Consider the following 110063-nt stretch of genomic DNA (forward strand, 5'->3'; position numbering starts at 1 on the left):
GCACACCGGGGACGAACCGTTGCCGGACACCGAATCATGAGGGCCGACGAAGAAGCGCCCGCCGCCAAGGAGTTACGTACGAGCGGCGAGCCCCGTACCTGGCGGGTCACCGCGACCAACGGGGTCACCGTGTCCGGGTACCTGCCACCGTGGGCGTACGAGGACCCGAGCGAATCCGACGTACATCCGGTGGCCCTACCGGTCGGCTTGGCCCGCCTGGAGTTGTTCCGCTACTTCGACGGCGTGCCCGGCTCCCTCGTCGGCCCCGGCGACGGCACGGACGAGGACGGGTACACGACGCCCTTCGGCGCCCTCACCTGCCACCCCTGCGCCGACCGCGAAACCCCCGACCGCCCCGTACACCCCGTCCTGACCATCCAGGTCAGCGACACCGAAGAGACGGTCTGTACCGACCCCGACGAACTGGCCGCCCTCATCACCCGGCTGCGCGCCCACACCGACTACCTCGACCAGCACGTACGCCCCGCGTTCACCACGATCCGCGAGGACTGGCGGACCCACCACCGCGCCGTGACGGAGGAAGTTTCGCGAAGCGGGGCACGGCGCCCCCTGTCCCCCGGGGTAGCCACGTACTGTCGGTCGAGGGACCAGCCCACCACCGGCGTAGGGTCCGGCGACGGCATCAGTGCGGCAGAAGGGACGGTGACGGCGTGAGGCTCACCATTCTCGGGGGCGGCGGATTCAGGGTGCCCCTGGTGTTCCGGGCGCTCCAGGCGGACCCGACGGTGACGGAACTGGTCCTGCACGACACGGACCCGCTGCGGGTGCGGGTCGTCGCGAAGATCCTCGCGGAGCTGTCCGCGCGGGGCCCCCGCGGCCCGGAGGTGCGGGTGGAGGCGGAGCTGGACGCGGCCCTGCGCGGCGCGGACTTCGTCTTCTCGGCGATGCGGGTGGGCGGCACCGCGGGCCGGGTGCGGGACGAGCAGGTCCCGCTGGCCGAGGGGGTGCTCGGCCAGGAGACGGTGGGCGCGGGCGGTGTGCTGTACGGCCTGCGGACGATCCCGGTGGCGCTGCACCTCGCGGAACGGGTCCGCGCGGTGGCCCCGTCGGCGTGGGTGATCAACTTCACCAACCCGGCCGGGATGGTGACGGAGGCGATGGCCCGGGTGCTGGGGCCGCGGGTGATCGGCATCTGCGACTCGCCGGTGGGGCTGGTGCGGCGGGCCGCGCGGGCGGCGGGCGCGGACCCGGACGCGCCGGGCTTCTCGTACGACTACGTGGGCCTGAACCACCTCGGCTGGCTGCGCGGAATGGCCGCGGACGGGCGGGAGTTGCTGCCGGGGCTGCTCGCGGACCCGGCGGCGCTCGGGTCGTTCGAGGAGGGGCGGCTGTTCGGCGCGGAGTGGCTGTCGGCGCTGGGCTCGCTGCCCAACGAGTACCTGCACTACTACTACTTCCGGCGGGAGGCGCTGGCCGCGGTGCGCTCCGCGGACGCCACCCGGGGGGAGTTCCTGCACCGGCGGCAGTCGGAGTTCTTCACCGCCGCGGACGAGGCGGGCGGGCCGGGCGGCGCGAACGGGCCGGGCGGCGACCCGTCGGCGTACGACCTGTGGGAGCGCGCCCGGCTGGAGCGCGAGGAGACGTACATGGCCGAGAACCGCGCGGCCACCGGCGGTTGGCAGCGCGACCCGCACGATCTGGACGGCGGCGGCTACGACAAGGTGGCGCTCGCGCTGATGCGGGCCATCGCCCGCGACGAGCGCACCGTACTGATCCTCAACGTGCCCGGAGGCGGGGTCGTTTCGGCGCTGGACCCGGACGCGGTGGTCGAAGTGCCGTGCGAGGTGGGGGCGTTCGGGGCGCGGCCGCTGGCGGTGGCGGCGCCCGACGAGCACCAGGCCGGTCTGATGCTGGCGCTGAAGTCGGTGGAGCGGGCGGCGATCGAGGCGGCCACGACCGGTTCGCGGGCGGCGGCGCTGCGCGCGCTGGTACGGCACCCGCTGGTCGACTCCGCGGCGGCGGCGAGCCGTATCCTCACCGCCGCCGGCTGGTGAACGCGGCCGCCCGGCCCGCCGCACGCGTCTGAACTGCGGGTTAACGCAACGGAAACCGCTGGTGAACGCGCCCGCCGTCGCCACGCGCGTAGACGGCTCTTGACCTGCTCGGATGGCGGGGTCTACATTCCGCCGCACCACCAAGTCCTGAAGGAGCACCGCCATGCCCCGTGCCCGACTGTCCCTGCGTGCCCGCGCGTTGGCCGTCACCGCCACCGCGGTGACGCTGGGCGCCACGTTCTACGGCGTCGGCGTCGCGACCGCGGACAACTCCGCACCGCGCAGCGACCAGCAGATCCCGAACCTCACCAACGTCGTCAGCCAGATCAAGGCGTACTACGGCGACACCGTCGACGCGTCGGGCGAGCACCAGGCGTCTGCGACCAGCAACTACGCCAAGCAGGTCGCCGGTATCGAGGCGAAGGCGAAGGCGTACCTGGCGCACGCGGCGGCCACCGCCGGCCACGACAAGGGGCACGGCAAGGGCGGCAAGCCCGCGATCGTGCTCGACGTGGACGACACCAGCCTGCTGACGTACAACTACGAGCTGGAGGTGGGCTTCAACTACACTACGGCGACCAACCAGGCGTACCTGGACACCAAGAACATGCCGCCGGTGTTCGGCATCGACTCCCTGGTCAACTGGGCGTCCTCGAAGGGCATCACGGTCTTCTGGATCACCGGCCGCCCGGAGGCGCAACGCGCCGACACCGCGCGGAACCTGACCGCCGAGGGCTTCCAGGCGCCGTCCGACACCGCGCACCTGTACCTGAAGAACACCGCCACGCCGCCGTCGTACCTGGCGTGCGGGTCGACCTGCACGACCGTGGAGTACAAGTCCGGCACCCGGGCGCACATCGAGTCGCTGGGCTACGACATCGTCGGCAACTTCGGCGACCAGTACAGCGACCTGGAGGGCGGGCACGCGGACCGCTCGTTCAAGCTGCCGAACCCGATGTACTACCTGCCGTAACCGGATGAAGCCGGTCAGCCGGCACGGCGTTTGGGCACCGGGACGCGCATCAGGTCGTGGGCGACGGTGAGTTCACCGGTGAAGCCCGCCGCGCGGGCCTGGTGCCCGAAGTCGTCCGGGTCGGGGTAGCGCTGCGAGAAGTGGGTGAGCACCAGGTGCCGCACACCCGCCTCCGCGGCCACCCGGCCCGCCTGGCCGGCCGTCAGGTGGCCGAACTCCTCGGCGGACCGGGCGTCCTGGTCCAGGAACGTGGACTCGATCACCAACATGTCGCAGCCGTCGGCGAGTTCGGGCACCGCGGGGCACATCCGGGTGTCCATCACGAAGGCGAAGGACTGGCCCGGCCGGACCTCGCTGACCTGCTCGACCGTCACCCCGCGCAGCACGCCGTCGCGTTGCAGCCGTCCGACGTCCGGTCCGGCGATGCCGTGGGCGGCGAGCCGCTCGGGCAGCATCCGCCGCCCGTCCGGCTCGTCCAGCCGGTAGCCGTACGCCTCCACCGGGTGGGACAGCCGCCGCGCCGACAGCGTGAAGCGCGCGGTGGTCTCGATCGGGCCGTCCGCGTCGAGCGGCCGGGCGTGCAGGTCGGCGGTCTCGTGGTAGGCGGTGGCGTACCGCAGCCGGTCGAAGTAGCGCTGCCCACTGGCCGGGTAGTACGCGGTGACCGGGTGCGGCACCCGGTCCAGGTTGATCCGCTGCACCACCCCGGCCAGGCCCAGGCTGTGGTCGCCGTGGAAGTGGGTGACGCAGATCCGGTTCAGGTCGTGTGCGGCCACCCCGGCGTGCGCCATCTGGCGCTGGGTGCCGTCGCCGGGGTCGAAGAGGATGCCCTCGTCGTCCCAGCGCAGGACGTAGCCGTTGTGGTTGCGCTGCCGGGTCGGCACCTGGCTGGCGGTGCCGAGGACGACGAGTTCGCGGGGCGACATGGCGCGCGGGCCCGTGCGGGGCTCAGACCAGCCGTTGCAGGTCGCGGCCGCCCAGCACGTGGGCGTGCGCGTGGAAGACCGTCTGGCCCGCGCCCGGGCCGGTGTTGAAGACGATCCGGTAGCCGGTGTCGGCCACCTTCTCCTGCTCGGCCACCGCGGCGGCCTCGCGCAGCACGTCCGCGGCGGCGGCCGGGTCGCCGGCGGCCAGCTCGGACGCGTTCGCGTAGTGCGCCCGCGGGATCACCAACACATGGGTCGGCGCCTGGGGGTTGATGTCCTGGAACGCGATCGTGGTCGCCGTCTCCCGCACGATCGTCGCCGGGATGTCCCCGGCCACGATCTTGCAGAACAGGCAGTCCGGCTGCGCTTCTCCCGCCACCGCGGCACCCCTTGCTCTTCCGCTCGCCTCATCCGTCGGCGCGCCGGCACCCGCGCCGGCCCGCCACCCGGCATCGTATCGGCCCGGCCGCCCCGGGTCTCGAAGGTCCGCGGTCCGCCGCGGGGGGCGGCGCCCCAGCCGTACGGCCATGCTTCCATGCGTCCATGCGTCCATGCGTCCGCGCGTCCGGTGCGCGTCCACCGTGTGGGGGATGGCCGAGGCCGGGCGGGGCGGGCATCGTTGGGGGGATGGGACGTATCGGGTGGAACCGGGGTGTGGGACTGGCGGGCGCCGCCGTGGTGCTGGCGGCGGTCGCGGGGTGCGAGCCGGTCGACGGGCTGGACAGCTCCAACGTGTCGGTGAGCACCAACCAGTTGGCGACGAAGGCCCTCAAGCGGGACCACGTCGCGGTGCAGTGGCTGTCCTGCGGCGTGACCGAGGACGCGCACGACCCGAAGGTGGACTGCCTGGGCCGCACCGAGGACCAGCGGAAGATCACGGTGAAGGGCGACGTGACCCGGCAGACGGACCTGCGCTGCCTCCAAGGCCACCTCACCGCCGCCGTGGACGGCCGTACGGTCTTCGACGTGCGCGGACTCGGGGCCTGTTGACGAACCGGCCCGCCCGCCCGGCCCCCGGGGCGAATCCGATATCCACTGCTCGCAGGCGTTGATCCTGGCTAGGCTGGCACCGTGACCCAGTCCTCGCTCTCCACACAGCCTCCGGGTTCCGCCCACCGCACGCACCACCCGTCGTACCTGCGCAACCCGCACCCGTACGGCGGCCAGGTCGTCTTCACCGCCGAGGACGACGTGTGGGTCGCACCGCTCGACGGCGGACGGGCGTGGCGGGTCAGCGCGGACAACATGCCGGTCAAACGTCCGCGGATCTCGCCGGACGGCGCCGTCGTGGCCTGGACCTCCACCCGCGACGGCGCCCCCGAGGTGCACGTCGCGGATCTGGCCGGCGGCCCCTCGCGCCGCCTGACGTACTGGGGCAACGCGCTGACGTCGGTGCGCACCTGGACGCCCGACGGCGAACTGGTGGTGGTGACCACCGCCGGCGAGGCGTCGCTGCGCCGCACCTGGGCGCACCAGGTGCCGCTGGACGGCGGCCCCTCGCGCCGGCTCCCGCTCGGCCCGGTCGGCGACCTGGCGTACGGGCCGGACGGCGCGGTGCTGCTCCAGTCGGTGACGATGGGGCGCGAGGCCGCGTACTGGAAGGGCTACCGGGGCGGCACCGCGGGCAAGTTGTGGCTCGACCCGGACGGCGGCGGGCAGTTCGCGCGGCTGCACCAGGACATCGACGGCAACATCGAGTGCCCGATGTGGGTCGGCGACCGGATCGCCTTCCTCTCCGACCACGAAGGCCAGGGCGCGCTGTACTCCAGCCGCCCCGACGGCACCGACCTGCGCCGCCACACCCCGCTCGGCGGGTTCTACGCGCGCCACGCCGCCACCGACGGCACCCGCGTGGTGTACACCTGCGCCGGCACCCTGCATGTGCTGGACGGCCTCGGCGAGGACACCGCACCGCGCCCGCTGGAGATCGAACTCGGCGGCCAGCGCACGGACTTGCAGCCCCACCCGGTCCGCCCGGCCGCCTACCTGGGCGACGCCCGCCCCGACCACACCGGCCGCGGCAGCGCGGTGGAGGTGCGCGGCACCACCCACTGGATCACCCACCGCGGCGGCCCGGCGCGGGTGCTGTCGGCCCGGCCGGGCGTCCGCACCCGGCACCCGCGGGTGTTCTCGCAGGGCGACGACCAGTACGTGGTGTGGGTGACCGACGCCGACGGCGACGACGCGCTGGAGATCGCCCCGGCCACCGGACCCGCCGGGGACACCGCGCCGCGCCGGCTCGCCGCGGGACGGCTCGGCCGGGTGCACGAGATCGAGGTCTCCCCCGACGGCCACCGCATCGCGGTCGCCTCGCACGACGGCCGGCTGCTGCTGGTGGACACCCAGACCGGCGAGGTCCGCGAGGTGCCGACCGCCGCCGAGACCGCCGAGGACGGCACCCCCGCCGCCGAGTCCGCCTGGCACCACGCCGACGTGAGCGACCTGGCCTTCTCCCCCGACTCCGGCTGGCTGGCCTGGTCCCAGCCCGGCCCGGGCTCGCTGCGGCAGATCATGCTCGCCTCCACCGCGGACCTGACCCTGGTGACGGCGACCCCGCTGCGCTTCATCGACTACGCCCCCGCCTTCACCGCCGACGGCCGGCACCTGGCGTTCCTGTCCGAGCGGGCCTTCGACCCGGTCTACGACGCCCACGTGTTCGACCTGTCCTTCCCCAACGCCTGCCGCCCGTACCTGATCACGCTCGCCGCGACCACGCCGTCGCCGTTCGGCCCGCAGCGGCACGGCCGCCCGTACGACGACGACGCGGACGACGACAGCGGCGAGGCGGGCGAGGGCGCGGGCGCCGACGCGGGCGGCGCGGACCCGGTCGCCGGCGACCCGGCCGCGGGCCCGACCGGGTCCGCCGCCTCCGCCGCTTCCGCCGCCTCCGGTACGCCCACCGGCGCGGGCCGCCCCGGCAGCCGCGAACGGTCGCGCGCCACCAAGGTCGACGCGGAGGGCATCGCCGACCGCATCGTGCCCTTCCCCGTCGAGGCGGGCCACTACTCCGGGCTGCGCGCCGCCAAGAACGCGGTGCTGTGGCTGCGCCACCCGCTGACCGGCACCCTCGGCACCGCGCTGGCCACCCCCGAGGCGGAGCCGCCGGAGTCCGTCCTGGAGCGCTACGACCTGCGGCAGTTGAAGGTCGAGGAGATCGCCGCCGACGCCGAGGCGTTCGCGGTCTCCGGCGACGGCACCAAGGTCCTCGTCAACAGCGGCTCGCGGCTGCGGATCGGCCCGGCCGACAGCAAGTACGACGACGACTCCGACGGTTCGACGACCATCGACCTGTCCCGGGTGCGGGTCACCGTCAACCCCGCCGACGAGTGGCGGCAGATGTTCGACGAGACGCACCGCCTCGCGCGCGACCACTTCTGGCGGGCCGACATGGGCGGCCTCGACTGGGACGCGATCGGCGCGCGGTACCGCACGCTGCTGGACCGGGTGGCCACCCACGACGACCTCGTGGACCTGCTGTGGGAGCTGCACGGGGAGCTGCGCACCTCGCACGCGTACGTCACCCCGCCCGGCGGCGCCGGCGACCCGCGCCGCAACCAGGGGCTGCTCGGCGCGGACATCTCCCGTGCACGGGACGGCAGTTGGCGGGTGGACCGGGTGCTGCCCGGCGAGTCGTCCGACCCGCGGGCCCGCTCGCCGCTGGCCGCGCCCGGGGTGGCGGTGCGCGCCGGGGACGCCCTCCTCGCGGTCGACGGGGTGCCGGTCGACCCGCGGACCGGCCCGGCGCCGCTGCTGGTGGGCACCGTGGGCAAGCCGGTCGAGCTGACCGTCGCCCCTGCCGCGGGCGGCCAGGTCCGGCACGTGGTCGCGGTGCCGCTGGCCAGTGAGGAGGCGCTGCGCTACCACGACTGGGTCGCCGACCGGCGCGCCTACGTCCACCGGGCCTCGGGCGGGCGGCTGGGGTACCTGCACGTGCCCGACATGGTCAGCAACGGCTGGGCCGAACTCCACCGCGACCTGCGGGTGGAGATGGCCCGCGACGGGCTGGTGGTCGACGTCCGCGAGAACCGCGGCGGGCACACCTCGCAGCTCGTCGTGGAGAAGCTCGCCCGCCGGATCATCGGCTGGGACCTGCCGCGGCACGGCCTGCCCTTCAGCTACCCGCAGGACGCGCCGCGCGGGCCGGTGGTGGCGGTCGCCAACGAGTTCTCCGGGTCGGACGGCGACATCGTCAACGCCGCGATCCGCACCCTCGGCATCGGCCCGGTGGTCGGCACCCGCACCTGGGGCGGCGTGGTCGGCATCGACAGCCGCTACCAGCTCGTCGACGGCACCGCGGTGACCCAGCCGAAGTACGCGCTGTGGTTCGAGGGGTTCGGCTGGTCGGTGGAGAACCACGGGGTGGACCCCGACGTCGAGGTGGTCGTCACCCCGCAGGACTACGGCGCCGGCCGCGACCCGCAGCTCGACCGGGCCATCGAGATGGCCCTGGAGTCGCTGGCGGCCACCCCGCCCAAGTCGCCGCCCCGCCTGCCGGACTGACGCCCGCCGCGCGTCCCCGGACGTCGCACGACGGCTCCCTTCGTGCCGGGCACGAAGGGAGCCGTGTCGTTCACCGGTCGGCCGCCGCGGGGCGGCCGGCGGTCAGGACTGCTGCCAGACCTGGTTGGCCGCGCCGGTGCAGGACCAGATCTGCACCTGGGTGCCCGCCGTGGTGGAACGGTCGGTGTCGTCCAGGCACTTGCCCGACGCCGGGTTGAGCAGGGTGCCGTCGGACTGCGGCTCCCAGACCTGGGCGCCGGTGCCGTTGCAGCTGTGCAGTTGCACCTTCGTGCCGTCCGCGGTGCCCGCCGACGTCACGTCCAGGCACTTGCCGTACGCCTTCGCCGTGTGGTCGGCGCCGAGCACCCACTCCTGGGCGGCGGTGCCGTTGCAGGCGTAGACGTCGACCTTGGTGCCGTCGGCGGTGGTGCCCCCGCTCACGTCCAGGCACAGGCCCTGGTAGCCGACGAGCGTGCTGGCCAGCGGCGCGTCCGCGCGCACCACGGTCCACACGAAGCTGGTCGACGCGCTCGCGCCCGCCCGGTCGTGAGCGGTGACGGTCACCGTGGTGGTGCCCGCTGCGGTCGGGGTGCCGGTGATGGTGCCCGACGACGAGATCGAGGTGCCGGCCGGCAGCCCGGTGGCGGTGAAGACCGGGGTCTGGCCGGAGGTGGTGTCATGGGCGGCGACCCGCACCGACACCGCCCGGCCGGTGAGCCCCTCCTGCGACCCCGGGGAGGTGACCGTCAGCGGCGTGCCGAGCTGGGCCTTCGTCACGTTCAGGTTGCCGCCCAGCGGCAGGTGGTCGTGGGAGTCGCCGACCGAGATCCGGTACGGGCCCGTCGCCGTGGTCCACGTGCCCGCCGACTCGTCGTACGTGCGCAAGTTCTGCTCGGTGAGCGGGAAGCTGACGGTCTTGCTCTGCCCGGGCGCGAGGTCCACCCGTGCGAAGCCCTGGAGCGCCTTGGGCTCGCTGCTGCCGTTGGGCTGGGTGACGTACAGCTGCGCGATGTCGGCGCCCTTCCGGCGGCCGGTGTTGGTGACGGTCGCGGTCACCGTGGCGCTGCCGCCCGCCGTCAGCTTGCCGATCTTGAGGTGGCTGAAGGAGAAGTCGGTGTACGACAGGCCGTAGCCGAACGGGAAGAGCGGGGTGAGGTGCTGGGCGTCGTAGTAGCGGTAGCCGACGTCGACGCCCTCGGAGTACTGCACGGTGCCGTTGGTGCCCGGCCACTGCGCGGCGGTGCTCGCGGGCACCTGCGCGATCGAGGTGGGGAAGGTCACCGGGAGGTGGCCGGAGGGGTTGGTGTCGCCGAAGAGCAGCGAGGCGATCGCGGTGCCGTAGTTCTGGCCCGGGTACCAGGCCTCCATGACGCCCTTCACCGAGTTGATCCACGGCATCGTGACCGCGGAGCCGGTGTTGAGCACCACCACCGTGTTCGGGTTGGCGGCGGCGACCGCGGAGACCAGGCTGTTCTGCGCGTCGGACAGGTCCATGCTGCTCAGGTCGTTCGGCTCGCCCTCGTACTTGCTGACGAAGACCACCGCCACGGAGGAGGAGGCGGCGAGCGACGCGGCCGAGGCGGTGTCGGAGCCGTCGTCGTAGGCGACGCTGACGCCGCTGCCCGCGCGGGCGGTGATGCCCTGCAACGGGGTGACGGTGCCGCTGGAATTGACCTGCGCGCTGCCGCCGCCGCGGGTCAGGGCCGCGGTGGAGCCGTCGGTGCCGATCACCGCGATCGAGGAGGTCTTCGCGCCGAACGGCAGGATCTTGCCGCTGTTCTTCAGCAGGACGGTGCCCTCGGCGGCGATCTGCGTCGCGGTGTTCTTGTGGGCGTCGGTGGTGGCGACCGCGTCCAGCGAGCCGGAGGGCGCCTGGTCGAACTGGCCGAACGCGAACATCTCGGTGAGGATGCGGCCGACCATGCCGTCCAGCGTGGCCTGGCTGACGTCGCCGGCGGCGACCGCGTCGCTCAGCGCGGTGCCGAAGTAGCCGTCCTTGCCGGACATGTCCTGGTCCAGGCCGGCGTTGGCGGAGGCCGCGGTGGAGTGGGTGGCGCCCCAGTCGGAGGTCACGAAGCCCTGGAAGCCGAACTGCTTGCGCAGCACCGTGTCCAGCAGCAGCGGGTTCTGGCAGGCGGACGTGCCGTTGATGGTGCTGTAGGAGCACATCACGGACGAGGCCGCGCCCTCCTGCACCGCGGTCTGGAAGGCGGGCAGGTAGATCTCCTGCATCGCCTTCTGGCTGATGACCGCGTTGTCGGCGGCGGTGTTGCGGTTGGTCTCCTGGTTGTAGACCGCCAGGTGCTTGACCTGGGCCATCACGCCCGCGGACTGCACCCCGCGGATGTCGGCGGCGCCCATCTGCCCGTTGAGGTAGGGGTCCTCGCCGATCGACTCGAAGGAGCGGCCCCAGCGTGGGTCGCGGTCGATGTTGATGGTCGGGCCGAGGTCCACGGTGGAACCCTTGGCGGCCTGCTCGGCGCCGATCGCCTGACCGTAGGTCTGCTCGGCGGAGGTGTCCCAGGTGGAGGCGACGCTGACGGGCGCGGGCAGCTGGGTGACGTCGTTCTCGTTGTCCGCGACCCCGGCCGGGCCGTCCTCCAGGGTCATCGCCGGGATGCACAGCGAGGGGATCCCCGGGGTGAAGCCGCCGTAGTTGGAGCCGGTGGTGCCGGTGGTGAGCATCACCTTCTGGGCGTTCGTCATCTTCGCCAGCACCTGGGCGACGCGGTCCGCGATCGGCGCGGAGGAGCGCACCCAGGGGCAGTCGGCCGCCACCGCCTTCGCGGACTGCCCGGCGGCGTCCGCCTGCGCGGCGGGGGCGGAGACGGCACCGAGCAGGCCGGAGCCGCCGAAGACCAGTGCCAGGGCGGCGAGGTACGGTGTTCGCCGTCTCGCCGAAGTGCGGAACGTGTGCACGATGCCTCCAAGCATCTGCCGAGGGGGCGTGGGGGGCGGGGGACACACCTGTCCCGTGGTGCGGCGGTCGGCCGCGGTCACAGGGGCGTGCGGGCATGCGGAAGCGCTGTACGTACGGGGAACGGGCCCACGGTTGCCGACGGTTGCCGGGCATGTGCCCGTCACATGCCCGTGGTTGCGGTGTGATTGAACCCGCCCGCCGGGGTGTGGTCAAGGTCTGAAGCATCATTGCGCTGAATGCTTGGTAAAACGCTGCCATCAGGGACTTTGCGTTCAAGAAGTGAAGGCAAACGGGAGTGCGGGCGGCTGGAGTTGGCGGGTGCGGCGGGTCCGGCGGGTATACGAAAGGCGGCGGGCCGGACGTACGGGCCGCGCAGACGCCGAACGCGGGCCCGCGTGCTGCTCGGTGCGGGCCCGCGTTCGGCGGGGTGGTGCGGTGCGCGGGTCGTGGCGCCTCGCGTGCGGGTGGCGCCGCAGGGGCGCCCGCGGTCAGGCGCCGCGCTGGACGGGCCCGATCTTCGTCCCCTTGGCGACGCGGAGCCGGCCGTCGGCGTAGGACAGGCCCGGGATCTCGCCGCCGGGCGCCTGGAGGGTGAACGACACCTCGTCCGCGGCCAGGGCGGAGGCGCCGCTCGGCACCTGGATGTCGAAGTGCACCGGGTGGCCCGGGCCGAAGGTCACGGCGGCGCTCTGGGCGCCGTAGCGCTGCGCGGTGAGCTTGACGCTCTTGCCGTGCTCGGTGAAGTGCGCGCCGGTCGGCGAGCCGGCCAGCGTGCAGGAGTCGTACCCCTTCGGCGCGGTCAGGGTGACCCGGTAGTGGCGGTGGCCGGCGCTGCTCGCCGTCTGCGTGATCTTCGCGAGGTGGTTGGCCGGGCGGCAGGCCGACGGCGCGCCGCTTCCTGCCGACGCCGCCTGTGCGACGCCGGCGCCGGTGGCCGCCAGGAGTGCGGTGGCGGCGAGGGTGGCGGCAATCCTCCGGTGGGTACGACGCGTCAACTCGGGCTCCTCGTCTTGCGGTGCGGCTCCGCGATCTCCCCGGCGGAACCAAGGTCGACTCGATTCTCGCCCGCCCGAAGTGCGAAGAGCACCCGGATCGCGCCACAGTCGCGTCACCGATATGTCCGGGTTCGGTATCACCGCCTCAGCGACCGCCGGACCACGCTCCCGTACGCCCCGCACCAGCCCCTCCCTCCCGCGGCAGCGGAGCGCCCGCTTCCGCCACCGGAAGGTCACCGCACGGTCTCGATTGCCGAAAATGCCAGGTGGAAGGCCCGAACAAGGTGTCGGATGGGGGGAGTTACGAGCGATTGGGGGCGCCGGATGGGGCGTGATGTGCGGTCGGTCGAGGACTTGCTGCGGGTGCTGGACGGGGTGTTCGCGGGGGGCGGGGACCGGTGGGGGGAGGAGGGCGCCGGGTGGTGGGACGGGTTCTACGCCGACCGGGAGCGCGGGATTCCGTTCTTCGTGGAGAAGCCGGACGAGAACCTGGTGTCGTACGTGGAGGGCGGTCCTGTGGCGCCCGGGCGGGTGCTGGAGCTGGGGTGCGGGCCGGGGCGGAACGCGCTGTACCTGGCCCGCGCGGGCTTCGACGTCGACGCGGTCGACCTGTCCGCGGCGGCGCTGGAGTGGGCGCGCAGCCGTGCGGAGGCGGCCGGCGCCGCGGTGCGCTTCCACCGGGGAAACGTGTTCGACCCGCAGGCGGTACCGCTGCACGGCACGTACGACCTGGTCTTCGACTCCGGCTGCTTCCACCACCTGCCGCCGCACCGCCGGATCAGCTACCTCGCCCTGCTCGACCGGCACCTCGCGCCGGGCGGCCACTTCGGGCTGTCCTGCTTCGCGAGCGGCAAGATGGGCTCCGAAGTACCCGACGCGGACTTCTACCGCGACGGCGCCCTGCACGGCGGCCTCGCCTACCGCCCCGACGACCTCCGGCGGATCTTCGCCGACCTCACCGAGGTGGAGATCCGCCCGATGCGCGACGAGCCCGCGGACTCCCCCCACTTCGGCGAGCCCTTCCTCCACACCGCCCTCTTCCGCCGCCCCTGAGCCGGCCGCCCCACCCCAGCCCACCCGTCGCGGCCGCCGACCTCAGTTGCGTACGAGGACCGTCTCACCGACGTCAACGCCGCGGGACCACAGCTCCTCGGCGTGGTCGGCGAAGCGGTCGAAGAGCCCTCCGGTGCTCAGCTTCCGCAGGTGCAGCAGGGGTGAGTCGTGCCCGACCAGTCGGGCGAGGTGCGGCGTGACAAGGGCGTCGCCGTCGAATCTGAACACCGACAGCGAGACGTGGTTCACAGCGTCCTCGTCGGCGGAGTAGCGGACTTCCAGCCCCTCGTGCGATCCGAGTTTCCCTATGTGCTCCAGGGTGATACGAATCCGCGTCGAGACGCTGAGCGCGACATCCTCCACCTGCTCCCGATGGCGCGTGACGTCCCCGTCCGGGTCGCCCAAAAGGAAACGCACCCTGCACCCGCTGTCGAGTTTCCAGCGCAGCGTCGCGACGAACTGAGGCTGGTCCAGCCAGAGAAAGTAGTTGGTGTACCCGGCGAAGAACAGCTCCTCCGCGGCATTCGCGGTCAGCTCGCCCCACACCGTCGAGGGACACGCCGACCGGTACGGGTACGAGCGAACGATCTCCTGATCACCGCCGGTCTTGATCCTGCTCTTCACTGCCCTCGGCCACAGCACGTCCTGGTCAACTCCCAGCGCAGACGACACATCTTCGCGGTTCCTCGCATGCGGGACCAACTCCGCGTCGGCCACCCATCGTTCAACGGTCTTCCCGGAAACGCCAACCCGCAGCGCAAGCTTCGACGGAGCGCCGCCACCGGCATCGTCAGGAGGGAATCCTTATGAGCAACAGCGGCAAGGACCTGAGCGGTTGGGGGTGGTTTTCGGCGCGGGATTGTACGCGAACCAACTCGCTTTCCGCCGGGAGCAGTCGGGCATGACGTTGGTACAGCTGGCGGAACTGTGCCTGTACGAGCAGTCCTACCTGCACCGCCTGGAGACCGGTGGTCGGCTGGGCACTGTGCAGGCGGCCCGCGCGCTGGACAAGGTGTACGGCACCGGGGACCTGCTGGAGCGGCTGTGGCACCTGGCGAAGCGGGAGACGAAGGACCGGCTCGTCCTCGGGCTGGCGCCGTTCGAGGCGAACGCGGCCAGCATCCAGGAGTACGCCGTCAGCACCGTCCCCGACCTGCTCCAGACTCGCGCCTACGCCCGGGAACAACTGCACCTGGCGCCGTTGAGCGACGAGCAGACGACGGAGTTGGTCGCAGCACGGCTGGATCGGCAGGCACACCTGATCGGGCCGGAGCCGGTGCACTACCGGGCACTGATCGATGAGGCGGTACTGCGGCGCAAGGCCAGGGACCCGAAGACGTGGGCGGCGCAGTTGGAGCACCTGATCGGCGCGGCGCAGTGGCCAGGCGTGTCGGTGCATGTCGTGCCGTTCGGGACGGGGCCCCATCACCTGCGTAGTCCGCTGGAGCTGGTTTACCTGCGCGACGGCTCCAGCCTGGCGTACACGCAGGGAAGCTGGAGTGGGCACCTGACCAACGACCCGGAGGAGGTGGAGCCGCTGCGGATCGCGTTCGACGCGCTGCGCGACAGCGCCCTCGTCCCGGCGGAATCGCTCACGTTCCTCCGTACGCTGCTGGAGGAGCACGCGGGGGAAGAAGCGCAGGCGTAAGCGTTGAGCGTCGACGTCGCCGCGCCCGGTACGTCGGGCGGAGCGGTTGCCGGGCGACCCCGCGGCGTGGAAGGGCCTACCCCCAGCGGCCGGTGCGGGTCATCAGGAGGGAGAGGGCTGCTACGCCGGCGGTGGAGGTGCGCAGGACGGTGGGGCCCAGGCGGTAGGAGGGGGCGCCCGCGGCGGCGAAGAGGGCCAACTCCTCGGGGGAGACGCCGCCTTCGGGGCCGACCACGAGCATGACGGAGCCGGTGGCGGGCAGTTCGGCGGTCGCGAGCGGGGACGCGCCCTCTTCGTGGAGTACCGCGGCGAAGTCCGCGTCGGCGAGCAGGGTGCTCAGTTGACGGGTCGTCACCTGTTCGGCGACGGTGGGGAAACGCAGGCGCCGCGCCTGCTTGGCCGCCTCGCGGGCGGTAGCCCGCCACTTCGCCAGGGACTTCGCGCCGCGCTCGCCGCGCCACTGGGTGACGCAGCGGGACGCCGCCCACGGCACGACCGCGTCCACACCGGCCTCGGTCATGGTCTCCACCGCCAGCTCGCCGCGGTCGCCCTTGGGCAGTGCCTGCACGACGGTGACGGACACCGCCGGCGCGACCTCGATCCGCTGCTCGCGCACCTCGACGTCGAGCACGTCCTTCCCGGCGACCGCGGCGACCACGCCGCTCACCGCCCGCCCGGCGCCGTCGGTCAGCACGATCTCCTCGCCGGGCTGGAGCCGCCGCACCGACACCGCGTGCCGCCCCTCGGCGCCGTCGAGCCGTACGACCGCCGGGGCGCCGTCGAGCGCGGCGGGGCCGACGAGGAACACCGGGGCGGTCATGCGCGGGCCCCCTGCGCGGCGTGCAGTTCGGCGGCCAGGGTCTCCACGAGCGCGCCCGCCGACAGCTCCCGCGCCAGCCGGTGGCCCTGCCCGGCCCACAGCGCCATCGCCTGCGGGTCGCCGAGCCCGGCCGCGGCCCGGCGCACCGGCTGCGTCAGATGGTGCACCTGCGGATAGCCGGGCGGGGCGTAGCGGCCGTGCTCGCGTACGAAGCGGTTGAGCAGGCCGCGCGCCGGGCGGCCGCTGAAGGCCCGGGTCACCTCGGTACGGGCGTACACCGGGTCGGTGAGCGCCTGCTTGTGGAGCGGGGACGCGCCCGACTCAGGGCAGACCAGGAACGCGGTGCCCAGCGCGGCCGCGGAGGCGCCCGCGGCGAGCACCGCGGCGATCTGCTCGCCCCGCATCAGCCCGCCGGCGGCGATCATCGGCAGCGGCACCGCCTCGCGGACCTGGGTGATCAGCGTGAGCAGGCCGAGCCCGGTGCCGTCGAGCTGCGGGTCGTCGCGGTGGGTGCCCTGGTGGCCGCCGGCCTCGATGCCCTGGACGCACACCGCGTCCGCCCCGGCCCACTGCGCGGCCAGCGCCTCCGCGGGCGTGGTGACGGTGACCACGGTGTACGTGCCGGCCTTGGTGAAGGCGTCCAGCACGGCCCGGTCGGGGCAGCCGAAGGTGAAGCTCACCATCGGCACGGGGTCCTCCAGCAGCACCGCGACCTTCGCGTCGTAGGCGTCGTCGGAACCGGTGTCCGGGTCGCCGAGCGCGGTGTCGTACCAGGCGGCCTCGCCGGCGAGCTGCTCGGCGTAGACCGCGACCGCGGACGGGTCCACGGTGGCGGGCTGCGGCATGAACAGGTTCACCCCGAACGGCTGCGACGTGGCGTCGCGCAGCTGCCGGATCTCCTGGTACATCGCCTCGGACGTCTTGTACCCGGCGGCGAGGAAGCCGAGGCCGCCGGCCCCCGACACGGCGGCCGCCAACCGCGGGTTGGAGGCACCCCCGGCCATCGGGGCCTGCACGATCGGGTACGCCGAAAAGGAGGAGAGATCGGTCAACGCGGGCATGTGGTCATCGTGTCACGGAGGGTGCGGTGCCCCGCGCGTCGGGGGCCGGTTCACCCGGCCCCCGCCCACGGTCTAGCGGCCGTTGAACGCGTCCTTCAGCCGTGAGAACAGCCCCTGCTGGCCGGGCGCGAACTGCCCGGTGGGCCGCTCCTCGCCGCGCAGCTTCGCCAGCCGCCGCAGCAGCTCCTCCTGCTCGGCGTCGAGCTTGTGCGGCGTGACGACCTCGACGTGCACGATGAGGTCGCCGCGGCCGCCGCCGCGCAGGTGCGTGATGCCTCGCTGGTGCAGCGGGATCGACTGGCCGGACTGGGTGCCGGGCCGTACGTCGATCTCCTCCAGGCCGTCCAGCGTCTCCAGCGGGCACTTGGTGCCGAGCGCGGCCGCCGTCATCGGGATCGTGACGGTGCAGTGCAGGTCGTCGCCGCGGCGCTGGAACACCGAGTGCGGCAGCTCGCGGATCTCGACGTAGAGGTCGCCGGCCGGGCCGCCGCCGGGGCCGACCTCGCCCTCGCCGGCGAGCTGGATACGGGTGCCGTTGTCGACACCGGCCGGGATCTTCACCGTCAGGGTCCGGCGCGAGCGCACCCGCCCGTCGCCCGCGCACTCCGGGCAGGGGGTGGGCACCACGGTGCCGAAGCCCTGGCACTGCGGGCAGGGCCGGGAGGTCATGACCTGGCCGAGGAAGGAGCGGGTGACCTGGGAGACCTCACCGCGGCCGCGGCACATGTCGCAGGTCTGCGCGGAGGTGCCGGGCGCGGCGCCCTCCCCGTTGCAGGTGCCGCAGGTGACCGCGGTGTCCACCTGGATGTCCTTGGTGGTGCCGAACGCGGCCTCGTCCAGCTCGATCTCCAGCCGGATCATCGCGTCCTGGCCGCGCCGGGTGCGCGACCGCGGGCCGCGCTGCGAGGACTGGCCGAAGAAGGCGTCCATGATGTCGCTGAAGTTGCCGAAGCCGGCGCCGAAGCCGCCCGCACCGCCCCCGCCGCCCGCCGCGGACAGCGGGTCGCCGCCGAGGTCGTAGACCTGCTTCTTCTGCGGATCGGAGAGGACCTCGTAGGCCGCGTTGATCTCCTTGAACCGCTCCTGGGTCTTCGGGTCGGGGTTGACGTCCGGGTGCAGCTCACGGGCGAGGCGGCGGAACGCCTTCTTGATCTCGTCCGGGCCCGCGTCGCGACGCACGCCGAGTACGGCGTAGTAGTCCGTGGCCACCTACGACTCCGCCAGGATCTGTCCGACGTAACGTGCCACTGCGCGTACCGCTCCCATCGTTCCGGGGTAGTCCATGCGGGTCGGTCCGACCACGCCTAGCTTGGCGACTGCCTCGTCGCCCGAACCGTAGCCGACCGCCACCACGGAGGTGGAATTGAGGCCCTCGTGAAAATTCTCATGCCCGATCCGGACGGTCATGGTGCCGTCGGCGGTCTCCCCGAGGAGTTTGAGGAGCACCATCTGCTCCTCCAGCGCTTCGAGCACCGGCCGGATCGTGAGCGGGAAGTCGTGGTGGAAGCGGGTCAGGTTGGCGGCGCCGCCCAGCATGATCCGCTCCTCCTTCTCCTCGACGAGGGTTTCGAGGAGGGTGCTGAGCACCGCGGCGACCGACGGGCGGTCGTCGGGGTCGAAGCTGTCCGCCAGGTCCTGCACGAGCGGCGGCACATCGGGGAAGCGGCGGCCGGTGACCCGGCTGTTGAGCCGGGCGCGCAGGTCCGCCAGGACCGTCTCGCCGACCGGGCCGGGGCAGTCGATGATCCGCTGCTCCACCCGGCCGGTGTCGGTGATCAGCACCAGCATCACCCGGGCCGGCGCGAGCGAGAGCAGTTCCACATGCCGCACCGACGAGCGGGTCAGCGACGGGTACTGCACCACGGCGACCTGCCGGGTGAGCTGGGCGAGCAGCCGGACCGTGCGGGCCACCACGTCGTCGAGGTCGACGGCGCCCTCCAGGAAGTTCTGGATCGCGCGGCGCTCGGCGCCCGACAGGGGCTTGACCCCGGCGAGCCGGTCCACGAAGAGGCGGTAGCCCTTGTCGGTGGGGATACGGCCGGCGCTGGTGTGGGGCTGCGCGATGTACCCCTCGTCCTCCAGCACCGCCATGTCGTTGCGCACGGTGGCCGGGGAGACGCCGAGCGAGTGGCGCTCGGTGAGCGCCTTCGATCCGACGGGTTCCTCGGTACCGACGTAGTCCTGGACGATGGCGCGCAGCACTTCGAGTCTGCGTTCGCTCAGCATCGCGCACCTCCAACCCGTTGTCCCGACCCTGCGGCCTGGCACTCCGCCGTTTCGAGTGCCAACACTCCCGCAGTCAGTGTACGGCGCGGCGGCAAGGGCTCGGCAAGAGCGACGGCGATCCGGTCTTGCCCGGCGGCCCGGTACGGGCGGTACGGGCGATACGCGCGGTACGTACGCCGGCCCGGGCGCGCGTGCGGACGGAGGGCGGGTGGGGGCGTGAGGGGGTGCGCCGGGGGCGGGTGCCCGCGCGCGGCGGCGCGGGCGGGGCGATAGCGTCGGGTCGTGAGCGATGAGGAGAGGGCCGGAGCCGGGGCGGTGCCGGGCGCCGGCGGGTCGGGGTGGGAGCAGCTCGCCCCGGGAGTCGCCCGGCGGCGGCTGCCGCACCTCGACGTGACCATCGGGCTGGTGGTCGGCACGGACGGGGTGCTGATGGTGGACACCGGGTCCACGCTGCGCGAGGGCGCGGAACTGCGGGCGCAGGCCGAAGCGCTGACCGGGCGGCCGGTGACCCATGTCGTGCTCACCCACGGGCACTTCGACCACGTCTTCGGCGCCGCGGCCTTCCCCGAGGCCGAGGTGTACGGGCACCGCGCGCTCGGCGGCCCGCCGGCCGGGGACGCCGAGGCGATGCGGGCGGACGCGGTCGCGCACGGCGTCGATCCGGCGGAGGCCGCCGCCGCGGCCGCCGCGCTGCGCCGGCCGACCCGGCCCGTCCTCGACCGGCTCGCCCTCGACCTCGGGGACCGGCCGGTGACCCTGCTCCACCCCGGGCCGGGGCACACCGGCCACGACATCGTGGTGCACGTGCCCGGTGCCAGCCCGAGCGATCCCTCGGTGCTGTTCTGCGGCGACCTCGTGGAGGAGTCCGGGCCGCCCCAGGCCGGACCCGACGCCGTCCCCGCGCAGTGGCCGACCGCGCTAGACGCCCTCCTCGCCCTCGGCGGCGAGACCGCGCGCTACGTCCCCGGGCACGGCGCGGTGGTCGACGCGCGCTTTGTCCGCCGGTTGCGGGGTGCCCTGACCCCCTAGGCCGCCCCGTCCTGCCGGCTCCGGGACCACCTGCCGGTGGTGGGCTTGTCGCGCAGTTCTCCCCCAGAGCTTCGCCTGGGAGGGACCCCCACGCGCCCCTGAGTATGTGCGGCCCCTCCGCGAAAGAACGCTGCGTACCCAAAAGGGGCGCGGGGAACTGCGCGACCAGCCACTGACGACAGGTGGTCCCGGAGCCGGCAGATCCGGGAACGGCGGGGGGTCAGGCTCTACGATCGTGCGCATGCGCAGCAGGAGTTATGACCCTGACCTCACACCGCCGTGGAAGAAGTCCGACCCGGCACCGGAAGTGGCCGCAGAACGGGACCTGGTGGTCGAAGAGATCCGCACGGGTTTCTGCGGGGCCGTGGTGCGGGTCGAGAAGACCGCCGAGGGCCTGACCGTGACGTTGGAGGACCGCTTCGGGAAGCTGCGGGTGTTCCCGATGGCGCCGCGCGGCTTCCTGATCGACGGGCGGACGGTGACCCTCGTACGGCCGCGGGGCGGGGCGCCGGCGCCCCGGGGGCCGCTGCTGTCGGCGTCGGGGTCGATCGCGGTGCAGGGCGCGAAGGCGCGGGTGGCCCGGGCGGGGCGGATCTACGTGGAGGGCCGCCACGACGCGGAGCTGGTGGAGCGGGTGTGGGGCCATGACCTGCGGGTCGAGGGCGTGGTCGTGGAGTACCTGGAGGGCGTGGACGACCTGCCCGCGATCGTGCGGGAGTTCGCCCCCGGCCCGGACGCGCGGCTGGGCGTCCTGGTGGACCACCTGGTGCCGGGCTCGAAGGAGTCCCGGATCGCCGCGTCCGTCACGAACGAGGACGTGCTGGTGGTCGGGCACCCGTTCATCGACGTGTGGGAGGCGGTGAAGCCGTCGTCGGTGGGCATCGCGGAGTGGCCGCGGGTGCCGCGCGGCGAGGACTGGAAGACCGGTGTGTGCCGGGCGCTGGGCTGGAGCGACCTGACGACGGGCGAGGCGTGGCAGCGCATCCTGGCGTCGGTCGCGTCGTACAAGGACCTGCGGCCGGAGCTGCTGGGCGCCGTGGAGCACCTGATCGACTTCGTGACGGCGCCGTAGCCGGGGGCGGCCGGGGCCTTCAGTCGACCAGGTCCCGGACCACGGCGTCGGCGAGCAGGCGGCCGCGCAGCGTGAGGACGGCGCGGCCCTCACCGTAAGGACCGGGCTCCAGGAGGCCGTCCCTTACCGCCCGGGCGGCGGCCGCGGCACCCTGTTCCGCGAGGATGTCCAGCGGGCAGCCGTCGGCGAGCCGCAGCTCCAGCAGGACCCGCTCGATCCGGCGGTCCTCGGCGCTGAGCAGTTCGCGGCCCGCCCCGGGGCTGCGCCCCTCCGCGAGGGCCTGCGCGTAGGCGCCCGGGTGCTTGGCGTTCCACCAGCGCACCCCGCCGACATGGCTGTGCGCGCCGGGCCCGGCGCCCCACCAGTCGGCGCCGGTCCAGTACAGCTCGTTGTGGCGGCAGCGCGCGGCCGGACCGGTGGCCCAGTTGGACACCTCGTACCAGCCGTAGCCGGCCGCGGACAGCCGCTCCTCGGCGATCAGGTAGCGGTCGGCGTGCACGTCGTCGTCGGTCGTCGGCACCTCGCCGCGGCGGATGCGCCGGGCCAGCTGGGTGCCCTCCTCCACGATCAGCGCGTACGCCGAGACGTGGTCGGGTCCGGCGCCGATCGCCGCGTCCAGCGACGCGTGCCAGTCGGCGTTGCTCTCCCCGGGGGTGCCGTAGATCAGGTCGAGGTTGACGTGGTCGAACCCGGCGGCGCGGGCCTCGGCGACGCATGCCTCGGGGCGCCCGGGGGTGTGCGTGCGGTCCAGCACCTTCAGCACGTGCTGCCGGGCGCTCTGCATGCCGAACGACACCCGGTCGAAGCCGGCCGCCCGCAGTTCCGCGAGGTAGGCCGGGTCGACGGACTCCGGGTTGGCCTCGGTGGTGACCTCGGCGTCCGGCGCGAGACCGAACTCGTCGCGGATCGCGGCGAGCATCCGCCCGAGGTCGGCGGCGGGCAGCAGCGTGGGGGTGCCGCCGCCGACGAACACGGTGTCGACCTGGCGGGGGTCGTCGCCGAGCACCTTGCGGGCGAGCCGGACCTCCTCGACGAGCACGTCGGCGTAGTTGTCCCGCGAGGCCAGCGCGCCGCCCGAGCCGCGCAGCTCGCTCGCGGTGTAGGTGTTGAAGTCGCAGTAGCCGCAGCGGGTGGCGCAGTACGGCACGTGCAGGTAGAAGCCGAGCGGGCGACCGGCGGCGGCCGCGAGCGCGGCGGCCGGCAGGGCGCCGTCCGCGGGCACGGGTTCCCCGTCGGGGAGTACGGATGGCATCCGTCCAGTATCCGCCACCCGCGCGCACCGCATCCCGCCACCCGCGCGCGCCGCGGACCGGGCGCCGTACGGCCGGGCTCCTTCCCGCCGCGGGCCCCCGGCTCCTGCCCGGCCGGCTACGCCTCGACGGCGCCCGCGTACATCTCGTCGATCAGCGGCGCGAACTCGCGCTCGACGACCGGCCGCTTCAGCTTGAGGCTGGGCGTGAGGTCGCCGTGCTCCACGTCGAGGTCGCGCGGGAGGATGCGGAACTGGCGGATCTTCTGCCAGCGCTGGAGCCCCGCGTTCAGCTCCTGGACGTAGCCGTCGATCAGCTCGCGCACCTGCTCGGTGCCGACGAGTTCGGCGTAGGAGCGGCCCGCCAGGCCGTTGTCGCCGGCCCAGCCCAGCAGCGCGGGCTCGTCGAGGGCGAGCAGCGCGGAGCAGAAGTTGCGGCCGCCGCCGATCACCAGGACGTTGCTGACGAACGGGCACACCGCCTTGAACTGGCCCTCGACCTCGGCCGGAGCGATGTACTTGCCGCCGGAGGTCTTGATCAGGTCCTTCTTGCGGTCGGTGATCTTCAGGAAGCCGTCGGGCGACAGCTCCCCGACGTCCCCGGTGTGGAACCAGCCGTCGGGCTCCAGCACCTCGGCGGTCTGCTCGGGCAGCCCGTGGTAGCCCTGCATGATGCCCGGGCCGCGCAGCAGGATCTCGCCGTCCTCCGCGATGCGCACCTCCAGGCCGGGCAGCGCCTTGCCGACGGTGCCGGTGCGGTAGGACTCCCCGGGGTTGACGAAGCTCGCCGCGCTGGACTCCGTCAGGCCGTAGCCCTCCAGGATGTGGATGCCGGCGCCGGCGAAGAAGAAGCCGATCTCGGGGGCGAGCGCGGCCGACCCGGAGACGCAGGCGCGCAGCCTGCCGCCGAACGCCTCGCGCAGCTTGCTGTAGACCAGCCGGTCGGCGACCGCGTGCTTGCTGCGCAGCGACAGCGGGACGGTCGGGGAGCCGGTCAGCCGCATGCTGTTCTGTGCGGCCTTGGCGTAGTCGCGGGCGACCTGCGCGGACCACTGGAAGATCTTGTACTTGGCGCTGCCGCCCTCCCTGGCCTTGGCGGCGACCCCGTTGTAGACCTTCTCGAAGATCCGCGGCACGGCGGCCATGTAGGTGGGCCGGACCGCGGGCAGGTTCTCGATGATCTTGTCGACCCGGCCGTCCACGGCGGTGACGTGGCCGATGGTGATGTGCCCGGCGGTGAGCACCTTGCCGAAGACGTGGGCGAGCGGCAGCCACAGGTACTGCACGTCGTTCTCGTCGAGCAGCCCGACCGCCTGGATGGCGCGGGCCATGTACGCCCAGGCGTCGTGCGGCAGGCGCACGCCCTTGGGGCGGCCGGTGGTGCCGGAGGTGTAGATCAGGGTGGCGAGCTGGTCCTTCGTGAGCGCGGCCACCGCGTCGGTGACGGCGGTCGGGTGCTGCTCCAGGTAGGCGGCGCCGCGCTTCTCCAGGTCGGCCAGCGACAGCACCCAGCCGTCGTTGTCGGCGTCGGTGGCGGCGGCCGGGTCGATCACCACCACGTGCGCGAGGTCGGGCAGCTCGGCGCGGCGCGCGCGGGCCTTGGCCAGCTGCGCGGCGTCCTCGGCGATCAGCACCCGGCTGCCGGAGTCGGCGAGGATGAACGCGGTCTCGTCGGCGTTGGTCGACGGGTAGACGGTGGTGGTCGCCGCGCCGGCGCACAGCACGCCGAGGTCGGCCAGAATCCAGTCCACCGAGGTGTTCGCGGCGATCGCGACCCGCTCCTCGGGGCGCACCCCGAGGTCCATCAGGCCGGCGGCGATGGCGTGGACCCTGGTGGCGGCCTGGCCCCAGGTCAGCGACCGCCACTCGTCGGGGCCCTCCCCGGACGCGGGTGGCACCGGCATGCGGTACGCCTCGGCGTCCGGCGTCGCGTCGACGCGCTCCAGGAAGAGCGTGGCCACGGACGGCGGCCGGTTCTCGATCAACGTCTGCGTGTCGGTCACGACAACCTCCGGGCCCGAACGGCGTTCTTAACTCACCAGTAACCTATCCGCGATCAGGGTAGAGGCCATACGTCCGTGATGTAAGGGGGGACGGGCGGCGGGTCGCAAACCGTGACCGCGCCGCCCGTCCCCACCCAGCCCGCGCCCACCGCGCGCGGCACTACTTCTTCGCCTTGGCCTCGCCCTCGCTGTCGGTGGACAGCACCGCGATGAACGCCTCCTGCGGCACCTCGACGTTGCCCACCATCTTCATCCGCTTCTTGCCCTCCTTCTGCTTCTCCAGCAGCTTGCGCTTGCGGGAGATGTCGCCGCCGTAGCACTTGGCGAGGACGTCCTTGCGGATGGCGCGGACCGTCTCGCGGGCGATCACCCGGGCGCCGATGGCGGCCTGGATGGGCACCTCGAAGTTCTGCCGCGGGATCAGCGTGCGCAGCTTGCCGACCAGCCGCACCCCGTAGGCGTACGCCTTCTCCTTGTGGGTGATCGCGGAGAACGCGTCGACCTTGTCGCCGTGCAGCAGGATGTCGACCTTCACCAGGTCGGCGGCCTGCTCGCCGGTGGGCTCGTAGTCCAGCGAGGCGTAGCCGCGGGTCTTGGACTTCAGCTGGTCGAAGAAGTCGAAGACGATCTCCGCCAGCGGCAGGGTGTAGCGGATCTCCACCCGGTCCTCGGAGAGGTAGTCCATGCCCAGCAGCGAGCCGCGCCGGTTCTGGCACAGCTCCATGATCGCGCCGATGAACTCGGTGGGGGCGAGCACGGTGGCGCGCACCACCGGCTCGTGCACCTCGGCGATCTTGCCCTCGGGGAACTCGCTGGGGTTGGTGACGGTGTGCTCGGTGCCGTCCTCCATCGTGACCCGGTAGACCACGTTGGGGGCGGTGGCGATCAGGTCGAGGCCGAACTCGCGCTCCAGCCGCTCCCGGATCACGTCCAGGTGGAGCAGGCCGAGGAAGCCGACGCGGAAGCCGAAGCCGAGGGCGGCGGACGTCTCGGGCTCGTAGACCAGCGCCGCGTCGTTGAGCTGGAGCTTGTCCAGCGCCTCGCGCAGCTCCGGGTAGTCCGAGCCGTCCAGCGGGTACAGGCCGGAGAAGACCATCGGCTTGGGGTCCTTGTAGCCGCCCAGCGCCTCGGTCGCGCCGGCCGACTGGGTGGTGATGGTGTCACCGACCTTGGACTGGCGTACGTCCTTCACCCCGGTGATCAGGTAGCCGACCTCGCCGACGCCCAGGCCGTCGGCGGCGAGCATCTCCGGGGAGTTGGTGCCGATCTCCAGCAGCTCGTGCACGGCGCCGGTGGACATCATCCTGATCCGCTCGCGCTTGGTGAGCTGCCCGTCGATCACCCGGACATAGGTGACCACGCCGCGGTAGGAGTCGTAGACGGAGTCGAAGATCATCGCGCGGGCGGGCGCGTCGGCGACGCCGACCGGGGCCGGCACGTCGCGGACCACCCGGTCCAGCAGCGCGTCCACGCCGACGCCGGTCTTCGCGGAGACCCGCAGCACGTCGGCGGGGTCGCAGCCGATCAGGTTGGCCAGTTCCTCGGCGAACTTCTCCGGCTGGGCGGCCGGCAGGTCGATCTTGTTGAGCACCGGCACGATGGTGAGGTCGTTCTCCATCGCGAGGTAGAGGTTGGCCAGCGTCTGCGCCTCGATGCCCTGGGCCGCGTCGACCAGCAGGATCGTGCCCTCGCAGGCGGCCAGCGAGCGGGACACCTCGTAGGTGAAGTCCACGTGGCCGGGGGTGTCGATCATGTTGAGGATGTGGGTGCGGCCCTGGTCGTCGCCGGCGGTCGGCGCCCACGGCAGGCGGACGGCCTGCGACTTGATCGTGATGCCGCGCTCGCGCTCGATGTCCATCCGGTCGAGGTACTGGGCGCGCATCTGCCGCTGGTCGACGACGCCGGTGAGCTGGAGCATCCGGTCGGCCAGCGTCGACTTGCCGTGGTCGATGTGGGCGATGATGCAGAAGTTCCGGATCAGCGCCGGGTCGGTACGGCTCGGCTCCGGGACGTCGTGCGGCAGAGGAGAAGGGGTCGCGGGCACGCGGGGTCCAGTTTCTTGAGAACGTGAGGACGGGCGGACTGTCCCCCATAGTCCCATGACCGGGGGGCGGGCACGGTTTGGGAGGGCGCGCGTGCTGCTGCTAGCCTGGGCCGGTGCGTCTCGTGCCCTCTACCCGAGGCGCGCACTCTGCTCGACCCGCCGACGGCACAAGCCGGCGGCCAGACGAACCTGAGAAGGCTCTTTCGTGGCGAACATCAAGTCCCAGATCAAGCGCAACAAGACCAACGAGAAGGCGCGCCAGCGCAACAAGGCCGTCAAGTCCGAGCTGAAGACCGCGATCCGCCGCACCCGCGAGGCCGTCGCGGCCGGCGACAGCGAGAAGGCCACCGCCGCCGCGCGCGCCGCCTCCGCGAAGCTCGACAAGGCCGTGAGCAAGGGCGTCATCCACAAGAACCAGGCCGCCAACAAGAAGTCGGCGCTGGCTCAGTCGGTCTCCGCGCTCCAGGGCTGAACCAGCGGGACCGCTGAACCAGCGCATCGCTGAAACCAGCGGATCGCTGAACGAGCAGGACAGCTGGACAGCCGGACCACGTCACGGATCGCGGCACCGCCGGCAACCGGAACGAGCGGCCCCTCTACCGCCCGGACCGGCACGGCCCCGACCCAGCGCGCCGCACGCGGACGTTCGCCACGTGCCTGCGGCGCCGGACGTCTTTCCGAGAGCCCGCCCGGGTCCGCCCGGGCGGGCTCTCGCACGTCCCGGGCCGCCCCTCACGTCACCTGCGTACCGCCAGGTCGCGGGGGCGTCACGGGTACGTGAGCGTTCCGTGACCGACCATCCCCGCAGGGGTACCGCTGCCGCTAGTCTCGGCGTATGTCGACGCCGCCCGAGCAGCCGAGTTCGAACCCCTACCAGCAGCCCGCGCCGCCTGTTCCCGGCTCGGCACCGACGCCCCCGCAGGCGCCGCAAGCCCCGGGGGTCGGCGGGTACGGGACGCCGGTACCGGCCCAGCACAATCCTTACGCGCAGGCAGGCGCCTTCGGGCCGCCGGCGCCGGGGCAGCCGGGGGTGGCCCAGCCGGGACAGCCGGGGCAGCCCGGGCAGCCCGGTGCCGCGCCGCAGCCGCCGACGCAGGGGTACTACCTGCCGCCGGGTGCGCCGGGGATGCCGGGTGCGCCCGGGGCGGCGCAGGGCTCCGGCGGTGCCGGGCGGGCGGTGCTGTGGGCGGTGGTGGGCGCCGTGGTGGCATCGGCGCTGTGGGGCGGCGGGGTGCTGCTGTTCGGCAAGGACTCCTCGCCCAAGGCCGACCTGCGCGGGTACAAGCTCGTCAGCAAGCTCTGCGACTCCGTCGACCTGTCGGCCTTCAAGTCCACCTACCCGAAGGACGACGACGACCCGACGCAGTACACCGCCAAGACCCCGACGCTGGACGAGATGTACTGCGACGAGAGCCTCCAGCAGGAGTCCGAGTCGTACCCCGACTCGTACGTGTACGTCGAGGTGGACCTGCACAAGAAGACCGACCCCAGCGGGGAGTTCGCCGACAGCTGGCGCAGCTACACCCAGCACACGGACCACTACACGGTGACCCCGGTCAAGGGCTACGGCGACGAGGCGTACCTCGTCAGCGACACCACGACGAGCAGTTCCTACGTGACGCTCGCGGTGCGCGACGGCTGGGTGACGTACACCATGCAGTGGAGCAACTACTCGGTGGGCAGCTCCAGTTCCCCGGCGACGGCCACGCAGGGGGCGACGTGGGTGAAGGCCGCGACGCGGGCGACGCTGCCGAAGCTCAAGTCGTAGCGGGGTTCTTCGGCGCGGGGCGCGGCGTCAGGTGCGGGAGCGGGCGGCGCGGGCGATGGTGACCACCGCCTTCTCCAGCGCGTACGCCGGGTCCGCCGCGCCGCCCTTGACCGCCGCGTCCGCCTCGGCGACCGCGCGCAGGGCCACCGAGACGCCGTCCGCGGACCAGCCGCGCATCTGCTGCCGGACCCGGTCGATCTTCCACGGCGGCATGCCGAGGTCGCGGGCGAGCTGGCCGGGGTTGGCGCCGCGCGGCGCCGAGGCGAGCTTGCCGATCGACCGCACCCCCGAGGCCAGCGCGAAGGTGATGCCGGGCAGCGGCTGGCCGACCGACAGGGCCCACCGCAAGCGCTCCAGCGCCTCGGCGGCCCGCCCGGTCACCGCGAGGTCGGCGACCTCGAAGCCGGTGGCCTCGGCCCGGCCGGTGTAGTAGCGCGCCACCACGTCGACGTCGATGGTGCCGTCCACGTCGGCGGTCAACTGGGCGCAGGCGCTGGCCAGTTCGCGCAGATCGCTGCCGATCGCGTCGACCAGCGCCTGGGCCGCTTCCGGGGTCGCGGACCGGCCGAGGGTGCGGAACTCCTGCCGGACGAACCCGAGCCGGTCGGCCGGCTTGGTCATCTTCGGGCAGGCCACCTCGCGCGCCCCGGCCTTCCGGGCCGCCTCCAGCAGCGCCTTGCCCTTCGCGCCGCCCGCGTGCAGCAGCACCAGGATGATCTCCTCGGCGGGCGCGGCCAGATACCCCTTGACGTCCTTCACACTGTCCGCCGACAGGTCCTGCGCGTTGCGCACCACGATGACCTTGCGCTCGGCAAACAGCGACGGGCTCGTCAGCTCCGCGAGCGTGCCCGGCTGCACCGCCTCCGACGGCAGGTCCCGCACGTCGGTGTCGGGGTCGGCGGCCTTCGCCGCGGTCACCACCTCGCGCACCGCGCGGTCCAGCAGCAGGTCCTCCTGGCCGACGGCGAGCGTCAGCGGAGCGAGTACGTCGTCTGAAGCGGTCTTCCTGGCCATCGCCGACCAGCATCCCACGCCCCACCGACACCCGGCCCTCCCACCTCGGGCACAATGCCGTGGTGACCGACGTACGACATGTCCTGGTGCTGCCCGAACGCGACGCGGCCGAGGAGGTCGCCGAGCTCCTCTCCGAGCAGTTCGACCTCCCCGACGAACCGCGGGTGCTGCGCGACGCCCTCGCCGGCGAGGACGACGCCGAGGACGCCCAGTGGCTCGTGATCGTCGAATCCGACGACCCCGACGACCTCCCCGCCGCCGCGGCCCTCGACGACATCGCCTCCCACCACGGCGGCTGGCTCGAGGAGGACCGCGACACCCCGTAGGCCCCACCTCACCCGCGCCGGACGCCGGCCCACCCAGCGTCAGCCACCTCGCCTCACCCGTCGGCGTCATCGCCAACTGGCCCTGTGGGCGCCCGGGTTCGGGGGGTGGCCGGGTGGGGGTGGGGGCGGTAGGTGGTGTGGAGGGTGGCGGGGGTGGTGCCGGTGAGGGCGATCGGGCCGTCCTGGTCGGTGCGGAGGGTGAGGGCGCCGAGGGAGTGGAGGGTGGTGAGGGTGCGGGGGGCGGGGTGGCCGTAGGGGTTGTCGGCGCCGACGCTGATGAGGGCGAGGCGGGGGTGGGCGCGGGCGAGGAGGGCCGGGTCCTGGTAGGCGGAGCCGTGGTGGGCGACTTTGAGGACGTCGACGCGGGGCAGGTCGGGGTGGTCCGCGAGGACCTGGGCCTGGACGTCGGGTTCCAGGTCGCCCAGCAGGAGGAGGGTGAGGCCGGCGTCGCGGACCAGGAGGGCGATGCTGGTGTCGTTGGGCGCGCCGGACGGGAGCGGGCCTGAGCCGGGGGCCGGCCACAGGGTCTGCCAGGTGAGCGGGCCGAGAGCGCGCTGCTCGCCCGGGGCCACCCGGCGCAGCGGCACCCCGGCGGCCGCGGCCTGCCGGCGGACCTGGGCGGCCTGGCCGGGCGGGTCGTCCAGCGTGGTCGTCTCGATCGCGCCGACCCGGCGGCCGCGCAGCGCGCCCGGCAGCCCGTCGACGTGGTCGGCGTGGAAGTGGGTGAGGACGAGCAGCGGGATCGAGGTGACCCGCAGGTCGCGCAGGCAGCGGTCGACCGCGGCCGGGTCGGGGCCGGTGTCCACGACGACCGCGCTGCCCGGGCCGGTGGCGAGCGCCAGCGCGTCGCCCTGGCCGACGTCGCACATCGCGAACCGCCAGTCGCGCGGCGGCCATGCGGCTGTGACGCGGGGCAGCGGCACCGGCCGCACCAGGGCGAGCAGCAGCGCGACCGCCAGACCCGCGCACAGCCACGGGCGGCGCAGCAGGCCGCGGCCGCAGACCGCCGCCGCGGCGGTGACCACCGCGAGCAGCGCCGCGCCTGCCCACCCGCCGGGCCAGGCAGCCTCCGCGCCCGGCAGCGCGGCTCCGTGCCGGGCCACGGCGGCGATCCACCGCGTGGGCCAGCCCGCCAGCCACGCCAGCCCGCGGGCCGGGAGCGGGGCGAACGGGGCCACGACCAGCGCCGCGAACCCCAGCACCGTGGCGGGACCGACCGCCGGCTCGGCCAGGAGGTTGCACGGCACCGCGACCAGGCTCAGCCGCGCCGACAGCACCACGATCAGCGGCCCGCACGCCGCCTGCGCGGCCGCCGCCGCGGCCAGGGCCTCCGCCGCACGAGGCGGCAGCCCGTGCCGGCGCAGGGCCGCGGCCCACCGCGGTGCCAGCGTCAGCAGCGAGCCGGTGGCCAGCACCGACAGCGCGAAACCGTAGGAGCGCGCCAGCTCCGGTTCCCAGAGCACCAGGAGCAGCACCGCCCCGGCCAGCGCGGGGAGCAGGGAGCGGCGCCGCCCGGTGCCGATCGCGAGCAGGGTGATCAGACCGCACGCCGCCGCCCGCAGCACGCTCGGGCCGGGCCGGCAGACCAGGACGAAGGCGGCGGTGAGCGCGGCGCCGGCCAGCGCGGTCCAGCGCAGTGGCAGTCCGAGCCGGGCGGCCACACCGCGCCGCTCGACGCGCGTGGCCAGTCCGGGCGGCCCGATCAGCAGGATCAGCACGACCGTGAGGTTCGCGCCGGACACGGACGTCAGGTGCGCCAGGTCCGTGGCCTTGAACGCTTCCGCCAGCTCCGGCGGGACCCCCGCGGTGTCCCCGACCACCAGACCGGGCAGCAGCCCTCGGGCGTCCGCGGGCAGCGGGGCGGCCGCCTTCCGCAGGCCCGCACGCAGGTGGGCGGCCAGGCGCTGGGTGCGAGTCGGGGACCCGGTGATCCGCGGGGCGCCCCTCACCCGCAGCAAGGCCGCGGTCCGCCCGCGCTCGTCCGGTGCGAACCGCGCGGTGGCGGCCAGCCGGGTCGACGGGACCAGCCGCAGCCAGGCCGACGGCGGGCCCGACGCCATCACGACGACCGGCGTCCGCAGCCGGGTCCGCCCGACCCGCTCCACCACCGCCGGCACGACCACCAACGGCTCCCCCACCCCGGCTTCCGGCGCGAAGGGGTCGCCGCTCACCCGCACCACGACCTCCGCGCCGCCCCGGTGCCGGGCGAGCGACGGCACCGGCCCCCGCGTCAACTCCGCGCCCTGCAACGCCGCGGCCGCCGCCGCGACCGCGCCGCACAGCACCGTCGCGAGCGCCGCCGCCCCCAGGCTCACCCGCCCCCACCCGACCGGTACTCCCCTGGTCCGTACACCGACCAGCCCGACGACCCCCACGGCCACGGCGGCCACGGCCGTCAGCGCCACCAACCCCGCGACCACCACCGCCGCCCCCACCGTCGGCACCGCCGCCGCGGCGCCCCACGCCGCCAGCGCGGGCCCGACCAGCCGCAGGTCGGGCGGCCCCTCCTGCTTCGGGTGTGCCGCGCCCAACCGCGAGGCCGCCGCGGCGTGCACCGCCGCCCGCTCCTCACCCCGCGGCGGAGCTTCCGGCGCCTCCCCGGCGGGGCTCATGGCTCGACCAGCGGCTGGAGGGTGGCGAACTTGCGCGGCCCGATGCCCGGGATCTGCTGGAGCTGTTGCACCGAGGTGAACGCGCCGTGCTGGGCGCGGTAGGCGACGATGCGCTGGGCGGTGACAGGGCCGACACCGGGCAGCGCGTCGAGCTGCGGCTCGGTGGCGGTGTTGAGGTGGAGGGGCGCGGATGGGGCCCCGCCTCCGCCGACGGCGCCGGTGCCATCCGGGGAGCCCGCGGAACCGTCACCCGCGGAGGCACCGCCCACCGACGGCGGCGGGGTGACCCCGACGAGGATCTGCTCACCGTCGGCGAGCGGCCGCGCGAGGTTCAGCGCGGTGGTGTCCGTGCCGGGCAGCGGCCCGCCCGCCGCCGTGAGCGCGTCGGCGACCCTCGCGCCCTTGGGGAGTCTGCGCAGGCCGGGCTTGGCCACCTTGCCCGCGATGTCCACGGTGAGCTTGGGCGGCGGTGAGGGCGGGACCGGTGCGGCCGGCGGGGAGGCTGCGGGCGGGGACGCCGGGGCGGCCTCGGGCGGCAGCGGCGCCGCGGGGACGCGGACGGTGCGGGGCCGCCCCGCCCAGTAGTGCTGGACGGCGAGCCCGGCCGCCACCGCGAGGACGACCGTGAGCGCCAGCACCGTCTTCAGCTCCAGCCCGCACCGCACGAACAGCCAGGTCCGCGCGCGGCCGAGCGGCCCGCTCCCGAAGACGGGCGCGCCCGCGACCGGCGGGCCGAGAGACGGCCCCTCGCGCGCCGCGCCGAACACCGCCGCGGTACGGTCCCGCGCCGCCTCGGCGGCATCCGATTCCTTACGGTCCCGCCGACCGGAACCGGGCCCGCTCGACGAGGTCCGCGAACCGGAGGAGGTCCGCGCGCCGGGGAACCTGAGCGGGCCGAGGGAACTGAGCGACTCCGACGAGTCCAAAATGTCCATGCCTCGATGCTGGCCCGCCCGCACCCCCCGGAACGGCCGCCCCCGAGATCTGTGGAGAACCCACCGCCTGTGGACAACTTCGCCACTCATGTGGGTGACCCCGCACCCACATCAGCGCTCCCGCCTCACCGCGGCGCGACCACCACCCCCAGCAGACCCGGCCCCGCGTGCGCCCCGATCACCGCGCCCACCTCGCTCACCACCAGCTCCCCCAGCCCCGGCACCCGCGACCGCAGCCGCTCCGCCAAAGCCGCGGCCCGTTCGCCCGCGGCGAGATGGTGCACCGCGAGGTCCACCCGCCCGCCGCCCTCTCCCCCGGTTCCCGCGCCGGCCGCCGCCCGCTCCACCACGATCTCCTCCAGCCGGGTCACCGCCTTCGACGCGGTGCGCACCTTCTCCAGGAGTTCGATCCGCCCGTCCGCGAGCCGCAGCAGCGGCTTCACCGCCAGCGCCGAGCCGAACAGCGCCTGCGCGGCACCGATCCGCCCGCCCCGCCGCAGGTAGTCGAGCGTGTCGACGTAGAAGAAGGCCGAGGTGGCGGCGGCGCGGCGCTCGGCGGCGGCCACGACGTCGTCCGGGCTGCCCCCGGCCTCCGCGGCCTCGGCGGCGGCGAGGACGGTGAAGCCCAGCGCCATCGCGACCATCCCGGTGTCGACGACCCGCACCGGAACGGGCGCCTCCTTCGCCGCGACGGTCGCGGCGTCGTACGTCCCGGAGAAGTCCGCGGACAGGTGGAGCGAGACGATCGCCTGCGCGCCGGACGCGGCGGCCGCCTCGTAGGCCGCGGTGAACTCCGCGGGGCTGGGGCGGGAGGTCGTCACCGGGCGGCGGCGCTGGAGGGCGCGGGCCACGGCGGGGGCGGAGATGTCGGTGCCCTCCTCGAACGCCTCGTCGTCGATCACCACGGTGAGGGGGACCAGGCTTATGGCGTGCCGGGTGAGGGCCTGCGGGCTCAGGTAGGCCGTGGAGTCCGTGACGATGGAGACGTGCGGGGGCATGTCGGGAGATTACCGGGGCCCCGCGCGGTGCGGCACGTCGGGACCTGCGGCTCAGGGCGGCTCAGGGCGGCTCAGGGCGGCTCAGTGCGGCTTGTCCCGCAGCTCCCCCGCGTTCTGCCCGCCGCCGCGGGCGATCGGCTCCCAGTGCCGCAGCGCCGTCGCCTCCATGTCGATCTCCCGCGTCAGCGACGCGAGGTCGTCGCCGTTCGCGTGGTGCACCCGGTCCTGGGCCGCCCAGCGCAGCGAGTCCGCGGAGTGGGTGATGTGCCGGGTCCGCTCGGTCAGTTCGGGCAGTTGCGCGGCGACCCTGGCCTTGTCCGGCTCGCGTTCGAGCAGCTTCAGCTCGGCGTCGAGGGTGCGGGCGTGGTCGTTGAGCCGGTCGAGCAGGGCCGCGGCCTCGGGCAGGGAGGCGTGCGCCATGGCCTCGAAGGTGCTGTCGATGGAGGAGCGCAGGTCGAGGCGGAGCTGTGTGAGCGCCCCGATGTCGCCGGGCTGGGCGAACCGGCGGGCCCGCAGCTTCTGGTCCTCCACCAGCCGGCGCGCCCGGGAGGTGTGCCGCTCGACGCCCCGCTTCACCGCACGCGTCGTCCGCACGATCGCCACCGTCGCGAGCGTCGCGAAGATCAGGAAGAACAGCAGGAGGATGATGCCGACGGTCTCCACGGACAGCGCCTCCGATCGCGGGCCACGGCCCACCCGGGCCCGGTCCAACCGACCCGTTCGGGCCTGGTTCCACGGTAATGCCTGCGGACGGGCGAAGGGGCCGGAGCGCCGGACGACCTGTCCCGGTCGTTTCCCCGAACCCGCTCCGGCCCCTCCCCTAGGGGCACCGCACCTCCGCGCCCCCGCGCTACGGCCGCACACCCCGAGGGGGCCGGCCTCACACCACGATGTTGACCAGCTTCGGCGCCCGGACGATCACCTTGCGCACCGCCGCGCCGCCGACCGCCTCGACGACCGCCGGGGCGGCCAGCGCCAGCTTCTCCAGCTCGGCGTCGGTGATCGCCGGCGGCACCTCCAGCCGCGCCTTGACCTTGCCCTTGACCTGGACGACGCAGGTGACGGCCTCGTCCTGGACCAGCGCGGGGTCGGCGACCGGGAACGGCTCGTGGGCCAGCGACCCGCCGTGCCCCAGCTTGGCCCACAGCTCCTCGGCGAAGTGCGGGGCCAGCGGCGCGATCAGCAGCACCAGCGCCTCGGCCACCGAGCGCGGCACCCCGCCGGTGGCGCCCGAGGTGCGGGTCAGCGTGTTGTTCAGCTCGGTGATCTTGGCGATCGCCGTGTTGAACCGCAGGTTCGCCATGTCGGTGGAGACGCCGTCGATCGCCTTGTGCAGGGCGCGCAGCGTCGCCTCGTCGGGCTCGGCGTCCAGGACGGTGACCTCGCCGGTGGCCTCGTCCACCACGTTGCGCCACATCCGCTGGAGCAGGCGGTACTGCCCGACGACGGCGCGGGTGTCCCAGGGGCGGGAGACGTCCAGCGGGCCCATCGCCATCTCGTACAGCCGCAGGGTGTCGGCGCCGTACTCCGCGCAGATCTCGTCGGGCGTGACCGCGTTCTTCAGCGACTTGCCCATCTTGCCCAGCAGCCGGGAGACGGGTTCGCCGTGGTGGAAGTAGGCGCCGTCCACCTCCTCGACCTCGGCCGCGGGCACCGCGATGCCGCGCGCGTCGCGGTAGACAAACGCCTGGATCATGCCCTGGTTGTACAGCTTGTGGAACGGCTCGAAGGACGAGATGTACCCCAGGTCGTACAGCACCTTGTGCCAGAACCGGGCGTACAGCAGGTGCAGCACCGCGTGTTCGGCGCCGCCGACGTACAGGTCCACGCCGCCGGCCGGCTGGCCCTCGCGCGGGCCCATCCAGTACGACTCGGCCTCGGCGGAGACCAGCCGCTCGGTGTTGTGCGGGTCCAGGTAGCGCAGTTCGTACCAGCACGAGCCCGCCCAGTTGGGCATGGTGTTGGTCTCACGGCGGTAGGTGCGCGGGCCGTTGCCGTCGCCCAGGTCCAGTTCGACGGTGACCCACTCCTCGTTGCGGGCCAGCGGGGGCTCCGGGGAGGTGTCGGCGTCGTCGGGGTCGAAGGTGCGCGGGCTGTAGTCGTCGACCTCGGGCAGCTCCACGGGCAGCATCGAGTCGGGTACGGCGTGCGCGGTGCCCTCCTCGTCGTAGACGATCGGGAACGGCTCGCCCCAGTACCGCTGGCGGCTGAACAGCCAGTCGCGCAGGCGGTAGTTGACGGTGCCCTCGCCGATGCCGTGCTCGGTCAGCCAGGCGGTGATGGCGGCCTTCGCGTCGACGACGCCCAGGCCGTCCAGGCTGATCGGGTCGGCGGCCCCGTCGCCGGTACGGGAGTTGACGATCTTCCCGTCGTACGACACGAAGGCGTCGTCCCAGGCGGCCGGGTCGGTGCCGCGGCCGTCGCCGGGCTCGACGACGCAGCGCAGCGGCAGGTCGAAGGCGCGGGCGAACGCGAAGTCGCGGCTGTCGTGGGCGGGCACCGCCATGATCGCGCCGGTGCCGTAGCCCATCAGGACGTAGTCGGCGATGAAGACCGGGACGCGCTCGCCGCTGACCGGGTTGACCGCGTAGGCGCCGGTGAAGACGCCGGTCTTGTCCTTCGCCTCGGCCTGCCGCTCGACGTCGGACTTCGCGGCGGCCTGCTTGCGGTAGGCGGCGACTGCGTCGGCCGGGGTGGCGTGGCCGCCGGTCCAGGCGTCGCGGGTGCCGGCCGGCCAGGCGGCGGGCACGAGCGGCTCGACCAGCTCGTGCTCGGGCGCCAGCACCATGTAGGTGGCGCCGAACAGGGTGTCCGGGCGGGTGGTGAAGACGGTGATCGCGCGGTCGTCGCCCGCCGCGGTGCGCACGGCGAAGTCCACCCGGGCGCCCTCGCTGCGGCCGATCCAGTTGCGCTGCTGGAGCTTGATCGCCTCGGGCCAGTCCACCGCGTCCAGGTCGTCGGCCAGCCGGTCGGCGTACGCGGTGATCCGCATCATCCACTGGCGCAGGTTCGCCTTGAAGACGGGGAAGTTGCCGCGCTCGGAGCGGCCGTCGGCGGTGACCTCCTCGTTGGACAGCACCGTGCCCAGGCCGGGGCACCAGTTGACCGGCGACTTCGCGGCGTAGGCCAGGCGGTAGCCGCTCAGCACGTCGGCGCGCTCGGGGCCGGTCAGCTCCGCCCAGGGGCGGCCGCCGGGCACCTGGCGGCTGCCGTCCTCGAACTGGGCGATCAGGGTGTCGATCGGGCGGGCCCGGTCGGCGTCGGGGTCGTACCAGGAGTTGTAGATCTGCAGGAAGATCCACTGGGTCCAGCGGTAGTACTCCGGGTCGATGGTGGCGAACGAGCGGCGGCGGTCGTGGCCCAGGCCCAGCCGACGCAGCTGGGCGCGCATGTTGGCCATGTTGGCCTCGGTGCTGACCCGGGGGTGGGTGCCGGTCTGCACGGCGTACTGCTCGGCGGGCAGGCCGAACGCGTCGAAGCCCAGGGTGTGCAGGACGTTGTGGCCGGTCATCCGCTGGTGCCGGGCGAAGACGTCGGTGGCGATGTAGCCCAGCGGGTGGCCGACGTGCAGGCCCACCCCGGAGGGGTAGGGGAACATGTCCATGATGAACTTCTTCGGCCGGGCGGCCAGCTCGGGCTGCCCGTCCAGCTCACCGCTGGGGTTGGGGGCGGCGAAGGTGCCGTGCTCGTCCCAGTGGTCCTGCCAGTGGCGCTCGATCCGCGCGGCCAGTTCGGCCGTGTAGCGGTACGGCGCAGCCGTCTCGGCGGCCGGGGTGGTGTCGCTCATCGTCCTCGGTACTCCATCGATGTCGTGACGGCTGCGCCGCCGTGAGCCGCTTCCTGGTGTTCCCGGGGTTCCCCGGGTTCCTGCCGTTCCTGGCAGGGGAAACAAAAAAACCCCTCGCGCAGGAGGGGTGCCGCACTGACGTGGTGCTCGGTCAGCGCGGCGGGCTAAGCAGGAGGCTCACGGCTCGCATGCGGTCAGGATACCGCAGCGCGTCCCGGGCCCGCACGGGGGCGGGCCCGTAGCCGGGGTTGCCGGTACGGGCCCGCCGTCAGCGTCGAAGCCGTCGCGTCAGTGCTTCTTGCCGCCGCCCTGCTTGGCGGGCTTGGCGGGCTTGAACGACTGGACGTAGCCCTTGGCCGGGCTGCCGACACCGGTGACGTCGTCGTAGCCGACCGTGGCGTGCAGCGAGCTGTCCACGCCGAAGGTGCGCAGGCTGGTGACCAGGCCGTCCGAGGCGTCCACGCCGTTGGCGTAGTCGACGCGGACATTGGCGATGCCCTGGTTCTGGCCGAGCGGGTGGTCGGTCACGTCGTGGTAGGCGGAGGTGCCGTACCGGTCGTAGATCAGCGGGTTGGCGAAGCCGATCGGCACGCCGCCACGGGCCTGCTCGGCGAGCGCCTGGACGCCGGCAATGACCGGGGAGGCGAGCGAGGTGCCGCCGAGGCGGTACTCGCTGTACTTCACGGTGCCGTCGGGGAAGGCCTGGGTCTGGCCGATCAGGAAGCCGGTGTTCGGGTCGGCGACGGCCGAGATGTCCGGCTGGACCCGCATCTTCGTGGTGCCGCCGCCTGCCAGCGCGAGCGAGTCAGGGACGACGCCGCGCTGGTAGAAGGGCTGCTGCACCAGCTTGCTGGTGCCGCCGCCGGCGCCCGAGGTGAAGGGGCCGGGGAAGCCGTCCCAGCTCTTGCCGTCGGAGGACAGCGGGGCGCGCTCGGTGCCCCAGCCGGTCTCCCACAGGTAGGTGTCGTTCTTGCCGACCGCCAGCGAGGTGCCGCCCACGGAGGTGGCCCAGGCGGAGTCCGACGGGGTGCTGACGTCCTTGGCACCGTCGATGGTGTCGTCGCCGTCGTCACCGGAGGAGAAGTAGAAGCCGATGCCCTCGACCACGCCCTGCTCGAAGGTCTGGTCGTAGGCGGCCTGCACGTCCGGCGTCGAGTTGGCCTCGACGTCGCCCCACGAGTTGCTGACGATGGTGGCGAGCCGGCCGTCGACGATGGTGTTCAGCGAGTCGAGCAGGTCGTCGTCGTAGCAGGACTTGGCGCCCACGTAGACGATATTCGCGTCCGGGGCGAGTGCGTGCACGGACTCGACGTCGAGGGTCTCCTCGCCGTACCAGCCGTTGCCGCCGCAGTCCTCGACGTTGGTGTAGGCGTCGGCGGCCGGGGTGACCTGGGTCAGCTGGCCCTTGCGGTACTTCTGGCCGCCGGTGTCCTTCGCCAGCGTGGCGCTGTCGCCGACGATGGTCGGCGAGGCGTACGCGTCGGTGATCGCGACGGTGACGCCCTTGCCGGTGTACTTGCCGGCGCCGTAGGCGGCGCGCAGCTGGTCACCGGTGTAGCCCTTGATCGTGTACGGGGCCTTGCCGCCGTACGCGGAGGGAAGCTTGGTGTTGGTGTTCGACCCGTAGTAGGTCGAGAACGGGCCGGCGTTGACGAACGCGTCGGCGGGGCCGGGCAGCGTGTCGTCGTGGCTGGCCTTCTTCGGGGCGTTGTCCAGGCCGGTGACGGTCAGGACGGCGCCCTTGAGGGAGGCGGGCGCGGACGCCGTGCTGGTGGGGGCCCGGTAGGTGTGGCCGGACTTGGTGTAGTTGTGCAGCTGGGTGCCGAACGCCTTCTCGGCGGCCTTCACGTCACCGGTGACGGTCAGGTAGTGCGCGTTGGACCCGGTCACCTTCAGACCGGCGGAGGTCAGCCAGTCGGTGATCGCGTCGGTCTGGGCCGTGGTGGCGCCGAACCGGGCCTTGACCTGAGCGGGCGTCAGGTAGTGCGCGTAGTCCGCGGAGTTCGGGTCCGAGACGGACTGGGCGTAGGCTTCGAGGCCCTTGGCGTCCTTGCCGGCCAGGTAGACCCGTACGGTCACCTTGCCGCTGTCGGACGTGGCGCCCTTGTCCGCACCCGCGGTGGCCCACTGCGGCTTGGTGCCGCTCAGGAGCTGCCGTCCGGCGGGCTGTGCGGCCGTGGCGCTCTGGGCACCAAGTGCGAGGGCACCGGCGACCAGCGGCAGCGCCGCCGCCACCGCGAGTGCCGCGCGCGTTCTCTTGCGCTCAAATCTCATGGAACCCCCATACGCAGCGAATGGTTGTCGCATCAAGGCGGCTCGCCGCTATGCGTGCGCGGCTCACCGCAGAGCGACACTCTTTCGCTGATCAGTTCATGCCAGGGATATGGTTTCCCCAAGAGAACGTAAAGGAACGGTAGTTCTCCGCTCTCCGGTCCGTGCACGTCCGGTGGACGCCCCGCGTCGACATGCTGCTCACCGCGCTCCCGCCCGAAACGCCCTCCCCGCCGCGGCGCCTGACGAGGGCTCACGCCCCGCCCGCGTCCTGCGCGCCGCGGGGACACGAAAAACGCCGCACACCCGGTGGTGTGCGGCGTTCGCGGTCGTGTGGAGCTACGGGGAATTGAACCCCGGACCTCTTGCATGCCATGCAAGCGCTCTACCAACTGAGCTACAGCCCCGCGGCGGCCGGTGTCCCGGCGGCCTGTGGCCACTTTACACGGCCGCACCGGCGGGAAGCACATCCATTGTCCCGGGCGCCAGGGGGCGCGAGGGCCCGGGAGCGGGACGGCTGCGGGACGGCCGCCGGACGGCCGCGGTGTTCACGAAGTCTCAATAAAAGGTGCGGGTTTTGCGGGCTACGGTGGGTCGGGCCGTGTGGACAAGAGGCTGGAGGCCACCGTGACCACCGCGTTCGACCCGATCGACCTGGCCGGGATACGCCTGCGCAACCGGATCGCCATGGCGCCGATGACCCGCAGCAGGGCGTACGGGCCGGGGCTGAGCCCCACCGCGTCGACCGCCGCCTACTACGCGCAGCGGGCGTCGGCCGGGCTGATCGTGACCGAGGGCATCCAGCCGTCGCCCGGCGGGCAGGGCTACCCGGACACCCCCGGGCTGCACAGCGCCGAGCAGGTCGCCGCCTGGCGCAAGGTGACCGGGGCGGTGCACGCCGCGGGCGGCCGGATCTTCGCCCAGCTGATGCACACCGGACGGATCGGGCACCCCTCCCTGCTGCCGGACGGCCTCTACCCGGTGGGTCCGTCCGCGGTCCCCGCGCAGGGCTCGGTGTACACCGCGAACGGGCCGAAGCCGTTCGTGGTGCCGCACGAGCTGAACGAGGACGACATCTGGCAGACCGTCGAGGACCACGCCGCCGCCGCCCGCAACGCCATGGCCGCCGGCTTCGACGGGGTGGAGGTGCACGGCGCCAACGGCTACCTGGTGCACCAGTTCCTCGCCCCGAACGCCAATATCCGGGTGGACCACTGGGGCGGCGACGACCGCCGCCGCACCCGGTTCGCGGTGGAGGTGGTCCGGGCGGTGGCCGCCGCGATCGGCCCCGAGCGGACCGGGCTGCGGATCTCCCCCGGCAAGGCGCTGGGCGACATCGACGAGCCGGACCCGGCCCCCACCTACCGGGCGCTGCTGCGCGACCTGGAACCGGTCGGCCCGGCCTACCTGCACCTGGTGGAGAGCCCGGACCGGGAGCTGACCCGGGAGCTGCGCGACCGGTTCGGCGGGGTGTTCGTCCTCAACCCCCGCGTCGAGGGCGGCCACGCCGGACCCGAGCAGCTGTCCCTGGTCGAGGACGGCACCGCGGACGTGCTCTCCTACGGCGCCCTCTTCCTCGCCAACCCCGACCTGCCGCTGCGGCTGCGGCGCGGCGGGCCGTACAACTCCCCCGAGCGCGCCACGTACTACGGCGGCGACGACCGCGGTTACACCGACTACCCGGCGCTGCCCGCCGACGAACCCCGGACCGACGCCGCCACCACGCCCAGCACCGCCACCGCGATCAGCGCCACCGAGGTGACCGCGTAGGCGTGCGCGGAGTGGTGCGCGCCCACACCCGAGCCGAGCCGGTTGAGGTAGACGGTGCCCAGGGTCGCCACCCCGGCGAGCTGACCGAGCTGCGTCACCGTGGCGAGCAGTCCGCTCGCGTCGGCGGCGTCCTGCGGCGCGACCTGGGCCAGTGCGAGCGCGAACGTCGGGCTGAACGACAGGCCCAATCCGGCGCCGAGCAGCACCAGACCGGCGTAGAAGGCCCCACCGCCGCCGCCTCCGCCGCGCAGCGCCAGCCCGACCACCGCCAGCGCGAGAGCGGCCAGCCCCATCCCGGCCGGGGCCAGCCGGCCCCACCACCTGCTCGGCAGCCGGCGCCAGTAAAGGCTGGTGCCGCCGAAGACCACCGCGGTGATCGCGAAGGTCAGCCCGGTGCGCAGCGCGCTGTAGCCGAGCCCCGTCTGAAGGTGCAGCGCCACCGCGAAGAGGAAGCCGGCGTTCACCGCCATGGCCAGCATCAGCAGCGCCACCGAGCGGATCATGCCCGGCGCGCGCAGCACCCGCCCGGACACCAGCGGCGCGCCACCGCGCCGGGTCAGCCGGCGCTCGACCACCGCGAACACCGCGAACACCAGCACGCTCAGCCCGAGGCAGACGAAGCCCCACAGCGGCCAGCCCTCCTCCTGCCCGAGCACCAGCGGCACCGTCAGGAGCGTGACCGCCGCGCCCAGCGCCACCAGGCCCGGCAGGTCCAGGCCGCGGCGCCGCTCCGGAGCGGTGCGCGGGTCCTTCGGCAGCACCCGCGGGGCGAGCGCCAGCAGCACCACGCCGATCGGGACGTTCACCAGGAACACCGGCCGCCAACCGGTCCCGAACAGGTCGGCGCTGACCAGCACACCGCCAAGCGACTGGCCGAGCGCCGCGCCGGAGGCGATCACCGCCGAGTACGCGCTCATCGCGCGGGTGCGGGCGTCCCCGCGGAAGTTCAGCTGGAGCAGGCTCAGCACCTGCGGGATCATCAGCGCCGACCCGGCGCCCTGCACGAACCGGAAGCCGATCAGCTCCCCCGTGGTCCCGGCGAGCCCGCAGGCCAGTGAGGCGGCGGTGAACACCGACAGGCCGGTGAGGAACATCCGCCGGTGCCCGAGCAGGTCGCCCAGCCGGGCGCCGGTGATCAGCAGCACCGCGTACGCGATGGTGTAGCCGGCGACCACCATCTGCAAGGCCGCGCCCGAGGCGTGCAGGTCGGCGCGGATGGTGGGGGCGGCGACGTTGACGATGAAGACGTCGAGCAGCGCCATGAACAGGCCGCCGAGGATGGTCCCCAGCAGCAGCCCGGACCGCGGCCCCGGGCGGCCGGGCCCGGCGGGGTCGGCACGGGCGGCGGGGCCGGTACCGGTGACGGGGTCGGTGCGGGCGGCGGACGGGGTGGCGGGGGCCGTGGACGCGGCCCCGGACAGCGTGTCGTTGCTCATGCCGTCGAGCCTCGCGCCGCGCCGGTACCAGTAACGAGAGCCCAGTGGTCCTGGTACTGACAGCACCTGGCAGCGGCGCGGCGCGCCGTCCAGGATGGAAGCATGGCGCAGCCGTCCCCACCGCAGTCGTATCCACCGCAGCCGTATCCAGCCCAGCCGGTCCGCACCGCGGCCGCCGACGCCAAGCCCCGGCGCCGGAACGAACTCGCGGCGTTCCTGCGCAGCCGCCGGGCCCGGATCAGGCCCGAGGACGTCGGCATGCCGCCGGGCATCCGGCGCCGCACCCCAGGGCTGCGCCGCGAGGAGGTCGCGCAGCTCGCCGGCGTCGGGGTCACCTGGTACACGTGGCTGGAGCAGGGGCGCCCGATCAACGCCAGCGTGCAGGTGCTCGACGCGGTGGCCCGGGTGCTCCAGCTCGACGTGACCGAGCGGGACCACCTCTACGGGCTGGCCGGCGTCCCCTTCGTCCGCGCGCCGGTCTCCGACGCGGAGGTGGTCGGCGAGGAACTGCTCGGCGTGCTCGGCGCCCTCGACCCGCTGCCGGCCGCGGTCCTCAACGACCGCTACGACGTGCAGGCCACCAACGCCACCTACCGCGTGCTGTGGCCGATGACCTCGCTCGTCGCGCGCCGGGAGCGCAACCTGCTGTACAAGCTCTTCACGATCCCCGAGTGCTGCTCGTCCTTCAAGAACAGCGCCGAGGAACTGCCGTGGATGGTGGCGCAGTTGCGGCACAGCTACGGCCGGCACATCGGCGAGCCCGCGTGGGAGGAGTTCGTGGCGCTGCTGATCCGGAAGAGCCCGGCCTTCGCGCAGCTGTGGGCGAGCGGCGACGTGGCCTCGCCCGGCCGGCGGGTGAAGGTCTTCCGGCACGCGGAGGCCGGCACCGTCCACATGACCTCCACCTCGCTGAGCATCGACGGCATGGCCGAGCACCGGGTGGTGGTCTACACCCCGGTCGCGGCGGAAGACCAGCAGCGGATCGAGCGGTTGCGGGCGATGGAGGACCCGCTGGTCGGCTGCGCCCGGCACGGCCGCCGCCTGTCGGACCTGCGCGCGCAGGTCCGACAGGCGGCGGCCGAGCCGGCCGGCTGAGGGCGCGGGCTCCTACGGCGGGAGGCCGCGGGCTCGTACGACGAAGAGGGCGAGTCCGGTCCGCGGTGTGCGCGGAAGGAACTCGCCCTCTTCAAGCGTGGAGCTACGGGGAATTGAACCCCGGACCTCTTGCATGCCATGCAAGCGCTCTACCAACTGAGCTACAGCCCCGCACCGCCGGTTGCCCCGGCGACGAGAAGAAGCATAGCCGGTGGACGGGCCGGAAACGAAATCGGCGCTGCGGCCCGCCCGCGGGCCCACGACCTCGGACTACGTGTCGTCGCCGAGGACCGGCTCCGGCAGGGTGCCGGCATTGTGCTCGGTCAGCCGCCAGCCGCGGGCGCCCTCGCCCAGCACCGACCAGCAGCAGTTGGACAGGCCGCCCAGCGACTCCCAGGTGTCCGGCGCCAGGCCGAGCAGGCGGCCGATGGTGGTGCGGATCGCGCCGCCGTGGCTGACCACGACGAGCACGCCGCCGTCGGCGAGCTTGTCGGCGGCGGCCAGCACCACCGGCGCGGCGCGGTCGGCGACCTCGGTCTCCAGCTCGCCGCCGCCGCGGCGGACCGGCTCGCCGCGCTTCCACGCGGTGTACTGCTCGCCGTAGCGGGCCAGGATCTCGCTGTGGGTGAGCCCCTGCCAGGCGCCGGCGTAGGTCTCCCGCAGACCCTCGTACGGGGTGACCGGCAGCCCGGTGAGGGCGGCCAGCTCGGCCGCGGTGGCCCGGGCCCGGCTCAGGTCGGAGGAGATGATCGCGTCCGGGGCGAGCGCGGCGAGCAGCCGGGCGGCCCGGCGGGCCTGGGCGACGCCGGTCTCGGTGAGCGGCACGTCGGTGCTGCCCTGGAAGCGCTGCTCGACGTTCCACGACGTCTGGCCGTGGCGCCACAGCACGATCCGGCGGCGCCGGTCGGCGCCGGGCGCCTGGACGTCGCCGCTGCCGTCCCGGTGGTCGGTGCCGGTCACCGCGCGCTCACGCGTCCTCGTGGGCGGCCGCCTCGGTGGCGGCGGCGTGGGCCGCGGCCTTGCCGCGGGTGGCCACCGCGTCCGCGGGCAGTTCGATCTCGGGGCAGTCCTTCCACAGCCGCTCCAGCGCGTAGAAGACCCGCTCCTCGGAGTGCTGCACATGCACCACGATGTCCACGTAGTCCAGCAGCACCCAGCGGCCGTCCCGCTCGCCCTCGCGCCGCACCGGCTTGGTGTCCAGCTCCTTGAGGAGGTGCTCCTCGATGGCGTCGACGATCGCCTTGACCTGCCGGTCGTTGGGCGCCGAGGCGACCAGGAAGGCATCGGTGATGGAGAGCACATCGCTGACGTCGTAGGCGATGATGTCGTGCGCGAGCTTGTCGGCGGCGGCCTGGGCGGCGGCGCGGGTCAGCTCGATGGAACGGTCAGTGGCGGTCACGGATGCGGCTTTCCGGTCGGGGTCCTGTCGACTCCAGGGTCTCACGACCCTCCGACAGACCCCGACCGTGTTTCCGGGCGGCGCCGCTGACCTGCGGCGCCGCCCGGCGAGGCGGCCTCAGCCGTCGTCGCTGGTCGGCTTGTAGTCCGCGCCGAGGACCACCGTGATGTCGGCGTTCGAGGCGACCGTGCCCTTCTTGACCGCGCTGGTCGGCAGGCCCAGGGTGGCCGCCACGTCCTTGGCCGCGGCCTCCCGCGACGCGTCGGCGTACAGCACCTGGGACGTCGCCTGCACCGTGCCGGACTTGCCGCCGGACACATAGGTGTAGGTGCCGCCGTTGACGATCGCCGCCTGCGCCATGGCCGCGGACTTCGACTTGCCGCTGGCGTCCTTGACCGACACCCGCGCCGGGCCGGAGGAGCCGGTGGACTGCTTCACGCTGCCGCCGAGCACGTTCTTGACCACGCTCTGGGTGGCCGCCTCGCTGAGCGTGCCGTCCTTCTGCACCGGCAGCATCGAGGTGCTGTACTGGCCGGTCTTGGCGAGGTCGGCGAGCTGCGCGAGGGACGCGCCGAGCTGCTTGTCGGTGAGCGAGGGGTCCAGGATCTGGGCGAGCGCCTGCACGGTCCTGGTCGCGTCGGCCGCGTCGCTGGGCATCTTCATCAGCACCGCCTGCATGACCTGGCCGAACCGGCTGAGCTGGGCCGTCTGCGACTCGCCGGGCGCCTTGTAGGTGGCGTAGGCGACCGCGGCGTCCCCGCTCAGCTCCTGCTGCTCGCCCTTGGCCACCAGCACCTTGTCCTTGTCCTTGCCGGTGCCCTTCACCTCGGCGTCGGTGTCGACGTAGATGTCGCCGAGCGAGTCGACCAGCAGCTCCAGATACGGCGAGTCCAGCCGCCAGCTGCCCTTGATGTCGGTGCCGAGCAGGGTGTTGAGGGAGTCCCGGGTGGGCCCGACGCCGTCGGACACGGACTTGTCGAGGGTGGTCACCGAGCCGTCGTCGCCGGTGAGTTGCACGGAGTTCGGGATCAGCACGGTGGTGCCGTGCTTCTTCGTGGTGTTGTCCACCAGCAGCGCGGTGGAGCTGGCGCCGCCGTCGACCGGCAGCATGTGCACCACGATCACGTCGCGCCGGTCGGAGCCGCTGCTCACGGCAGCCGCGGTGCTGCTCTTCTTCAACCCGGGGATCTTCCCGGCCTTCCACAGGTACCCGCCGCCGCCGAGCAGGGCGAGCACGAGTATCGCCACCAGGCCGAACCGGCGTTTGCGCCCGCGCCGCTTGGCCTCCTCGCGGCGCTCGGTGCGCGACTCGGAGAACTTCAGCCAGTCGATGACCTCTTCGGACTCCTCGGAGTCCTCGTCGACGAAGGCGAACTGCTCGGTGCGGTAGTCCGGGTCGCCCGGCTGCCGCGCCTCCTGGGCGGCCGGCTGCTCCTCGAAGACGGGCTGCTGCCCCGTGTCGTGGACCGGCTGCTGCTGCCCGGTGTCGTAGGCGGGCATCCGGCCCGTCTCGTACGCGGGCAGCTGACCGGTCTCGTAGGCGGGCATCTGCCCGGTGCCGTAGCCGGGTTGCCCGCCGGTGCCGTAGTCCTGCGCCGGGTAGGCGGGCAGCTGCCCGGTGCCGTAGTCCTGGCCGCCCTGGGCCGGGCCCTGGCCGTAGCCGGGCTGGTAGTTCTGCGGCGGGTGGACCTGGTGCGTGCCGGTGTCGTACTGCTCCTGGTACGGCGGCGGGGCCTGCTGCGGGACGTAGCCCTGCTGCTGGCCGCCGTACGTCGCGGACGGGTCCTGGTACGGCGGCTGGGCGAGCGGGCGCCCGTACGCGTCGTAGCCGTAGGGCTGCTGCTGGTAGTAGGGGTCCTGCGCGTAAGGGTCTGTCTCGTTGTCTGGACCGCCCTCGGCATAGTGCCTGCGGGGGTTTGCGTCGTTCACGAGGAACCCCTTCACGTTTGCTGTGCGCTACCCGGTCTCGTGCCGGTAGAGCGCGCGCTTGTCGATGTAGCGCACCACACCGTCCGGAACCAAGTACCAGACCGGCTCCCCCTTGGCCACCCGCTGGCGGCAGTCGGTCGACGAGATCGCCAGCGCCGGGACCTCCACCAGCGACACGCCGCCCTCGGGGAGCCCCGGGTCCGACAGCGTATGCCCTGGACGTGTGACGCCGATGAAATGCGCCAGTCCGAACAGCTCCTCGGCATGCCGCCAGGACAGGATCTGCGAGAGCGCGTCGGCCCCCGTGATGAAGAACAGCTCCGCCTCGGGGTGCTCGGAGCGCAGGTCCCGCAGGGTGTCGATGGTGTAGGTCCGGCCGCCGCGGTCGATGTCGCTGCGGCTGACCGAGAACTGCGGGTTGGAGGCGGTGGCGATCACCGTCATCAGGTAGCGGTCCTCGGCAGCGGACACCTTGCGGTGCTCCTTCTGCCAGGGCTGGCCGGTGGGCACGAAAACGACCTCGTCGAGGTGGAAGAGGCTGACCACCTCGCTCGCGGCCACCAGGTGCCCGTGGTGGATGGGGTCGAAGGTCCCGCCCATCACACCGATGCGCTTCTTGTCCGACATGCGGCCGACTAGTCCCGGTTGAAGCGGGTGACGACCCACAGCAGGAGCAGCAGCGCGATCAGCGCACCGAAACCGGTCAGGTACGGGCTGAGGCTCGGGTGGTTGCCGCCCTCGGCGAGAGTGGTCAGGGCGGTGGCTGGTGCGGTCGACATTCGGCTGACCCTCTGCGTTCTCGGAGACGGGTGGGAAGGCTCTCGGCACATGGTACGGGCGGCGCCGGGGGAACTTCGCGGTGGCTCCACGCGTCCAGCACTGTGTAACCGGTTGGCGAGCAGGGGGTTGGCCCAGGTGTCCGAATCGTCCCAGTCGAAGAAACCGAAGAAGGACGGGTCCGGTGGCAAGGGCCCGGGCGGCAAGGGGGCGGGCGCGGGCGGCAGCGGCGAGAAGCTGCCCAGCCGCACCCGGCGCCGCTTCCCCGACATCTCCTCGCGGGCGTACGAGCACCCGGCCGACAAGTCGGCGCTGGTGGCGCTGCGCAAACTCACCGGTTTCGACACCGTCTTCAAGGGCCTGAGCGGGCTGCTGCCCGAGCGCAGCCTGCGCCTGCTCTTCCTGTCCGACTCCGTCCGGGTCAGCGACGAGCAGTTCGCGCACCTCAACGCGATGCTGCGGGACGCCTGTTACATCCTGGACCTGGAGAAGGTGCCGTCCTTCTACGTCACGCAGGACCCGCAGCCGAACGCGATGTGCATCGGCATGGACGAGCCGATCATCGTGGTGACGACCGGGCTGGTCGAGCTGCTGGACGAGGAGGAGATGCGCGCGGTCATCGGCCACGAGGTCGGGCACGCGCTGTCCGGGCACTCCGTCTACCGGACGATACTGCTCTTCCTGACCAACCTCGCCCTGCGGGTGGCGTGGATACCGCTGGGCAACCTCGCGGTGCTGGCCATCGTCACCGCGCTGCGCGAGTGGTTCCGCAAGTCCGAACTGTCCGCGGACCGGGCCGGGTTGCTGGTCGGCCAGGACCTCCAGGCGTCGATGCGCGGCCTGATGAAGCTGGCCGGCGGCAACCACCTGCACGAGATGAACGTGGACGCCTTCCTCAAGCAGGCCGACGAGTACGAAGCCGCGGGCGACCTGCGCGACTCGGTGCTGAAGATCCTCAACGTGCTCCCGCGCAGCCACCCCTTCGCCACCGTGCGGGCCGGCGAGCTGCGCAAGTGGGCGGCCAGCCGGGACTACCAGCGGCTGATGGACGGCCACTACCCGCGGCGCACCGAGGACAAGGACACCTCGGTCTACGACACGTTCAAGGAGTCGGCGAACCACTACTCCGAACGGGCGAAGCAGAGCAAGGACCCGCTGGTCGGTCTGATCCGCGACCTGGGCAACGGCGCCGGGGACATCGGCGGCAAGCTGCGGGACAAGTTCACCGGGAAGGGCGGGGCGGACCCGGCGAGCCCGGAGCCCGAGGGGGCGTAGACCCGCAGGTCCGCGGGCACCACGGCGGGCGGGACGTCGGTGCCGGCGGCCGTGGCTCCCGCGGCCGTGGCCGCCGCGGCGGCGGGGCCGGCCGGCGCGGTCGTGCCGGGGGTCGGGCCCGTCGGCGTGCCCGTGCCCGAGGTCGCGCCCGGGGCCGTACCCGTCGGGCTCGGGGTCGCGCTGTCGTCCATCGCCGTGCAGACCGAGCCGGCCGGGTGGTCGGGGTGGTAGGGGTCGACGCCCTCGAGCCGGCCGCCGCTCTGCCCGGCCAGTATCGGCCGGAAATAGCTGCCCACGGCGTCCGTGCAGGCCAGCGGCCCGGCCTCCACGTCGGCGTCGACCACCTCGATGTGATGCTCCCGCAGGTCGGCGTGGTCGGCGTGGAAGACCAGCCGGCGGCGGACGGTGAAGAGCGACACCCCGGTGTCCGGGGCGCCGCGCAGGGCGTAGAAGAAGGTGTAGTCGGAGACGATCTCCAGCTCGCTGCCCGCGGCGGCGGTGTGCACCTTGCCGTTGTTCACCCGGATCGCGGTGGCGTCGCTGCCGGCCAGGGAGATGTCCGCGCTCGGGTCGAAGCGCACCAGCCAGCCCGTGGCGGCGTGGCTGCCGTCGTCGCTGGGCTGGGTGAGGGTGTCGTCGAACTGGTCGCGCTGGCCGGCGCTGAGCAGCTCCCGCACCGGCTCGACATCGCCGGAGAGCACCGTGTCGTGGTCGAGCGAGGTGACGGTCAGGTACTTCTTCGCGGTGTCCAGCGCCTGCTGGACCTCGCTCTGGGCGTAGCCGCCGATCCGCCGGGCCGCGTCGGCCGGCACCCTGATGCCGTGGCCGTACGCCTGCGCGGCACTGCCCGCGAAGGGCGCGGTGGGCGAGACGGCGGGCACGGTGCCCCCCGGCACCAGCGGTATCACGTTGACCCGGATCTGCTCGCTGACCGCGGGGGTGTGGGCGCGGTAGGGGTGGCGCACGCCCATGTAGACGGCGAGCCCGAACGCCACCACGATCAGGACCGCGACCGCCAGGGCCTGCCGGGCCAGGCCGCGGGGCACCGCGCGGCGGACGTGCACGGCGTGCGCGGCGTCGTCGAGCCGTTCGCGCGCGGAGTACTCCTGGATGCGGGCAGCCCGCACGAACGACTCGTCGAACACGACGGATCGGTACTCGCTGTCGTCGTCGCCCCCGGGGGGCACACCGTCCGGTGCGCCCTCGGGAGGGTCCTCGCGCCCACCCATATCACAAGGTTAAATCCGCATGGACCGGAAGCGGCGCCCTCGTGGCGGTCAACTTGACGCGGGGTCAGGGTTGCGGCGCGAAGTGGACGGCCGGGGTCGCCGAGGAGCCGATCGGCGGGGCGGGCGGGGGCGGGGTGGTGGTGCGTCCGCTGCCCGCGCCGCGGTAGACCGCGGCGAAGGTCAGGGCGACCACCCCGACGCCCAGCACCACCGCGAGGGCCCACGCGACCGGCCGGTGCCAGCGGCTGCCGATGGTGCGGTACGGGTGGCCCTGCGCGTACAGCTCGTCCGACTCCAGCACGGAGTCGTCGTCCGCCGGCTCGGGCAGCACGGCGCCCCGGCTTCCGTACCGCCCGGGGCGACCGGGTGGCAGCGCGGGGCCTTCGGCGACGGCAAGCGCCCGTTCCCTGGCCGTGGGCTCGTGGAACAGGGCGGACCGTACGAATTCTTCGTCGAGGACTACGGAGGCGAACTCGTCATCGTCCGGCATCTGTTCAGCGTAATCCGGAAGGGGCCCTTTTGGGCAGGGCTTTCCCGGCCCTTGGTGCGGCGGCTGTGCGCCAGTGGCGGGTCCGTGGTATCCGCCCGCCCCGAGCGCGCGGGGCGGGGGGGTACGGGCGGCGCGGGCGGTGCCGGAGGTACGGGTGCGGCGGCGGCCGACGGGTGCGCCGTCAGCGGATGTGGCCGTCGCCGGTGACGATGTACTTGGTGGAGGTCAGCTCCGGCAGGCCCATCGGGCCGCGCGCGTGCAGCTTCTGGGTGGAGATGCCGATCTCGGCGCCGAAGCCGAACTGGCCGCCGTCGGTGAACCGGGTGGAGGCGTTCACCATCACCGCCGCGGCGTCCACCAGCTGGGTGAAGCGGCGCGCGGCCGCCTGCGAGGTGGTCACGATCGCCTCGGTGTGGCCGGAGGACCACAGCCGGATGTGCGCGACGGCCGCGTCCAGGGAGTCGACCACGCCCGCGGCGATGTCGTACGACAGGTACTCCGTCTCCCAGTCCTCCGCGGTGGCCGGGACCACGGTGGCCTTGCTGTCGTGCGCCCGCGCGGCCGCGACCACGCCCGGGTCGCCGTGCACGGTGACGCCCGCCTCGGCGAGCGCGGCCAGCGCGCGGGGCAGGAAGCGGTCGGCGATGTCGCGGTGCACGAGCAGGGTCTCGGCGGCGTTGCAGACGCTGGGGCGCTGCGCCTTGGAGTTGACCAGGATCTGCACGGCGGTGTCGAGGTCGGCCTCGGCGTCCACGTAGACATGGCAGTTGCCGGTGCCGGTCTCGATCACGGGCACGGTGGAGCCCTCGACGACGGCGCGGATCAGGGCGGCGCCGCCGCGCGGGATCAGTACGTCGACCTGGCCGCGGGCGCGCATCAGCTCCGTGACGGAGTCGCGGCTCTCGCCGGGCACCAGCTGGACCGCGTCCGCGGGCAGCCCGGCGCCGCCGACCGCGTCGCGCACCACCGTGACCAGCGCGGTGTTCGAGGCGTACGCGGAGGAGGAGCCGCGCAGCAGCACCGCGTTGCCGGACTTCAGGCAGAGCGCGGCGGCGTCCACGGTGACGTTCGGGCGGGCCTCGTAGATGATGCCGACGACGCCGAGCGGGACGCGGACCTGGCGCAGGTCCAGGCCGTTGGGGAGGGTCGAGCCGCGCAGTACCTCGCCGACCGGGTCCGGCAGGGACGCCACGTGCCGGACGTCCGCGGCGATCGCCGCGACGCGCTCGCGGGTCAGGGTGAGCCGGTCGATGATCGCCTCGCTGGTGCCGGCCTCCCGCGCCCGGACGACGTCCTCGGCGTTGGCGGCGACGATCTCCTGGGTGCGGACGATCAGTGCGTCCGCGATGGCCAGCAGCGCGTCGTCCTTCGCCGCGCGGGTCTGCGGGGCCAGGTCCGCGGCGGCGGCGCGGGCGCGGTAGGCGGCGAGCAGCACCGGGGACGTGGGGAGCGGCGAGGGCAATTCCATGCGGTTCAGGGTAGCGCGACCCGCCCGGGTGCCCCCGTCCTGTCGGCTGAGGGACCACCTCCCGGTGGGGGGTCCCTCCGGGCTGCCTCGTCCTGTGGGTGCCGGGAGCTTGCGGTCCGCCGTGGCTGGTCGCGCAGTTCCCCGCGCCCCTTCGGCTACTCGCCGATGTGGTTGCGGATCAGTTCCGGCCCCGGGGCCGGTGGGTTGTTGCGCGCGCAGTTCCCCGCGCCCCTGAATTTGCTCGGCCCTCCCCACGGAAGGAGCTCGTGGCCCGAAGGGGCGCGGGGAGCGGCGCGAGACGCCCACCAGCGGCGGGTGGGCCTGGAACAGGCAGGGCGGGGCAGCCCGGGGGGACAGGGCGCCCGGGTGTCAGTAGGGGTGGACGCCTACGGGGACGGCGGGGGGTGGGCCGTAGCCCTCGGCGAGGCGCTGGTGGTAGGTGGTGCGGTCGATGACCTCGAGGCCGACCGTCTCCCAGGGCGGGAGCTTCGCCGTGGAGCGGTGCTCACCCCACAGCCGCAGAGCCAGCGCAGCGGCATCGTGGAGGTCGCGGGCCTCTTCCCAGTAGCGGATCTCCGCGTGGTCGGTCGCGTAGCGGCTGGTGAGCAGGAACGGATGGTCGTGCGCGAGCTGCTCCAGCCCGCGGCGGACCTCGCCGAGCGGGGTGCGGGGCCCGGCCACGCTCAGCGTGACGTGCCAGAGCCGGGCGGACGGCTCCTCCTCGGGCCCGGCGGCAGCCGCGTCGGGCCCGCTGCTCACGCTGACGAGCGCGCGCCCCGACGCCCCCTTGGACGATTGCCCTGGGCGCCCTCGTTTCACCGCGGCCTCCCTGTGGGTGACGTTCCGAGCTCGTCCGCGCGCTCCCGCGGACGGCTCCTCCGCTTCACAGTTGACCAGGCTCGGCGGCCGGGCGGGGCCGTTTCCCGGAGATTGGCCGAGGTGGGGCCGGTGACGGTGACCTGGACCACTCCGGAGCGGGCGGGATCGGGCCAGAGCGGGCGGAGGTCGGCGCGAAACGGACGGCGGGAGGGGGTTACCGGCGCAGCAGGACGAGGTCGTCGCGGTGGACGACCTCGCGTTCGTACGCCGGGCCGAGCTCCCTGGCCAGGTCGCGGGTGGAGCGGCCCAGCAGCCGGGGCAGCTCGCGGGCGTCGAAGTTCACCAGCCCGCGGGCGACCGCGTGCCCGGCCTCGTCGAGCAGGTCCACCGGGTCGCCCGCGGTGAAGTCGCCCTCGACGCCGGTGAGTCCGGCCGGCAGCAGCGAGCTGTGCCGTTCGGTGACCGCGCGCACCGCGCCCGCGTCCAGCCGCAGCGAGCCGCGCGGGGTGGAGGCGTGCGCGAGCCACAGCAGCCGGTCGGCGGAGCGCTTGCCGGTGCGGTGGAAGTAGGTGCCGGTCGGCCGGCCGGCGAGCGCGTCGGCGGCGTGCACGGTGGAGGTGAGCACCACCGGCACCCCGGCGCCGGTGGCGATGCCGGCCGCCTCGACCTTGGTGACCATGCCGCCGGTGCCGACGCCGGCCCGGCCCGCGCTGCCGATGGAGATGCCGTCGAGGTCGGCGGGGCCGGTGACCTCGCCGACCAGGCTGGTGCCGGGGGTGCGCGGGTCGCCGTCGTAGAGGCCGTCGACGTCGGAGAGCAGCACCAGCAGGTCGGCGCGGACCAGGTGGGCGACGAGGGCGGCGAGCCGGTCGTTGTCGCCGAAGCGGATCTCGTCGGTGGCCACCGTGTCGTTCTCGTTGACGATCGGCAGGGCGCCCATGGCGAGCAGCTGGTCGAGGGTGCGGTAGGCGTTGCGGTAGTGGGTGCGGCGGCTGACGTCGTCGGAGGTGAGCAGCACCTGGCCGACGCGGACGCCGTAGCGGGCGAAGGAGGCGGTGTAGCGGGCGACCAGCAGGCCCTGGCCGACGCTGGCGGCGGCCTGCTGGCGGGCCAGGTCGCGGGGGCGGCGGTCCAGGCCGAGCGGGGCGAGCCCGGCGGCGATGGCGCCGGAGGAGACGAGCACCACCTCGCGGTCCTCGCGGGTCTTGGCCAGGACGTCGACGAGGGCGTCCACCCGGTCCGCGTCCAGCCCGCCGGCGGCCGTGGTCAGCGACGAGGAGCCGACCTTCACCACGACCCTGCGGGCCTCCACCACGTCCTGCCGTGCCGCCGCTGCCACCTGCGTCGTCCCTCTGTCCGCTGTTCCGCCCGCCGTGCGCCCGCCGCCGTTCACCCCGGGTGGTGCGCCTGCCAGCCCGCCCATGCCGAACCCACCATCTCCCGGACGTCGTACCGCGCGTGCCAGCCCAGCTCGCGGGTGATCGCCTCGGCCGAGGCGACGACGCGGGCCGGGTCGCCCGGGCGGCGCGGGCCGACCTCGGGCGTGAGATCAGTGTGGCCGGTCACCTCGCCGATCACCGCAACCATCTCGGCCACCGAGACGCCGGTGCCGGTGCCGATGTTGAGCACCAGCGCCGCGTCGGGGTCGGCGGCCAGCCGGCGGGCGGCGGCCAGGTGCGCGGAGGCGATGTCGCGGACGTGGACGTAGTCGCGTACGCAGGTGCCGTCGGGCGTCGGGTAGTCGTCGCCGAAGACCAGCGGCGGCTGCTTCGCGGCGAGCCGCTGGAAGACCATCGGGACCAGGTTGGACACGCCGGTGTCGGCGAGTTCCGGGGCGGCCGCGCCGGCGACGTTGAAGTAGCGCAGCGACGCGGTGGCGATGCCGTGCGCCCGCCCGGCGGCGGCGACCAGCCACTCCCCGGCGAGTTTGGTCTCGCCGTAGGGGCTCATCGGCGCGCAGGGCGTCTGCTCGGTGACCAGGTCGGCGTCGGTCGGGCCGTAGACGGCCGCGGAGGAGGAGAAGACGAAGCGGCGCACCCCGGCGCCGGCGGCCGCGTCGAGGACGGTGCGCAGGCCCTCGACGTTCTCCCGGTAGTAGTACAGCGGGCGGGCGACGGACTCGCCGACCTGCTTCTTGGCGGCGATGTGCACGATGCCGTCGACGGCGTACTCGCGCAGCACCCGCGCCAGCACCTCGGGGTCGAGCACCGAGCCGCGCTCCAGCGGGACGTCCGCGGGCAGCCTGGCCGGGTCGCCGCCGCTGAGGTCGTCCAGGACCACGACACCCTCGCCGGCGGCGGTCAGTTCCCGGACGACGTGGGACCCGATGTATCCGGCTCCGCCGGTGATCAACCACATCGTCCCACCCTAACAGCGGGCGGCGGCCGACCCGGTGGGACGGCTCGGGGCCGCCCGGCGGCCACCTCGGATACAGCCGATCTTCACCGGATTCACAGAAAAGCCTTGCGCTTCCCCCACATTGGCGCGTAGGACAGGAAGTCGGAGCGCCCGGGGGGGACTTCGGCGGTCGGGGCGATCCGCGAGTGACGCGATGATGCCCACGACACGTGGCCCGGCGCTGTGGCGCTCCGCATCGCACTCCTCGATCTCCTCGATCTCCTCGACGAAGGAACACACACGTGTCCAACTCCTTTCGCCGCACAGGCCGCCGCACGGCCGCCTGCGCGGTGCTCGGCTGCGCCGGCCTGCTGGTCACCGGCGCGCTGAGCGGCACCGCGGCCGCGGCCGGCTCCCAGGTGCCCGGCCCGGTCAAGAAGCCGTCGGTCACCGCCGAGCGGCCGCACCTCAGCGTGCCCGGCCGCTCGAAGAAGGTCGGCGGCAAGACCGCCACCCCGCGGACCACCACCCCGCAGACCGCCACCGGGCTGGTCCACAGCTCGGACTTCGACGGCGACGGCGCGGACGACCTCGTCTACAAGTTCGACGACGGCGAGGTCACCCTCGACCTGGGCAACCAGGGCTACTACACGGCCATCGACAGCGCGCAGCTGAAGGACCTGGTGCTGCCCGGCGACATCACCGGCGACGGCAGGCCCGACCTGCTGACGGTCACCGCCACCGGCTCGCTCCAGGTGCACAGCGGCTCCTCCCCGCTCGGCGACAACGCGCTCGCCGGCTACACCACCGTCAGCACCGGCTGGCAGAAGTACAACAAGATCTTCAGCCCCGGCGACCTCAACGGCGACGGCAGGCCCGACCTGCTGGCGCGCAGCACCACCGGGCTGTACTTCTTCGCCGGCACCGGCAAGGCGAGCGCGCCGTACGGCTCCGCCGTGCAGATCGGCGGCGCGGGCTGGAGCCAGTTCAACCAGCTGGTCGGCGTCGGCGACTTCAACGGCGACGGCATCGGCGACGTGGTGGCCCGCAACTCCGCCGGCCTGTGGCTGTACACCGGCAGCGGCACCGCGACCCCGTCGTTCTCCGCGAAGTACCAGATCGGCGGCACCGGCTGGAACCAGTACAACCAGATCGTCGGCGGCGGTGACTACGACGGCAACGGCACCGAGGACCTCATCGCCCGGTCCTACGACGGCACCCTCTACTTCTACGAGGGCAACGGCAACGGCACGATCAACCCGACCCGCGGCAAGGCCGGCACCGACTGGGGCAACGTCCAGCTGTTCGCGGGCGGCGGCGCCGCCCCGGCGTTCGGCAAGGACGGCATCTTCGCCAACACCCCCGGCGGGACGCTCTACTACTACGCCGCGACCGGCACCGGGAAGCTCACCGCCAAGTACGACGTGGGCTCCGGCTTCGACCGCAGCGCGATCCGGCTCTACCACGTCTCCGCGCTGACCGGTGACGGCGAGTCCGACCTGATCGGCAAGGGCCTGTACGACGGCCACCTGTACAACCTGGCGGACTACGCCGTGAACGACGACATGCTCGCAGGCGGCTCGAAGTCGTACAACCTGGTGGTCGGCCCCGGCGACCTCAACGGTGACGGGAAGGGCGACCTGATCGCCCGCACCTCCTCGGCGCTGTACTTCTACGCCGGCGACGGCAACGGCCTGTCGATGAAGGGCCGGGTGCAGGTCGGCGGCTCGGGCTGGAGCCAGTACAACCAGATCGTCGGCGCGGGCGACCTCACCGGCGACGGCAAGGCGGACATCGTCGCCCGCTCCTCGGCGGGGCTGTTCCTGTACGCCGGGACCGGCAAGGCGAGCGCCCCGTTCGGCGCGAAGAAGCAGATCGGCGGCGCCGGCTGGAGCCAGTACAACAAGCTCATCGCGCCCGGCGACCTCAACGGCGACGGCATCGCCGACCTGCTCGCCCGCAGCTCGAAGGGGCTGTACTTCTACGCGGGCACCGGCACCGGCACCTTCAAGGCGCGGGTCTCGATCGGCGGCGCCGGCTGGAGCCAGTACGCCGACCTGACCTGACGACCGTATGACGCCGGCCTGAAGCCGGCCGAAGCCGGCCTGAGGCCGGCCTGAGATCCACCGGCGCATCACAAGGGCGCCGACACCGTACGAACCGGTGTCGGCGCCCTTGTCCCGTACGGCCCCCGCGACCGGGGCAACCCCTGCCGGCAGCTTCCAAGGACGTGACGATCGTCACAATCCGCGGCCGGCATACATCCTTTCGCCCGCTCATCAGTCTGACCGCAGAGTGCGGTGTACTGCCGGTGTACACCTGATGTACGGCCGCGCTCGGCGCGGCGCCCTTTTCATGGCGCCGTAGGATTCAGCAGACATACCAGCGGCCCGAACCAGCGCTGCGAAAGGCGAGGCGGAAACAAGGATGTCGGTCAAGGTCAGCGTCATCGTCCCGGTCTACAACCCCGGGAAGTACATCGAGCCGTGCATTGCGTCACTGCTGGGGCAGACGCTGCCGGCGGACGAACTGGAGCTGCTGTTCGTCAACGACGGCTCGACCGACGACACCCCCGCGAGACTGGACAAGCTCGCAGCGGAGCACTCCCAGGTGCGGGTCATCCACATCCCGAACTCGGGATGGCCGGGCAAGCCCCGCAACATCGGTGTCGAGCAGGCGCGCGGCGAGTACGTGCACTTCGTCGACCAGGACGACTACATGACGCCCGACGCGCTGCGCCGGCTGTACGACCTGGGCCACCGCAACGGCTCGGACATCGTCTTCGGCAAGGTCGCCAGCAACTTCCGCGGCGTCCCGCACGGCGTCTTCCGGGTCACCCGGGAGAAGTGCACCATCCACGACGCGCCCCTCGTGGACAGCCTCACCCCGCACAAGATGTTCCGCACCCAGTTCCTGCGGGACAACAAGATCGCCTACCCCGAGGGCAAGCGGCGGCTGGAGGACCAGCTGTACATGATGGAGGCGTACTTCCCCGCGAAGGTCGTCTCCATCCTCGGCGACTACACCTGCTACCACTACTCCAGGCGCGACGACGGCAAGAACGCCGGCTCGGCGAAGATCATCCCGACCGGCTACTACGGCAACCTGCGCGAGGTGCTGGACGTCGTCGTCGCCAATACCGAGCCCGGCGCGTTCCGCGACGAGCTGCTGCGGCGGTTCTACCGGGTCGAGATGCTCGGCCGGCTCAGCGAGCCGTCCGTCCTGAAGTACAGCCCCGAGTACCGCGACGAGATGATCGACGCGGTCAACGACGTGGCCCGCGACTTCGTCAACGACGGGGTGCACGACGGGCTCGGCGCGATCCTGCGGGTGCGCTCCACCCTGCTGCGCAACGAGCGGCGCGAGCAGCTGGTCGAGGTCGCCCGCCGGGCGGCGTCGGTCAAGGGCGTGGCCCGGCTGGAGGACTTCCGCTGGGTCGACGGGCGGATCGCCATCACCGTCACCGCGCGCCTGGTGTGGGGCGACGAGAAGAAGCCGCTGGCGCTGCTGCGCCGCGGCGACCGCTACTACCTGCACCCCGACTTCCACCGCGACCTGCTCGACGACGGTGAGCTGGTCGACGTCACCGGCGAGATCGACGGCTACCGCGCCGAGATCAGCCTCCGCGACCGGGAGACCGCGGTGGAGTGGCCCTGCCCGGCGGAGTTCGAGACCGCCGTGGAGGAGCTGCCGACCGTCGCAGGGGGCCCGGAGGGCACCCTGTGCGAGGTGGTCATGCGCGGCACCGGCTACCTCGACCCCAAGGCGGTCAAGGGCCGCGACGCGCTGGCCCGCGGCATGTGGGACGTGTGGGTGCCGGTGCGCGGCCTCGGCCTGGTCCGCAAGGCCCGGCTCGGCGCGGACCGGGCGCCGGGCGTGGACGAGGCGTGCCTGCCCGCGCTGCTCGGCGAGCCGGCGCAGCTCACCGTGCCGTACTTCACCGACCCGCACGGCAACCTGACGCTGGACGTGGCGCGGCGCGGCAAGAAGCTCGGCGACGCGCTCGCCAAGCGCGAGGTGCTGCGGATGCCGGGCGACCGGCTGGAGCTGGAGCTGGCCGCGGTCTCGCACCCGGGCACCGCCGCCTCCCGCGCCTGGCTGGTGCTGCGCGGCACCGGCCCGGACGCCGCCTTCGCCGGGCTGCCCGCCGTGCTGGAGCCGGTCGGCGGGCGGGTGCACCTGCGCCCGGCCGACCTGAAGGAGAGCGCCGCGCCGTTCACCGGGCTGCGCCCGGGCACCTGGGAGCTGTCGGCGCGGCTGGACGGCGCGACGTCCGGGCCCGAGCTGAAGATCGGAAAGGTCCGGATCGACGACCGGGGCCGGCTGCACCCGGTGGAGGGCCTGGACACGGTCGACCCGGCCACCGCGCGCGAGGCCCAGGCGCAGCGGCGCCGCACCGCCAAGCGCAGCATGCTCAAGCGGATCGGCGGCCCCGTGATGCGGCGCCTGGCGCCCGGCTCCCGCCGGAAGCTGCGCCGGATGGCCGCGCGCTTCGGCGCCTAGCAGTACCGGCGCTGTCACTCGTACGGGGTCCCGCGCTGTCGGCGGGGCCCCGTCCTCCGCACGGGTGATTTCCGGCGCCCCGTTCCGCGCCCGTTCCGCGGCCGGTTCCCCGGCCCGTCGACGGCTCCCCCTCCCCTGTCCGCACCTCCCTGCGACCCACCCGCTGAAACCCCCAAGGACGTGATCCGCATGCGGCAACTCGACATCGCCGGTGCCTTCGTGCACGAACCGAAGATCTTCCCGGACAGCCGCGGGAGCTTCCACGAGTGGTTCCGCGCCGGGGACTTCGAGGAGTCCCTCGGGCACCGGCTGGACCTGGCGCAGGCCAACTGCTCGGTGTCCAGCCGCGGCACGCTGCGCGGGGTGCACTTCGCGGACGTGCCGCCGAGCCAGGCGAAGTACGTCAAGTGCGTGCGCGGCGCGGTGCTCGACGTGATCGTGGACATCCGGGTCGGATCGCCGACTTTCGGCCGGTGGGAGGCCGTACGGCTGGACGACGACCTGCACCACGCGGTCTACCTCTCCGAGGGCCTGGGACACGCCTTCATGGCCCTCACCGACGACGCGACGGTGGTCTACCTGTGCTCGGCGGGCTACGCCCCCGGGCGCGAGCACGGCATCAACCCGCTCGACCCGGAGCTGGGCATCGCCTGGCCGGCGGACGTCGAGCCGCTGCTGTCGGAGAAGGACGCGCAGGCGCCCACCCTCGCCGAGGCGCGCGCGCAGGGCCTGCTGCCGTCGTACGACGACTGCCTCGCCTTCGCCGCCGAGCTGCGGTCGGGCGGCCCGGGAAGCTCCGCCGGCGCCTGAAACCCTCCAAGGGTCTGATGATTCGACAAAGTTCTCCTGAACGATGTCGATACGGCGGAGCACACGCTAGCGTCGCCCCATCACTCCCACCGAACCATGCGAAACGCATCGAGGGGTTGTACCAGTGCACCGTCATGAGTTCCTGCGCAGGCTGCACAAGGTCTACAAGCCGCGCAACTATCTGGAGATCGGCGTCAACGACGGGAAGAGCCTCGCGCTGTCGCGGGTACCGTCCGTCGCGATCGACCCGGCGTTCAAGCTCACCCAGTCGATCAGCTGCGACGTCCACCTGGTGCGGGCCACCAGTGACGCCTTCTTCAGCCGCAAGGACCCCCTGCTGCACCTGCGCCCGGGACGCAACCCGTTCCGGGCGCTGGGCCGCCGCGACCCGCTGGCGCTGGTCGGCGACCCCGTGCTGGAGCTGTCGTTCATCGACGGCATGCACATCTTCGAGTACGCGCTGCGCGACTTCATGAACGTCGAGAAGCACTCCCGCTGGTCGAGCGTGATCGTCTTCGACGACATGCTGCCGCGCAACGTGGACGAGGCCGCCCGGGACCGGCACACCAAGGACTGGGCCGGCGACGTCTTCAAGGTCGCCCAGGTGCTGCGCCGCTACCGCCCCGACCTGACGGTGGTCGACGTGGACACCGTGAAGACCGGGGTGACCGCCGTCTTCGGCGCCGACCCGACGAACACGGTGCTGCGCGACAACTACGACAAGATCATCGCGGAGTACGCCACCGAGGACCCGCAGGACATCCCGGAGGAGCTGCTGCTCCGCAAGAACGCGGTCAACCCCGAGACGCTGCTGCGGGCCCCCTTCTGGCCGTCGCTGGTCCGGGCCCGCAACATCCGGCGGGGCCGCTCGTCGTTCGGCGCGCTCCGCCGCCAGATCGAGTCGGTGAGCTGACCGGCGCCTCCCGGCGCCCCGCCGCCCCGCCGCCTACGCCGCGGCCGGGCCGTCCCCGGTGGGCGGCCCGTCCGCGGCGGGCGGCGGGGCCGGCTCCCGCCCGGCCCGCTCCCACGGCAGCCGCCGGGAGCCGGCCAGCGTGACGACCGGCACCGTGAGGATGCCCACGAACAGCGCCGCGCACATGTAGCGCCACAGCGGCGACGGGTTGGCCGCGAGCACCGTGGCCTGGAGGCCGAGCGGCAGCACCGCCAGCGCCAGCAGCTCGTATCTGCGGCGGCGCAGCGCGGCCACCGCGACCAGCAGGTAGCCGAGGTAGGTCCAGTTCACCCCGCGCCACAGCAGCGGAGTCCGGTGCGGCGCCTGCGTCCACTGGTAGGCCCGGGTGGCGAGGTGGTCGAGCTTGTACGACAGCGGGGCGTCGTGCAGCGACGAGTGGTACGGCAGCTCCCGCACCGAGGACAGGCCGAACGCCGACCACGAGTGCAGCACGTGGCGGTTGGAGGCGGCGTACAGGCCGGTGTGGCCGGTGAACGCCCACGCGATGTCGGCGCGGCACAGCCGGGCGCCGACGATCAGCTGCGGGTGGTGTTCGAGGATGCGCCCCCACAGGGCGAGCAGCTGCCCGTTCTCCTTGCCCGCCTTGATCCGGTCCATCGGCTTGTGCATGATCAGGTCCGCCACATGGCAGTCGCCGCCCGGGCCGCGCCAGTGCGACAGCGGCGCGACACTGCGCATCAGCCGCAGGTCGGAGGCGGTGAAGACGTCGGGGCGCTTGGCGTAGGCCACGCCGATGTCGGCGTAGTTGAAGGCGTACACCTCGTCCGGGCGCGGCTTCTGGACGCCGAGCGCCGGGTAGACCAGGTTGTTCATCGCCAGCGTGATGACCAGCGGCACCGCGGTCGCCAGGGCGATCTTGCGGCGCATGCCCGGCAGCAGCAGCACCAGCAGCACCCCGGCGGCGATGATCACCGGGAAGCCGTTGTTGCGGAACAGGCCGATGCCCAGGCAGCCCAGGGCGAGCGTCAGCACCTGGCGGCGGAAGGAGCGGTCGCGGACGGCCTGTTCGCGGCGCAGCCGCCGGGCGGTGAGCTGGACCACGGCGCCGAAGGCGACCAGGGTCGCGATCGTGTAGGCGACGTCCTTCCACACGAACACCGTGAAGGAGCCGGTCATGGGGGCCGCGGCGACGACCGCCGCGGCGATCGCGCTCCACCGCCCGCGCACCCCGAGGTCCCGCAGCGCCACGCACACGTACGCCAGCGCGGCGGCCATGGCGACGGTCTGCACGAAGGTCAGGGCCGCGATGCCGCCGGTGAGCCGGAGCGACAGCCACAGCAGGCCGTCGTAGGCGACCGAGTGGTCCGAGCGCCAGTGGGAGGTGGTGACCTCGTAGATGTAGGTGAGGCTGTCCCCGCTGATCCGGCCGGGGTAGAAGGCGGCCCACCAGCCGAACAGCAGCACCTGGCAGGCGGCGTAGACCGCGAGCGGCAGCCGCAGGGGGACGGGGACCCGGGAGGGCGACCAGCGCCGCCTCCCGTACCCGTCGCGCGGCCCCACCGCGGAGGCGCCCGGGGGCAGGCCGCTCCCGCCGGGCTCCTCCCCCGGGGCGCGGGTCCCGGCGCTGTCGGTCCGCGGCTGCGCGGAGGTGTTCACCTGGGCGCCGGCCCGCCAGCCCCCGGCCGGACCGGAGCCGCTCACCGGGCCGCCGCCGACGACGACGCCGACGCCGCCGCCGGGCGGGGTGAACGGGCGAAGGCGTGCCCGGTCAGCTCCCGCGCCGCGGCCAGCCGCCGGCCGCGCAGCGCGCCCGGCACCATCAGCAGCGCGTGCAGCCGGGTGGACAGGTGGCGGCGGGCGGTGCGCGCGGCGCGGTCCCAGCCCAGCGCGTCGAAGTCGGCGGCCAGCTCCAGCAGCAGCCGGCGGGTCTCGGCGAACCGGGAGCCGCTGACCGCCTGCGCGGACGACTCGCTGGCCAGGTGCCGCCGGTAGTCGAAGCAGACCGCCGGATCGGTCACCAGCTGCTCGCCGCGCAGCAGCAGTTCCATCACCAGCGCCAGGTCCTGCACCACCGTCAGGTCGGCGCGGAAGCCGACCTCCTTGAGCAGGTCGGAGCGCCAGCACATGGCCGGGAAGTACAGCCAGTTGCCGCGCAGCAGGCTGACCGCGAGCCGCTCGCCGCCGAGTTGGGCGCGCCGGTCGGGCGCGGCGGAGTACAGCCGCCGCTTGGCGGTGTCGACCAGGGTGTTCACCGGCCGCCCGGCGCCGTCGATGACCCGCACCGCCGGCTGGTACATCGCGGCGCCCGGCATCGCGGCACGGGCCGCCTTCACGGTGGCGACGTAGCCGGGGCGCATCAGGTCGTCGCAGCCCATCAGCACGGTGTACGGGTAGTCGGCCAGCTCCACGCAGCGGCGGAAGTTGCCGGTGACGCCGAGGTTGCGCGCGTTGCGGAAGTAGCGCACCCGGGGGTCGTCGAGACCGGCGAACCACTCCGGTACGCCGGGCCGGGTGTCGTCGTCGACGACGGTCAGCCGCCAGTCCGGGTCGGTCTGGCCGAGGACGCTGCGGACGGCGTCGCGCATCAGCGCGGGGTCGCCGTAGTAGGGCAGCATGATGTCGAGCGTGTCGGTCACTGGGAGCGTTCGCCTTCCATGGCGGCCAGCGGCCGCCCGGGCTCGGGGCGGTGGGCCGTGCGCAGGGCGGCGTCACGGGCGAGTTCGGTCAGCCGGCGCTCCATGGCGCGGAACCGCAGGTAGGTGTTGAGCGCCAGCGCGGTCACGCCGACCACCAGCAGGTACAGCACCAGGTCGGTGCCGCGGCCGACGCCGAGCAGGTGGGCGGCCTTCGTGGTGTCGCCGGGCCGCAGCACCGCGTACGCGTTGACGAAGCAGAAGGCGAGGAAGGCGATCCGCTTCCACGCCCGGGTCCTGGTGGTGTTCCAACTGCGCATGAACACCGCGAGCAGCACGACCACCGCGGACAGCAGCACGAACTGGATGAGCACCGGCCTCAGCCCTTCTCGCGGTTCAGGGACAGGTCGAAGAGGATGTTGACGCCGTTGAGCAGCGACTGCCCCTTGGCCCGTGAGTAGTCGGTGTAGCGGATCGACACCGGGGACTCGACCACATGGAGGTCGGAGCGGGCGAGGAAGCCGGTGATCTCCGAGGCGTGCGCCATGCCGTTCATGGTGATGTGCACCTGGGCGGCGGCGGACCGGTTGAACAGCCGCAGCCCGTTGTGCGCGTCGGAGAGCTTCAGCCGGCGGGCGGTGGGGCTGACCGCGGCCGCGGTGCGCAGCACCAGGCGCTTGGTCCAGGGCACTTCGACCCGTTCGCCGCCGGGCCGCAGGAAGCGCGAGCCGAGCACCACGTCGGCGGCGCGGGCCCGGGCGACGGCCAGCATGGTGATGACGTCCTCGACGCGGTGCTGGCCGTCGGCGTCGAAGGTGACGAACCGTTCGGCGCCCGGCTGGGACAGCGCGTAGTGCAGCCCGGTCTGGATCGCCGCGCCCTGGCCGAGGTTGACGGGGTGTTGGACGAGGTGGGCGCCGCTGCCGACGATCTCGGCCGGGGAGCCGTCGGCGCTGCCGTCGTCGACGCAGACGACGTTGGGGAAGGTCCGCAGCGCCTCGGCCACCACGCCGGCCACGACCGGTGCTTCGTTGTAGACCGGGATGATCAGCCAGACGTCACCGAAGGTGCGCTTGTCGGCAAGGCGCGGCGCGCTGGAGATCGCCATGGGAGCGCACCTTTCGTCAACTATTCAACCGATTGCGGATGCTCCGCGGGTTCCGGGAAGTTGGCCCCCTGTATGGCATCCGTCCACCCAGCTTGACGGTCGAAGTGACGCGAAGGTTGCTTCCTGATGGCATAAGTCACCCGGATGGAGAGCAGGATCGCGGTGATGGCCGCCCCGACGGCATAGGCGATCTCGACCCGGTCACGGATCGGCAACGGACTGAACGTCACTCCGAGCAGCGCGGCGGTGCCGATCGCCCACGACAGCAGCTGCCGTCCGTGGCCCCCGGTGGTCTGCAACGCCTGGCCGAGCACCGAGGCGAGCATGTAGCAGAGCGTGCCGGCCGACAGCCAGGCGAAGTCCGTCCAGCCGAGCAGGTCGGGCGACCCGAACAGCCGCGGCACCAGCCACGGCCCCAGCGCCACCGCCACCACCCCGCCGGTGCCGCCCAGCAGCCCGGTGAACGCCGCGGTACGCAGCAGCAGTTGGCGGTACGCGGCCCGGTCGCCGGCCGCGACGGCCTCGGACAGCCCGCGCAGCAGCGACGCCTGGAGCGAACCGAAGACGAACAGCGGCACCCGGGCCAGCACCACCGCGGACAGCAGCGCGGTGATGAACGCGGTGTCGTCCGGCGCCAGCAGCTTGACGCTGATCACCGAGATGTTGACGAGCAACTGGGCCAGCAGCGTGGAGGGGATCAGCGCGAGCAGCCCGGACCACAGGGCCCGCCACGGCATCGGCGGCGACAGCCGCAGCGCCGTCGACCCGCCCGGCGCCGCCTCCGCCGCGCCCTCCCCCGTGGCGGTGGGCGCGGGCTCCTGGCCCGGGCGCCCGGCGCCCGGGCCCGCCTCGGCCGCCGCGACCCGCAGGCCCGCCGCGTCCTTCGCGCCGTACCGCGCCGCGCGCCGCACCCACGGCAGGGTCGCCACCACCGACAGCAGCGTCGGCACCGTCAGCACCGCGGCGAACAGCAGCGGCGAGTGCGTCCCGGCCGCCGCCAGCACCACCGAGAACACCACCCGCAGCACCCCGTCCAGCGCCAACTGCGCGCCGTACGCGGTGAACCGGCCGGTGCCGGCGAGCATGCCGCGGGTCACGTACGCCACCGACAGCGCCCCGAACGCCGCGCACAGCGCGCCGACCAGGGACAGGTTGCCGTCGAAGAGCCGGTTCGCGACCGGGTGGGCGAGGGCCGCCACCGGCACGCACACCGCGGCCAGCAGCCCCAGCGAGGTGGCCAGTCCGCGGCGCAGCACCGGGCCGGTGCCCTGCCCCGCCACCACCCGGGCCGCGACCAGCCGGGTCATCTCCTGCTCGATCGGGAAGAACAGCCCGAGCCCGACCGAGAAGACCAGGGTCCACAGCACCGACACCCCCGCCATCCGGTCGGACGGCAGGGTCCGACCGGCGGCGGCGAGCTGGATGTAACTGGCCAGGCCCAGCACCGCGGTGCCCGCGCCGACCAGCGCGGTGCCCGGTGGCAGCACCTCCAGTGCCCGCCGCCCCCACCGCCGGGCCCGCCCGCCGGCCCGGCCGGCCGGGGCCTCAGCCACGTTCGGCTGCCACCAGGGCGGGGAACGCCTCGGCCAGCGCCGCGCGCCAGTCCCGGATCGGCTCGATGCCGGCCGCCTGCCAGCGGTCGTGCCCGAGCACGCTGTACGCCGGGCGCGGCGCGGGCCGCGCGAACGCCTCGCTGGTGGTGGGGTGGACCCGCTCGGGGTCCGCGCCCAACAGCCGGAAGATCTCCCGGGTGAAGCCGAACCAGGTCGTCTCACCCGAGCTGGTGCCGTGGTAGACGCCGGCCGGCGCGTCCCCGGCGAGCGCCGCCGTGCCCAGCCGGACCAGGTGGTCGGCGAGGTCCGCGGTCCAGGTGGGCTGGCCGCGCTGGTCGTCCACCACGTCGAGGGTGTCCTTGACGCCCTCCAGCCGGATCATCGTGCGCACGAAGTTGCCGCGCGCCGCGCCGTACAGCCACGCGGTGCGGACCACGTAGCCGTCCTCGGGCAGGGTGTCGAGCACCGCCCGCTCACCGGCCAGCTTGGTGCGCCCGTAGGCGCCGCGCGGGCCGGTGGGGGCGTCCTCGGCGTACGGGCGGTCCGCGTCACCGGCGAAGACGTAGTCGGTGGAGACATGCAGCAGCTTCGCCCCGGCCTTGGCGCACGCCTGCGCGAGGTGGCGGGGGCCGTCGGCGTTGATGGCCGCGGCCTCCGCCTCGCGGGTCTCCGCGTCGTCGACCCCGGTCCAGGCCGCGCAGTTGACGACGAGGACCGGCTGGTGCTCGGCGATCGCGGCGGCGACCGCCTCGGGGTCGGTGATGTCCAGGGCGGTGCTGCCCAGGGCCACCACCGCGGCCCCCGGCTCGGTCCGCAGCCGGACCAGCAGGTCCTGGCCCAGCATTCCGGCGGCTCCGGTCACCAGCCACGTCGCGTTCGGCGGTTTCACAGTTTGGCGCGCTCCTTCAGCGGCTCCCACCAGGCCCGGTTCTCCCGGTACCAGGCGACGGTCTCGGCCAGGCCGGTCGCGAAGTCCTTCCGCGGCTCGTAGCCCAGCTCGGTACGGATCTTGGTGCAGTCCACCGAGTAGCGGCGGTCGTGGCCCTTGCGGTCCTCGACGTACTCCACGCTGTCCCAGCCGGCGCCGCACGCTTCGAGCAGCAGGCCGGTCAGCTCCTTGTTGGACAGCTCGGTGCCGCCCCCGATGTTGTAGACCTCTCCCGGGCGGCCGAGGTTCCGTACCAGGTCGATGCCCTGCACGTGGTCGTCGATGTGCAGCCAGTCCCGGACGTTGCCGCCGTCGCCGTACAGCGGCACCGTGCCGCCGTCCAGCAGGTTGGTGATGAACAGCGGGATGACCTTCTCCGGGAAGTGGTGGTGCCCGTAGTTGTTGGAGCAGCGGGTCACCCGCACGTCCAGGCCGTGGGTGCGGTGGTAGGCGAGCGCGATCAGGTCGCTGGACGCCTTGGCCGCGGAGTACGGCGAGTTCGGCTGGAGCGGGTCGGTCTCGGGCCAGGAGCCCTCGGAGATCGAGCCGTACACCTCGTCGGTGGAGATGTGCACAAAGGTCCGCACGTCGTTGCGGAGCGCGCCGTCCAGCAGCGTCTGGGTGCCGGCCACGTTGGTGGTGATGAACTCGGTGGCGCCCAGGATCGAGCGGTCGACGTGCGACTCGGCGGCGAAGTGCACCACCTGGTCGTGCTCCGCCATCAGCTTGTCCACCAGCCCGGCGTCGCAGATGTCGCCCTGCACGAAGCGGAAGCCGGGGTGGTCGCGGACCTCGTCGAGGTTCGCGGGGTTGCCGGCGTAGGTCAGCTTGTCCAGGACGGTGATCGCCACGTCGCCGGGGCCGGTGGGGCCGAGCAGCGTACGGACGTAGTGGGAGCCGATGAAGCCGGCCCCGCCGGTCACCAGTATGCGGTCGGTCATGAGGAGATCTGCACCTTGCTGTGATCGCCGAGCACCAGGCGGTGCGCGGCAGGGTTGCGGGGGGCCGGGGTGACTTCGACGTTGCGCCCGATCAGCGACGCCTCGATGCGGCGGACGCCGGTCAGCGAGGAGTCGCGCAGCAGTATCGAGTACTCGATCTCGCTGTCCTCGATCCGGCAGTTCTCCGACACGGAGGTGTACGGGCCGACGTAGGCGTCGTTGACGACCGTGCCGGGGCCGATGACGACCGGGCCGACGATACGGCTGCCGGACACCTTCGCCCCGGCCTCGATCCGGACCCGGCCGATGATCTCGCTCTGGTCGTCGACCTCGCCGAGCACCTCCGGCTCGAGGGTGTCCAGCACCGACCGGTTGACCTCCAGCATGTCGGTGACGTTGCCGGTGTCCTTCCAGTAGCCGGAGATGGTGGTGGAGCGCACGTCGCGCTGGTCGTCGATCAGCCACTGGATGGCGTGGGTGATCTCCAGCTCGCCGCGCCAGGACGGCTTGATCGCGCGCACCGCCTCGTGGACGGCGGGGGTGAACAGGTAGACGCCGACCAGCGCCAGGTCGCTCTTGGGCTGCTTCGGCTTCTCCTCCAGGTTCTTCACCCGCCCCTGCGCGTCGAGTTCGGCGACACCGAAGGAGGTCGGGTTCGGCACCCTGGTGAGCAGGATCTGCGCGTCGGGCCGCTCCGCGCGGAACTCCTCGACCAGGCCGGAGATCCCGCCGACGATGAAGTTGTCGCCGAGGTACATCACGAAGTCGTCGTCGCCGAGGAACTCCCGTGCGATCAGCACCGCGTGCGCCAGCCCGAGCGGCGCCTCCTGCGGGATGTACGTGACATCGATACCGAGGGCGGAGCCGTCGCCGACCGCTTCCCTGATCTCCTCGGCGGTGTCGCCGACGATGATGCCCACCTCGGTGATGCCGGCCTCGGCGATGGCCTCGAGGCCGTAGAACAGCACCGGCTTGTTGGCGACCGGTACCAGCTGCTTGGCGGAGGTGTGAGTGATCGGTCGGAGGCGGGTGCCCGCCCCGCCGGAGAGCACAAGTGCTTTCACGTTAGGTGTCCCATGCAGACGGAGTCGGAGGCGGTCACTGCGGGTCGCGACCCGCGCCCCCGGCTGCGAGCATACCCGGACCGCCATGGCGCGTTCAGTTCCCGTACACCCGTGCCGGGCCGGGAGCCGGCACGGGTGTCAGGCAGCGTCCGACGCTGCCGGATGTCGGCCAGGTCCTAGGTCGTGGCCTGCGCGGCCGGGCCGCCGAACAGATCGGCGTCATCCGTCTGGCCCAGCGCGGCCTGCTGCGCCAGGCGCACGTCGGCCCGGTGCGCCAGATCGCGCACGGCCTGCGAGAACCGCTCGATCGAGGTCGGGTGGTCCGGGCCGAGCAGGTACTGCTTGATCTCCTTGCGCGCCCCGGCCAGCGGGTCCTGCTCCGGGCTGACCACGGCCGTGACCAGCTCGCCGACCCGGGCCGCGGAGTTGTCCAGCACGAGGGCGGCACGGGCGGCGGTGTTCTGCCGCTTGAACTCCTCCTCGCCCAGCCCGGCGGAGTCGGTGATGGCGTACGGCTTGCCGGTCGCCACGAAGTCCGACACCACGCTGGAGATGTCCGAGACCATCGCGTCGGACTCGTTGAAGCACTCGTACAGGTGAGGCATCGGGCCGGTGACGACCTGGTGCTCCCAGGCGCTCAGCGACTGCCAGTACGCGGCGTTCCAGCGGCCGCGCAGCTCCGCGAGGCGCGCGGCCAGCTGCGGGTCGGCGATGGAGTCGCGGGACATGGTCGCCATGTCGCCGTCCGCGGCCGTCGACTCGGCCACCAGCGCGTCCAACTCGCTCTGTATCGAGGCGAGTTCGGCGCCGGCCGCGGCCTGCGCCGCCTTGCCCTCGGCGATCCGGGCCGCCCACGCCGGGTCGGCGGCGCGCTCGGCGTTCGCCTTCGCCAGCACCGCGACCACCTTCTCGTGGGCGCGCTTCGCCTTCGGGTTGACGGTGCCGGTGAAGGGGTGCGGCTTGTACAGCACCCGCACCGGGGTCGCCGACGACACCAGGCCGCGCATGATGTTGGCGCCCGCCAGGATCAGCGAGGTGTTGCCGGGCTCGTCGGTCCAGCCCTCCCAGGTCGGCGCGTACAGCACGGTGGGGATACCGGCCGCGGCCGAGCCGTCCCAGGCGGTGATCCCGGCCAGCTGCGGCCGGCCCACCTCCACCACGTCCTCGTCGCGCACGCCGACGTCGGCCAGCGCATACCGGTCGCGGCCCGCCTTGCCGGCCGTCCACACCTCGTCGTACGCCTTGCTGAACGGGTTGATGCTGGCGACCTTGTCGCTGTCGCCGTGGCCGACGAAGACGTGCTTCATGCTCGGCACCCGCAGCAGGTGGATGTTCTTGCCGACGTTCGCCGGGTACAGCGCGACCCGCACCGTGGACAGGTCCATGTTCATCAGGTGCACCGCGCCCGGCACGCACAGCACCGGCACCGCGGTGTCGGCGAGCTGGAGCAGGATCGCCCGCTCGCGCAGGATCACCAGCGGCCGCTCCCCCGGCAGGTCCGCCATCGTGTCCAGCCACATGTTGACCTGGTACGCGGAGTCCGGGGAGCCGGAGAAGTACAGCACCGTGGTCGGCCGGTAGGAGCGCAGCCAGGTGTCCATGAAGGCCAGCGCCTCGTCCGTCTTCGCCGGCAGCCGGCGGCGGGTGAGGTACGGCGCCAGCGCCAGCGTGTACAGCACGCCCAGGCCCAGCGTCAGCACGGCACCGGCGTAGACGTACCCGATGTGCCCGGCCTTGGCGTAGATCAGGAAGCCGGCCGCCGCGAACAGGTCCAGGTGCAGCATCTTCTCCGCGGCACGCGAGGTCAGCGCGGTCGGCGGCGCCTTGGTGATGCGCATCCCGCCCAGGTCGATGTTGCGGGTGCCGAACGGCAGCTTGCGGCGGTTGCGGATCAGCGTGACCAGTGCCGAGTGCGGGGCCTGCATGCCGTAGAAGACCAGGAAGCAGACGATGGCCGCGGAGAACGCCCGGCTGTTGGCCAGGTTGAGCTGCGCCATCAGCAGCACCAGGGTCAGCTCACGCAGCAGGAAGCGCAGCGACAGCCCGGCCCGGGCCTTGCTCAGCCGGTTGATGAGGTACGAGCGGCGCCGGTGCAGGTACCAGTCGGTCGCGTAGCTGACCACGCCGGCGGCCACGAAGAACCACAGGCTCGGCAGCAGCGCGGCGACGACCAGGCACGGGTAGCTGAGGAGCATGAGCAGCGCGGCGGCGAGTTCGCCGCCGGACGCCACACGCGCCAGGCGAATGGCTTTTGAGATCACGGGGTGACTGCTCCAGTGCGATGTCGAACGGGACGTCGAATGGGAAAAAGGCGGGGGTCGGGGGCCTGGTCGGCCTCATCAACGGACGAAGTCCCTGGGCGCACCGCAGCACACGGGCCCAAGGACTGTCGATCCGATCCTGGCAAGACTACTGCTCGTCCTCCCCCTGGGCGAGGACATGGGCCAGCGCACGTTCGATCCCGGAGGCACCGGACAGGCCCTGCATCGGGTCCTGCTGGCGGACGTCGATCACATGGCCGGTGAGGGTGGACAGCAGCACGTCGAGCGAGGTGCGGGCGACCGCCTCCGAGGAGAGCAGGGTGCCGGCCGGCTCCTGCCCGAACGCCTTGGTGCGCATCGGGGTCGCGGTCCGCTCGGGGTTGACGCAGTTGACGCGGATGCCGTCGCCGGCCCACTCGTCGGCGAGCGCCTGGGTGAGGTTCACCATGGCGGCCTTGGTGGAGGAGTACAGGCTGTACTCGGCGCGTCCCCGGGTGTAGCTGCTGGAGGTGTAGAGCAGCAGCTGGCCGCGGGTCTCGGCGAGGTACTTGTGCGCGGCCCGGGCGATCTGCACCGGGGCGAGGTAGTTGACCCGCAGCGCCTCCTCGATGGTGGCGTTGTCGGTCTCGGCGAGCTTGCCGATCCGCAGCACCCCGGCGGTGTTCACCACGTAGTCGATCCGGCCGGTCTCCGCGTACGCCCGCGACAGCGCGTCGTCGACGTGCTCGGGGTCCTCGACGTGGGTGCCGGTGGTGGAGCGGCCGAGCGCGAAGACCTTCGCGCCGTACCCCTCGGCCATCGCCGCGATGTCGGCGCCGATGCCGTAGGAGCCGCCGAAGACCACCAGGGTCTTGCCGGCGAGCAGCTCGCGGTAGGCGGCCTCGTCGGACTGGCCGGGGGCGGCGGTGGAGGCGAGCTGGAAGAGCTTGTCGGCGATGAAGACGTCCACCGGGGTGGTCACCTTCATGTTGTGCTCGTCGCCGGGGACGACGTAGATCGGCACGTCGGGCAGGTAGCGCAGCACGACCGAGCAGTCGTCGGTGGCCTGGAAGTTCGGGTCGCCGCCGGCCACCTCGTACGCCCGGCGGATGGTGGACAGCCGGAACGCCTGCGGGGTCTGGCCGCGGCGCAGCCGGGAGCGGTCGGGCACCTCGGTGATGAACTCGCCGTCGCCGCCGTGGGTGCGGGTGACGATGATGGTGTCCGCGGAGGGGATCGCCACGTCCACCGCTTCGTACCGCTCCAGCGCGGTCACGCAGTCGGCGATGACCCGCTCGGAGATCAGCGGGCGCACCGCGTCGTGGAACAGCACGTTGCTGTCCTCGCCCGGGGCGAGGCCCTCGCTCAGCGCGGCGATGGCGCGCTCGGTGGTCTCGTTGCGCGTCGCGCCGCCCTCGATCACCCGGCTGACCTTCTTCAGCCCGGCCTTGGCGACGATCTTCTCCACGTCGGGGACGTAGCCCGGCGCCATCAGCACGATGACGTCGTCGATCGCGTCCGACTGCTCGAAGATGGCGAGCGTGTGCTCGATCACCGCCTTGCCGGCGATCTTCAGCAGCTGCTTGGGAATCGACAGGCCGACCCGCTGCCCGGTACCCCCGGCGAGGATGACGGCGGTGGTACGGGTCTGGGCATGGTGCTGGGACACGTGAGACCTACCTAGCGGCAACAAGAGATACGGGGATCGTCTCACCCCCGGTAACCGTCTCGCAAGGCGGGGTTCACCCAACCATGGGGCAGCACGGGCCGGTGCGCGTCAACCGCCGAAGGGGTGGAACTCGTCGTACGCCTCCGCAGCCTCGTCGTGTTCGGCCTGCCGGTCCCGGCGGCGGGCGGCGGCGGGCCGCGGCGCGTCGAAGCGGTGGTCCTCACCGCGGCGCCCCAGCATCTCCGCGCCGGCCGCGAGCGACGGCTCCCAGTCGAAGACGACCGCGTCGTCCTCCGGGCCGATCGCCACGCCGTCGCCCGCCTTCGCACCGGCCTTGACCAGCTCGTCCTCCACGCCGAGCCGGTTGAGCCGGTCCGCGAGGTAGCCCACCGCCTCGTCGTTGCTGAAGTCCGTCTGCCGCACCCAGCGCTCGGGCTTCTCCCCGCGCACCCGGTACAGCTCGCCGTCGAAGGCGACGGTGAAGCCGGCGTCGTCGACCGCCTGCGGGCGGATCACCACGCGGGTGCTCTCCTCGACCGGGCGGGCCGCGCGGGTCTCGGCGACGATCCCGGCGAGCGCGAACGACAGCTCCTTCAGCCCGGCGTGCGAGACCGCGGACACCTCGAAGACGCGGTAGCCGCGCTCCTGGAGCTCCGGCCGGATCATCTCGGCCAGCTCCCGGCCGTCGGGCACGTCGACCTTGTTGAGCACGACCAGCCGCGGCCGGTCCTCTAGCCCGCCGCCATACGCCCGCAGCTCCGCCTCGATGACGTCGAGGTCGGTCACCGGGTCGCGGTCGGACTCCAGGGTCGCGGTGTCCAGCACGTGCACCAGCACCGAGCAGCGCTCGACGTGCCGCAGGAACTCCAGGCCCAGCCCGCGGCCCTGGCTCGCGCCGGGGATCAGCCCGGGCACGTCGGCGATCGTGTAGACGGTGGAACCGGCGTTGACCACGCCGAGGTTCGGCACCAGCGTGGTGAACGGGTAGTCCGCGATCTTCGGCTTGGCCGCGGAGAGCACCGAGATCAGCGAGGACTTGCCCGCGCTCGGGTAGCCGACCAGCGCCACGTCGGCGACGGTCTTCAGCTCCAGCACGATGTCCCGGGCCTGCCCGGGCACGCCGAGCAGCGCGAAGCCGGGTGCCTTGCGGCGGGCGGAGGCGAGCGCCGCGTTGCCCAGGCCGCCGCGGCCGCCCTGCCCGGCGACATAGGTGGTGCCCTGGCCGACCAGGTCGGCGAGGACGTTTCCGTGCCGGTCCTGGACCACGGTGCCGTCCGGGACCGGCAGCACCAGGTCGGTGCCGTCCTTGCCGGAGCGGTTGCCGCCCTCGCCGGGCTTGCCGTTGGTGGCCTTGCGGTGCGGGCTGTGGTGGTAGTCGAGCAGGGTGGTCACGTCCTGGTCGACGACGAGGACGACATCCCCGCCCCGCCCGCCGTTGCCGCCGTCCGGGCCGCCGAGCGGCTTGAACTTCTCCCGGTGCACGGAGGCGCAGCCGTGGCCCCCGTTACCCGCGGCGACATGCAGTTCGACGCGGTCCACGAAGGTGGTCATGGGTGCTTCCTCCAGAACGTACGGGTTTCACACGGTTCTTACGGTCCTACAGGACCAGTAACACGCCGAGGGCGGCCCCGCTTCCCGGAGTCCGGGAAACGGGTCCGCCCTCGAATGGTTCTACGGCCTGCCTCAGGCGGCCGGAACGATGTTCACCACGCGGCGACCGCGCTTCACGCCGAACTCGACCGCACCGGCGGACAGGGCGAACAGCGTGTCGTCCTTGCCGATGCCGACGCCGGAGCCCGGGTGGAAGTGGGTGCCGCGCTGGCGGATGATGATCTCACCGGCGTTGACGACCTCGCCGCCGAAGCGCTTCACACCGAGCCGCTGAGCATTGGAGTCGCGCCCGTTCCGGGTGGACGATGCGCCCTTCTTGTGTGCCATCTCTCCTCAGTCCCTTACTTCGCAGCCGCGGCGGGGATGCCAGTGATCTTCAGCGCCGTGTACTGCTGGCGGTGACCCTGGCGACGGCGGTAACCGGTCTTGTTCTTGTAGCGCAGGATGTCGATCTTCTGGCCCTTGTGGTGGTCCACGATCTCGGCCTCGACCTTGATCCCGGCGAGCACCCACGGGTCGCTGGTGACGGCCTCGCCGTCGACCACGAGCAGCGTCGAGAGCTCGACGGCGTCGCCGACCTTGCCGGTGGGAATCCTGTCAACCTCGACGATGTCGCCGACGGCCACCTTGTGCTGGCGGCCACCGCTACGCACGATCGCGTACACGCGGAACTCACTCTCGCTCGATTTCGAAACCCCTGATGCCAGCACCCCATGTCCTGCCGCGGGGGGCCTCTCCCGGGGAGACCGGGAGGAAAGTGCTCAGTGGATGGCGCAGAAACGCCGAGGGTCAAGGCTACGGAGTGCCTTCCCCCGGGTCAAATCCGCCCGGGCTGCCCCGTCCTGTCGGGTTCCCCCGCCCCTGGCGGTCGCGTCCTCGCGCAACTCACCAGGGGCGGGGGAACCCGACAGGCGGCAGTCCCGGCTACTCGCTGGGAGCGGCCGCCGCCTTCTTCGTCGCGGCCTTCTTCGTGGTGGTCTTCTTGGCCGCCGCGGTCTTCTTCGTGACGGCCTTCTTCGCCGTCTTCTTGGCCGCCGCCTTCTTCGCGGGGGCCTTGCGGGTCCGCTTCTTGGGCTCGGTCTCGGCCTCGGCCGCAGCTTCTTCGGCTCCGGCCTCGGTCTCGGCCGCGGGCGCCGCGGCTTCCGGTGCCGGCACGACCACGACGGCCGCTTCCTCGGCGGCGGGCGCGCCGGCGGGGGCGGTCGCCTTCCGCGTGGCACGGCGCCGGGTACGGGCCGGGGGCTCCGTGGAGACGACCGGCTCCGGCTCCGCGACCGGCTCGGCCACGGGCTCCGGCTCGGCGCTGACCACGACCACCGCGGCCTCCTCGGCCGCGGCGGGCGCGCCCGCCGGGGCGGTCGCCTTCCGCGTCGCACGGCGCCGGGTACGGGCCGGCGGCTCGGTCGAGACGACCGGCTCCGGCTCCGCGACCGGCTCGACCTCGGGCTCGCTCACCGGGACGACCACGACGGCCGGCTCCGGCTCGCGGTCCGCGGCGGCCGGGGCACCGGCCGGGGCGGTCGCCTTGCGGGTGGCCCGGCGGCGGCCGCGGCCGCGGGAGCTGTTCGCGGCGGCCTCCGCCTCGGCGGCGCTGCCGAACCACTCCTCCTCCGGGTCCCCGACCGAGGGCACGAGGTCGGACTCGCCGACCTCGATCGGCTCCAGCTCGGGCAGCTCCGGCTCCTCGCCCTGCGCGGGCTCGACCGCGGCGGCCACCTCGTGCTCGTGGTCGTGCTCGCCCGCACCGCCGCCGCGGCGCCGCTTGCGCTTGCCGCCGCCACCGGTGGTGGTCGCCTGGTCCATGTGCACGATGACGCCGCGCCCGTTGCAGTGCACGCAGGTCTCGGAGAAGGACTCCAGCAGGCCCTGCCCGACCCGCTTGCGGGTCATCTGCACCAGGCCGAGCGAGGTGACCTCGGCCACCTGGTGCTTGGTCCGGTCCCGGCCCAGGCACTCCAGCAGCCGGCGCATCACCAGGTCGCGGTTGGACTCCAGCACCATGTCGATGAAGTCGACCACCACGATGCCGCCGAGGTCGCGCAGCCGCAGCTGGCGGACGATCTCCTCGGCCGCCTCCAGGTTGTTGCGGGTGACGGTCTCCTCGAGGTTGCCGCCCTGCCCGGTGAACTTGCCGGTGTTGACGTCGACCACGACCATCGCCTCGGTCTTGTCGATCACCAGCGAACCGCCGGACGGCAGCCACACCTTGCGGTCCAGCGCCTTGAGCAGCTGCTCGTCGATCCGGAAGTTGGCGAAGACGTCGACCTCCGACGTCCAGCGCGACAGCCGGTCGACCAGGTCGGGCGCCACGTGCGAGACGTACTCGTGCACGGTCGACCAGGCCTCGTCACCGCTGACGATGACCTTGGAGAAGTCCTCGTTGAAGATGTCGCGGACCACGCGCACCGTCATGTCCGGCTCGCCGTAGAGCAGCGTCGGCGCGTTGCCGCTCTTGGACTTGCGCTTGATGTCCTCCCACTGCGACTGGAGCCGCTCCACGTCGCGGCGCAGCTCGTCCTCGCTGGCGCCCTCGGCGGCGGTGCGCACGATGACGCCCGCGTCCTCGGGGACGACCTTCTTCAGGATGGACTTCAGCCGGGCCCGCTCGGTGTCGGGCAGCTTGCGGCTGATGCCGGTCATCGAGCCCTCGGGCACGTAGACCAGGTAGCGGCCGGGCAGCGACACCTGGCTGGTCAGCCGGGCGCCCTTGTGGCCGATCGGGTCCTTGGTGACCTGCACCAGCACCGGCTGGCCGGACTTGAGCGCGGTCTCGATCCGGCGCGGGCCGCCGGACATGCCCAGCGCCTCGAAGTTGACCTCGCCCGCGTACAGCACGGCGTTGCGGCCCTTGCCGATGTCGACGAACGCGGCCTCCATCGACGGCAGCACGTTCTGCACCTTGCCGAGGTAGACGTTGCCGACGTAGGAGGTGGACTGCTCCTTGTTCACGTAGTGCTCGACGAGGACGTTGTCCTCCAGCACGCCGATCTGGGTGCGGTCGCCGTTCTGCCGGACCACCATGACGCGCTCGACCGCCTCGCGGCGGGCCAGGAACTCGGCCTCGGTGATGATCGGCACCCGGCGGCGGCCCTGCTCGCGGCCCTCGCGGCGGCGCTGCTTCTTCGCCTCCAGACGGGTGGAGCCCTTGATGGACTGCACCTCGTCGGAGCCGGTGCCGCCCTCGTAGCGCGAGCGCGGCTCGCGGACCTTGACGACGGTGCGCTCCGGGTCGTCGGACCCGGCGCCGGCCGCGTGGTCGTCACCGCCGTCCGAACCGCGGCGGCGACGGCGGCGCCGGCGCCGGCTGCTGGAGGAGGAGCCGCCCTGGGCGTCGTCGTCGTGGTCCTGGTCGTCCTCGTGCTGCGCGGCGGTGTCGTCCTCCTCGTGGCCCTCGGCGGGCTCCTCGGACTCGTCCTCGCCGTTGTCCTCGTGGTCCTGCTCGCCGGACTCACCGCGGCGACGGCGGCGACCGCCGCGGCGGCGGCGGCGGGACGGGCGGTCCTCGCCGTCCTGCTCGCTGTCGGCGCCCTCGGCGCCCTCGTGCTCCTCGGCCTCTTCCGGCTCGGCGACGGCAGCGGCCTGCTCGGGGGCGGCCTCCTGCTCGCCGGCCGCGGCGGGCGCCTGCTCGGGGGCGGTGCCGCGACGGCGGCGGCGACGGCGCGGGGAACGGTCCTCGTCCGCCTCGGCCTCGGTGTCGGCCTCGGCGGTCTCCTCCTCGGCGGCGGCCGGGGCGGGCGCCGGTGCGGCGGCGGCGTCGGGGGCCTGGAAGACCGGCGGCTGGAAGACCGCGACGGCCGGGCGGCCGCCCCTGCGGCGGCCGCGCGCGGGGGCCTCCTCGGTGGTCTCGTCGGCCTCGGTGCGCACCGTGAGGTCCACCGTGTCGGCGGCGAGCCCGAAGGCGGCGGCGACCGCGTCGACGGCCTCGGCGGTCGCGTCGGCGACGCTCTCGCCGTAGCCGCGGATCTCGTAGGCGTCGTCGACCTCGACGCACCAGCCGTCGCCGTCGCGCAGCGCCCGGGCGGTGTACGCGCGGCGGTCGCCGGCGTCCTCGCGCGGGGCGAGGGCGCCGGGCTTGAGCCGCCGCAGGCCGTCACCGGCGGAGAAGGTCGGGACGGCGGCGCCCTTGCGGCCGCCGCGGCGGCGGGCACGGTTGCCGCCCTGCTGCTCGTCGGCGGCGGGAGCGGGGGCGGCCTGGGCCGGTGCCTGGGCTGCCTTGGCCGGTGCGGGGGCCGGTTCCGGGGCGGGCTCGGCGGCAGCGGCGGGGGCCGCGCTCGCACGGGTGGCCCGGCGGCGGGTCCGCGCGGGGGCCGCGCTCTCCTCGGCCGCGGGCGCGGCGGGGGCGGCGGCCGGGGCGGGCTCGGCCACGGGGGTCTCGGCCGGGGCTTCCTCGGCGGCGGGCGCGGGCGAACCCGCAGGCGCCGTCGCCTTACGCGTCGCACGACGACGCGGACGAGCAGGCACAGCCTCCTCCGCAGCCGGAGCAGCCTCCTCCACGGCAGCGGCAGCAGCCGGAGCCGACTCGACAGCCGGAGCTTCCTCGGCGGCGGGCGCGGGCGAACCCGCGGGCGCCGTGGCCTTACGCGTCGCACGACGACGCGGACGAGCAGGCGCAGCCTCCTCCGCAGCCGGAGCAGCCTCCTCCACGGCAGCGGCAGCAGCCGGAGCCGACTCGACAGCCGGAGCTTCCTCGGCGGCGGGCGCGGGCGAACCCGCAGGCGCCGTCGCCTTACGCGTCGCACGACGACGCGGACGAGCAGGCGCAGCCTCCTCCGCAGCCGGAGCAGCCTCCTCCGCGGCGGGAGCAGCAGCCGGCGTCTCGGCCGGGGTCTCCTCGACCGGTGCGGCGGCCGCGGTCTTACGGGTGGCGCGGCGACGCGGGCGGGCCGGAGCCGCCTCCTCGCCCTCGGCGGCCGGGGCCGGAGCCTCGGCCGGGGTCTCCTCGGCCGGCGCGGCAGCCGCGGTCTTACGGGTGGCGCGGCGGCGGGGTGCGGCCGGGGCCGCCTCCTCGGTGCCCGCGGCGCCGGACGTCTCCGCGGTCTCCGCGGCGGTGTCGGACCCGGGCGGGCCCGCGGGGCGGGAGGCGGCGCGACGGCGGCGGCGGGGAGCCGCGCTCTCGTCGGCGGTGCTGGTGGTGTCCGGGGTCGAACCCGGAGTGGTCTCTTCGTTGTCGGGCATTCGGGCAGTGCTCCCGTCGTGCCCCCGGGCGCCGCGCCGGGTGTTCCGGGGACGGCGGCCGCTTGGGTCGCGGTGGCCGTCCGCCGGGGCGCGGGCGCCGCACGGGGGCTTGCTGTCTCGCTCGCCGGCCCGCCCCTGCGGGGGGCCGGCGAAAGTCTCGTGTGGTCAGCGTCGCCGGGCCCGGGTGGCTCCCTGGCGCGTCGGCAACGCGTCGACGCCGTACCTAGGCGGAACCGGCAGGCACCGCCACGGCGTCGCGATCGGGCGCGAGCGGGTCGGTGACCGTGCCGGACTCCTCGTCGAGCGGCCCCTGCGCCAGCCTGGTCACCGCTGCGGGGACCGGCGGCGCGAGGTCGGCCGCCGCATGGAGACCGGACAGTACGTCGTCGGGTCGCACGGCAGGTGTCAAGTGACGTACAACCAGCCGCAGTATCGCACAAGCGCCGCTCGGGGGCGCGGTGGCACCCTGATCCGCCGCGTCCGGACCTGCCGCGCCGTCCGTGGCGGCCGCCTCGGGGACGACCTCGAAGCGCGTGACGGCGGCCCGGCAGTCGAAGGTGCGCACGCCGTTCTTGGTGACGCGCCGGACCTCCACGGCCTCGGCGGCGAGGAACGCGGCGACGGCCCGGCGGGCCTCGTCGGGCTCGACGCCGTCCAGCCGCAGCTGCCACACCGACGCCTCCAGGCGCTCGGCCAGACCCGAGGTGCGGGCCTCGACCGCCTCGATCACGTCGAGGCCGGGGGGCAGCGACTCGTCCAGCAGCGCACGCAGCCGCTCGGGGTCGCGCGCCGCGGCGAGCGCGATCTCCAGATACTCCGCCTCGCTCCCGACGCCCGTGGGGGCGGCGTTCGCGTACGACACCTTCGGGTGCGGGGTGAACCCGGCCGAGTACGCCATCGGCACCTCGGCGCGGCGCAGGGCCCGCTCGAAGGCGCGCTGGAAGTCGCGGTGGCTGGTGAACCGGAGGCGGCCGCGCTTGGTGTACCGCAGGCGGATGCGCTGCACCGCCGGTGCCGGCGGCGGGCCCTCTGGCTGTCGCTTGCCCAGTGTCGCTCAGTCCTTCGTGTCATGTGTTGCCATGCCCGCGTGCGGCGCCACGCCGCGTCCGGGCATCCCTGCACCTCCAAGGTTACGCCGCGCGCCCGCACGCACGCTCCGCCCGCGCTCCCGCCCTGTGGACAACCGTCGGCGCCGGGGTCCCTCCGAGGGTTCGCTGCCCGTGGGCCCGGCGTTCTTCTGCGGGTGCATCCGCATGGGCTCAGGGGCGGGGGTGGTGACCCCGCACCCTCCCGGGCAGCCGCCTGACGGGATGTCACCAGCCTTGCGGCAAAAGCTACTTCGTCATGTCGGGCGGCGGTCCGAACGCGCCGCCGGACGGGGGCGGGTTCGGGTGCGGGCCAGGGTGCTGCGCCGGGGGCGCCGCTTCGGGCGCGGACCGCCACGGCACCGGGGGCAGCGGCTCCGCGCGTTCGGCGGGGCCTCGGTAGGAGCGGGCCGGGGGCAGCCGCGCCTGGTGCCGGGCCTCCCGCGACGGCCGGGGCGGCGGCGCCTGCCGCGGGGTGCCGAACAGCGCCGCGCCGACGGCCCGGCGGGCGTCGGCCAGCGCGACCCGGACCGGGTGCAGGATCTGCCGCCGTACGAAGCGCAGCACCGGCGCCGCCGTCCAGCGCCAGACGAAGGCGATCGGCCGGAAGACCAGCACCCGGAAGAACCAGCCGATCCCGCGGCCGACCTGCCGGGCCACGTAGGCGGCGGCGCGCCAGGCGGCCGCGACCGCCGCGGCGACCTCGCGCAGGAGCGGCGCCAGCACCCGGCGCCACAGGAAGTCCAGCGGCACCACGACCAGGTACTTCAGCAGCCAGGCCAGGCCGCGCACGACCCACTGCAAGGCGTACACCCACAGCGCGGTCAGCGGCCGCACCAGCAGCCAGCGCACCAGGAACTCCGCGGTCAGGCCGAGCGCGCGCAGCACCGGCCGCAGTACGTAGGTCCACAGCCACACCGCCGGGACCACGATCAGCACCCGGGCGACCGGGACCAGGACGTGCCGCCACAGCGCGGCCAGCAGCAGGCCGAGCGCGCGCAGCGGCGGGTGGAGGACGTATCGCCACAGCGTGCGGCAGGTCCAGGCGAGCGCGTCCCACAGCAGCTTCAGCGGCAGGACGACGACGAACGCGAAGACGCTCACCGGTAGGCGGACGGCGGCGGCGACGCAGCCGCCCCCTTGCCCCTGCGGTGCCCCCGGCGACCACGGGTTCTGATAGGTCATGGCCAAAACCTAGCGGGGTGATGCGGGGTACCGTGGAGATACCGGGGCGAAAGGTGCGCGGGCGTACCCGTCGGCGCCGCCGCGGAACGGCCGAGTGCGGCCGGCCGTCGTCACACCGTACGGGCGCCGCACGGCGAGGTGAGGCAGGATGACCATCGCCATAGCCCTCGCGGTGATGGCGGTCGTGGCCGTCGCCGGTGTCTGGCTGCTGCGCAGACAGGCCGCCGAGCAGCGGGACTTCGGTCCCGCGCCGCATGTCGAGGACGGTCCGCCGGCCCGCGCCGAGGAGGGCGCGCAGGCCCGGCCGGCCGCCGACTTCCCCTGGCGGGAGCCCCCCGAGGACCGCCCCGGTGACGACGGACTCCCGCCGGACCTGGACCTCCCGCCGTCCCTCTCGCCCGGCGCGGTGCGGGTCGGGCCGCTCGCGGCCCCGCACGGCGACGGGCCCCGCCCGAGGAGGTGACCGCCGTGGCCGCCCTGATCGGCGCTCTGGTCGCGATCGTCGTCGTGGTCCTGGTCCTGCTCGCGCTGAGCGTGCGCAACGTGCAGCAGTACGAGCGGGGCGTGGTCTTCCGGTTCGGCCGGCTGCTGCCGGACATCCGCGATCCGGGACTGCGGCTGATCCGGCCGGTCGGTGACCGGATGCGCAAGGTGTCGGTGCAGACCGAGGTGTTCGGGGTGTCGCCGCAGGGCGCGATCACCGCGGACAACGTGACGCTGACCGTGGACGCGGTGGTCTACTTCCGCGTGGTCGACCCGGTCAAGGCGCTGGTCAACGTGAACGACTACCCGACCGCGGTCGCGCAGATCGCCCAGACCTCGCTGCGTTCGGTCATCGGCCGCGCCGACCTCGACACACTGCTGTCCGACCGCACCCAGGTCAACATGGAGCTGAAGAAGGTGATGGACGCGCCGACCGAGGAGCCGTGGGGGCTGCGGATCGAGCGGGTGGAGATCAAGGACATCGCGCTGCCGCAGTCGATGATGCGGTCGATGTCGAAGCAGGCCGAGGCCGAGCGTGAGCGCCGGGCCCGGGTCATCGCCGCCGACGGTGAACTCCAGGCGTCGCAGCGGCTCACCGACGCCGCCGCGACCATGGCGGATACCCCGGGCGCCCTCCAACTGCGGCTGCTCCAGACCGTGGTGGACGTCTCCGCCGAGAAGAACAGCACCCTGGTGATGCCCTTCCCGGTGGAGATCCTGCGCTTCTTCGAACGGCTCGGCAACGGGCAGCTCGGCGGCGGCCGGGAGTCCGGCGGCGAGCGGACCGACGGCGCCCGCCCGGACGGCGAGCGGACCGACCAGCGGACCGACGGCGCCCGGACCGGCAGCTCCCGGACCGATGGCGAACTGCCCGGCGGCGAACTGCCCGGCGGTCAGGACGCCGCGAGCAAGGCGCTCAGCGCCGACGCCTCGGTGCGCCAGTCCGCGGTGCCGCCGCCCGACCAGTCCTCGGCGACCCGGTTCAACCCGTCCCGCGCGGTGGACCACAGCGAGTCGGCCTGAGCGGTGGCGAAGGAGCGGTAGGCGTTGCCGGTCACGGAGTCCAGGTCCTGCAGGTAGCGCATGAACACGCCCTTGAACTGCTTGGCGTTGTCGTCGCAGGAGGGCGTGGACGCGTCGCAGGACTCGGTGAGCACCCCGCCCTTCACCAGTGCGGGCGAGGCCACGGCCGCGTCGGCGAGCCTGCGCGCGGTGGCCAGGTCCGCCGCGTCGCCGGTGGCCCGGTACATCTCCACCGCGGCCCCGATCGCCAGGCCCTGGTTGTACGACCACACCGTCTGGCCGTTGTTGGCGCAGCCGCTGGTGAGGCCGTCGTTGACCAGGCCGGAGGAGTTGATCAGGCCGCTGCTCTGGAACCACTGCCAGGAGGTGGTGGCCCGGCCCAGCCACGTGGTGTCCCCCGGGATGCGGTTGTGCAGCTCGGCGGCGATCCGCACGTAGAGCCCGTTGGTCACCGCGTTCTTGTACGTGCGCTCCCGGTCCCACCACACGCCGCCGCCGCAGGTGCTGGTGTCGTACAGCCCGTTGACGTAGGTGGCGATGGTGACCGCCTCGTCGAGGTAGGTCCGGTCGCCGGTGAGGTCGTACGCGTCGATCCAGGCCAGTGCCCACCACTCGGAGTCGTCGGTGGCGCGGCTGATGAAGTCGCCGTCGATCGGGTCGGAGCTGCGGGCGCCGGCGGGGAAGGACGCCTTGTCGATGTCGTAGGTGCGGCGCACCACCCACTCGTAGCGGGTGTCGCCGGTCTGCCGCATGTAGTCGATCACGGTGGCCAGCGCGACCGCGGAGTTCCACCAGCTCGACGGCCAGTAGGCGGTGTTCGGGTCGTAGGAGTACATCAGCGCGTCCGCGGCGGCCGACGTCCGGGACACCGCCGGGCGGGCCCAGGCGGTGCAGCTGCCGTTCTGGCCCTCGACGGCGCGGCCGCAGGCGCGGACCGCCCCGCCGTACAGCTTCCCCAGCGGGTCGCTGGTGTTGTAGCGGGCGGTTGCGGTGCCGGTGGCGCCGGAGGGTGTGCTGGTGCGGCCCTTGGAGGAGCCGTCGGGCCAGCTCGCGCCCTGGTCCCAGGAGCGGTCCAGCCAGATCTCGTCGCCGGCGGTGCCGCCGGAGATGGTGCCCCAGGCCATGCCGGTGCTGTCCATGTGCAGCGCGATGGTCCGGCCGTTCAGCGTGGTGGCCGGGACCGGCTGGGTGTCGCCGGACGCGCTGCCCGAGCCGTCGCAGACCGTGGCGCAGACGTTCAGGTGCGCCCAGGAGGTGCAGCTGACGCCCTGGGCGTCGCCGCAGGCCCGCAGGACCGCGCGGCGGTGGTTCGTCGGGTCGTAGAGGTTGTACATCAGGGTGCGGGTGCCGGTCCACGTCGAGGGGATCGACGCCTTGCCGAGCAGGCCGTCCCAGGTGCTGCCGCCGTCCCACGAGCGGTCCAGCCACACCGAGTCGCCGGTCTGGCCGGCGTCGATGCTGGCCCAGGCCATGCCGTCGGTGTCGTCCACGTGCAGCCGCACCACCCGGCCGTTGAGGCTCAGGTCCGGCACCGGGAAGGTCTCCTGGGCGGCCTTCGACGGGTCGGTGGTGTCGCAGTACAGCGCGCACACCTGCGTGGTGTCCGCGGCCGCCGCCGCCCTCGCCCCGGTCGCCCCCGCTCCCTGCAACAGTGCCGCCACCGCCAGCAGCAGCGCCACCACCAGCGGCCCCACTCCCCCGCGCCGCCCCGCCAGCCGACCCATGACGCCTCCTCGTGCCGTCCGCCCTTACCGGTCCCACGACTTCTGCAACGATGGAAAACAACCGTCCACCCGGCATGACAGCACGGCCGCTTTGACATGTCCACAGCCCTGACAACGATGCCACCGATTGGCCGGATCGCACCCCTCCGCTTCGGCACCGACCGCCCGGCGGCCGGGTGCGGGAGCATGGAGGGCATGAACCCCCTCGGTACCGCGCTGCGCGCGTGGCGCGACCGGCTCGACCCGGCGGCGGCCGGGCTGCCGCCCGGGTCGCCGCGCCGGGTCCCCGGTCTGCGCCGCTCCGAGCTCTCAGCGCTCGCCGACATCTCGGTGGAGTACGTGGTCCGGTTGGAACAGGGCCGGGTGGCCAGCCCCTCACCCCAGGTCTGCGACGCCCTGGCCCGCGCCCTGCGGCTGTCGGCGGAGGAGCACGCCCACCTGCTGCGGCTGGCCGGCCACACCGCGGACCCCGGCCGGGTGCCGCGGCACATCCCCGACAGCCTGCTGCGGATCATGGACGAACTCGGCCGCAACCCGCTGGCGGTCTACGACGCCACCTGGCGGCTGCTGCACTGGAACCCGCTGTTCGCCGCCGCCTTCGGCGATCCGGCCCGGCTCGAACCGGCCGACCGGAACGCGCTGGTCTGGCAGTTCACCGGCACCATGCCGACCGCGATCCGACAGACCGCCGAGGAGCGGGCCGCGTTCGAGGAGTCCCTCGTCGCCGACCTGCGGGCGGCCACCGGCCGCTACCCGGGCGATCCCGACCTCGCGGCGCTGGTCGCGACGCTCGAGCGGGTGCCGCGCTTCCGCGAACTGTGGGGCCGGCCCGCGGTCGGCGGCCACGAGAGCGCCCGCAAGCTCGTCGAGCACCCCGACGTCGGCGAGATCGCGCTGAACTCCGACATCCTCACCACCCAGGGCGGCAACCTGCACCTCGTGGTCTACACCGCGCGCCCGGGCACCGACGCCCGAAGCAAGCTCGACCTGCTGGCCGCCATCGGCGCCCAGGAGCTGTCCGCGCGGGGATGACCCGCCCGCACACCGGCTCCCGACGGTGGTACGCGCCGTACCACCATCGGCCGTAGCTCCCCGCGTCGCCCGCCGCCGAGCACCCTCGAAGCTGTGGGCGGCCACCGGATGCCGTCCGGAACGCGAGGAGCAGCCGTGACCACCACCTTCATCACCGGAGCCAACCGGTCGCTCGGGCTGGAGACCGCCCGCCGCCTGGCCGAGGCGGGCCACACCGTCCTGGTCGGCGCCCGCGACCCGGAGCGCGGGAAGGCCGCCGCCGCGTCGCTCGGGGCCCGGTTCGTGCCGATCGACGTGACCGACGACGCCTCGGTCGAGGCGGCGGCGGCCGACGTCGCCGCACACGAGGGCGCGATCGACGTGCTGGTGAACAACGCCGGCGTGCTCGGCCCGGTCGCCCCGGTCGAGGAGCTGACCGCCGCCGACGTACGGGCCGTCCTGGAGGTGAACGTCGTCGGCATCGTGCGCGTCACCCACGCGTTCCTGCCGCTGCTGCGCAGGTCGGCGCACCCGGTCATCGTCAACGTGTCCAGCGGGATGGGCTCGTTCGGCATGACGCAGGACCCGGCGCGGATCGAGTCGCGGTACCCGCTGCCGCTGTACGCCGCCTCGAAGTCCGCCGTCACCATGCTGACCACGCAGTACGCCAAGGCACTGCCCGACGTGAAGGTCAACGCCGCCGACCCCGGGCAGACCGCGACCGACTTCACCGGCGGCCTCGGCCACAGCGTCGCCGAGGGCGCCGCGTCGATCGTGGCGCTCGCCACCATCGGCCCCGACGGACCGACCGGCCGCTTCGCCGACCGTTCGGGCCGGCTGCCCTGGTGAGCGGGGCCGGGGCGCGCCGGGCGCCCCGGCCAGTCGCCGACCGGTTGCCTGCGATGGCCGACAGTGCTCTCAGCTGCCGCCCGGGCCGTTGACGACGGTGAGCGGGAGGAGCTTCTTGCCGGTGGGGCCGATCTGGATGTCCAGGTCGAGCTGGGGGCACACCCCGCAGTCGAAGCAGGGCGTCCAGCGGCAGTCGTCGACCTCGGTCTCGTCGAGGGCGTCCTGCCAGTCCTCCCAGAGCCAGTCCTTGTCCAGACCGGAGTCGAGGTGGTCCCAGGGCAGGACCTCCTCGGCGGTGCGCTCGCGGGTGGTGTACCAGGCGAGGTCCAGGTCGTGGGCGGGCAGGGCGGCGTCACAGGCGCGCAGCCAGCGCTCGTAGGAGAAGTGCTCGCGCCAGCCGTCGAAGCGGCCGCCGTCGGCGTAGACCGCGCGGATGACGTCGCCGACCCGGCGGTCCCCGCGGGAGAGCAGGCCCTCGATGATGCCGGGCTTGCCGTCGTGGTAGCGGAAGCCGATGTTGCGGCTGTACTTGCGGTCGCCGCGGATCGCGTCGCGCAGCTTCTCCAGCCGGGCGTCGGTCTCCTCGACGCCGAGCTGCGGCGCCCACTGGAAGGGGGTGTGCGGCTTGGGCACGAAGCCGCCGATCGACACGGTGCAGCGGATGTCGTTCTGGCCGGTCACCTCGCGGCCCTTGGCGATCACCTTGCGTGCCATGTCCGCGATCTGGAGGACGTCCTCGTCGGTCTCGGTGGGCAGCCCGCACATGAAGTACAGCTTCACCTGCCGCCAGCCGTTGCCGTACGCGGTGGCGACGGTGCGGATCAGGTCCTCCTCCGACACCATCTTGTTGATCACCTTGCGGATGCGCTCGGAGCCGCCCTCGGGGGCGAAGGTCAGGCCCGAGCGGCGGCCGTTGCGGGTCAGCTCGTTCGCCAGGTCGATGTTGAACGCGTCGACCCGGGTGGACGGCAGCGACAGCCCGATCTTGTCCTCTTCGTACCGGTCGGCGAGGCCCTTGGCGACGTCGGCGATCTCGGTGTGGTCGGCGGAGGAGAGCGACAGCAGGCCGACCTCCTCGAAGCCGGTCGCCTTCAGGCCCCGGTCGACCATCTCGCCGATGCCGGTGATGGAGCGCTCGCGCACCGGGCGGGTGATCATCCCGGCCTGGCAGAAGCGGCAGCCGCGGGTGCAGCCGCGGAAGATCTCCACCGACATCCGCTCGTGCACGGTCTCCGCGAGCGGCACCAGCGGCTGCTTCGGGTACGGCCACTCGTCCAGGTCCATCACGGTGTGCTTCGACACCCGCCACGGCACGCCGGAGCGGTTGGGCACGACCCGGGAGATCCGGCCGTCGGGCAGGTACTCCACGTCGTAGAAGCGCGGGACGTACACCCCGCCGGTCCGGGCCAGCCGCAGCAGCAGCTCGTCGCGACCGCCGGGGCGGCCCTCGGCCTTCCACTCCCGGACCAGGTCGGTGATGGTCAGGACGGCCTGCTCGCCGTCGCCGATCACGGCCGCGTCGATGAAGTCGGCGATCGGCTCGGGGTTGAAGGCGGCGTGCCCGCCGGCCAGCACGACCGGGTCGTCCTCGGTGCGGTCGGCGGCGTCCAGCGGGATGCCGGCCAGGTCGAGCGCGGTGAGCATGTTGGTGTAGCCCAGCTCGGTGGAGAAGCTGAGGCCGAACACGTCGAAGGCGCGCACCGGGCGGTGGCTGTCGACGGTGAACTGCGGCACCTGGTGCTCACGCATCAGCGCTTCCAGGTCGGGCCAGACGCTGTACGTGCGCTCGGCGAGCACGCCCTCGCGCTCGTTGAGCACCTCGTAGAGGATCATGACGCCCTGGTTGGGCAGGCCGACCTCGTACGCGTCGGGGTACATCAGCGCCCACCGCACATCGGTGGCGTCCCAGTCCTTGACGGTGGAGTTCAGCTCACCGCCGACGTACTGGATCGGCTTCTGTACATGCGGGAGCAGCGCTTCCAGGCGCGGGAAGACCGACTCGACAGGCATCTCGGCGACTTTCGTGTGTCCTGAACTTGCATGGCGCCCCGGCGGCGGGCCGCCCGGAGGGAAGATGACCCTCAACAGTACCCGAGCCGCGGCGGCCGCCCGCCCGGGCCGGACCAGGGGCCCCGGACCGGTCCCCTGGCCGGGGCCGCGGCGGCTACGCCGACATGGGCCGCTGCATCTTCACGGACTGGAGCATCCCTATGGCCACGAAGTTGGCGAACATCGATGATCCGCCGTAGGAGACGAAGGGCAAGGGGATACCGGTCACCGGCATGATGCCCAGCGTCATGCCGATGTTCTCGAAGGACTGGAAGGCGAACCAGGCGACCACCCCGGCCGCCACGATGGTGCCGTACAGGTCGGTGGCGTTGCGGGCGATGGTGCAGGCCCGCCAGAGGATCACCCCGATCAGCACCACGATGAGCGCGCCGCCGACGAAGCCGAGCTCCTCGCCGGCCACCGAGAAGACGAAGTCGGTCTGCTGCTCGGGCACGAACTGGCCGGTGGTCTGGCTGCCGTGGAACAGGCCCTTGCCGAGCAGCCCGCCCGAGCCGATCGCGATCCGGGCCTGGCTGGTGTTGTAGCCGACGCCGGACGGGTCGAGCGCGGGGTTGGCGAACGCGGCGAACCGGTCGATCTGGTACTTGTCGAGGATGCCGAGCTGCCACACCAGGATGGAGCCGACGATCCCGGTGGCGATCAGCCCGAACACCCAGCGGGTGGAGGCGCCGGAGGCGAGCAGCACCCCGAGCACGATCGCGCCGAGCACCATCACCGACCCGAGGTCGGGCATCATCAGGATGATCAGGATCGGCAGCGCCGCAAGGGCCAGGGACTGCGTCACCCGGCGGTGGTCGGGGTGCTCCTGGTCGCCGGCGTCGACCCGGGCGGAGAGCACCATCGCCATGCCGATGATGATGGAGATCTTCACGAACTCCGAGGGCTGGAGCGAGAAGCCGCCGCCGATGATGATCCAGGAGTGCGCGCCGTTGACGGTCGAGCCGAGCGGGCTGAGCACCGCGAGGATGCCGAGGATCGACAGCGCGTAGAAGAACGGCACGATGGTGCGCATCCGGTGGTGCCCTATGGCCATCGCGCCGATGCACAGTGCCAGGCCGATACCGGCGTTCATCACATGGCGGATCAGGAAGTAGTACTCGTCGCCGTGGGTGAGGCTGGTGCGGTGCCGGGTCGCGGAGAAGACCAGCAGCGAGCCGATGAAGCACAGCGCCAGCGTCACCAGGAAGAGCAGCCAGTCCATCCGGCGCACCGCGGAGTCCCGGGCGAACAGCTTGCCCATGGTGGAGCGCTCCGGCGTGAACCGCCGGACGGAGTAGGTGTTCGCGCTCATCACGTGTACTTCCTGCCGTACAGCAGTTTCTCGGTCCGGGTCGGGGTGAGCGCGGCGAGCGCGGGTACCGGGTCGGCGCCCGGCGAACCGGCCGGGGCGTTGGCGAAGGCCACGGCGACGCTGGTGGAGTACGCGGCCTGCTGGGCGGCGACCACGCTGCCGTCGGCGGAGATCTTGGGCAGCGTGGTGACGGGCTGGGGCATGATGCCCTTCTTCGCGTCGATCTTGGTGCTGTCCTTCTGGATGCCGTACATCGCCTCGTAGATCCGGCGGATCGCGGTACCCGAACCGCCGGAGCCGGTACCGCCCTGGGAGATCGTCATGACGATCGTGTAGTCCTTGGTGTACGTGTCGAACCACGACGTGCTCTGCTTGCCGGAGACCTCCGCGGTACCGGTCTTGGCGTGCAGCGGGATCTGGCTCTGCGGCCAGTTGCCGAACTTCCAGTCGGCGGTGCCCTCGGTGACCACGCCGGCCAGCGCCTGATTGATGTACTTCAGCGTGGACTTGGAGTCGGGCAGCTTGCCGGCCACCTTCGGCTGGATCGGGGTGACGGTCTTGCCGTCCGCGCTTATCACGGCCTTGCCGATGGTCGGCTGGTACAGGGTGCCGCCGTTGGCCAGCGCCGCGTAGATCCGGGCCATCTGGATCGGGGTGACGAGCGTGTCGCCCTGGCCGATCGCGTAGTTGACCGAGTCACCGGCGCGCAGCACATAGCCGTCCGGGCAGTTCTCGATGGCGATGGCGACCGCGAGCGTCGGGTTCTTGTCGTTCTTGTGCCTCTTGGCGGTGGCGCACCAGTCGGCCTTGTTCTCCTCCCAGAAGTCCTTCTTCCACTGCCGGTCCGGCACCCGGCCGGTGACCTCGCCGGGCAGGTCGACGTCGGTCTTGGCGCCGAGGCCGAACTGGTGGGCGGTGGTGTAGAAGTAGTCCTTCGGGTTCTTCGGGTCGGTGCCGCCGTCCTTCTTCCACTGGTCGTAGGACAGGCCGTAGAAGACGGTGTCGCAGGAGACCTCGAGCGCGCGGGCCAGCGAGATGTCGCCGTAGCTCTCGTTCTCGTCGTTGTGGAAGACCTGGCTGCCGATGGAGAACGACGACGTGCAGGGGTAGGGGCCGTCCTCGCTGTAGCCGGCCTTGACCGCGGCGGAGGTGGAGATCACCTTGAAGGTGGAGCCCGGTGCCGACTCGCCCTGGATGGCGCGGTTGAGCAGCGGGTAGTTGGACTTGGTGTTCGTCAGGGCCGCGTAGTCCTTGGCGGAGATGCCGCCGACCCACTCGTTGGGGTCGTAGGTGGGCTCGCTGGCCATCGCGATGATCTGGCCGGTCTTGTTGTCCATGACGATCGCGGCGCCGGAGTCGGCCTTGAAGTTCTTGTGGGTGACCGGGTCGTACGTCTTGCGCGCGGTCACCATCGCGTCGTTGAGTTCCTTCTCGGTGACCGCCTGTACCTTGGCGTCGATGCTGGTGACGACGGTGTCGCCGGGGGTCGCCGGGGTCTCGGACGCCTTGCCGATCACCCGGCCGAGGTTGTCGACCTGGTACTTGGTGACGCCGGCCTTGCCGCGCAGCTGGTCGTCGTAGGTGCTCTCCAGGCCGGAGCGGCCGACCTGGTCCGAGCGCAGCAGCGGGTTGTCGGTCTTCTCGGAGGCGGCCACCTCCTTGTCGGTGACCGGGGAGAGGTAGCCGAGCACCTGGGCGGCGTTGGCCTTGTCCGGCGAGGGGTAGGTGCGCACGGCGGTGGGCTCCGCGGTGATGCCGGGGAAGTCCTCGCGGCGCTCCATGATCTGGAGCGCCTGCTGGGTGGTGGCCTTGTCGGTGATCGGGATCGGCTGGTAGGGCGAACCGTTCCAGCAGGGGCGCGGGGTCTGCGCGTCGCACAGCCGCACCTTGTCCTCGACGTCCTTCGGCGTCATGCCGAGCACCTTGGCCAGCCGGGTCAGCACCGCGGTGCCGCCGTCGGCCTGCTGGAGCAGGTCGGTGCGGCTGGCCGAGACGACCAGCAGGGTCTGGTTGTCGGCGATCGGCACCCCGCGGTCGTCGAGGATCGAGCCGCGGACGGCCGGGGTGACGACCTGCTGGTAGTGGTTGCTGGCGGCTTCCTGGTCGTACTCCTGGCCGTTGCGGATCTGGAGGTACCACAGCCGGCCGCCGAGGGTCAGCAGCAGCGAGACGACCAGCACCTGGAGGATGACCAGGCGGATCGTGACCCGGCTGGTCCGACCGGTCTCCGGGATGTTGCTCATCTACCTGCTCTCCCCGCTCAGCCGCCGCGGGCGGGCGCCGCCCGCGGTCCGTGCCCGGCCCCGGGCCGGGGCCGCCGTCGTCCGATACCGCCCAGGGCCTGTCCTCGGCGCCTCGTACGCGCCGCTCGCCGTCATCGCCGTGCTCCCCTTGCCATGTTGCCGCCGCTGAACCGGGCGCGGCCGAACAGGCCGCGCTGCGGGGTGATGCCGGCGCCCACGCCCGCTCTGCCGCGGCCGCGCGGCCGGAACACGCCGCCGCTTCGGCCGCTCCTGCTCCCGCGGTTGCTCCGGCCGCCGCCGAACCCGCCGCCGTAGCCGCTGCCCGCGCTGTCCTCGGCGAGCGGGTCCCGCTCGAAGCGGCGGGCCAGCGCCATCACCAGCGGCACCACGAACGGTGCCAGCAGCAGGTCGTAGAGGGTCGCGGTGAACACCAGCTTGACCAGGCCGACATGGGCGCCGGCGGTGTCGCCGACGAGGCTGCCGACGCCCGCGTACAGCAGCGTGGTGCCGATGGCGGCGGCGATGACCACCATCATCGGGCCGGCGGCGGTGCGCAGCTGGCCGCTGTCGGGCTTGGCGAGGCCGGCCGCGTAGCCGATCACGCACAGCACCAGGGCGTAGCGGCCGACCGCGTGGTCGGCGGGTGGCGCGACGTCGGCGAGCAGGCCGGCGAAGAAGCCGATCAGGCAGCCGCCGACGTGGCCGTAGGTGAGGGCCAGGCCGAGCACGGTGAGCAGCAGCAGGTCGGGGACCGCACCGGGCAGGTGCAGCCGGGCCAGCACGCTGACCTGGGCGACCAGGGCGATCACCACCAGGACGGTGGAGAGCACGATCCGGTTCGGGCGCATGGCGTCAGTCCCCGTTGGTGGAGGTCGAGGTGGGCTTGGTGCCCGGCGGGAGCGCGTTGTCGGTGGTGCCTGAGGTCGGGGTGCCGCCCGAGGTCGGGGTGCCGCCCGGCGAGGCGGAGTCCCCCGGCGACGCGGTGTTCTTCGGTGTGGTCTTCGCGGTGGGCGAGGCGGTCGGCTTGGGCGGCAGCACGCTGTCGCGCGGGTCGGTGCGCGGGCCGACCACGACCACGCCGACCACGTCCAGCTTGGTGAAGCCGACGTAGGGCTGCACCTCGACGGTCTTGGTGAGGTTGCCGCCCGACGGTTCGACGCTGACCACCTTGCCGACCGGTACGCCGGGCACGAACGGCTTGTCCTGCTCCGAGCCGAAGGAGACCACCCGGTCGCCCTTGTGCACGTCGGCCTTGCCGTTGAGCAGCTGGTCGCGCAGCGGCCGGTTGCCCTGGCCGGTGGCGAAGCCGATCTCCTGGCTGCCCTCGAGCCGGGTGCCGACGGTGAAGTCCGGGTCGTTGGCCAGCAGCACCGTCGAGGTGGAGCGGCCCACGGTGGTGACCCGGCCGACGAGCCCGTCGCCGTTGATCACCGTCATGTCCCGCTTGAGGCCGTCGTTGCTGCCGGAGTCGATGGTGATCGTCCAGGAGAAGCCCTGGGCGGCTCCTATCGCGATGACCTGGGCGCCCTTGACGGTGTACTGCCCGGCGCCGGCGACCCGCAGCAGCTTGTCCAGCTCCTGGGCGCGGGCGCGGGTAGTGTCCTTGCTGCCGAGCTGCTGCTTGAGCTGGGTGTTCTCGCGTTCCAGCCGCTTGATGGTGCTGCTGTCGCGGCCGGAGTCGCGTACCGCGTCCACGGCGTTGCCCACCGGGTCGACGACACCGGACACCGCGTTCTCCACCGGCCCGAAGGCGGACTGGGCCACCCGTCGCGGCCGGTCCAGCGGCGAGTTCTCGCCGCCCCGGATGTCGACGGTGATCAGCGCGAGCGCCACGACCACCAGCAGTACCAGCAGCAGCCGGCTCTCCTTTGTGTCCCTCACGGGCGCCAGTCCGTGCCTTCCTCATCGGACCCGCCGCCGCTGGGGCCGCGGCCGGTCGGAGCTACTGTGCCGTTGTGCGCCCGCATCCGGTGCCGCGGTGCCGACGGCGGCCGGGCCGGGTGGGGCGGTTGGTCATCCGCGTCAGGTCCGGTGCGCATCCGGCCCGTGACGGGCCGCGCACCGGCTGACGCGTCGTCATCTGCGGGGAGCGGCGTCGAGGACCTGCTGAAGCGCCTCGAACTCCTCCACGCACTTGCCCGCGCCGAGTGCCACGCAGTCCAGCGGCGCCTCGGCGATGTGGATGGGCATGCCCGTCTCGTGGCGGAGCCGCTCGTCCAGGCCGCGCAGCAGCGCACCGCCGCCGGCCAGCACGATGCCGCGGTCCATGATGTCGCCGGACAGCTCCGGCGGGCACTTGTCGAGCGTGGTCTTCACCGCGTCGACGATCGCGTTCACCGGTTCCTCGATGGCCTTGCGCACCTCGCCCGCGGAGATCACCACGGTCTTGGGCAGGCCGCTGACCAGGTCCCGGCCGCGGATCTCGGTGTGTTCGTCGTCCTTGCTGGCGGCGAACGCGGAGCCGATGGTCAGCTTGATCTGCTCGGCGGTGCGCTCGCCGAGCAGCAGGCTGTACTCCTTCTTGATGTGCTGGATGATCGCGTTGTCCAGCTCGTCGCCGGCCACCCGGATGGACTGGGCGGTGACGATGCCGCCGAGGCTGATCACGGCGACCTCGGTGGTGCCGCCGCCGATGTCCACCACCATGTTGCCGGTGGCCTCGTGCACCGGCAGCCCGGCGCCGATCGCGGCCGCCATCGGCTCCTCGATGATGTGCACGGTACGGGCGCCGGCCTGGGTGGCGGCCTCGATCACCGCGCGGCGCTCCACTCCGGTGATGCCGGACGGCACGCACACCACGACCCGCGGGCGGACCATGTAGCGGCGGCGGTGGATCTTGAGGATGAAGTAGCGCAGCATGCGCTCGGTGATCTCGAAGTCGGCGATGACGCCGTCCTTCAGCGGGCGCACCGCCACGATGTTGCCGGGGGTGCGGCCGATCATCTTCTTCGCCTCGGCGCCGACGGCGAGGATGCCGCCGGTGTTGGTGTTGACCGCGACGACCGACGGCTCGTTCAGGACGATCCCGCGGCCCCTGACGTACACCAGCGTGTTGGCGGTCCCGAGGTCGACAGCCATGTCACGGCCGATGAACGACATGTTGTTCGCCATGTGGATACGTCTGGCCTTCCCGAGCGTGGGCGGAGGTTCCATCGTAGTCGCGCCGGGCTGGGCGCGGCGTCGGGGTTCCGACGCCATTGTCATCAGAACACACAGCGGACCTCAGTAATGGTGACGCCGTGTCGGAGTGTTTGGTTCCGGGCCGGGCGCTTTTACCTGCCGGAACGGTCCGGGAAGAAGAGTTTGATCTCGCGCTCGGCGGACTCCTCGGAATCCGAGGCGTGCACCAGGTTCTCCCGGGTGACGGTGCCGAAATCCCCCCGGATGGAGCCGGGTGCGGCCGTGATCGGGTCGGTGGGGCCGGCCAGCGCGCGGACGCCCTCGACGACCCGCTCGCCCTCGACGATCAGGGCCACCGACGGGCCGGACGACATGAACTCCACGAGCGGCTCGTAGAACGGACGTCCGACGTGCTCGGCGTAGTGCTGCTCCAGGATGCCGCGGTCCAGGGTGCGCAGTTCGAGTGCGTCGATCGACCAGCCGGCCTTGCGCTCGATCCGGCCCAGGATCTCGCCGACCAGGCCGCGGCGAACGGCGTCCGGCTTGAGGAGGACAAGGGTGCGCTGGGACACGGGGCGGCTCCTGACGGGTATGACAAGCGAATGTGACGACGAGCCTACAAGGCATGTGCCGATCGGTTGTCAGGCGGCTTGGGTCGCGTGCCGGGCCTTGATCTCGTCGACCTTGCGCCCGAAGTGGATCGACGCCCACCACAGGGCCGCGAAGATCACGCCGAGCACGAACATCGTACCGACCACGAAGCCGCTGGCGATCAGGCCGATCTGGAGCGCCCAGCCGACCACGACCGCCCACGGCTTGGTGACCACCCCGCACAGCAGCACGCACACCGCCATCGTGATGCCGCACACCGCCCAGACGGTGCCCATCGACAGGTCGGGATGCTTCATCGCGACCAGCCCGGCGAAGCCGACGACGAAGAACTCGCCGATCAGCGTGCTCGAACACAGGGTCCGCATACCCGGGCCCCCTTCCCTTGTTTCCCTGGTTTCCCTTGTTGCCCTTGGGGTTGCCCTCGGAGTCGCCCTTGGGGTCGCCCTCGGGTTTCCGGCAGTTCCTACCTGCGAGCCAGCAGCAGCCGGGCCTGGCCGACCGTGATGACCGAGCCGGTGACCAGCACGCCGGCCCCGGCGTACTCGCCCTCCTCCTCGGCGAGGGTGACCGCCGCCTCCAGCGCGTCGTCCAGGCGCGGTTCGACCTGCACCCGGTCCTCGCCGAACACCTCGACCGCCACCGCCGCCAGCGCGTCGACGTCCATCGCGCGGGTGGTGGAGTTGCGGGTGACCACGATCTCCGCGAAGACCGGCTCGAACGCCTCCAGCAGGCCGCGGACGTCCTTGTCGCCGCTCGGCCCGACCACGCCGACCAGGTGGCTGAAGCCGAACGCCTCGCTGATCGCGGCCGCGGTGACCCGCGCGCCGGCCGGGTTGTGCGCCGCGTCGAGCACCACGGTGGGGCTGCGCCGGACCACCTCCAGCCGGCCGGGCGAGGTGACCGCGGCGAACGCGCCGCGCACGGTGTCCAGGTCCAGGGTGCGCTGGTGCACGCTGCCGATGCCGAAGAACGCCTCCACCGCGGCCAGCGCCAGCGCCGCGTTGTGCGCCTGGTGCTCGCCGTGCAGCGGCAGGAAGATCTGCCCGTACTCGCCGCCGAGGCCGCGCAGCGTCAGCAGCTGGCCGCCGACGGCCACTTCGCGGTGGAGCACGCCGAACTCCTCGCCCTCGCGGGCGACGGTCGCGTCCTGCTCGGCCGAGCGGCGCAGCAGTTCGCGGGCGGCGTCCGGCGGCTGCTGGGCCAGCACCGCGGTGGCGTCCTTCTTGATGATGCCGCCCTTCTCGACGGCGATCTCACCGGGGGTGCCGCCCAGCCGCTCGGTGTGGTCGAGCGAGATCGGGGTGACCACGGCCACGGCGCCGTCCACCACGTTGGTGGCGTCCCAGCTGCCGCCCATGCCGACCTCGACCACGGCGACGTCGACCGGCGCGTCCGCGAACGCGGCGTACGCCATGCCGGTGATCACCTCGAAGAAGGACATCCGGTGCGGCTGGGCGGCGTCGACCATCCCGACGTACGGCTGGATGTCGCGGTAGACGTCGACGAAGCGCTCCGCGGAGATCGGCACGCCGTCCAGGCTGATCCGCTCGGTCATGGACTGCACATGCGGGCTGGTGTAGCGGCCGGTGCGCAGTTCGAAGGCGAGCAGCAGCCGCTCGATCATCCGGGCGGTGGAGGTCTTGCCGTTGGTGCCGGTGATGTGGATCGCCGGGTAGGTGCGCTGCGGCTGGCCGAGGACGTCCATCAGGGCCGCGATCCGGTCCAGGGACGGGTCGAGTTTGGTCTCGGGCCAGCGGCCCAGCAGCTCGTCCTCGACCTCGCGCAGCCGGCGGTCCAGCTCGGGGTCGGCGGGCCGGGCCGGCACGTCGTCCTCCGGGGCGGGCGGGGTGACCTGGGTGCGCAGCGTACGGCTGCCGGCCTCGATGACGGCCAGGTCCGCTTCCCGCGGTCCGCCGCCCTCGCCGTCGTCGTCGCGGTCGTCGTCCGCGCCGAAGCCGTCGTCCGGGAACTCGTCGTCCTGCCCGTACTCACTCACCGTGCTGCTCTTTTCGCTTCTCCGCCCGCTCGGCGCAGAGGTGCGGGTTTCGTTGCCGGCCGCAGCCCGGCTGCCTCGCGTGCGTCGCTCACCGGCTCAGTCTACGGAACAGGCCCGGGCTGTCCGGCCCGGGCCTGTCCGTGCCCCTGCGGGGCGGGTGCCTACGCCGCCGGGAGGGCGGCGAGCTGCGCGGTGATGCGGGCGATGTCCTCGTCGGCGGCGGCGAGCCGGGTGCGGATGCCCTGGATCACCTTCTCCGGTGCCTTGCCGAGGAACGCCTCGTTGCCGAGCTTCCGCTCCGCCTGCTGCTTCTCCTTCTCCGCGGCGGCGAGGTCCTTGGTGAGCCGCTTGCGCTCCGCGGCCACGTCGATCGCCCCGGACAGGTCGAGGGCGACCCGGGCGGCGCCGACCGGCAGGGTGGCGGTGGCGTGGAAGCCGTCGCCGGCCGGCTGGAGCCGCAGGAGCTGCCGGATGGCGTCCTCGTGCGGCGCCAGCAGGGTGCCGGTCAGGGACAGCTCGGCCGGGACCTTCTGGCCGGGCTGGAGCCCCTGGTCGCTGCGGAACCGGCGGACCTCGGTGACCAGGCGCTGCACCTCGGCGATCTCCGCCTCGGCGGCCGTGTCCCGGAAGCCGCTGTCGGCCGGCCAGGCCGCGGTGACCACGGTCTCCTGGCCGGTCAGCGTGGTCCACAGGGTCTCGGTGACGAACGGCACGATCGGGTGCAGCAGCCGCAGTGTGACGTCCAGGACCTCGCCGAGCACCCGGCCGGAGACCCGGGCCGGGTCGCCGCCCTTGAGGAAGGTGGTCTTGGACAGCTCGACGTACCAGTCGAAGACCTCGTCCCACGCGAAGTGGTAGAGGGCGTCGGAGAGCTTCGCGAACTGGTAGTCGTCGTAGAGCGCGTCGATCTCGGCGACGACCGTGTTGAGCCGGGAGAGCACCCAGCGGTCGGCCGCGGACATCTCCTCGGGCGCCGGCAGCGGCCCGGTCACCGTGGCGCCGTTCATCAGCGCGAAGCGGGTGGCGTTCCAGATCTTGTTGGCGAAGTTCCGCGACGCCTGGACCCAGTCCTCGCCGATCGGCACGTCGGCGCCGGGGTTGGCGCCGCGGGCGAGGGTGAAGCGGACGGCGTCCGAGCCGTAGGCGTCCATCCAGGTCAGCGGGTCGACCACGTTGCCGAAGGACTTGGACATCTTCTTGCCGTGCTCATCACGCACCAGGCCGGTCAGCGCGATGGTGTGGAACGGCGGGGTGCCGTCCATCGCGTACAGGCCGAACATCATCATCCGGGCGACCCAGAAGAAGATGATGTCGTGGCCGGTGAGCAGCACGTCGGTCGGGTAGAACTTCGCCAGGTCCGGGGTCTGCTCGGGCCAGCCCAGGGTGGAGAAGGGCCACAGCGCGGAGGAGAACCAGGTGTCCAGGACGTCGCTGTCCTGGGTCCAGCCCTCGCCGGATGGGGGCTGCTCGTCGGGACCGACGCAGACCTGCTCGCCGTTCGGCCCGTACCAGACCGGGATGCGGTGGCCCCACCACAGCTGGCGCGAGATGCACCAGTCGTGCATGTTGTCGACCCAGTCGAAGTACCGCTTCTCCATGTCGGCGGGGTGGATCTTCACCCGGCCGTCGCGCACGGCGTCGCCCGCCGCGCGGGCCAGCGGCTCGACCCGGACCCACCACTGGAGCGACAGGCGCGGCTCGACCGTGGTCTTGCAGCGGGAGCAGTGGCCGACGGAGTGGACGTACGGCCGCTTCTCGGCGACGACCCGGCCCTGCTCGCGCAGCGCCTCGACGATCGCCGAGCGGGCCTCGAAGCGGTCCAGGCCCTGGAACGGGCCGGGCACGGTGATGACGGCCCGCTCGTCCATGATCGTCAGGGACTCCAGCGAGTGCCGCCGGCCGATCGCGAAGTCGTTCGGGTCGTGGGCCGGGGTGACCTTGACCGCGCCGGTGCCGAACTCCGGGTCCACATGGGCGTCGGCGACGACGGGGATGGTCCGGTCGGTGAGGGGCAGCTTGATCCGGCGGCCGATGAGGTGGGCGTACCGCGCGTCGTCGGGGTGGACGGCGACGGCGGTGTCGCCGAGCATCGTCTCGACCCGGGTGGTGGCGACCACGACGCTGTCCTCGCCGTCGCCGTACCGCAGCGAGACCAGCTCGCCGTCGTCGTCCTGGTAGTCGACCTCGATGTCGGAGATGGCGGTCATGCACCGCGGGCACCAGTTGATGATGCGCTCGGCGCGGTAGATCAGCTCGTCGTCGTAGAGCTTCTTGAAGATGGTCTGGACGGCCTGGGAGAGGCCCTCGTCCATGGTGAAGCGCTCACGGGACCAGTCGACGCCGTCGCCGAGGCGGCGCATCTGGCCGAGGATGCGGCCGCCGTACTCCTCCTTCCAGCGCCAGGTGCGGGCGACGAACTCCTCGCGGCCCACGTCGTGCCGCGACTTGCCCTCCTCGGCGAGCTGCTGCTCGACCCTGTTCTGGGTGGCGATGCCCGCGTGGTCCATGCCGGGCAGCCACAGCGCCTCGAAGCCCTGCATGCGCTTGCGGCGGGTGAGGGCGTCCATCAGCGTGTGCTGGAAGGCATGGCCGAGGTGGAGGCTGCCCGTGACGTTCGGCGGGGGGATGACGATGGTGTACGGCGGCTTGTCGCTCTTCGTGTCGGCTTCGAAGTAACCCCGCTCTACCCAGCGCTCATACAGCTCCCCCTCTACCTCGGCCGGCGTGTACTGGGTCGGCAGTTCAGGGGTGCTGCTGATCGGCCCGCTGTCGGGGCGCTGAGTGTTGTCGGTCACGGTCCCGATTCTAGTGGCCCGGTGCGCCGGGTCCCGACGGGTTATCCACAGGGCGGGTTGCCCGCCGTACCGGACCTCCGCGGGGCTGTGACAAAGCGGTTGCCCGTCTGATGCCGGGGGGTGGCGCGGCTGGGGCAGGATGGCGCCTGGTCAGCCCCCGGATTTCGGAAGCGAACATGTCATCCGGGAGGATGAGCGGACTCGTTAACGGAGGGGACGATCCCATGAGCTACAACCAGCCGCCGCCGAACCCGTACGGCAACCAACCCCAGGGTGGCGGCTACGGCCAACCGCAGCCCGGCCCGCCGCCGGGCGGCTACGGCCAGCCGCAGCAGGGCTACGGCTACGGCTACCCGCAGCAGGCCCCGCCGCCCGCGCCGCCGTACGGCGGGCAGCCGGCCTACGGTCAGCAGCCGCCGCCCGGTTACGGCCAGCAGCCGCCCTACGGCCAGGTGCCGCAGCAGGGTTACGGGTACCCGCAGCCGCCGCAGCAGGGCGGCAACGGCAAGCGCACCGGCATCATCGTGGGCGTCGTGGTCGCGCTGGCCGTGATCGGCGGGGGGATCTTCTTCGCCACCAAGGGCGGGAGCAGCAGCGGGGGTTCGTCGTCGCTGCACAACGACGGGAAGAAGTACACGCTCACCACGCCGGACACGGTGGCGGGCGACTACACCAAGGGCGACTCCTCCGACAGCGACGGCGGCTTCGACGACGAGGACCTGACCAAGATCAAGGCACTCGGGGTCAGCAACCCGACGCAGGTCAACGCCAGCTACACCGAGGGCAGTTCGGCGCTGACCGCCAAGATGCTGGAGTTCGCGGGCGTCTACGGCACGGTCAAGGACCCGGGCAAGGTCGTCGACGGCATGTTCGCCATGCTCAAGCAGGGCACGGAGGAGGACAAGAAGCAGGGCACCACCGTCGAGACCTCCGGCAGCCCGCAGTCCGTCAAGCCGGCCGGCATGAAGAGCGATGCGGTCATGAAGTGCCAGACCATCAAGGAGAGCGGCCAGGAGTCCGGCCAGACCTTCACGCTCAACACGACGGTCTGCGTGTGGGCGGACTACAGCACGGTGGCCTACGTCATCCCGCTCGACGAGTCCCAGCTCGTCTCCGGCGGCGGCAGCGCCCCCTCCATCGCCGACGCGGGCGCCCTGACCTCCAAGGTCCGCAACGACGTGGAGGTGGAGGCGAGTTAGCCTCCCCGACGCTCTGAAGGGGGCGCCCGGTCCGGGTCGGATCGGGCGCCCCCTCCTGCTATCCGGGAGGATGAGCGGACTCACCAACGAAGGGGGACCCCACTCATGAGCCAGGACCAGCAAGCGGCGCAGCCCGGACGGCGGGGCGGCGTCGTCATCGGCGGCGTGGTGGCGGCGGTCGTGGTGGTCGCGGCCGGCGTCGGCGTCTTCGTCGCGCACCACGGCAGCAGCGGCTCGTCCGGGCTGCACGACGACGGCAAGAAGTACGTCCTCACCACCCCGGAGACCGTCGCCGGCGGCTACACGAAGACCTCGGTGGGCAGCCCCGTGGCCAGGCTCGACCAGGCGGGGACCGCCAAGCTGGCGGCGCTCGGCGTCACCGAGCCCACGAGCACCAGTCAGATGTACGTGAAGGGCAACGTCGCCGACGGCGTCTACCTGAACTTCAGCGGTGTCTCCGGCACGGTCGCGGACCCCGCCAAGGCACTGGACGGCGCGTTCGCCCTGCTGGAGGACGGCGGCAGGCCGGACAGGAGCGGCACCACGCTCAAGGCCGCCACCGCCGGCGGACCGCAGTCGGTGCACCCGGCCGGCATGGCGCCCGACGCGCTCATGAAGTGCCAGAAGTTCGTCGAGACCGCCTCGCAGGACAACCAGAAGGTCCCGACGAAGACCACGGTCTGCGTCTGGGCCGACTACAGCACCCTGGCCTACCTGTTCCCGCTCGACCCCACGGCCACCCTGAACGGCACCGAGACCGCGTCCGTCGCCGACGCCGCCGCGCTGACCGCCAAGGTGCGCAAGGACGTCGAGGTGGCAGCCTCCTAGCGCACGCAAAGGGGGCGCCCGGTCCGCGACGGACCGGGCGCCCCCTTTGCGTTGCTGCCGGGAGGGTTACGCGCTCTTCTGCTCGCCCTGACCGGAGATGCGCGGGTCGCGCGGCACCAGGGTCGGGTTGACGTTGGAGTGCACGACCTCGGCGGTGATGACGACCCGGGCGACGTCCTGGCGGGACGGCACTTCGTACATCACCGACATCAGGACCTCCTCCATGATGGCGCGCAGGCCACGGGCGCCGGTCTGCCGCAGGATCGCCTGGTCGGCGATGGCCTCCAGCGCGCCGCGCTCGAACTCCAGCTCCACACCGTCGAGTTCGAAGAGCTTCTGATACTGCTTGACCAGCGCGTTGCGCGGCTCGACAAGGATCTGGAGCAGCGCCTCGCGGTCGAGGTTGTGCACGTTGGTGATCACCGGCAGCCGGCCGATGAACTCGGGGATCATGCCGAACTTCACCAGGTCCTCGGGCATGATCTCGGAGAACTGGTCGGCCATGTTCAGCTCGCGCTTGGAGCGGATGGTCGCGCCGAACCCGATGCCCTTGGCGCCCGCCCGCGCCTCGATGATCTTCTCCAGACCGGCGAAGGCGCCGCCCACGATGAACAGCACGTTCGTGGTGTCGATCTGGATGAACTCCTGGTGCGGGTGCTTGCGGCCGCCCTGCGGCGGCACGGAGGCGGTGGTGCCCTCCAGGATCTTCAGCAGCGCCTGCTGGACGCCCTCGCCGGAGACGTCGCGGGTGATCGACGGGTTCTCGCTCTTGCGGGCGACCTTGTCGATCTCGTCGATGTAGATGATGCCGGTCTCGGCCTTCTTGACGTCGTAGTCAGCGGCCTGGATCAGCTTCAGCAGGATGTTCTCGACGTCCTCGCCGACATAGCCGGCCTCGGTGAGCGCGGTGGCGTCGGCGATGGCGAACGGCACGTTCAGCATGCGGGCCAGGGTCTGCGCCAGCAGCGTCTTGCCGGAGCCGGTCGGGCCCAGCAGCAGGATGTTGGACTTCGCCAGCTCGATGGCGTCGTCATGGCCCGGGCGGCCGCTCTCGCCGGCCTGGACCCGCTTGTAGTGGTTGTACACCGCGACGGAGAGCGCCTTCTTGGCCGGCGCCTGCCCGACCACGTAGCTCTCCAGGAACTCGTAGATCTCCCGCGGCTTGGGCAGGTCCTCCCAGCGGACCTCGGAGGACTCGGCGAGCTCCTCCTCGATGATCTCGTTGCAGAGGTCGATGCACTCGTCGCAGATGTACACACCGGGACCTGCGATGAGCTTCTTCACCTGCTTCTGGCTCTTTCCGCAGAACGAGCACTTCAGCAGGTCTCCGCCGTCACCGATGCGTGCCACGAGGTCTTTCCCCTTCGCCTGGGCTCCGCCGACCTTCAACGGAACCTGGTGCTTCTCTCATCGACGGTACCTTGCCGCGCCCCCCGTGTGGGCCCCCCTTGGGCGTACTCGCGTTCCGAGTACGGTCCGGGGCGCGCACGGAGGGCGCAGCTTACCCGTCCTTCAGACGCCCACGGACGTCTTGCGGGTGGACACGATCTGGTCGACCAGTCCATAGGCCAGCGACTCCTCAGCGGTGAGGATCTTGTCGCGCTCGATGTCGTCGCGGATCTGCTCGATCGGCGTGGTGGAGTGCTTGGCGAGCATCTCCTCGAGCTGCTGGCGCATCCGGATGATCTCGTTGGCCGCGATCTCCAGGTCGGAGACCTGGCCCCGGCCGGTCTCGCTGTAGGGCTGGTGGATGAGCACCCGCGCGTTCGGCAGCGCCATCCGCTTGCCGGGGCTGCCGGCCGCGAGCAGCACGGCCGCCGCGGAGGCCGCCTGGCCCATGCAGACCGTCTGGATGTCGGGCTTGACGAACTGCATCGTGTCGTAGATCGCCGTCAGCGCGGTGAACGAGCCGCCGGGGCTGTTGATGTAGACCGAGATGTCCCGGTCGGGGTCCATCGACTCCAGGCACAGCAGCTGCGCCATGACGTCGTTTGCGGAGGCGTCGTCGATCTGCACGCCGAGGAAGATCACGCGCTCCTCGAAGAGCTTCGCGTACGGGTCGTACTCGCGCACGCCCTGCGAGGTGCGCTCGACGAAGCGCGGGATCACGTAGCGGGCCTCGGCGCCGAACAGGCCGGGCCGTTCGGCAGCGGTGCGCTCGTAGAGGCCGCTGCCGGGGAAGTTCAAGGGGTTCACGTCCACCGTCTCCAGGTGATGAGGTGCGTCGATGTCGGGGGCGGGGGCCTTCAGGAGGCGGGCGCGGCGCCGGTGCCGCCACCCCCGGGGACGTGGGCGGCCGACAGCATCACGCCGTCCACCAGGCCGTACTCCCGGGCTTCCTCGGCGGAGAACCAGCGGTCGCGGTCGGAGTCCTTGGTGATCTGCTCGAAGCTCTGGCCGGAGTGCTCGGCGATCAGCTCGGCCATCCGGCGCTTGGTGTGCAGCAGCTGCTCGGCCTGGATCTTGATGTCGGTGGCGGAGCCGCCGAGGCCCGCGGAGGGCTGGTGCATCAGGATGCGGGTGTTCGGCAGCGCGAAGCGCTTGCCCGGGGTGCCCGCGGTGAGCAGGAACTGGCCCATCGAGGCGGCCATGCCCATGGCGATGGTGACCACGTCGTTCTTGATGAACTGCATCGTGTCGTAGATCGCCATGCCGGCGGTCACGGAGCCGCCGGGGCTGTTGATGTAGAGGTAGATGTCCTTGTCGGGCTCGGCCGCAAGGAGCAGGAGCTGTGCGGTGATGCGGTTGGCGATGTCGTCGTCGACGGCCTGGCCGAGGAAGATGATGCGCTCGCCGAGCAGTCGGTTGTAGACCTGGTCGCCGAGACCGCCGGGGCTCGGCTCGCCGGCGGCAGTAGGCATCGTAGTCGTCACGTATCCACCTGCTCGTTGTCGGACGGTCGGAGCGACCGTCACGGTCTTCGTCCGGGTCGGGGGCGGCCGCTGACCCTCGCCGCACCCCTGCCCTCCTACTTGTGGACCCTAACGCGCAGGTGGGGCCCAGCAATCCCCTACGCGGGACTGTTCGCTGTGAGCGCATGCGGCCCGCCGCGGGTTTGGAACGTGCCGGGGCGCCGGACCGCAGGTCCGAAAAGGGGCGCGGGGAACCGTGCGACCAGCGCACCGCCGCGGCGGGCCGGGCCCGCAGGCCCAGCCCCCGCAGCGGTGTTCCCGACCACCGGCCGGTGGCGGGTCGGTCGCGCGGTTCCCCGCGCCCCTGACGGGCGAACGCCGTCCGCAGCGGTCCCCCGGCGTCAGGCCTTGTCGGCCTCGGCCTCGGCGGGCTCCTCGGCGGTCTCAGCCTCGTCGGTGGCCTCGGCGTCGGTGGCCTCGGCACCGTCGGTGGCCTCGGCGGTCTCCTCGTCCTCGTCCTCGTCGGACAGGTCGACGACCTCACCGTTGGTGTCGGTGACCTTCACGGCCTCGACGACGACGGCCAGCGCCTTGCCGCGGGCCACCTCGCCGACCAGCAGCTGGACCTGGTTGCCCTCGACGACGGCCTGGGCGAACTGCTCCGGCGACATGCCCGAGGACTGCGCGCGGCGCATGAGGTGCTCGGTCAGCTCCTCCTGGTTGACCGACAGCTTCTCGGTCTTGACCAGCTCGTCCAGGATGAACTGGGTCTTGATGCCCTTGACTGCCTGCTCGGAGACCTCGGCGTCGTACTCCTCGCGGGTCTTGCCCTCGCGCTCCAGGTACGTGTCCCAGGTCAGGCCCAGCGCCGGGAACTGGTGGTGCTCCAGGTTGTGGGTGCGGGTCTCGATCTCGCTGGCGAGCAGCTTCTCCGGGATCGGCACCTCGGTCAGCTCGATGAGCGCGTCCAGCACCTTCTCCTGGGCCTGGGTGGCCTGGTCGTAGGTCTTGATCCGCTCCAGGCGCTTGCGGGAGTCGGCCCGCAGCTCCTCCAGGGTGTCGAACTCCGAGGCGAGCTGCGCGAACTCGTCGTCCAGCTCGGGCAGTTCGCGGGCCTGGACGTCGGTGACGTCGACCTTGACCTCGGCCTCCTGGCCGGCGCCGGTGCCGCCGCTCAGCGAGGAGGTGAAGGTGGCGCTGCCGCCCTTCTCCAGGCCGGTGACGGCCTCGTCGATGCCGTCGAGGAGTTGGCCGGAGCCGATCGTGTAGCTGACGCCGCTGGCGACGCCGTCCTCGAGGACCTTGCCGTCGATCGACGCCTGGAGGTCGACCACGACGACGTCGCCGTCGGCGGCGGCGCGCTCCACCGGGGTGGTGGTCGCGAAGCGGTCGCGCAGCTGCTCCAGCGAGGTGTCGACGTCCTCCTCGGGCACCTCGACGGCGTCCACGGTGACCTCGATACCGGAGTAGTCCGGGATCTCGATGGTCGGGCGGATCTCCACCTCGGCGGTGAACTTCAGCTCGTCGCCGTCGTTGAACTCGGTGATGTCGACGTCGGGCTGGCCGAGCACGTTGTCGGCGAGTTCACCCTCGGTGACCGCCTCCGTGTAGAACTTCGGCAGCGCCTCATTGATGGCCTCTTCGAGGACCGCGCCACGGCCGAACCGCTGGTCGATGACGCGCGCAGGGATCTTGCCCTTGCGGAAGCCCGGCACCGTGACCTGCTGGTTGATCTTCTTGTACGCCGCGTCGAGGCTGGGCTTGAGCTCCTCGAAGGGCACCTCGACAGTGAGTCGAACCCGGGTCGGGTTCAGAGTCTCGACGGCGCTCTTCACGGTTGGGTCTCCTTGGGGGCTTTACGTTGGTGGGGGCCACTCTCTTGCGCGCGGTCGGGGCCGCGCGCGGGGTCGCCGACCGCCCATCCTACCGGTACCGCCAAACGCGCCGGACGGGGTCGACGCGAACCGTCGTACGTTCCGGACGCCGCGCCCCGCCCGGCGGGCAAGTGGCGGGCAACTGCTGGTCGGGGTGGCCGGATTCGAACCGACGGCCTTCCGCTCCCAAAGCGGACGCGCTACCAAGCTGCGCCACACCCCGCTGGTGCGACACGTAGAGTACATGGCCCCGTACACCCCGGCAGCCCGATTCCGCGCGCGGCGGCGATGCCGGTTCGACCGGACGCCGTGCGGTGTGCCAGAATCCGAGGTGCCGGGGTCTGCGGTCCTGGCAGTGCGGGCGTAGCTCAATGGTAGAGCCCTAGTCTTCCAAACTAGCTACGCG

General features: G+C 72.7%; 84 protein-coding genes, 3 tRNA genes and 3 pseudogenes. 25 read left to right on the forward strand and 65 right to left on the reverse strand.

Features of this window, described 5'->3' with window-relative positions; all coding sequences use genetic code 11:
- Nucleotides 1-36: 36 nt before the first annotated feature.
- From WA788_RS28330 to WA788_RS28340, 3 genes are all read left to right on the forward strand, one after another.
- Nucleotides 37-675 (forward strand): DUF6907 domain-containing protein, encoded by a 639-nt coding sequence (locus WA788_RS28330; protein WP_335982035.1) that lies wholly within the window; start codon nt 37-39, stop codon nt 673-675.
- Complete coding sequence (locus WA788_RS28335) at nt 672-2015, forward strand: family 4 glycosyl hydrolase (RefSeq protein WP_335982037.1); 1344 nt, start codon at nt 672-674, stop codon at nt 2013-2015. The genes WA788_RS28330 and WA788_RS28335 overlap by 4 nt, the downstream gene beginning before the upstream one ends.
- A gap of 163 nt (nt 2016-2178) precedes the next feature.
- Nucleotides 2179-2988, forward strand: a complete 810-nt coding sequence (locus WA788_RS28340; protein ID WP_335982039.1) for an HAD family acid phosphatase — start codon at nt 2179-2181, stop codon at nt 2986-2988.
- A gap of 14 nt (nt 2989-3002) precedes the next feature.
- On the opposite strand, the gene WA788_RS28345 is transcribed toward WA788_RS28340, so the two are convergent.
- Complete coding sequence (locus tag WA788_RS28345; RefSeq protein WP_335982041.1) at nt 3003-3914, reverse strand: ribonuclease Z; 912 nt, start codon at nt 3912-3914, stop codon at nt 3003-3005.
- 22 nt (nt 3915-3936) lie between these two features.
- Complete coding sequence (locus WA788_RS28350; protein WP_335982042.1) at nt 3937-4293, reverse strand: histidine triad nucleotide-binding protein; 357 nt, start codon at nt 4291-4293, stop codon at nt 3937-3939.
- 248 nt (nt 4294-4541) lie between these two features.
- Between WA788_RS28350 and WA788_RS28355 the strand changes: the two genes are divergently transcribed.
- Nucleotides 4542-4904 carry a hypothetical protein gene (locus WA788_RS28355; RefSeq protein ID WP_335982043.1) on the forward strand — a complete coding sequence of 121 codons (363 nt, stop codon included), beginning with the start codon at nt 4542-4544 and terminating at the stop codon, nt 4902-4904.
- Between the two features lie 81 nt (nt 4905-4985).
- A complete protein-coding gene (locus WA788_RS28360) occupies nt 4986-8414 on the forward strand; it encodes a S41 family peptidase (protein WP_335982045.1) in 3429 nt (1142 codons plus the stop codon).
- 102 nt (nt 8415-8516) lie between these two features.
- On the opposite strand, the gene WA788_RS28365 is transcribed toward WA788_RS28360, so the two are convergent.
- Both WA788_RS28365 and WA788_RS28370 read right to left on the reverse strand, forming a co-directional pair.
- Nucleotides 8517-11333: a glycoside hydrolase family 3 C-terminal domain-containing protein gene (locus WA788_RS28365; protein WP_335982046.1), complete on the reverse strand. Its 2817-nt coding sequence runs from the start codon at nt 11331-11333 to the stop codon at nt 8517-8519.
- A 489-nt stretch (nt 11334-11822) separates the two neighbouring features.
- Nucleotides 11823-12329 (reverse strand): DUF4232 domain-containing protein, encoded by a 507-nt coding sequence (locus WA788_RS28370; protein WP_335982047.1) that lies wholly within the window; start codon nt 12327-12329, stop codon nt 11823-11825.
- A gap of 324 nt (nt 12330-12653) precedes the next feature.
- Between WA788_RS28370 and WA788_RS28375 the strand changes: the two genes are divergently transcribed.
- Nucleotides 12654-13382: a class I SAM-dependent methyltransferase gene (locus WA788_RS28375; protein ID WP_335982048.1), complete on the forward strand. Its 729-nt coding sequence runs from the start codon at nt 12654-12656 to the stop codon at nt 13380-13382.
- A gap of 42 nt (nt 13383-13424) precedes the next feature.
- Here WA788_RS28375 and WA788_RS28380 read toward each other — a convergent pair whose 3' ends face one another.
- Complete coding sequence (locus tag WA788_RS28380; protein ID WP_335982169.1) at nt 13425-14024, reverse strand: XRE family transcriptional regulator; 600 nt, start codon at nt 14022-14024, stop codon at nt 13425-13427.
- Nucleotides 14025-14223: 199 nt separating this feature from the next.
- Between WA788_RS28380 and WA788_RS28385 the strand changes: the two genes are divergently transcribed.
- Nucleotides 14224-15030 (forward strand): helix-turn-helix domain-containing protein, encoded by an 807-nt coding sequence (locus WA788_RS28385; RefSeq protein ID WP_335982171.1) that lies wholly within the window; start codon nt 14224-14226, stop codon nt 15028-15030.
- Nucleotides 15031-15106: 76 nt separating this feature from the next.
- Here WA788_RS28385 and WA788_RS28390 read toward each other — a convergent pair whose 3' ends face one another.
- From WA788_RS28390 to hrcA, 4 genes are all read right to left on the reverse strand, one after another.
- Nucleotides 15107-15850, reverse strand: coding sequence for a 16S rRNA (uracil(1498)-N(3))-methyltransferase (locus WA788_RS28390; protein WP_335982050.1), 744 nt, complete (start codon nt 15848-15850; stop codon nt 15107-15109).
- On the reverse strand, nt 15847-16911 hold the full coding sequence (locus tag WA788_RS28395; protein WP_335982052.1) for a nitronate monooxygenase: 1065 nt from the start codon (nt 16909-16911) through the stop codon (nt 15847-15849). Before WA788_RS28395 ends, WA788_RS28390 begins: the two co-directional genes overlap by 4 nt.
- A 72-nt stretch (nt 16912-16983) precedes the next feature.
- Complete coding sequence (gene dnaJ, locus WA788_RS28400) at nt 16984-18120, reverse strand: molecular chaperone DnaJ (RefSeq protein WP_335982054.1); 1137 nt, start codon at nt 18118-18120, stop codon at nt 16984-16986.
- Entirely contained in the window at nt 18121-19137 is a 1017-nt protein-coding gene (gene hrcA, locus WA788_RS28405) for a heat-inducible transcriptional repressor HrcA (protein ID WP_335982056.1), read from the reverse strand.
- Between the two features lie 282 nt (nt 19138-19419).
- On the opposite strand from hrcA, the gene WA788_RS28410 reads away from it, so the two are divergent.
- Complete coding sequence (locus tag WA788_RS28410; protein ID WP_335982058.1) at nt 19420-20166, forward strand: MBL fold metallo-hydrolase; 747 nt, start codon at nt 19420-19422, stop codon at nt 20164-20166.
- A 241-nt stretch (nt 20167-20407) separates the two neighbouring features.
- Nucleotides 20408-21238, forward strand: a complete 831-nt coding sequence (locus WA788_RS28415; protein WP_335982059.1) for a DUF3097 domain-containing protein — start codon at nt 20408-20410, stop codon at nt 21236-21238.
- Between the two features lie 19 nt (nt 21239-21257).
- Here the strand turns inward: WA788_RS28415 and hemW are convergent, their stop codons facing one another.
- The 3 genes from hemW to lepA form a co-directional block, all read right to left on the reverse strand.
- Complete coding sequence (gene hemW, locus WA788_RS28420; protein ID WP_335982061.1) at nt 21258-22490, reverse strand: radical SAM family heme chaperone HemW; 1233 nt, start codon at nt 22488-22490, stop codon at nt 21258-21260.
- 116 nt (nt 22491-22606) lie between these two features.
- Nucleotides 22607-24490, reverse strand: coding sequence for an AMP-dependent synthetase/ligase (locus tag WA788_RS28425; RefSeq protein WP_335982062.1), 1884 nt, complete (start codon nt 24488-24490; stop codon nt 22607-22609).
- A gap of 160 nt (nt 24491-24650) precedes the next feature.
- Nucleotides 24651-26534 carry a translation elongation factor 4 gene (gene lepA / locus WA788_RS28430; protein ID WP_335982064.1) on the reverse strand — a complete coding sequence of 628 codons (1884 nt, stop codon included), beginning with the start codon at nt 26532-26534 and terminating at the stop codon, nt 24651-24653.
- Between the two features lie 205 nt (nt 26535-26739).
- Here lepA and rpsT point away from each other — a divergent pair, with 205 nt between their 5' ends.
- Nucleotides 26740-27006: a 30S ribosomal protein S20 gene (rpsT, locus tag WA788_RS28435; protein WP_202233674.1), complete on the forward strand. Its 267-nt coding sequence runs from the start codon at nt 26740-26742 to the stop codon at nt 27004-27006.
- Nucleotides 27007-27369: 363 nt separating this feature from the next.
- Nucleotides 27370-28302, forward strand: coding sequence for a hypothetical protein (locus WA788_RS28440; RefSeq protein WP_335982067.1), 933 nt, complete (start codon nt 27370-27372; stop codon nt 28300-28302).
- A 27-nt stretch (nt 28303-28329) separates the two neighbouring features.
- Here the strand turns inward: WA788_RS28440 and holA are convergent, their stop codons facing one another.
- Nucleotides 28330-29316 (reverse strand): DNA polymerase III subunit delta, encoded by a 987-nt coding sequence (gene holA / locus WA788_RS28445; RefSeq protein ID WP_335982068.1) that lies wholly within the window; start codon nt 29314-29316, stop codon nt 28330-28332.
- A gap of 62 nt (nt 29317-29378) precedes the next feature.
- Here holA and WA788_RS28450 point away from each other — a divergent pair, with 62 nt between their 5' ends.
- Nucleotides 29379-29642, forward strand: a complete 264-nt coding sequence (locus WA788_RS28450; protein WP_335982070.1) for a hypothetical protein — start codon at nt 29379-29381, stop codon at nt 29640-29642.
- Nucleotides 29643-29695: 53 nt separating this feature from the next.
- On the opposite strand, the gene WA788_RS28455 is transcribed toward WA788_RS28450, so the two are convergent.
- From WA788_RS28455 to WA788_RS28485, 7 genes are all read right to left on the reverse strand, one after another.
- Complete coding sequence (locus WA788_RS28455) at nt 29696-32254, reverse strand: ComEC/Rec2 family competence protein (protein WP_335982072.1); 2559 nt, start codon at nt 32252-32254, stop codon at nt 29696-29698.
- Nucleotides 32251-33189, reverse strand: coding sequence for a ComEA family DNA-binding protein (locus WA788_RS28460; protein ID WP_335982074.1), 939 nt, complete (start codon nt 33187-33189; stop codon nt 32251-32253). Before WA788_RS28460 ends, WA788_RS28455 begins: the two co-directional genes overlap by 4 nt.
- 125 nt (nt 33190-33314) lie before the next feature.
- Nucleotides 33315-34187 carry a DegV family protein gene (locus WA788_RS28465; RefSeq protein WP_335982076.1) on the reverse strand — a complete coding sequence of 291 codons (873 nt, stop codon included), beginning with the start codon at nt 34185-34187 and terminating at the stop codon, nt 33315-33317.
- Nucleotides 34188-34268: 81 nt separating this feature from the next.
- Nucleotides 34269-34850, reverse strand: a complete 582-nt coding sequence (locus WA788_RS28470; RefSeq protein WP_335982077.1) for a hypothetical protein — start codon at nt 34848-34850, stop codon at nt 34269-34271.
- 217 nt (nt 34851-35067) lie between these two features.
- Nucleotides 35068-37974 (reverse strand): leucine--tRNA ligase, encoded by a 2907-nt coding sequence (gene leuS / locus WA788_RS28475; protein ID WP_335982079.1) that lies wholly within the window; start codon nt 37972-37974, stop codon nt 35068-35070.
- A 288-nt stretch (nt 37975-38262) separates the two neighbouring features.
- Complete coding sequence (locus tag WA788_RS28480) at nt 38263-40248, reverse strand: S53 family peptidase (protein ID WP_335982081.1); 1986 nt, start codon at nt 40246-40248, stop codon at nt 38263-38265.
- A 331-nt stretch (nt 40249-40579) separates the two neighbouring features.
- Nucleotides 40580-40652 (reverse strand) — tRNA-Ala (locus WA788_RS28485).
- Nucleotides 40653-40872: 220 nt separating this feature from the next.
- Between WA788_RS28485 and WA788_RS28490 the strand changes: the two genes are divergently transcribed.
- Nucleotides 40873-42015: an alkene reductase gene (locus WA788_RS28490; RefSeq protein ID WP_335982172.1), complete on the forward strand. Its 1143-nt coding sequence runs from the start codon at nt 40873-40875 to the stop codon at nt 42013-42015.
- Here WA788_RS28490 and WA788_RS28495 read toward each other — a convergent pair.
- Nucleotides 41922-43451 carry an MFS transporter gene (locus tag WA788_RS28495; RefSeq protein WP_335982083.1) on the reverse strand — a complete coding sequence of 510 codons (1530 nt, stop codon included), beginning with the start codon at nt 43449-43451 and terminating at the stop codon, nt 41922-41924. The two genes, WA788_RS28490 and WA788_RS28495, sit on opposite strands and share 94 nt — an antisense overlap.
- 102 nt (nt 43452-43553) lie before the next feature.
- Here WA788_RS28495 and WA788_RS28500 point away from each other — a divergent pair, with 102 nt between their 5' ends.
- Nucleotides 43554-44546, forward strand: coding sequence for a helix-turn-helix transcriptional regulator (locus tag WA788_RS28500; protein ID WP_335982085.1), 993 nt, complete (start codon nt 43554-43556; stop codon nt 44544-44546).
- A 98-nt stretch (nt 44547-44644) separates the two neighbouring features.
- On the opposite strand, the gene WA788_RS28505 is transcribed toward WA788_RS28500, so the two are convergent.
- The 6 genes from WA788_RS28505 to WA788_RS28530 all read right to left on the reverse strand — a co-directional run bounded on the left by WA788_RS28505 (nt 44645) and on the right by WA788_RS28530 (nt 48653).
- Nucleotides 44645-44717, reverse strand: a tRNA-Ala gene (locus tag WA788_RS28505).
- Nucleotides 44718-44816: 99 nt separating this feature from the next.
- Complete coding sequence (locus WA788_RS28510) at nt 44817-45506, reverse strand: histidine phosphatase family protein (protein WP_435130422.1); 690 nt, start codon at nt 45504-45506, stop codon at nt 44817-44819.
- Nucleotides 45507-45513: 7 nt separating this feature from the next.
- Nucleotides 45514-45945 (reverse strand): ribosome silencing factor, encoded by a 432-nt coding sequence (gene rsfS, locus WA788_RS28515; RefSeq protein ID WP_335982087.1) that lies wholly within the window; start codon nt 45943-45945, stop codon nt 45514-45516.
- A gap of 117 nt (nt 45946-46062) precedes the next feature.
- On the reverse strand, nt 46063-47874 hold the full coding sequence (locus WA788_RS28520; RefSeq protein ID WP_335982089.1) for an LCP family protein: 1812 nt from the start codon (nt 47872-47874) through the stop codon (nt 46063-46065).
- 27 nt (nt 47875-47901) lie between these two features.
- Nucleotides 47902-48501: a nicotinate-nucleotide adenylyltransferase gene (gene nadD, locus WA788_RS28525; RefSeq protein ID WP_335982090.1), complete on the reverse strand. Its 600-nt coding sequence runs from the start codon at nt 48499-48501 to the stop codon at nt 47902-47904.
- An 8-nt stretch (nt 48502-48509) separates the two neighbouring features.
- The gene (locus WA788_RS28530) at nt 48510-48653 is read right to left on the reverse strand and encodes a hypothetical protein (RefSeq protein WP_335982092.1); all 144 of its coding nucleotides are present in this window, start codon (nt 48651-48653) and stop codon (nt 48510-48512) included.
- A 235-nt stretch (nt 48654-48888) separates the two neighbouring features.
- Between WA788_RS28530 and WA788_RS28535 the strand changes: the two genes are divergently transcribed.
- The gene (locus tag WA788_RS28535; protein ID WP_335982175.1) at nt 48889-49926 is read left to right on the forward strand and encodes a M48 family metallopeptidase; all 1038 of its coding nucleotides are present in this window, start codon (nt 48889-48891) and stop codon (nt 49924-49926) included.
- A 182-nt stretch (nt 49927-50108) separates the two neighbouring features.
- Here WA788_RS28535 and WA788_RS36120 read toward each other — a convergent pair.
- The 6 genes and pseudogenes from WA788_RS36120 to galE form a co-directional block, all read right to left on the reverse strand.
- Nucleotides 50109-51155, reverse strand: a pseudogene (locus tag WA788_RS36120) (SCO2583 family membrane protein); the annotation flags it as partial.
- A gap of 64 nt (nt 51156-51219) precedes the next feature.
- Nucleotides 51220-51678, reverse strand: a pseudogene (locus tag WA788_RS28540) (SCO2584 family spore wall biosynthesis protein); the annotation flags it as partial.
- Nucleotides 51679-51826: 148 nt separating this feature from the next.
- A complete protein-coding gene (locus tag WA788_RS28545; protein ID WP_335982094.1) occupies nt 51827-53113 on the reverse strand; it encodes a glutamate-5-semialdehyde dehydrogenase in 1287 nt (428 codons plus the stop codon).
- A 369-nt stretch (nt 53114-53482) separates the two neighbouring features.
- Nucleotides 53483-53932 (reverse strand): hypothetical protein, encoded by a 450-nt coding sequence (locus WA788_RS28550; RefSeq protein WP_335982096.1) that lies wholly within the window; start codon nt 53930-53932, stop codon nt 53483-53485.
- Between the two features lie 214 nt (nt 53933-54146).
- Nucleotides 54147-55226 (reverse strand): glutamate 5-kinase, encoded by a 1080-nt coding sequence (proB, locus tag WA788_RS28555; protein ID WP_435130538.1) that lies wholly within the window; start codon nt 55224-55226, stop codon nt 54147-54149.
- Between the two features lie 95 nt (nt 55227-55321).
- On the reverse strand, nt 55322-56290 hold the full coding sequence (gene galE, locus WA788_RS28560) for a UDP-glucose 4-epimerase GalE (RefSeq protein ID WP_335982099.1): 969 nt from the start codon (nt 56288-56290) through the stop codon (nt 55322-55324).
- 281 nt (nt 56291-56571) lie between these two features.
- On the opposite strand from galE, the gene WA788_RS28565 reads away from it, so the two are divergent.
- From WA788_RS28565 to WA788_RS28580, 4 genes are all read left to right on the forward strand, one after another.
- Entirely contained in the window at nt 56572-58335 is a 1764-nt protein-coding gene (locus WA788_RS28565; RefSeq protein WP_335982101.1) for an FG-GAP repeat domain-containing protein, read from the forward strand.
- Between the two features lie 361 nt (nt 58336-58696).
- Nucleotides 58697-60772, forward strand: coding sequence for a glycosyltransferase family 2 protein (locus WA788_RS28570; RefSeq protein ID WP_335982103.1), 2076 nt, complete (start codon nt 58697-58699; stop codon nt 60770-60772).
- Between the two features lie 189 nt (nt 60773-60961).
- A complete protein-coding gene (gene rfbC, locus WA788_RS28575; protein WP_335982105.1) occupies nt 60962-61582 on the forward strand; it encodes a dTDP-4-dehydrorhamnose 3,5-epimerase in 621 nt (206 codons plus the stop codon).
- Nucleotides 61583-61706: 124 nt separating this feature from the next.
- A complete protein-coding gene (locus WA788_RS28580) occupies nt 61707-62495 on the forward strand; it encodes a class I SAM-dependent methyltransferase (RefSeq protein ID WP_335982107.1) in 789 nt (262 codons plus the stop codon).
- Nucleotides 62496-62528: 33 nt separating this feature from the next.
- Here WA788_RS28580 and WA788_RS28585 read toward each other — a convergent pair whose 3' ends face one another.
- From WA788_RS28585 to WA788_RS28660, 16 genes are all read right to left on the reverse strand, one after another.
- Nucleotides 62529-64196 carry a DUF6020 family protein gene (locus WA788_RS28585; protein WP_335982109.1) on the reverse strand — a complete coding sequence of 556 codons (1668 nt, stop codon included), beginning with the start codon at nt 64194-64196 and terminating at the stop codon, nt 62529-62531.
- Nucleotides 64193-65131, reverse strand: a complete 939-nt coding sequence (locus WA788_RS28590) for a glycosyltransferase family 2 protein (RefSeq protein WP_335982111.1) — start codon at nt 65129-65131, stop codon at nt 64193-64195. The genes WA788_RS28585 and WA788_RS28590 overlap by 4 nt, the downstream gene beginning before the upstream one ends.
- Nucleotides 65128-65502: a DUF2304 domain-containing protein gene (locus WA788_RS28595; RefSeq protein ID WP_335982113.1), complete on the reverse strand. Its 375-nt coding sequence runs from the start codon at nt 65500-65502 to the stop codon at nt 65128-65130. Before WA788_RS28595 ends, WA788_RS28590 begins: the two co-directional genes overlap by 4 nt.
- A gap of 5 nt (nt 65503-65507) precedes the next feature.
- Nucleotides 65508-66236 carry a glycosyltransferase family 2 protein gene (locus WA788_RS28600; protein WP_335982115.1) on the reverse strand — a complete coding sequence of 243 codons (729 nt, stop codon included), beginning with the start codon at nt 66234-66236 and terminating at the stop codon, nt 65508-65510.
- 20 nt (nt 66237-66256) lie between these two features.
- The gene (locus WA788_RS28605) at nt 66257-67789 is read right to left on the reverse strand and encodes a lipopolysaccharide biosynthesis protein (RefSeq protein ID WP_335982117.1); all 1533 of its coding nucleotides are present in this window, start codon (nt 67787-67789) and stop codon (nt 66257-66259) included.
- A complete protein-coding gene (rfbD, locus tag WA788_RS28610) occupies nt 67782-68678 on the reverse strand; it encodes a dTDP-4-dehydrorhamnose reductase (RefSeq protein WP_335982119.1) in 897 nt (298 codons plus the stop codon). Before rfbD ends, WA788_RS28605 begins: the two co-directional genes overlap by 8 nt.
- Complete coding sequence (gene rfbB / locus WA788_RS28615; protein WP_335982121.1) at nt 68675-69658, reverse strand: dTDP-glucose 4,6-dehydratase; 984 nt, start codon at nt 69656-69658, stop codon at nt 68675-68677. Before rfbB ends, rfbD begins: the two co-directional genes overlap by 4 nt.
- Nucleotides 69655-70722, reverse strand: coding sequence for a glucose-1-phosphate thymidylyltransferase (locus WA788_RS28620; protein ID WP_335982124.1), 1068 nt, complete (start codon nt 70720-70722; stop codon nt 69655-69657). The genes rfbB and WA788_RS28620 overlap by 4 nt, the downstream gene beginning before the upstream one ends.
- Before the next feature lie 176 nt (nt 70723-70898).
- The gene (locus WA788_RS28625) at nt 70899-72983 is read right to left on the reverse strand and encodes a hypothetical protein (RefSeq protein ID WP_335982126.1); all 2085 of its coding nucleotides are present in this window, start codon (nt 72981-72983) and stop codon (nt 70899-70901) included.
- A gap of 148 nt (nt 72984-73131) precedes the next feature.
- Nucleotides 73132-74631, reverse strand: a complete 1500-nt coding sequence (locus WA788_RS28630; protein ID WP_335982128.1) for a bifunctional cytidylyltransferase/SDR family oxidoreductase — start codon at nt 74629-74631, stop codon at nt 73132-73134.
- A 108-nt stretch (nt 74632-74739) separates the two neighbouring features.
- Nucleotides 74740-76182 carry a GTPase ObgE gene (gene obgE / locus WA788_RS28635; RefSeq protein WP_335982129.1) on the reverse strand — a complete coding sequence of 481 codons (1443 nt, stop codon included), beginning with the start codon at nt 76180-76182 and terminating at the stop codon, nt 74740-74742.
- A 132-nt stretch (nt 76183-76314) separates the two neighbouring features.
- Complete coding sequence (gene rpmA / locus WA788_RS28640) at nt 76315-76569, reverse strand: 50S ribosomal protein L27 (protein ID WP_335982131.1); 255 nt, start codon at nt 76567-76569, stop codon at nt 76315-76317.
- A 14-nt stretch (nt 76570-76583) separates the two neighbouring features.
- Nucleotides 76584-76907: a 50S ribosomal protein L21 gene (rplU, locus tag WA788_RS28645; protein ID WP_103889203.1), complete on the reverse strand. Its 324-nt coding sequence runs from the start codon at nt 76905-76907 to the stop codon at nt 76584-76586.
- Nucleotides 76908-77166: 259 nt separating this feature from the next.
- A complete protein-coding gene (locus WA788_RS28650; protein WP_335982133.1) occupies nt 77167-81417 on the reverse strand; it encodes an Rne/Rng family ribonuclease in 4251 nt (1416 codons plus the stop codon).
- Nucleotides 81418-81640: 223 nt separating this feature from the next.
- Nucleotides 81641-82423: a TIGR03936 family radical SAM-associated protein gene (locus tag WA788_RS28655; protein WP_335982136.1), complete on the reverse strand. Its 783-nt coding sequence runs from the start codon at nt 82421-82423 to the stop codon at nt 81641-81643.
- Between the two features lie 328 nt (nt 82424-82751).
- Nucleotides 82752-83687: a hypothetical protein gene (locus tag WA788_RS28660; protein ID WP_335982138.1), complete on the reverse strand. Its 936-nt coding sequence runs from the start codon at nt 83685-83687 to the stop codon at nt 82752-82754.
- 148 nt (nt 83688-83835) lie between these two features.
- On the opposite strand from WA788_RS28660, the gene WA788_RS28665 reads away from it, so the two are divergent.
- Nucleotides 83836-84150 (forward strand): hypothetical protein, encoded by a 315-nt coding sequence (locus WA788_RS28665; protein WP_335982139.1) that lies wholly within the window; start codon nt 83836-83838, stop codon nt 84148-84150.
- Between the two features lie 5 nt (nt 84151-84155).
- Nucleotides 84156-85193, forward strand: a complete 1038-nt coding sequence (locus WA788_RS28670; RefSeq protein WP_335982141.1) for an SPFH domain-containing protein — start codon at nt 84156-84158, stop codon at nt 85191-85193.
- Here the strand turns inward: WA788_RS28670 and WA788_RS28675 are convergent.
- A pseudogene (locus WA788_RS28675) lies at nt 85145-86917 on the reverse strand (glycoside hydrolase family 76 protein); the annotation flags it as partial. The gene WA788_RS28670 and the pseudogene WA788_RS28675 overlap by 49 nt on opposite strands.
- Nucleotides 86918-87112: 195 nt before the next feature.
- On the opposite strand from WA788_RS28675, the gene WA788_RS28680 reads away from it, so the two are divergent.
- The gene (locus tag WA788_RS28680) at nt 87113-87949 is read left to right on the forward strand and encodes a helix-turn-helix domain-containing protein (protein WP_335982142.1); all 837 of its coding nucleotides are present in this window, start codon (nt 87113-87115) and stop codon (nt 87947-87949) included.
- Nucleotides 87950-88084: 135 nt separating this feature from the next.
- A complete protein-coding gene (locus tag WA788_RS28685) occupies nt 88085-88777 on the forward strand; it encodes an SDR family NAD(P)-dependent oxidoreductase (protein WP_335982143.1) in 693 nt (230 codons plus the stop codon).
- 69 nt (nt 88778-88846) lie between these two features.
- On the opposite strand, the gene WA788_RS28690 is transcribed toward WA788_RS28685, so the two are convergent.
- The 10 genes from WA788_RS28690 to WA788_RS28735 all read right to left on the reverse strand — a co-directional run bounded on the left by WA788_RS28690 (nt 88847) and on the right by WA788_RS28735 (nt 102904).
- Complete coding sequence (locus WA788_RS28690; RefSeq protein ID WP_335982145.1) at nt 88847-90787, reverse strand: TIGR03960 family B12-binding radical SAM protein; 1941 nt, start codon at nt 90785-90787, stop codon at nt 88847-88849.
- 154 nt (nt 90788-90941) lie between these two features.
- The gene (rodA, locus tag WA788_RS28695; RefSeq protein ID WP_335982147.1) at nt 90942-92138 is read right to left on the reverse strand and encodes a rod shape-determining protein RodA; all 1197 of its coding nucleotides are present in this window, start codon (nt 92136-92138) and stop codon (nt 90942-90944) included.
- Nucleotides 92138-94381 (reverse strand): penicillin-binding protein 2, encoded by a 2244-nt coding sequence (gene mrdA, locus WA788_RS28700; protein WP_335982148.1) that lies wholly within the window; start codon nt 94379-94381, stop codon nt 92138-92140. Before mrdA ends, rodA begins: the two co-directional genes overlap by 1 nt.
- 131 nt (nt 94382-94512) lie before the next feature.
- A complete protein-coding gene (gene mreD / locus WA788_RS28705; protein WP_335982150.1) occupies nt 94513-95229 on the reverse strand; it encodes a rod shape-determining protein MreD in 717 nt (238 codons plus the stop codon).
- Nucleotides 95230-95233: 4 nt separating this feature from the next.
- Nucleotides 95234-96262, reverse strand: a complete 1029-nt coding sequence (mreC, locus tag WA788_RS28710) for a rod shape-determining protein MreC (protein WP_335982152.1) — start codon at nt 96260-96262, stop codon at nt 95234-95236.
- A 195-nt stretch (nt 96263-96457) separates the two neighbouring features.
- Nucleotides 96458-97480, reverse strand: coding sequence for a rod shape-determining protein (locus tag WA788_RS28715; RefSeq protein WP_335982179.1), 1023 nt, complete (start codon nt 97478-97480; stop codon nt 96458-96460).
- Between the two features lie 173 nt (nt 97481-97653).
- Nucleotides 97654-98073, reverse strand: a complete 420-nt coding sequence (ndk, locus tag WA788_RS28720) for a nucleoside-diphosphate kinase (RefSeq protein WP_335982153.1) — start codon at nt 98071-98073, stop codon at nt 97654-97656.
- A gap of 69 nt (nt 98074-98142) precedes the next feature.
- A complete protein-coding gene (locus WA788_RS28725; protein ID WP_335982154.1) occupies nt 98143-98478 on the reverse strand; it encodes a DUF4233 domain-containing protein in 336 nt (111 codons plus the stop codon).
- Nucleotides 98479-98576: 98 nt separating this feature from the next.
- Nucleotides 98577-100109 (reverse strand): bifunctional tetrahydrofolate synthase/dihydrofolate synthase, encoded by a 1533-nt coding sequence (gene folC, locus WA788_RS28730; protein WP_335982156.1) that lies wholly within the window; start codon nt 100107-100109, stop codon nt 98577-98579.
- 161 nt (nt 100110-100270) lie between these two features.
- Entirely contained in the window at nt 100271-102904 is a 2634-nt protein-coding gene (locus WA788_RS28735) for a valine--tRNA ligase (protein WP_335982159.1), read from the reverse strand.
- Between the two features lie 224 nt (nt 102905-103128).
- On the opposite strand from WA788_RS28735, the gene WA788_RS28740 reads away from it, so the two are divergent.
- Both WA788_RS28740 and WA788_RS28745 read left to right on the forward strand, forming a co-directional pair.
- On the forward strand, nt 103129-104103 hold the full coding sequence (locus tag WA788_RS28740) for a hypothetical protein (RefSeq protein WP_335982161.1): 975 nt from the start codon (nt 103129-103131) through the stop codon (nt 104101-104103).
- Between the two features lie 105 nt (nt 104104-104208).
- Nucleotides 104209-104931 carry a hypothetical protein gene (locus tag WA788_RS28745; protein WP_335982163.1) on the forward strand — a complete coding sequence of 241 codons (723 nt, stop codon included), beginning with the start codon at nt 104209-104211 and terminating at the stop codon, nt 104929-104931.
- Between the two features lie 66 nt (nt 104932-104997).
- On the opposite strand, the gene clpX is transcribed toward WA788_RS28745, so the two are convergent.
- From clpX to WA788_RS28770, 5 genes are all read right to left on the reverse strand, one after another.
- The gene (gene clpX, locus WA788_RS28750) at nt 104998-106281 is read right to left on the reverse strand and encodes an ATP-dependent Clp protease ATP-binding subunit ClpX (protein ID WP_335982165.1); all 1284 of its coding nucleotides are present in this window, start codon (nt 106279-106281) and stop codon (nt 104998-105000) included.
- Between the two features lie 162 nt (nt 106282-106443).
- Nucleotides 106444-107127: an ATP-dependent Clp protease proteolytic subunit gene (locus WA788_RS28755; RefSeq protein WP_407642914.1), complete on the reverse strand. Its 684-nt coding sequence runs from the start codon at nt 107125-107127 to the stop codon at nt 106444-106446.
- A 50-nt stretch (nt 107128-107177) separates the two neighbouring features.
- Nucleotides 107178-107792, reverse strand: a complete 615-nt coding sequence (locus WA788_RS28760; RefSeq protein WP_335982181.1) for an ATP-dependent Clp protease proteolytic subunit — start codon at nt 107790-107792, stop codon at nt 107178-107180.
- A gap of 392 nt (nt 107793-108184) precedes the next feature.
- Nucleotides 108185-109618 carry a trigger factor gene (tig, locus tag WA788_RS28765; protein ID WP_335982167.1) on the reverse strand — a complete coding sequence of 478 codons (1434 nt, stop codon included), beginning with the start codon at nt 109616-109618 and terminating at the stop codon, nt 108185-108187.
- 185 nt (nt 109619-109803) lie between these two features.
- Nucleotides 109804-109880: transfer RNA gene (locus tag WA788_RS28770), tRNA-Pro, on the reverse strand.
- Between the last annotated feature and the right edge of the window lie 183 nt (nt 109881-110063).

It is taken from the genome of Streptomyces sp. CA2R106 (genome assembly GCF_037034245.1).
GTDB lineage: Bacteria > Actinomycetota > Actinomycetes > Streptomycetales > Streptomycetaceae > Actinacidiphila.

Excerpts from the sequence above, each read along its gene's own strand:
- WA788_RS28650 (WP_335982133.1), bottom strand. The coding sequence starts at position 81,417 with ATGCCCGACAACGAAGAGACCACTCCGGGTTCGACCCCGGACACCACC.
- WA788_RS28545 (WP_335982094.1), bottom strand. The coding sequence starts at position 53,113 with ATGGAATTGCCCTCGCCGCTCCCCACGTCCCCGGTGCTGCTCGCCGCC.
- WA788_RS28480 (WP_335982081.1), bottom strand. The coding sequence starts at position 40,248 with ATGAGATTTGAGCGCAAGAGAACGCGCGCGGCACTCGCGGTGGCGGCG.
- leuS (WP_335982079.1), bottom strand. The coding sequence starts at position 37,974 with ATGAGCGACACCACCCCGGCCGCCGAGACGGCTGCGCCGTACCGCTAC.
- hrcA (WP_335982056.1), bottom strand. The coding sequence starts at position 19,137 with ATGCTGAGCGAACGCAGACTCGAAGTGCTGCGCGCCATCGTCCAGGAC.
- galE (WP_335982099.1), bottom strand. The coding sequence starts at position 56,290 with ATGTGGTTGATCACCGGCGGAGCCGGATACATCGGGTCCCACGTCGTC.
- WA788_RS28340 (WP_335982039.1), top strand. The coding sequence starts at position 2,179 with ATGCCCCGTGCCCGACTGTCCCTGCGTGCCCGCGCGTTGGCCGTCACC.
- WA788_RS28390 (WP_335982050.1), bottom strand. The coding sequence starts at position 15,850 with ATGACCGCCCCGGTGTTCCTCGTCGGCCCCGCCGCGCTCGACGGCGCC.
- hemW (WP_335982061.1), bottom strand. The coding sequence starts at position 22,490 with ATGCCATCCGTACTCCCCGACGGGGAACCCGTGCCCGCGGACGGCGCC.
- WA788_RS28345 (WP_335982041.1), bottom strand. The coding sequence starts at position 3,914 with ATGTCGCCCCGCGAACTCGTCGTCCTCGGCACCGCCAGCCAGGTGCCG.
- rfbB (WP_335982121.1), bottom strand. The coding sequence starts at position 69,658 with ATGACCGACCGCATACTGGTGACCGGCGGGGCCGGCTTCATCGGCTCC.
- rodA (WP_335982147.1), bottom strand. The coding sequence starts at position 92,138 with ATGAGCGCGAACACCTACTCCGTCCGGCGGTTCACGCCGGAGCGCTCC.
- WA788_RS28660 (WP_335982138.1), bottom strand. The coding sequence starts at position 83,687 with ATGACCTATCAGAACCCGTGGTCGCCGGGGGCACCGCAGGGGCAAGGG.
- obgE (WP_335982129.1), bottom strand. The coding sequence starts at position 76,182 with ATGACCACCTTCGTGGACCGCGTCGAACTGCATGTCGCCGCGGGTAAC.
- WA788_RS28570 (WP_335982103.1), top strand. The coding sequence starts at position 58,697 with ATGTCGGTCAAGGTCAGCGTCATCGTCCCGGTCTACAACCCCGGGAAG.
- WA788_RS28395 (WP_335982052.1), bottom strand. The coding sequence starts at position 16,911 with ATGCCCGCGTTGACCGATCTCTCCTCCTTTTCGGCGTACCCGATCGTG.
- WA788_RS28725 (WP_335982154.1), bottom strand. The coding sequence starts at position 98,478 with ATGCGGACCCTGTGTTCGAGCACGCTGATCGGCGAGTTCTTCGTCGTC.
- WA788_RS28455 (WP_335982072.1), bottom strand. The coding sequence starts at position 32,254 with ATGAGCCCCGCCGGGGAGGCGCCGGAAGCTCCGCCGCGGGGTGAGGAG.
- WA788_RS28375 (WP_335982048.1), top strand. The coding sequence starts at position 12,654 with ATGGGGCGTGATGTGCGGTCGGTCGAGGACTTGCTGCGGGTGCTGGAC.
- WA788_RS28460 (WP_335982074.1), bottom strand. The coding sequence starts at position 33,189 with ATGGACATTTTGGACTCGTCGGAGTCGCTCAGTTCCCTCGGCCCGCTC.
- mrdA (WP_335982148.1), bottom strand. The coding sequence starts at position 94,381 with ATGAGCAACATCCCGGAGACCGGTCGGACCAGCCGGGTCACGATCCGC.
- WA788_RS28500 (WP_335982085.1), top strand. The coding sequence starts at position 43,554 with ATGGCGCAGCCGTCCCCACCGCAGTCGTATCCACCGCAGCCGTATCCA.
- WA788_RS28740 (WP_335982161.1), top strand. The coding sequence starts at position 103,129 with ATGAGCTACAACCAGCCGCCGCCGAACCCGTACGGCAACCAACCCCAG.
- WA788_RS28355 (WP_335982043.1), top strand. The coding sequence starts at position 4,542 with ATGGGACGTATCGGGTGGAACCGGGGTGTGGGACTGGCGGGCGCCGCC.
- WA788_RS28600 (WP_335982115.1), bottom strand. The coding sequence starts at position 66,236 with ATGGCGATCTCCAGCGCGCCGCGCCTTGCCGACAAGCGCACCTTCGGT.
- WA788_RS28495 (WP_335982083.1), bottom strand. The coding sequence starts at position 43,451 with ATGAGCAACGACACGCTGTCCGGGGCCGCGTCCACGGCCCCCGCCACC.
- WA788_RS28665 (WP_335982139.1), top strand. The coding sequence starts at position 83,836 with ATGACCATCGCCATAGCCCTCGCGGTGATGGCGGTCGTGGCCGTCGCC.
- WA788_RS28760 (WP_335982181.1), bottom strand. The coding sequence starts at position 107,792 with ATGCCTACTGCCGCCGGCGAGCCGAGCCCCGGCGGTCTCGGCGACCAG.
- rfbC (WP_335982105.1), top strand. The coding sequence starts at position 60,962 with ATGCGGCAACTCGACATCGCCGGTGCCTTCGTGCACGAACCGAAGATC.
- mreD (WP_335982150.1), bottom strand. The coding sequence starts at position 95,229 with ATGCGCCCGAACCGGATCGTGCTCTCCACCGTCCTGGTGGTGATCGCC.
- holA (WP_335982068.1), bottom strand. The coding sequence starts at position 29,316 with ATGGCCAGGAAGACCGCTTCAGACGACGTACTCGCTCCGCTGACGCTC.
- WA788_RS28465 (WP_335982076.1), bottom strand. The coding sequence starts at position 34,187 with ATGCCCCCGCACGTCTCCATCGTCACGGACTCCACGGCCTACCTGAGC.
- WA788_RS28440 (WP_335982067.1), top strand. The coding sequence starts at position 27,370 with ATGTCGACGCCGCCCGAGCAGCCGAGTTCGAACCCCTACCAGCAGCCC.
- WA788_RS28715 (WP_335982179.1), bottom strand. The coding sequence starts at position 97,480 with ATGTCGTTCATCGGCCGTGACATGGCTGTCGACCTCGGGACCGCCAAC.
- WA788_RS28680 (WP_335982142.1), top strand. The coding sequence starts at position 87,113 with ATGAACCCCCTCGGTACCGCGCTGCGCGCGTGGCGCGACCGGCTCGAC.
- WA788_RS28530 (WP_335982092.1), bottom strand. The coding sequence starts at position 48,653 with ATGTCGACCGCACCAGCCACCGCCCTGACCACTCTCGCCGAGGGCGGC.
- WA788_RS28330 (WP_335982035.1), top strand. The coding sequence starts at position 37 with ATGAGGGCCGACGAAGAAGCGCCCGCCGCCAAGGAGTTACGTACGAGC.
- WA788_RS28690 (WP_335982145.1), bottom strand. The coding sequence starts at position 90,787 with ATGCCTGTCGAGTCGGTCTTCCCGCGCCTGGAAGCGCTGCTCCCGCAT.
- WA788_RS28415 (WP_335982059.1), top strand. The coding sequence starts at position 20,408 with ATGCGCAGCAGGAGTTATGACCCTGACCTCACACCGCCGTGGAAGAAG.
- nadD (WP_335982090.1), bottom strand. The coding sequence starts at position 48,501 with ATGTCGGACAAGAAGCGCATCGGTGTGATGGGCGGGACCTTCGACCCC.
- rpmA (WP_335982131.1), bottom strand. The coding sequence starts at position 76,569 with ATGGCACACAAGAAGGGCGCATCGTCCACCCGGAACGGGCGCGACTCC.
- WA788_RS28745 (WP_335982163.1), top strand. The coding sequence starts at position 104,209 with ATGAGCCAGGACCAGCAAGCGGCGCAGCCCGGACGGCGGGGCGGCGTC.